The organism is Devosia sp. 2618 (assembly GCF_040546815.1).
GTDB lineage: Bacteria > Pseudomonadota > Alphaproteobacteria > Rhizobiales > Devosiaceae > Devosia.
Map to the genome: position 1 here is coordinate 3091230 of NZ_JBEPOO010000001.1, position 115343 is coordinate 3206572.

At 61.0% G+C, this 115343-nt stretch carries 105 protein-coding genes, 1 tRNA gene and 1 pseudogene (2 of these 107 cut by a window edge); 47 read left to right on the top strand and 60 right to left on the bottom strand.

Going from position 1 to position 115343, the window contains the following annotated elements; genetic code table 11:
- Both ABIE28_RS15325 and ABIE28_RS15330 read left to right on the top strand, forming a co-directional pair.
- Positions 1-181, top strand: partial view of an amidohydrolase family protein gene (locus ABIE28_RS15325; RefSeq protein ID WP_354064391.1) — the final stretch only. The gene continues 698 nt to the left of window position 1, outside the view; the window shows 181 of its 879 coding nt (coding positions 699-879); its start codon lies off the left edge, out of view; it ends in the stop codon at positions 179-181.
- On the top strand, positions 178-924 hold the full coding sequence (locus tag ABIE28_RS15330) for an SDR family NAD(P)-dependent oxidoreductase (RefSeq protein ID WP_354064393.1): 747 nt from the start codon (positions 178-180) through the stop codon (positions 922-924). Before ABIE28_RS15325 ends, ABIE28_RS15330 begins: the two co-directional genes overlap by 4 nt.
- A gap of 484 nt (positions 925-1408) precedes the next feature.
- Here the strand turns inward: ABIE28_RS15330 and ABIE28_RS15335 are convergent, their stop codons facing one another.
- The 3 genes from ABIE28_RS15335 to ABIE28_RS15345 all read right to left on the bottom strand — a co-directional run bounded on the left by ABIE28_RS15335 (position 1409) and on the right by ABIE28_RS15345 (position 4260).
- A complete protein-coding gene (locus tag ABIE28_RS15335; RefSeq protein ID WP_354064395.1) occupies positions 1409-2197 on the bottom strand; it encodes an ATP-binding cassette domain-containing protein in 789 nt (262 codons plus the stop codon).
- Between the two features lie 3 nt (positions 2198-2200).
- Positions 2201-3175, bottom strand: a complete 975-nt coding sequence (locus tag ABIE28_RS15340; RefSeq protein WP_354064397.1) for an ABC transporter permease — start codon at positions 3173-3175, stop codon at positions 2201-2203.
- A gap of 74 nt (positions 3176-3249) precedes the next feature.
- Complete coding sequence (locus ABIE28_RS15345) at positions 3250-4260, bottom strand: sugar ABC transporter substrate-binding protein (protein ID WP_354064399.1); 1011 nt, start codon at positions 4258-4260, stop codon at positions 3250-3252.
- A 199-nt stretch (positions 4261-4459) separates the two neighbouring features.
- Between ABIE28_RS15345 and ABIE28_RS15350 the strand changes: the two genes are divergently transcribed.
- Positions 4460-5107, top strand: a complete 648-nt coding sequence (locus tag ABIE28_RS15350; RefSeq protein ID WP_354064401.1) for an SGNH/GDSL hydrolase family protein — start codon at positions 4460-4462, stop codon at positions 5105-5107.
- Between the two features lie 42 nt (positions 5108-5149).
- On the top strand, positions 5150-6292 hold the full coding sequence (locus tag ABIE28_RS15355) for an ROK family transcriptional regulator (RefSeq protein ID WP_354066463.1): 1143 nt from the start codon (positions 5150-5152) through the stop codon (positions 6290-6292).
- A gap of 797 nt (positions 6293-7089) precedes the next feature.
- Here ABIE28_RS15355 and ABIE28_RS15360 read toward each other — a convergent pair.
- The 3 genes from ABIE28_RS15360 to araD are packed head-to-tail and all read right to left on the bottom strand — an operon-like array spanning position 7090 to position 11531.
- Positions 7090-7980: a 2-hydroxyacid dehydrogenase gene (locus ABIE28_RS15360; RefSeq protein ID WP_502913437.1), complete on the bottom strand. Its 891-nt coding sequence runs from the start codon at positions 7978-7980 to the stop codon at positions 7090-7092.
- Between the two features lie 48 nt (positions 7981-8028).
- Complete coding sequence (locus ABIE28_RS15365; RefSeq protein WP_354064405.1) at positions 8029-9753, bottom strand: dihydroxy-acid dehydratase; 1725 nt, start codon at positions 9751-9753, stop codon at positions 8029-8031.
- Positions 9754-9785: 32 nt separating this feature from the next.
- Positions 9786-11531, bottom strand: a complete 1746-nt coding sequence (gene araD, locus ABIE28_RS15370; protein ID WP_354064406.1) for an L-arabinonate dehydratase — start codon at positions 11529-11531, stop codon at positions 9786-9788.
- Between the two features lie 193 nt (positions 11532-11724).
- Here araD and eda point away from each other — a divergent pair, with 193 nt between their 5' ends.
- Positions 11725-12381, top strand: coding sequence for a bifunctional 4-hydroxy-2-oxoglutarate aldolase/2-dehydro-3-deoxy-phosphogluconate aldolase (eda, locus tag ABIE28_RS15375; protein WP_354064408.1), 657 nt, complete (start codon positions 11725-11727; stop codon positions 12379-12381).
- 42 nt (positions 12382-12423) lie between these two features.
- Here eda and ABIE28_RS15380 read toward each other — a convergent pair whose 3' ends face one another.
- From ABIE28_RS15380 to ABIE28_RS15405, 6 genes are read right to left on the bottom strand one after another with little or no spacing between them, the layout of a single operon-like run.
- Positions 12424-13176 carry a fumarylacetoacetate hydrolase family protein gene (locus ABIE28_RS15380; protein WP_354064410.1) on the bottom strand — a complete coding sequence of 251 codons (753 nt, stop codon included), beginning with the start codon at positions 13174-13176 and terminating at the stop codon, positions 12424-12426.
- 59 nt (positions 13177-13235) lie between these two features.
- Positions 13236-13961: an SDR family NAD(P)-dependent oxidoreductase gene (locus ABIE28_RS15385; RefSeq protein ID WP_354064412.1), complete on the bottom strand. Its 726-nt coding sequence runs from the start codon at positions 13959-13961 to the stop codon at positions 13236-13238.
- Positions 13962-13988: 27 nt separating this feature from the next.
- Positions 13989-14765, bottom strand: coding sequence for an amino acid ABC transporter ATP-binding protein (locus ABIE28_RS15390; protein WP_354064413.1), 777 nt, complete (start codon positions 14763-14765; stop codon positions 13989-13991).
- Between the two features lie 21 nt (positions 14766-14786).
- Entirely contained in the window at positions 14787-15632 is an 846-nt protein-coding gene (locus tag ABIE28_RS15395) for a transporter substrate-binding domain-containing protein (protein ID WP_354064415.1), read from the bottom strand.
- 40 nt (positions 15633-15672) lie between these two features.
- On the bottom strand, positions 15673-16329 hold the full coding sequence (locus tag ABIE28_RS15400) for an amino acid ABC transporter permease (RefSeq protein ID WP_354064417.1): 657 nt from the start codon (positions 16327-16329) through the stop codon (positions 15673-15675).
- Positions 16330-16338: 9 nt separating this feature from the next.
- Positions 16339-17007 carry an amino acid ABC transporter permease gene (locus tag ABIE28_RS15405; protein WP_354064419.1) on the bottom strand — a complete coding sequence of 223 codons (669 nt, stop codon included), beginning with the start codon at positions 17005-17007 and terminating at the stop codon, positions 16339-16341.
- Positions 17008-17206: 199 nt separating this feature from the next.
- Between ABIE28_RS15405 and ABIE28_RS15410 the strand changes: the two genes are divergently transcribed.
- Positions 17207-17893: a GntR family transcriptional regulator gene (locus tag ABIE28_RS15410; protein WP_354064421.1), complete on the top strand. Its 687-nt coding sequence runs from the start codon at positions 17207-17209 to the stop codon at positions 17891-17893.
- 138 nt (positions 17894-18031) lie between these two features.
- The gene (locus ABIE28_RS15415) at positions 18032-19471 is read left to right on the top strand and encodes an NAD-dependent succinate-semialdehyde dehydrogenase (RefSeq protein ID WP_354064422.1); all 1440 of its coding nucleotides are present in this window, start codon (positions 18032-18034) and stop codon (positions 19469-19471) included.
- A gap of 352 nt (positions 19472-19823) precedes the next feature.
- Here the strand turns inward: ABIE28_RS15415 and ABIE28_RS15420 are convergent.
- Positions 19824-19900: transfer RNA gene (locus tag ABIE28_RS15420), tRNA-Arg, on the bottom strand.
- Between the two features lie 361 nt (positions 19901-20261).
- Here ABIE28_RS15420 and ABIE28_RS15425 point away from each other — a divergent pair.
- Positions 20262-20747, top strand: a complete 486-nt coding sequence (locus tag ABIE28_RS15425; RefSeq protein ID WP_502913393.1) for a transglycosylase SLT domain-containing protein — start codon at positions 20262-20264, stop codon at positions 20745-20747.
- Positions 20748-20765: 18 nt separating this feature from the next.
- Here the strand turns inward: ABIE28_RS15425 and ABIE28_RS15430 are convergent, their stop codons facing one another.
- Positions 20766-23123, bottom strand: coding sequence for a hybrid sensor histidine kinase/response regulator (locus ABIE28_RS15430; RefSeq protein ID WP_354064424.1), 2358 nt, complete (start codon positions 23121-23123; stop codon positions 20766-20768).
- Positions 23120-24643 (bottom strand): ATPase domain-containing protein, encoded by a 1524-nt coding sequence (locus ABIE28_RS15435; protein WP_354064426.1) that lies wholly within the window; start codon positions 24641-24643, stop codon positions 23120-23122. The genes ABIE28_RS15430 and ABIE28_RS15435 overlap by 4 nt, the downstream gene beginning before the upstream one ends.
- Before the next feature lie 158 nt (positions 24644-24801).
- On the opposite strand from ABIE28_RS15435, the gene polA reads away from it, so the two are divergent.
- Complete coding sequence (polA, locus tag ABIE28_RS15440) at positions 24802-27723, top strand: DNA polymerase I (RefSeq protein WP_354064428.1); 2922 nt, start codon at positions 24802-24804, stop codon at positions 27721-27723.
- Between the two features lie 171 nt (positions 27724-27894).
- Here polA and ABIE28_RS15445 read toward each other — a convergent pair whose 3' ends face one another.
- The 6 genes from ABIE28_RS15445 to ABIE28_RS15470 form a co-directional block, all read right to left on the bottom strand.
- The gene (locus ABIE28_RS15445; RefSeq protein WP_354064430.1) at positions 27895-28176 is read right to left on the bottom strand and encodes a hypothetical protein; all 282 of its coding nucleotides are present in this window, start codon (positions 28174-28176) and stop codon (positions 27895-27897) included.
- Positions 28177-28259: 83 nt separating this feature from the next.
- Entirely contained in the window at positions 28260-28679 is a 420-nt protein-coding gene (tsaE, locus tag ABIE28_RS15450) for a tRNA (adenosine(37)-N6)-threonylcarbamoyltransferase complex ATPase subunit type 1 TsaE (protein WP_354064432.1), read from the bottom strand.
- 78 nt (positions 28680-28757) lie between these two features.
- Positions 28758-31151, bottom strand: a complete 2394-nt coding sequence (locus ABIE28_RS15455) for a sensor histidine kinase (RefSeq protein WP_354064434.1) — start codon at positions 31149-31151, stop codon at positions 28758-28760.
- A gap of 500 nt (positions 31152-31651) precedes the next feature.
- A complete protein-coding gene (locus ABIE28_RS15460) occupies positions 31652-31987 on the bottom strand; it encodes a hypothetical protein (RefSeq protein WP_354064436.1) in 336 nt (111 codons plus the stop codon).
- Positions 31988-32258: 271 nt separating this feature from the next.
- The gene (gene ahcY, locus ABIE28_RS15465) at positions 32259-33659 is read right to left on the bottom strand and encodes an adenosylhomocysteinase (RefSeq protein ID WP_354064438.1); all 1401 of its coding nucleotides are present in this window, start codon (positions 33657-33659) and stop codon (positions 32259-32261) included.
- A 93-nt stretch (positions 33660-33752) separates the two neighbouring features.
- Positions 33753-34259: a DUF2937 family protein gene (locus tag ABIE28_RS15470; protein WP_354064440.1), complete on the bottom strand. Its 507-nt coding sequence runs from the start codon at positions 34257-34259 to the stop codon at positions 33753-33755.
- Positions 34260-34404: 145 nt separating this feature from the next.
- Here ABIE28_RS15470 and ABIE28_RS15475 point away from each other — a divergent pair, with 145 nt between their 5' ends.
- Positions 34405-35139 carry a hypothetical protein gene (locus tag ABIE28_RS15475; RefSeq protein ID WP_354064442.1) on the top strand — a complete coding sequence of 245 codons (735 nt, stop codon included), beginning with the start codon at positions 34405-34407 and terminating at the stop codon, positions 35137-35139.
- A gap of 9 nt (positions 35140-35148) precedes the next feature.
- Here the strand turns inward: ABIE28_RS15475 and ABIE28_RS15480 are convergent, their stop codons facing one another.
- The 5 genes from ABIE28_RS15480 to ABIE28_RS15500 form a co-directional block, all read right to left on the bottom strand.
- Positions 35149-35454: an HPr family phosphocarrier protein gene (locus ABIE28_RS15480; RefSeq protein ID WP_354064444.1), complete on the bottom strand. Its 306-nt coding sequence runs from the start codon at positions 35452-35454 to the stop codon at positions 35149-35151.
- A gap of 57 nt (positions 35455-35511) precedes the next feature.
- A complete protein-coding gene (locus ABIE28_RS15485) occupies positions 35512-35913 on the bottom strand; it encodes a PTS sugar transporter subunit IIA (protein ID WP_354064446.1) in 402 nt (133 codons plus the stop codon).
- 178 nt (positions 35914-36091) lie between these two features.
- The gene (locus ABIE28_RS15490; RefSeq protein WP_354064447.1) at positions 36092-36562 is read right to left on the bottom strand and encodes an HPr kinase/phosphorylase; all 471 of its coding nucleotides are present in this window, start codon (positions 36560-36562) and stop codon (positions 36092-36094) included.
- 9 nt (positions 36563-36571) lie between these two features.
- Positions 36572-38392: a sensor histidine kinase gene (locus ABIE28_RS15495; RefSeq protein WP_354064449.1), complete on the bottom strand. Its 1821-nt coding sequence runs from the start codon at positions 38390-38392 to the stop codon at positions 36572-36574.
- Between the two features lie 6 nt (positions 38393-38398).
- Positions 38399-39115 (bottom strand): response regulator transcription factor, encoded by a 717-nt coding sequence (locus ABIE28_RS15500; RefSeq protein WP_092179285.1) that lies wholly within the window; start codon positions 39113-39115, stop codon positions 38399-38401.
- A 255-nt stretch (positions 39116-39370) separates the two neighbouring features.
- Here ABIE28_RS15500 and pckA point away from each other — a divergent pair, with 255 nt between their 5' ends.
- The gene (gene pckA, locus ABIE28_RS15505) at positions 39371-40963 is read left to right on the top strand and encodes a phosphoenolpyruvate carboxykinase (ATP) (RefSeq protein ID WP_354064451.1); all 1593 of its coding nucleotides are present in this window, start codon (positions 39371-39373) and stop codon (positions 40961-40963) included.
- Positions 40964-41504: 541 nt separating this feature from the next.
- Here pckA and ABIE28_RS15510 read toward each other — a convergent pair.
- Together ABIE28_RS15510 and ABIE28_RS15515 are read right to left on the bottom strand one after the other, a co-directional pair.
- Positions 41505-42431: a cell wall hydrolase gene (locus tag ABIE28_RS15510; protein WP_354064453.1), complete on the bottom strand. Its 927-nt coding sequence runs from the start codon at positions 42429-42431 to the stop codon at positions 41505-41507.
- A 349-nt stretch (positions 42432-42780) separates the two neighbouring features.
- Positions 42781-43443, bottom strand: coding sequence for an HAD family hydrolase (locus ABIE28_RS15515; RefSeq protein WP_354064455.1), 663 nt, complete (start codon positions 43441-43443; stop codon positions 42781-42783).
- 124 nt (positions 43444-43567) lie between these two features.
- On the opposite strand from ABIE28_RS15515, the gene ABIE28_RS15520 reads away from it, so the two are divergent.
- The 11 genes and pseudogenes from ABIE28_RS15520 to ABIE28_RS15565 all read left to right on the top strand — a co-directional run bounded on the left by ABIE28_RS15520 (position 43568) and on the right by ABIE28_RS15565 (position 56845).
- The gene (locus ABIE28_RS15520; RefSeq protein ID WP_354064457.1) at positions 43568-44977 is read left to right on the top strand and encodes a protein adenylyltransferase SelO; all 1410 of its coding nucleotides are present in this window, start codon (positions 43568-43570) and stop codon (positions 44975-44977) included.
- Between the two features lie 10 nt (positions 44978-44987).
- Entirely contained in the window at positions 44988-45542 is a 555-nt protein-coding gene (locus ABIE28_RS15525) for a gamma carbonic anhydrase family protein (RefSeq protein ID WP_354064459.1), read from the top strand.
- Positions 45543-45629: 87 nt separating this feature from the next.
- Entirely contained in the window at positions 45630-47162 is a 1533-nt protein-coding gene (locus tag ABIE28_RS15530; RefSeq protein WP_354064461.1) for an acyl-CoA carboxylase subunit beta, read from the top strand.
- 156 nt (positions 47163-47318) lie between these two features.
- Positions 47319-47660 (top strand): endonuclease domain-containing protein, encoded by a 342-nt coding sequence (locus tag ABIE28_RS15535; RefSeq protein ID WP_354064463.1) that lies wholly within the window; start codon positions 47319-47321, stop codon positions 47658-47660.
- Positions 47657-49058: pseudogene (locus ABIE28_RS15540) on the top strand (acetyl-CoA carboxylase biotin carboxylase subunit); the annotation flags it as partial. The gene ABIE28_RS15535 and the pseudogene ABIE28_RS15540, both read left to right, overlap by 4 nt.
- An 8-nt stretch (positions 49059-49066) precedes the next feature.
- Complete coding sequence (locus ABIE28_RS21155; RefSeq protein WP_502913438.1) at positions 49067-49624, top strand: biotin/lipoyl-containing protein; 558 nt, start codon at positions 49067-49069, stop codon at positions 49622-49624.
- The gene (gene scpA / locus ABIE28_RS15545; RefSeq protein WP_354064466.1) at positions 49624-51744 is read left to right on the top strand and encodes a methylmalonyl-CoA mutase; all 2121 of its coding nucleotides are present in this window, start codon (positions 49624-49626) and stop codon (positions 51742-51744) included. The genes ABIE28_RS21155 and scpA overlap by 1 nt, the downstream gene beginning before the upstream one ends.
- Positions 51741-52145: a methylmalonyl-CoA epimerase gene (gene mce, locus ABIE28_RS15550; RefSeq protein ID WP_354064468.1), complete on the top strand. Its 405-nt coding sequence runs from the start codon at positions 51741-51743 to the stop codon at positions 52143-52145. The genes scpA and mce overlap by 4 nt, the downstream gene beginning before the upstream one ends.
- A gap of 52 nt (positions 52146-52197) precedes the next feature.
- Positions 52198-52977 (top strand): DeoR/GlpR family DNA-binding transcription regulator, encoded by a 780-nt coding sequence (locus ABIE28_RS15555; RefSeq protein ID WP_354064470.1) that lies wholly within the window; start codon positions 52198-52200, stop codon positions 52975-52977.
- A gap of 115 nt (positions 52978-53092) precedes the next feature.
- Positions 53093-55747, top strand: coding sequence for a bifunctional diguanylate cyclase/phosphodiesterase (locus ABIE28_RS15560; protein WP_354064472.1), 2655 nt, complete (start codon positions 53093-53095; stop codon positions 55745-55747).
- A 63-nt stretch (positions 55748-55810) separates the two neighbouring features.
- Complete coding sequence (locus tag ABIE28_RS15565; protein WP_354064474.1) at positions 55811-56845, top strand: Gfo/Idh/MocA family protein; 1035 nt, start codon at positions 55811-55813, stop codon at positions 56843-56845.
- A gap of 70 nt (positions 56846-56915) precedes the next feature.
- Here the strand turns inward: ABIE28_RS15565 and ABIE28_RS15570 are convergent, their stop codons facing one another.
- The 5 genes from ABIE28_RS15570 to ABIE28_RS15590 all read right to left on the bottom strand — a co-directional run bounded on the left by ABIE28_RS15570 (position 56916) and on the right by ABIE28_RS15590 (position 62164).
- On the bottom strand, positions 56916-57749 hold the full coding sequence (locus tag ABIE28_RS15570; protein ID WP_354064476.1) for a dipeptide ABC transporter ATP-binding protein: 834 nt from the start codon (positions 57747-57749) through the stop codon (positions 56916-56918).
- Entirely contained in the window at positions 57746-58594 is an 849-nt protein-coding gene (locus ABIE28_RS15575; RefSeq protein WP_354064478.1) for an ABC transporter ATP-binding protein, read from the bottom strand. Before ABIE28_RS15575 ends, ABIE28_RS15570 begins: the two co-directional genes overlap by 4 nt.
- Before the next feature lie 4 nt (positions 58595-58598).
- Positions 58599-59498: an ABC transporter permease subunit gene (locus tag ABIE28_RS15580; protein WP_354064480.1), complete on the bottom strand. Its 900-nt coding sequence runs from the start codon at positions 59496-59498 to the stop codon at positions 58599-58601.
- On the bottom strand, positions 59498-60505 hold the full coding sequence (locus ABIE28_RS15585; protein WP_354064482.1) for an ABC transporter permease subunit: 1008 nt from the start codon (positions 60503-60505) through the stop codon (positions 59498-59500). The genes ABIE28_RS15580 and ABIE28_RS15585 overlap by 1 nt, the downstream gene beginning before the upstream one ends.
- Positions 60506-60568: 63 nt before the next feature.
- The gene (locus tag ABIE28_RS15590; RefSeq protein ID WP_354064483.1) at positions 60569-62164 is read right to left on the bottom strand and encodes an ABC transporter substrate-binding protein; all 1596 of its coding nucleotides are present in this window, start codon (positions 62162-62164) and stop codon (positions 60569-60571) included.
- 223 nt (positions 62165-62387) lie between these two features.
- On the opposite strand from ABIE28_RS15590, the gene ABIE28_RS15595 reads away from it, so the two are divergent.
- Together ABIE28_RS15595 and ABIE28_RS15600 are read left to right on the top strand one after the other, a co-directional pair.
- Entirely contained in the window at positions 62388-62780 is a 393-nt protein-coding gene (locus ABIE28_RS15595; RefSeq protein WP_354064485.1) for a VOC family protein, read from the top strand.
- Positions 62781-62941: 161 nt separating this feature from the next.
- Positions 62942-63880 carry an aldo/keto reductase gene (locus tag ABIE28_RS15600; RefSeq protein ID WP_354064487.1) on the top strand — a complete coding sequence of 313 codons (939 nt, stop codon included), beginning with the start codon at positions 62942-62944 and terminating at the stop codon, positions 63878-63880.
- 123 nt (positions 63881-64003) lie between these two features.
- Here ABIE28_RS15600 and ABIE28_RS15605 read toward each other — a convergent pair whose 3' ends face one another.
- The 3 genes from ABIE28_RS15605 to ABIE28_RS15615 form a co-directional block, all read right to left on the bottom strand.
- The gene (locus ABIE28_RS15605) at positions 64004-64942 is read right to left on the bottom strand and encodes a Gfo/Idh/MocA family protein (protein WP_354064489.1); all 939 of its coding nucleotides are present in this window, start codon (positions 64940-64942) and stop codon (positions 64004-64006) included.
- 87 nt (positions 64943-65029) lie between these two features.
- Positions 65030-65383 (bottom strand): VOC family protein, encoded by a 354-nt coding sequence (locus ABIE28_RS15610; protein WP_354064491.1) that lies wholly within the window; start codon positions 65381-65383, stop codon positions 65030-65032.
- A 9-nt stretch (positions 65384-65392) separates the two neighbouring features.
- The gene (locus tag ABIE28_RS15615; protein WP_354064493.1) at positions 65393-66646 is read right to left on the bottom strand and encodes a glycerate kinase type-2 family protein; all 1254 of its coding nucleotides are present in this window, start codon (positions 66644-66646) and stop codon (positions 65393-65395) included.
- A 113-nt stretch (positions 66647-66759) separates the two neighbouring features.
- Between ABIE28_RS15615 and ABIE28_RS15620 the strand changes: the two genes are divergently transcribed.
- Genes ABIE28_RS15620 through ABIE28_RS15640 form a run of 5 tightly spaced genes read left to right on the top strand, consistent with a single transcriptional unit; the run spans position 66760 to position 69559 of the window.
- Positions 66760-67455, top strand: coding sequence for a DUF1045 domain-containing protein (locus ABIE28_RS15620; RefSeq protein WP_354064495.1), 696 nt, complete (start codon positions 66760-66762; stop codon positions 67453-67455).
- Positions 67455-68591 carry an alpha-D-ribose 1-methylphosphonate 5-triphosphate diphosphatase gene (locus ABIE28_RS15625; RefSeq protein WP_354064497.1) on the top strand — a complete coding sequence of 379 codons (1137 nt, stop codon included), beginning with the start codon at positions 67455-67457 and terminating at the stop codon, positions 68589-68591. The genes ABIE28_RS15620 and ABIE28_RS15625 overlap by 1 nt, the downstream gene beginning before the upstream one ends.
- A 4-nt stretch (positions 68592-68595) precedes the next feature.
- On the top strand, positions 68596-69162 hold the full coding sequence (phnN, locus tag ABIE28_RS15630; protein WP_354064499.1) for a phosphonate metabolism protein/1,5-bisphosphokinase (PRPP-forming) PhnN: 567 nt from the start codon (positions 68596-68598) through the stop codon (positions 69160-69162).
- Positions 69163-69195: 33 nt separating this feature from the next.
- Entirely contained in the window at positions 69196-69378 is a 183-nt protein-coding gene (locus tag ABIE28_RS15635; protein WP_354064501.1) for a hypothetical protein, read from the top strand.
- Positions 69362-69559: a hypothetical protein gene (locus ABIE28_RS15640; RefSeq protein WP_354064503.1), complete on the top strand. Its 198-nt coding sequence runs from the start codon at positions 69362-69364 to the stop codon at positions 69557-69559. Before ABIE28_RS15635 ends, ABIE28_RS15640 begins: the two co-directional genes overlap by 17 nt.
- A gap of 50 nt (positions 69560-69609) precedes the next feature.
- Here the strand turns inward: ABIE28_RS15640 and ABIE28_RS15645 are convergent, their stop codons facing one another.
- Positions 69610-69783 (bottom strand): hypothetical protein, encoded by a 174-nt coding sequence (locus ABIE28_RS15645; RefSeq protein WP_354064505.1) that lies wholly within the window; start codon positions 69781-69783, stop codon positions 69610-69612.
- A gap of 573 nt (positions 69784-70356) precedes the next feature.
- On the opposite strand from ABIE28_RS15645, the gene ABIE28_RS15650 reads away from it, so the two are divergent.
- Positions 70357-71406: a LacI family transcriptional regulator gene (locus tag ABIE28_RS15650; protein WP_354064507.1), complete on the top strand. Its 1050-nt coding sequence runs from the start codon at positions 70357-70359 to the stop codon at positions 71404-71406.
- Between the two features lie 80 nt (positions 71407-71486).
- On the opposite strand, the gene ABIE28_RS15655 is transcribed toward ABIE28_RS15650, so the two are convergent.
- Together ABIE28_RS15655 and rirA are read right to left on the bottom strand one after the other, a co-directional pair.
- Positions 71487-73310: an ABC-F family ATP-binding cassette domain-containing protein gene (locus tag ABIE28_RS15655; RefSeq protein ID WP_354064509.1), complete on the bottom strand. Its 1824-nt coding sequence runs from the start codon at positions 73308-73310 to the stop codon at positions 71487-71489.
- Between the two features lie 382 nt (positions 73311-73692).
- The gene (rirA, locus tag ABIE28_RS15660) at positions 73693-74154 is read right to left on the bottom strand and encodes an iron-responsive transcriptional regulator RirA (protein WP_354064511.1); all 462 of its coding nucleotides are present in this window, start codon (positions 74152-74154) and stop codon (positions 73693-73695) included.
- 215 nt (positions 74155-74369) lie between these two features.
- On the opposite strand from rirA, the gene ABIE28_RS15665 reads away from it, so the two are divergent.
- A complete protein-coding gene (locus ABIE28_RS15665; RefSeq protein WP_354064513.1) occupies positions 74370-74690 on the top strand; it encodes an integration host factor subunit alpha in 321 nt (106 codons plus the stop codon).
- On the opposite strand, the gene ABIE28_RS15670 is transcribed toward ABIE28_RS15665, so the two are convergent.
- Both ABIE28_RS15670 and ABIE28_RS15675 read right to left on the bottom strand, forming a co-directional pair.
- Entirely contained in the window at positions 74661-75878 is a 1218-nt protein-coding gene (locus tag ABIE28_RS15670) for an ROK family transcriptional regulator (protein ID WP_354064515.1), read from the bottom strand. The genes ABIE28_RS15665 and ABIE28_RS15670 overlap by 30 nt on opposite strands.
- Positions 75879-76268: 390 nt before the next feature.
- Positions 76269-77372 carry an NAD(P)/FAD-dependent oxidoreductase gene (locus tag ABIE28_RS15675; protein ID WP_354064517.1) on the bottom strand — a complete coding sequence of 368 codons (1104 nt, stop codon included), beginning with the start codon at positions 77370-77372 and terminating at the stop codon, positions 76269-76271.
- Positions 77373-77568: 196 nt separating this feature from the next.
- Between ABIE28_RS15675 and ABIE28_RS15680 the strand changes: the two genes are divergently transcribed.
- The 8 genes from ABIE28_RS15680 to ABIE28_RS15715 all read left to right on the top strand — a co-directional run bounded on the left by ABIE28_RS15680 (position 77569) and on the right by ABIE28_RS15715 (position 86858).
- Positions 77569-78576 (top strand): MsnO8 family LLM class oxidoreductase, encoded by a 1008-nt coding sequence (locus tag ABIE28_RS15680; RefSeq protein ID WP_354064519.1) that lies wholly within the window; start codon positions 77569-77571, stop codon positions 78574-78576.
- A gap of 14 nt (positions 78577-78590) precedes the next feature.
- Complete coding sequence (locus tag ABIE28_RS15685) at positions 78591-79925, top strand: LLM class flavin-dependent oxidoreductase (RefSeq protein WP_354064521.1); 1335 nt, start codon at positions 78591-78593, stop codon at positions 79923-79925.
- Positions 79925-81091 carry a M20 aminoacylase family protein gene (locus ABIE28_RS15690; protein ID WP_354064523.1) on the top strand — a complete coding sequence of 389 codons (1167 nt, stop codon included), beginning with the start codon at positions 79925-79927 and terminating at the stop codon, positions 81089-81091. Before ABIE28_RS15685 ends, ABIE28_RS15690 begins: the two co-directional genes overlap by 1 nt.
- Positions 81092-81111: 20 nt before the next feature.
- Complete coding sequence (locus ABIE28_RS15695) at positions 81112-81678, top strand: GNAT family N-acetyltransferase (protein ID WP_354064525.1); 567 nt, start codon at positions 81112-81114, stop codon at positions 81676-81678.
- Between the two features lie 126 nt (positions 81679-81804).
- On the top strand, positions 81805-83571 hold the full coding sequence (locus ABIE28_RS15700; protein ID WP_354064527.1) for an amino acid ABC transporter permease/ATP-binding protein: 1767 nt from the start codon (positions 81805-81807) through the stop codon (positions 83569-83571).
- A gap of 103 nt (positions 83572-83674) precedes the next feature.
- Positions 83675-84613 (top strand): ABC transporter substrate-binding protein, encoded by a 939-nt coding sequence (locus ABIE28_RS15705; protein WP_354064529.1) that lies wholly within the window; start codon positions 83675-83677, stop codon positions 84611-84613.
- Between the two features lie 81 nt (positions 84614-84694).
- Positions 84695-85747: an LLM class flavin-dependent oxidoreductase gene (locus tag ABIE28_RS15710; protein ID WP_354064531.1), complete on the top strand. Its 1053-nt coding sequence runs from the start codon at positions 84695-84697 to the stop codon at positions 85745-85747.
- A 37-nt stretch (positions 85748-85784) separates the two neighbouring features.
- Positions 85785-86858: an alkene reductase gene (locus ABIE28_RS15715; RefSeq protein WP_354064533.1), complete on the top strand. Its 1074-nt coding sequence runs from the start codon at positions 85785-85787 to the stop codon at positions 86856-86858.
- On the opposite strand, the gene ssuD is transcribed toward ABIE28_RS15715, so the two are convergent.
- The 10 genes from ssuD to ABIE28_RS15765 form a co-directional block, all read right to left on the bottom strand.
- Positions 86837-88009: an FMNH2-dependent alkanesulfonate monooxygenase gene (ssuD, locus tag ABIE28_RS15720; RefSeq protein ID WP_354064535.1), complete on the bottom strand. Its 1173-nt coding sequence runs from the start codon at positions 88007-88009 to the stop codon at positions 86837-86839. The genes ABIE28_RS15715 and ssuD overlap by 22 nt on opposite strands.
- A 13-nt stretch (positions 88010-88022) precedes the next feature.
- Positions 88023-88862, bottom strand: coding sequence for an ABC transporter permease subunit (locus ABIE28_RS15725; protein ID WP_354064537.1), 840 nt, complete (start codon positions 88860-88862; stop codon positions 88023-88025).
- The gene (locus tag ABIE28_RS15730; protein ID WP_354064538.1) at positions 88859-89644 is read right to left on the bottom strand and encodes a taurine ABC transporter ATP-binding protein; all 786 of its coding nucleotides are present in this window, start codon (positions 89642-89644) and stop codon (positions 88859-88861) included. Before ABIE28_RS15730 ends, ABIE28_RS15725 begins: the two co-directional genes overlap by 4 nt.
- 99 nt (positions 89645-89743) lie before the next feature.
- Positions 89744-90742 carry a taurine ABC transporter substrate-binding protein gene (gene tauA / locus ABIE28_RS15735; protein WP_354064540.1) on the bottom strand — a complete coding sequence of 333 codons (999 nt, stop codon included), beginning with the start codon at positions 90740-90742 and terminating at the stop codon, positions 89744-89746.
- Positions 90743-90993: 251 nt separating this feature from the next.
- Positions 90994-91458 carry a flavin reductase family protein gene (locus tag ABIE28_RS15740; RefSeq protein WP_502913439.1) on the bottom strand — a complete coding sequence of 155 codons (465 nt, stop codon included), beginning with the start codon at positions 91456-91458 and terminating at the stop codon, positions 90994-90996.
- Between the two features lie 313 nt (positions 91459-91771).
- Positions 91772-93121, bottom strand: a complete 1350-nt coding sequence (locus tag ABIE28_RS15745; protein ID WP_354064544.1) for an FAD/NAD(P)-binding protein — start codon at positions 93119-93121, stop codon at positions 91772-91774.
- Between the two features lie 13 nt (positions 93122-93134).
- Positions 93135-93584 (bottom strand): RrF2 family transcriptional regulator, encoded by a 450-nt coding sequence (locus ABIE28_RS15750; RefSeq protein ID WP_354064546.1) that lies wholly within the window; start codon positions 93582-93584, stop codon positions 93135-93137.
- A gap of 347 nt (positions 93585-93931) precedes the next feature.
- Complete coding sequence (locus ABIE28_RS15755; RefSeq protein ID WP_354064548.1) at positions 93932-95449, bottom strand: tripartite tricarboxylate transporter permease; 1518 nt, start codon at positions 95447-95449, stop codon at positions 93932-93934.
- Positions 95446-95901: a tripartite tricarboxylate transporter TctB family protein gene (locus ABIE28_RS15760; RefSeq protein WP_354064550.1), complete on the bottom strand. Its 456-nt coding sequence runs from the start codon at positions 95899-95901 to the stop codon at positions 95446-95448. The genes ABIE28_RS15755 and ABIE28_RS15760 overlap by 4 nt, the downstream gene beginning before the upstream one ends.
- 71 nt (positions 95902-95972) lie before the next feature.
- Positions 95973-96932 carry a tripartite tricarboxylate transporter substrate binding protein gene (locus tag ABIE28_RS15765; RefSeq protein ID WP_354064551.1) on the bottom strand — a complete coding sequence of 320 codons (960 nt, stop codon included), beginning with the start codon at positions 96930-96932 and terminating at the stop codon, positions 95973-95975.
- Between the two features lie 304 nt (positions 96933-97236).
- Here ABIE28_RS15765 and ABIE28_RS15770 point away from each other — a divergent pair, with 304 nt between their 5' ends.
- The 4 genes from ABIE28_RS15770 to ABIE28_RS15785 all read left to right on the top strand — a co-directional run bounded on the left by ABIE28_RS15770 (position 97237) and on the right by ABIE28_RS15785 (position 100754).
- Positions 97237-98169, top strand: a complete 933-nt coding sequence (locus ABIE28_RS15770) for a dihydrodipicolinate synthase family protein (protein ID WP_354064553.1) — start codon at positions 97237-97239, stop codon at positions 98167-98169.
- A 66-nt stretch (positions 98170-98235) separates the two neighbouring features.
- Positions 98236-99231 carry a dihydroxyacetone kinase subunit DhaK gene (locus ABIE28_RS15775; protein WP_354064555.1) on the top strand — a complete coding sequence of 332 codons (996 nt, stop codon included), beginning with the start codon at positions 98236-98238 and terminating at the stop codon, positions 99229-99231.
- 3 nt (positions 99232-99234) lie between these two features.
- Positions 99235-99858, top strand: a complete 624-nt coding sequence (locus tag ABIE28_RS15780) for a DAK2 domain-containing protein (protein WP_354064557.1) — start codon at positions 99235-99237, stop codon at positions 99856-99858.
- A 98-nt stretch (positions 99859-99956) separates the two neighbouring features.
- A complete protein-coding gene (locus tag ABIE28_RS15785) occupies positions 99957-100754 on the top strand; it encodes an IclR family transcriptional regulator (protein ID WP_354064559.1) in 798 nt (265 codons plus the stop codon).
- A 68-nt stretch (positions 100755-100822) separates the two neighbouring features.
- On the opposite strand, the gene ABIE28_RS15790 is transcribed toward ABIE28_RS15785, so the two are convergent.
- From ABIE28_RS15790 to ABIE28_RS15800, 3 genes are read right to left on the bottom strand one after another with little or no spacing between them, the layout of a single operon-like run.
- Positions 100823-101503 carry an RraA family protein gene (locus ABIE28_RS15790; RefSeq protein WP_354064561.1) on the bottom strand — a complete coding sequence of 227 codons (681 nt, stop codon included), beginning with the start codon at positions 101501-101503 and terminating at the stop codon, positions 100823-100825.
- Entirely contained in the window at positions 101503-102237 is a 735-nt protein-coding gene (locus ABIE28_RS15795; RefSeq protein ID WP_354064563.1) for a FadR/GntR family transcriptional regulator, read from the bottom strand. The genes ABIE28_RS15790 and ABIE28_RS15795 overlap by 1 nt, the downstream gene beginning before the upstream one ends.
- The gene (locus tag ABIE28_RS15800) at positions 102231-103049 is read right to left on the bottom strand and encodes an SDR family oxidoreductase (RefSeq protein ID WP_354064565.1); all 819 of its coding nucleotides are present in this window, start codon (positions 103047-103049) and stop codon (positions 102231-102233) included. Before ABIE28_RS15800 ends, ABIE28_RS15795 begins: the two co-directional genes overlap by 7 nt.
- A gap of 257 nt (positions 103050-103306) precedes the next feature.
- Here ABIE28_RS15800 and ABIE28_RS15805 point away from each other — a divergent pair, with 257 nt between their 5' ends.
- Positions 103307-103864, top strand: coding sequence for a TRAP transporter small permease subunit (locus ABIE28_RS15805; RefSeq protein ID WP_354064567.1), 558 nt, complete (start codon positions 103307-103309; stop codon positions 103862-103864).
- The gene (locus ABIE28_RS15810) at positions 103864-105255 is read left to right on the top strand and encodes a TRAP transporter large permease (RefSeq protein ID WP_354064569.1); all 1392 of its coding nucleotides are present in this window, start codon (positions 103864-103866) and stop codon (positions 105253-105255) included. Before ABIE28_RS15805 ends, ABIE28_RS15810 begins: the two co-directional genes overlap by 1 nt.
- Positions 105256-105353: 98 nt before the next feature.
- Here the strand turns inward: ABIE28_RS15810 and mctR are convergent, their stop codons facing one another.
- Together mctR and mctS are read right to left on the bottom strand one after the other, a co-directional pair.
- Positions 105354-106004 (bottom strand): two-component system response regulator MctR, encoded by a 651-nt coding sequence (gene mctR, locus ABIE28_RS15815; RefSeq protein ID WP_354064571.1) that lies wholly within the window; start codon positions 106002-106004, stop codon positions 105354-105356.
- Positions 106001-107383 (bottom strand): two-component system sensor histidine kinase MctS, encoded by a 1383-nt coding sequence (mctS, locus tag ABIE28_RS15820; protein ID WP_354064573.1) that lies wholly within the window; start codon positions 107381-107383, stop codon positions 106001-106003. The genes mctR and mctS overlap by 4 nt, the downstream gene beginning before the upstream one ends.
- A gap of 240 nt (positions 107384-107623) precedes the next feature.
- Between mctS and ABIE28_RS15825 the strand changes: the two genes are divergently transcribed.
- Both ABIE28_RS15825 and ABIE28_RS15830 read left to right on the top strand, forming a co-directional pair.
- Entirely contained in the window at positions 107624-108721 is a 1098-nt protein-coding gene (locus tag ABIE28_RS15825) for a TRAP transporter substrate-binding protein (protein ID WP_354064575.1), read from the top strand.
- 226 nt (positions 108722-108947) lie between these two features.
- The gene (locus ABIE28_RS15830) at positions 108948-110405 is read left to right on the top strand and encodes a M81 family metallopeptidase (protein WP_354064577.1); all 1458 of its coding nucleotides are present in this window, start codon (positions 108948-108950) and stop codon (positions 110403-110405) included.
- A gap of 38 nt (positions 110406-110443) precedes the next feature.
- Here ABIE28_RS15830 and ABIE28_RS15835 read toward each other — a convergent pair whose 3' ends face one another.
- From ABIE28_RS15835 to ABIE28_RS15850, 4 genes are all read right to left on the bottom strand, one after another.
- Positions 110444-112456 (bottom strand): beta-N-acetylhexosaminidase, encoded by a 2013-nt coding sequence (locus ABIE28_RS15835; RefSeq protein ID WP_354064579.1) that lies wholly within the window; start codon positions 112454-112456, stop codon positions 110444-110446.
- Between the two features lie 22 nt (positions 112457-112478).
- On the bottom strand, positions 112479-113345 hold the full coding sequence (locus ABIE28_RS15840; protein ID WP_354064581.1) for a MurR/RpiR family transcriptional regulator: 867 nt from the start codon (positions 113343-113345) through the stop codon (positions 112479-112481).
- Between the two features lie 30 nt (positions 113346-113375).
- The gene (locus ABIE28_RS15845) at positions 113376-114452 is read right to left on the bottom strand and encodes an ABC transporter ATP-binding protein (RefSeq protein WP_354064583.1); all 1077 of its coding nucleotides are present in this window, start codon (positions 114450-114452) and stop codon (positions 113376-113378) included.
- 67 nt (positions 114453-114519) lie between these two features.
- Positions 114520-115343, bottom strand: the 3' portion of a protein-coding gene (locus ABIE28_RS15850; RefSeq protein ID WP_354064585.1) for an extracellular solute-binding protein. 397 nt of this gene lie beyond the right edge of the window; the window shows 824 of its 1221 coding nt (coding positions 398-1221); the start codon falls outside the window, past its right edge; the stop codon is at positions 114520-114522.

Below are 115343 nucleotides of genomic sequence, written 5' to 3' on the forward strand. Positions count from 1 at the left end.
GGGTTCGGATTACCCCGTTTCCAGGCGCTACATGACCTATCGGCAGACCCAATCGATGCTGGAGCGCCACAGTCCATTCCCTGCATCCACCCACCAAGACATACTCAAAGACAACATGGATCGCCTGCTGCGCGGCGCCTCCGCGACCCGCAGCCGCCTCGACACAGGAAATTCGAAATGAACGCCATAGACCTCAACAACCAGACAGCCATCGTCACCGGTGGCGCCCAGGGGCTCGGCTTTGCCATGGCGAAGCGACTGATCGATAGCGGAGCAAAGGTGAGCCTTTGGGATCTCAATCCCGAACTGCTGGCCGCTGCAGTCGATGCATTGGGGCAAAATGCCTCCAGCGTCGTCGTCGACATTACTGATCTGGCTGGGCTCACTGCAGCCCATGCCGAGGTCGAAGCTTCGGTTGGCCCCGTATCCATCCTCGTCAATTCGGCTGGCATTGCGGGGAATAATGCCCCGCTGGAAGACTACGATCCCGACGAATGGCGCCGGGTCGTGGAGATCAATCTCAACGGCACCTTCTACGTCAACAAGGTGGTCATCGGCTCAATGAAAGCCCGAAACTATGGCCGGATCGTCAATATCTCGTCTGTCGCAGGCAAGGAGGGCAATCCGAACCTGTCTGCCTATTCCGCCGCCAAAGCTGGTGTGATTGGGCTCACCAAATCGCTTGGCAAAGAGCTGGCCAAATATGACATCGCCGTCAACGCCATCACACCAGCGACCGCGAAGACGCGCATCCTCGACACGCTGACGCCAGAATTCATCGAATATATGCTGGTCCGCATTCCCCGCGGCAGGTTCCTCGAGGTCGATGAGGCGGCGGCGATGGTTGCTTGGCTGGTCTCCAGAGACAACAGCTTCACCACCGCCAGCGTCTTCGACCTGTCAGGCGGGCGCACCACCTACTGAGCAATCTCTTCAAATCAAAATTGAAATTGGGGTGTGGACTGTCCTTTGGGGGCGAGAATATTCAGCGCCAACGTAGACATGGCGTTAGGACCTGAAGTCACAATCGGGCAATTCGCAACGCCCTCCACTTCGGCGTTCAACGAACCTTCACTTCGAAACGAACGGTGCCGTCCGCACTAATGGTCATCCTTGCGGCGGCAACACCGTAGCTCGAGTAAGCGATGACCTAGCCTATTGTGGAATAACTGGCGCATGTAGGTTTTCAAAGGAAGCTAGAGTTTATTTTCTGCCATTGATCACTTGTGTCGAGATTCATTGGACGCTCGACGAGGTGTGTCTGCAAGCTTTCGCCGGACCATGGAGAAACTTTTTGAGCGCGTCGAACTTACACAAGCCGACGCGCCACATCTGGGACATTCCACCAAGCTCATGCGTTCCCGAAATCAGGGCCTACCACTTTCGAGGCGCACGAGTCCGCTGGAGATCAGTCTACGACATCAAGATCGCGCTCCAGATCGGTCATTTGTTCGCCTCCCGCCATGAGGTTGAGAACTTCCTCGCGTGATTTTTCGCCCCGCTTGAACTCGGCTGCCACTTGCCCCTGGATCAGTACGGCGAAATCGTCGCCCACCGCCATGGCATGACGGGCGTTGTGCGTGATGAAGACTATTGCGACTCCATCTGCCCGTGCCTGACGCATGAATTTTAGTACGATCGCCGCTTCCTTGACGCCTAGCGCAGAAGTCGGCTCGTCCAGGATCAGAACCCGCGCTCCGAAATACATTGCTCGGCCGATGGCCAGCACCTGACGCTCACCACCCGACATGGTGCCGACAAGCTGGTCGCCGTTTTTCACCCGAGTAATGCCGAATTTCTGCATCTGCTCTAGCGCGATACGATTGGCCGTTTCCAAGTCGAGCGGCCGCAGCGGTCCCAGCTTGCGGACGGGCTCGGCGCCCAAGAAAAAATTGCGCCCAACGCTCATCAGCGGGATCGAGCCAACATCCTGGTGCACCGTAGCGATGCCTAGCTTGCGCGCTTCTCGCGGGCCGCTGAATCGGATTTCGCTACCGTCGAACAGCACCGCACCGCGGCTGGCCGCATGAAAGCCAGACATCACCTTGATCAGGGTCGACTTGCCCGCGCCATTGTCTCCCAGAAGGCACAGGATGCGGCCAGGATGAACTTGCAGAGATACATGCTGAAGCGCAGGGGTAGAGCCGAAGGTTTTGCTGACGTCGCGCAGCTCAAGGATCGGATTGATGTGCTGCATGGCTTAACCTCTCGGTGCCGAAAGGGCGAAACGGCGGATGTAGTTGTTGGCCAGAACGGCGCCGCCCAGCAACAGTCCAAGGAACAGCTGAATCCAGTCCGTGCTCCATCCGGTGTAGAATATGCCGGTCGATATGACCCCAAAAATGGCGGTGCCTATGACAATACCAACTACCGACCCGTAGCCGCCTCCCAGCAGCACGCCCCCGATCACAGCGACGATGGGGGCCTGGAAGACGTAACCCATGCCATAGGTGGCATTGCCCGAGTTCCACTGCACGCCCTGCAACACGCCGACAAAAGCGGCCGCTATGCCGGTGCACACGAAAAGGGTAATTTTGACGCGTTCGACGGGAACGCCGGCCCCGCGCGCCGCGACAAGATTGCCTCCCGTCGCAAAGATCCAGTTGCCGAAGCTGGTGCGCGAAAGCACGTAGGCGCCAGTCAACGCAACGGCCATCCACCACAGGATGGAGATATTGGCCTGCCCCCAGCGCGCTGAGAACAGAAACTTGGCCGCCGGATCGGACACGATCGAACTCGACGTCACATTGGCGATCAGCCGCGAAACGCCCATCGTGGCACCGAGCACCACAAAATTGGTGGCCAGCGTGACGATGAATGAAGCGACACCTGTTTTGACCACGACAAGGCCGTTTATAACGCCAATTAAAGCACCCATGATTAAAGCCAGCCCGATCATCGGCCAGATCGGCACGCCCAGAAAATTCGTGCCTATGGCAACAACCATCGAGGCAGCCCCGACGGTGGAACCGATCGACAGGTCGAATTCGCCCGAGATCATCAGCAGCCCCACCGGGATGGCGATGATGCCCAGCTCCGCCGCCAGATTTAGCCAGCCGGCCGTGCCGTTGATGGACACGAAACCGGCAGCTGTGGTTGTCAGGGCGAAGAAGAGATATGTGACCAGGAAGGCGGCGATAGCGCCGAATTCAGGTCGACGGAGAAGATTGCGCATTGGCTGCTGTACTTTCACGGATCGGACCAGAGTAGACGCCGGGCGGCCGCCAAGCCGCCCGACAGACGCGTGGATCAGGATGCGCCGCGAACGCCCGAGAACTTGCGGTTCACTTCAAGTGTCTTGTCGACATTGGTGCTATCAATCACCAGCGGGCCGGTGGTCACCGCGCCGATCGGGTGCAGGCCATAGCGACTGTAGAGCACGGCCGACTGGATCGACAGGTAGCCCTGGAGATAGGGCTGCTGATCCATGGCGAAGGCGATATCGCCGGCCTTGATCGCCTCGAGCACCTCGTTGGAAAGGTCGGCTGTGCCAATACTGATCTTGCCGGCGCGGCCAACATCTTGCACCGCGCGCAGGGCGCTGATCGCCGGCTCCGCATTGAGCGTATAGATGCCATCGATGTCGGCATTGGCCTGCAGCGTGCCCATGATGGCCTGCATCATAGCCTGCTGGTTGGCAGCCTCGCCGGTGCCAATTGTCTGGTAGACGGTTGCGGCGCCCGCTTCGGTCATGGCGTCGATATAGCCTGTACAACGCGCTTCAACGGTGGGATTGCCCGGAACCTGATTGAAGCAAAGCCCCTTAGTCACCCCACTTTCGGCCTGTATCTGACCGGCCTTGTGGCCCATCTGATAGGGGTCCTCACCGATGAACCCGAGCGAGCCGTTCTGCTCCCACAGTGTCTGCCCCGAATTGTGGATGATCACCGGGATGCCCTGGTCGGTCGCTTCCTTGATCAGCGGGTCCATGCCGTCCGGAAAGAACTCGCCTACCAGCAGAATGGACGGACTGCGGCTAATGGCCTGCTGCAGGAGCCGCGGGTATTCGCTGGTCATGTTGGCGGTGTCGGTCACCGCGATGTATTGATAATCCACCCCATAAAGCTCGGCGGCATCGTCAAACCCCTGTTTTACTGCAGCGAAGAATGGCCATGACAGCGGACCACTGACCACCAGGATCGGTCCTTCGTTCTGAGCCTGCGCCGGCGAGACGGCAGCAAAGGCCGACAAAGCGGCAAAAGAGATAGAGAGCGCAAGCCGCCTCAGACCGTGGGGGGCGATCGGCAAATCGATATGCATTTTGTCCTCCTCAAGAACGAATGAGCGGCCCCTGCCGCCAGGCGGTCCTCCCCGCCTCATTCGTCGGCAGCAAACAGCAGCAAAATGCGCCTGTCAAATGATTATTCAACTTGAATGATCAATTGACTTTCGTAGAGGCAGTTTCTAGGTTCGGCGAAAGTGCTGCGCCCATAATCAGCGCAAGGATTGGGAAGAGAACATGCGATCTGTCCTATGTTTCGGAGATTCAAACACTTACGGGCAGACATCTGCCGACACGCCCGATGAGCGCTTTGGTCCAACCATTCGTTGGCCCGGGGTCATGCGCGGCTTGCTGGCGCCGGACTGGCTGGTCATTGAAGAAGGGCTGAGCGGCCGGACGACGGTGAGCGACGATCCGATCGAAGGGGATGAAAAGAATGGCCGCCGCTATCTCAAGCCCTGCATCAACAGCCACAAGCCGCTCGATCTGGTGATCATCATGCTCGGCACCAATGATCTCAAGGTACGCTTCCATAAGCCCGCCTCGGAGATTGCCATGGGCATGGGCGCGCTAGTTCAGGACATCAAGGAATTGCGGGCCGGGCCCGGCCAGTGTGTCCCCGAAATCATGATCGTCTCGCCGCCGCCCATTCTGGAAGACCTGCGCGGTTGGGAAAGCGTTTTCGATGGCGGGCGCGAAAAGTCGCTGCTGCTGGCTTCCGAATATGCCAGCATCGCCGATGCGTTGGAGGTGCATTTCTTCGACGCTGGCTCGATCGTGACTTCGAGCGCTATTGATGGCTTTCATCTCGACGCTCAAGGCCATAATCGTCTTGGTGTCGCCATGGCCGAGGCGGTTGAGGCCATTGGCTGGCTAAAGCAATGACCGGTTTTGTGATGGAATTGGGAGGCGCCCACCGTGCCTGACATGCGTTTTGCCCCGCCGCCGGCCATGAGGGTGGATGATCGGGTCGGAGGTCTGAATCAGATCAGCGTCCGCAGCTACAACGAGCGCCTGATCATGTCGCTACTGCGCCAACACGGCCAGCTCTCGCGCATGGAGCTGGGGCAGCGCAGCGGCCTCAGCGCCCAGACCATTTCGGTGATCGTGCGGGCGCTCGAACGCGACGAGCTGGTAGTGCTGGGCGATGCCCAACGGGGCCGGGTTGGCCCCCCGACTACGCCACTTTCGCTGAGGGCGGACGGCGCCTTCTCTATTGGCGTGAAGATCGGAATGAAAAGTACCGATCTCGTACTCATAGATTTTCTGGGACAGGTGCAGCACCGCATCGGCTACATCTACGACTTTCCCGATTCAGATCTGATCTTCGATCGGCTCGCTACCGATCTGGAGACTCTGCGAAGCGCAATAGCGCCCGCTCACAGGTCCCGGCTGACGGGCATCGGCATCGCCGTGCCCGAAGGCATCGAAAATCTGGACCTCACGGACATGTCGGACGCGGCGGCACGACGCTGGGCCGAGGTCGATTTCGAAGCTCGGGTCGGCGCTATTGCTGGCATGGACGTGCACATTCAGAACGATGTAACGGCTGCAGCTGGGGCCGAGATGATTTTCGGCGCGGCCCGTCAGCTAAACGATTTTGCCTATTTCTTCGTGGGCGGCACCACCAGTTGCCGATTGGCGCTCGGCCATCGCATCTATGCAGGCAAGCGCTTCATCAACCAGACCATCACGTCGCTGAGTGACCTGTATGCCGACCTCGCTCCCACTGATCGTGACGCTGGCAACGCCATCTGGCGGGGCGATACGACATGGCCGGATTTTGGGCCGGCGCAATCCGCCTGGATCAAGCGATGTGCGACCGATCTGACCGATGCCATCACCGCGCTCTCAAGCTTTGTCGATATCCGCATGGTCATTATTGACGGCCGCGTCCCGCGCCCTATCGCAGATGCGTTGCGGGACCAGGTTGCCGACCATCTCACTACGCATTTTGCAGACGTTACCGTGCAGGGCGGCACTATCGGCAGCTTCAGCAAGGCAGTTGGCGCTGCCGCGCTGTGCCTGCACTCCCGATACATGGTCGAGAACTCCTTACTCAGCTTGTAACTGACGATGTCTTTTGGTCACAGTCGGGTCGCTCCCGGGACCCTGCGCCTGATGATGGGGCTGCTGATGCAATTCAAGCACTTCAGCAATATGCGGCGCGACACGCGTGGTGACGCTAATGGTTCCTGAAAGCCCAGTCCGATGCGATTGCCGCGCCGGGTGCGCATAGTGGCTTCATCGGCACTTGCCAGGTCCATCTCGACAAATCGGATGCTGCGTTCGCAATCTTCGCGACAAGCTCCAGCAGCAACCTCATAGTCGACAATGCCGTCATACTCGTGCCCGAGTCGGACACTCCGACTATTGCCAGCATCTCCCCTTGCGCCACCGTGAGGCACATGTTGGAGGCGACGTCAAACGAGCGCTTATGCGTGGTGAGTTTGACGGTCAGACTCTCGATCGCGAAGACATTGTTCACGGGCGGCCCGTGGCCTTAGTCCGCGCCGGGAAGTCGGATCCCCAAATGAAACGCTCGACGCTGAGCGCATCAATGACCCGGCAGATATGAACTTGGGCTTTGGGATACGGATATTCCTGCCGGCCGCCCCAGGCGATCGTATAGTGAATCTCGCTTGAGACTTTCCTTCGTGCATCAGTGTATTGAGCGCTAATGGCGACTCCAATCGCTCCTGCACGTCGGCGTAAAGCAACGTCGGGATGCGAACGCCTGTTCAGGTAAATCAAAAATATCCGCCCCTTATATAGATCACTGTTATTTCTGCATAGCTTCGCTGACACTAGGACGCTCAGCCCAAAATGAACAAATACTTAGCGCATGGACGACGCTCCTTGCTAAATCAATCGCGGACGATATGATTAGCAAGGTTCTGCAGCACCAGATGCCCCATGGCCTGTCGGGCCTCCAGCGTTGCGCTTGCTTGATGGGGCATCAAAAACACATTTGGCAGCGTATTGAACTCTGTGTCGACACGCGGCTCGTTCTCAAAAACGTCCAGTCCTGCACCCGCAATGGTTCCATCCTTGAGTGCACGGATCAGCGCCTTTTCATCGACCACTCCGCCGCGCGCAATATTGATGAGGACGCCCGTTGGCCCGAGCCGCTCCAGGACTTCGCTGTTGACGATACTCCGCGTTTCAGGCGTGTAGTTTAGACAGACTGCCAAGACGTCACTTGTGGCCGCAAGTTCAGCTGGTGTGCTCGCCCGCTGCCAAGCCGGATCGGACGAAGTCTCTGATCTACTGCAATAGGCGATGTTCATTTCACTAGCATGCGCGCGTTTGGCCAGCGCCTTGCCGATCTGTCCCAAGCCAAGGATGCCAAGAGTTTTGCCCTTTAGACTGGTCCCAAGCGCCAACTTCTTGCCATCAGCCCACCCGCCGCTGCGGACCAACGCATCTCCGTCTCGAAGCCGCCTCAGGACAGCAAGCATCAGCGCGAGTCCCATGTCTGCGACATCTGCCGTCAGCACGCCCGCAGTGGTCTTTACCTCCACGCCCCGCTCTCTGGCCGTCGCCAGATCGACCTTGTCGGTGCCAACGCCATTTACGGCAACAACTCTCAGTGATGGCAGTTTAAGAAGCCAATCCCTCGATATGCCGGTTCCACCGCCAGTCGTTACACCAACGATATCGCCAAGCAAGCGCTCGATTTCGGCATGGTCTGCTTCCTGATACCGGCGGAGCACATGATATTTCTGATCCAGCTCTGCCTCGATCTCGGGGAGCATTGGATCAAACATCAAAATAGTTGGGGAGGCCAATGTGAAAATCATCCTTTATTTCCCAATCTGCTCTGATGGGCGCATGCCAGCGCCATCAGGACGCAAGAAGTCCAGGTCACAACCATCCTCCGCCTGGAGCACATGCCGATTGTAGAGGCCTAGCCAGCCTCTTGTTTCTGCGGTGGGGGCGGCCACGGGGACGCGCTTAGCTAGTTCCTCGGGCTCCACTAGGAGATCCAGTGTCCTGCCTTTGACACTCATGCGAATGAGATCGCCGTCACGCACCAATGACAAAGGGCCACCTGCCGCAGATTCCGGGGATACATGCAGCACAATCGTGCCATAGGCGGTGCCGCTCATTCTTGCATCTGAAATGCGAAGCATGTCCTTCACGCCCTGTTTGGCGAGTTTGGAAGGAATAGGCAGATAGCCAGATTCCGGCATACCGGCGGCCTTGGGCCCAGCGTTCTGTAGAACCAGAACATCATCCGCCGTTACATCGAGCTCAGGATCATCAATTCGGTCGGCCAGATCCTGCATGTTCTTGAATACGACAGCGCGCGCCGTTTTCTCGAAGAGAGTTTCATCTGCCGCCGCACGTTTCAGAACGGCCCCATTGGGCGCCAACGAACCAAACAAGGCGACCAGACCACCGTCGGACCGTACCGGCGCTTCTGTGGTGCGGATAACAGCTTCATCAATCCAGGTGTCATCAGAGGGAACAAGATCGCCTAGCGTTTCCCCCGTCACGGTCAGGGCGCTACGATCAATCTTGTCCCCCAGCCGACGCAGTACTCCGCCAACGCCACCAGCATAGAAAAAGTCCTCCATGTAAGCGGTTCCGCTCGGCTTCAAATCGACCAGCACTGGCGTATCGTCCGAGATTGCGTTGAGACGATCCATGTCGATCTTGAAGCCAAGACGTCCCGCAATTGCTGCGAGATGGATAATCGCGTTCGTCGAGCCGCCAATGGCCAGCAGCATCCGAACTGCGTTGTCGATCGTAGCCTGGGTGACTATTTGATCAATCGTGCGACCTGACGCAACGAGCTCCATTGCCGCCTTGCCTGTTGCCTCTGCAGCCCGCAAGCGATCCGCATGGACAGCCGGAATGGCGGCCGTTCCCGGCAGCATCAGGCCCATGACTTCAAGTAGGATGGACATGGTGCTGGCGGTGCCCATAACGGCGCAGGTTCCGGCGGTCGTTGCGAGGGAGCTTTCCACCTGGTCGATCTGCTGATCGGATACTTCGCCTGCCCGATAGCGTCCCCAGAAGCGGCGGCAGTCGGTGCACGCGCCGAGCCGTTCCCCCTGGTAGCGCGACGTCATCATGGGACCCGTCGACACCACAATTGCGGGTTTTCCTGCAGATGCCGCCCCCATGACCAGAGCCGGCAAGGTCTTGTCGCAGCCACCGACAAGAACAACGGCATCCATAGGCTGTGCGCGCACCATCTCCTCGACATCCATAGCCATCAGATTTCGGAAAACCATGCTAGTCGGACTAAGGAAAACCTCGCCGAGTGACGTCACCGGGAAGTCCAAAGGCAAGCCACCGGCGGCCAGCACCCCGCGCTTGACCGCGTCAACCAGCTCTGGCACCCCTCGGTGGCAATTGTTAAACCCACTGGCAGTCCAGGTAATGCCGATGGTCGGACGGCTCAGCATGTCGCGAGAGTAGCCCATGGACTGCGCAAACGAGCGACGCAGATAGGCGGCAAAACGCGGATCGCCATAGTTTGTCAGGCCGCCGACGATGCCTTTAGCAGTCTCTTCCATTGGAGCTCACTTAACTTAACAAATACAAAGAACTAGGAGAACCTGGCTTCAGGGTCAGGGGTGTTGCCGGTTCGCGCCAGAAAATCGAGATCGCAACCGTCATCGGCTTGCAGCACATGCTCGCTGAACAATGCGCCATAGCCTCGCCCGTAGTGAGGAGGTGGAGGGGTCCAGAGTGCCCTTCTGCGGGAAAGCTCATCCTCAGGCACCAGCAGGTCCAAGGTGCTATTGGTTGCGTCCAGACGGATCAGATCTCCATTCTGAACCAGGGCAAGCGGCCCACCCACCCTGCTCTCGGGACAAACGTGCAGCACGCAAGTCCCGTAGCTAGTCCCGCTCATGCGCGCATCTGAAATCCGAACCATGTCTCGGACCCCTTGCTCCAGAAGCTTCTTGGGGATCGGCAACATACCCCATTCCGGCATGCCGGGTGCCCCCACCGGCCCCGCGTCCTGCAGCACTAGAACACTGTCCTTGGTTACTTCCAGGTCAGGATCGTCTATCCGCGCGAGCATATCTTTGAAGTTGACAAAAACGACGGCGGGCCCCGTGTGTTGCAGCAGGTCGGCATGTGCGGCGGCACGCTTCAATACAGCTCCACGCGGCGCCAAATTACCGCGAATAACGACAAGCCCCCCTGAAGGGTAGACCGGATTGGAAACGGGCCTGATGACATCATCTTCGTAGGTTTCAGCGTCGACAATGGCCTCGCCAAGAGTGCCGCCAGTTACATTGCGGCAACTAAGGTCGAGGTGTTGATCGATGTTGCGCAACAACGCCCGCAGTCCTCCGGCATAGTAGAAGTCCTCCATGAGGTACTGCCCGCTAGGCTGCAGGTTACAGAGAACAGGAACTTTTCCACTTGCAGCTGCGAAGTCGTTCAGATCGAGCTCAAGGTCCAAACGACGAGCCATCGCGATCAGGTGGATCAGCGAGTTGGTTGAGCCAGAAAGCGCCATGTCAGCGGCGACGGCGTTGAGAAAGCTGGATCGCGTCATGATGCGGCTTGGCTTGAGATCCTCCCATACCATCTCAACAATTCGACGACCCGCATTGCTGGCCATCTGAGAATGGGTTGAATCCACCGCAGGAATGGAGCTTGCTCCAGGCAGGGTCATCCCCAAAACGTCGGCTAACGCAGTCATCGTGGATGCAGTGCCCATGGTGTTACATGTGCCCGGCGAACGCGCTGTGCCCTCACCAAATGCACGCCAGGTCTGCTCGTCGCTCTTGCCGGCACGGAAGTCCGCGAGCGCTTTCCATGTACTGGAGCCAGTTCCAAGATTGCGTTGCCCGCGGAAATGCCCACTCAGCATAGAACCCGCAGGAACATAGATTACGGGAATATCCATGCTGGCGGCGCCCATCAGCAGGCCCGGTGTTGTCTTGTCGCAGCCGCCCATCAAAACCGCGCCATCGAGCGGGTGTGAGCGGAGAATTTCCTCCGTCTCCATGGCAAGCAAGTTGCGATAAATCAGCGTACTAGGGCGTACATAAGTTTCACCGACACTCAATGCCGGAAGCTCTACAGGAAACCCTCCCGCCTGCCAGATACCGCGCTTAACCTCTTCGACGCGCTGCGGAAAATGAGTGTGGCAAGAATTCAGATCAGACCAGGTGTTGATGATGCCAACGACAGGCTTTCCTTGAAAATCCTCACTCGTGTAGCCCATCTGCTTGGTTCGGTAGGACTTGTGATTGCCAGGCTGCCCTTCTGCCCCAAACCATCGCTGGCTACGGAGATCCGCCAGAGTCATCGTTCTGCTGTTCTGCGACATAGGAGTTCCAGTCAGTATTTTTCGGCCCCGGCTCGCCCAAACCAGGCGGCGCTGTGAAGCGCGACCATTCACCAAGTGCGGTCGCAACGCTTACACTCACAATCCAAGTCGTCGGCATTATTGTCAACAAAATAGTTGCCGAATATGTTTTTTCGTGGGATCGGAAATAGCCGCAAATAGGGAGATCAGTCTAATGTCTGAAATGCCGCCACTTCAGCGCTCGCGCGTTGCGTCCAGAATGACAGGCCGCGCGCCACTTCTGCCTGTCCTACACGTAGACAACCCGGAGCACTCGGAACCACTGCTCGAAGCCCTGGTAAGTTCAGGCGTCACCACTCTGGAGGTGACACTGCGTAGCGAATGCGCGCTCGAGGTCATTGCCAGAATGAAGGCGATGAATTCTGGCGCAATCATCGGTGCGGGAACGATCACCCAACCCGAACAGGTTCAGCGTGTTGCAGATGCGGGAGTAGCATTTGCCGTCAGCCCAGCCCTGACACCACGCCTCATAGATGCAATTGACCGAGCAGAATTGCCCTTCGTTCCAGGTGTGAGCACACCAACCGAGGCCCTGCTTGCTCGCGAGGCAGGCTTCTTCGAACTCAAACTTTTCCCAGCGGATCTGGTCGGCGGCATCGCCTGGGTAAAGCACGTTCTGCCGCTTTATCCCGATCTTAAGTTCTGCCCAACCGGAGGCACGGGGGAGGCCAATCTGCGGGATTATTTAGCTCTGCCCAACATCTTTGCAGTGGGCGGCGCCTTCATGTCTCCCCGAGATCTGATCGCTGCAGGCGACTGGAAGGAAATCGCCGCCCGTGCCATGCGGGCGGTCGAATTGCTCCAGCACTAGCATAAGCAGGCAGGGGTGGAGCACCCTTCCCTGCCTAAACCGCTAAATAAACTCAACTGTCACCGAGTGATCTTTTCCAAGGCGAGCTTCAACGCGACCTGTGGATTTGACTGGCACAATATTTCTGCACAACGACCCAGTCGTCACCAACGTGCCAGCTTTGATCGAAAATGCACCTGCTCGCGTAACGCCGGCATAGGCTCTTAGGGGCGTAAGCACGTCTCCGAAAGGATGGCGAGCGGATTGGCTATAAACCACTTCGCCATCAACGGTGACCGACAGAGCGAGGCCGTCAACTTTGTGTTCGCGCGGCAATGGCGTATCGCTGGCGTGAACAAGTCCACCGGTTACGAGATTATCTGCCAGAGGCCCCCAAGGTCCCGCTGCGGTACGGTCGTCGTACCTGGTAGCGAGTGGTTCGATCACTAGCACAAACGCATCGACTGCGGCCAACAATTCTGCATCGTCCGCCTGCGCAAGTTCAAATGTCAGGTCACGATTAAGCATCACAGCCACCTCAACCTCAATACCAACCGCGCCGCGTTTTGGCAGGATCAGAGGTTCGCCGCTCGCCTTGTAGACAGTATCATAGATTGGTGCGGCGACAGCGCCTGCTTGGTCGTTCAGGCCAATCTTGGCAGCGGGGACACGCCTCCCCAGCCCCCGCTTGACTAAATCCTGTAGCTCCTCCGCCTCGCCCAGCGACAGCTGTGAGAATTCACTTGCCGGAACCACCAAAGACGTGTCTCTCTGCGCCGCGATGAGCAAGTTGGCCAACGTGGTGAGATCGTTCATTAGCTATCCTTTGGTTGCACGGCACGGCCTTTCAGGCCAGTGCTGGATGATGGGTGGTATCAGGGGCGAACAGATGCTCCGCCGTCGACGACAAGGTTGTGACCATTGACATAGCCTGCGGCGTCAGAGGCCAGGAACAGCACAGCGTTAGCAATGTCGGCGGGCAGGCCAAGGCGCGTGGTCGGTGTCTGCTGCAAGGCCAGTTGAATACGTGCAGGGTCATTATTGGTCGCGCCCGACGTGTAGGGCACAAAACCGGGCAACACGGCATTTATTCGGATGCCCTGCCTTCCATATTCGACAGCGAGTTGGCGGGTGAGGTTGGAAATGCCAGCTTTTGATGCCGCATATGCTGCTCGCCCCGGGCTACCGGCCGACAACGCCATACGGGAAGACATGTTGATAATCGTGCCGCTTCGATTGTCGCGCAACATCTGACGAATAGCTGCGCGGCAACCAAACCAGGTGCCATCCAGATTGGTTCGGACGATGTCGTTCCAACTCTCTAGGGACTTTTCAACGGATGAACCGTCCGTCGCGGAAATGCCCGCGTTGTTGACCATAATGTCCAGCCGCCCGTATTGCTGCGCGACGCCTTGGACGAGGCGCTCCACCGCATCGGCGTCACGGACGTCCACGGTTTGCCAGTCGGCTGCATCAGAGGCGCCGCGGCCTGTGCGAACGACAATTGCGCCCGAAGCTTTCAAGGCGCCCGCAATCGCAAGACCAAGCCCGGAAGACGCGCCTGTGACGATCGCAACCCGTCCGGTAAGATTGATCTGCATGGCTCACTCCCGTTGCAGCGGCTAAACCTAGTGGCGGGTGATCTGACCAAGGAACGTTTTGGTTCTCTCGTGCTTGGGTCGTTCAAAGAAGTCTTCGGGGGTCGCCATCTCCACAATCTCTCCCTTGTCCATGAAGATGACCCGGTCGGCGACCTCGCGGGCAAAACCCATTTCGTGGGTAACTACCAGCATCGTCATTCCGCCCTTAGCAAGGTCAATCATCGTGTCGAGCACCTCCTGCACCATCTCAGGGTCAAGAGCGGACGTCGGTTCGTCGAAAAGCATGACTTTTGGATTCATGCACAATGCTCGTGCAATTGCCACGCGCTGCTGTTGCCCACCCGACAACTGCGCCGGGAACTTGTCCGCCTGCTCTGGGATTTTCACCTTTTCCAGAAACTGTTTGGCGGTCTTTTCTGCTTCCACCTGGCTGACGCCACGTACGCGCATGGGAGCAAGCGTGCAATTTTGCAGAACGGTCATATGTGGGAAGAGATTGAACTGTTGGAACACCATCCCAACGTCCTTGCGGATTGTCTCGACGTTTTTGCCCTCGGCCAGATCCGTTCCATTGACGACGATCCGACCTTCGTGGATTTTCTCGAGCTGATTAATGCACCGGATCAACGTCGACTTACCCGATCCGGAGGGTCCGCAGACGACGATGCGTTCGCCACCTGCGACCTCAAGATTTACGTCTTTCAGTGCCTGAAACTCACCATACCATTTGGACACGGCCTGCATCGTTACCGCAGCGGTACCAGCCGCTTTGGGAGAGCGATCATTGGAAGAGGAAGAGGTCATCACTGAAAATCCTTACTGAGCTCAGTTTGCTTTGGCAGCAGCGCCAGTGATTGAGCGGGTCGTCTCTTCGGTCGCTTCTGCTATGAAGTTTGGCAGCGGCAGATCGAGCCACTTCTCGTGGATGGCATTAAGCCGGCCATCCTGCTTGATCGTCGAAAGCAAGCTGTTCACATGAGCTAGAAGCTCATCGGCACCGGGGCGTGTCGCCACACCCTGCAATTGGGTCGAGAGCACAAACTTTTTCTCAAAGCGGCCGGGCGCAACAGTTTCGATCAGCGCAATAACAGCGTCCGATGCCCCAAGCGCCTGAACCTGACCTGCAAGCAAGGCCTGGTTAGCGCTGGCGTTATCGTCGAAGCGTCGGATTGTGGCACCCGCGGGGGCGACCTTGGTAACAGCAGTATCCTGAGTTGCCCCAAGCACCACACCTATCGTCACACCGTCGAGAGCGGCCCCGTCCGGAATAACCAGATCCTTCAGGCCATAGACCGAAATTTCAATACCAGCATAGCCTTGCGAGAATTCCACGCGCTCAGCCCGCTCTGCAGTAATACCAAGAGCAGAAACGATCATGTCAACGCGACCACTGACAAGGTAGGGCACGCGATTCTGACCTGCGGCTGGCACCAGATTGACAGAGACGCCAAGGTCTTCTGCAATCAAGTTGGCCACATCAATATCGTATCCCTCGGGTTGTCCCTGCTGGTTGATCAGGCCAAAAGGTGGAAAATCAACGGGAATACCGATGTTAATCTCACCGCGAGATTTGATTTCCTCCACGGTCTGCGCCTGAGCGCCAACAGCCCCGATCCCCAAAGCCAAGCCGAATGCCGCAGACAGCAGTGCGGCCCGTTTACGCATAGTCATTGTCAATCTCCCTTTTGAGACAATTCGATCACAGCCGACCTCAACGGGCCGTTGACTGCGAAAAGTGTTTTTCAAGCCGTTGCGCCAGGAGCGACAAAGGCCAGCAGATAATAAAAAAGCAGGCACCCACCACGGAGTAGACAACAAAGGGCTGGAAGGTAGCGTTGGACATGATCTGGCCGGCCCTGACGAGCTCAACAAACCCGATTATCGATGCCAGTGACGTGCCCTTGATCAACTGAACCAGGAAGCCAACCGTCGGCGCTACGGCGATGCGAGCCGCCTGCGGCAGGATTACGATCCGCATCTTGTCCGCGTAGTTCAGACCAAGTGCCCACGATGCCTCGCTCTGCCCCTCAGGCACCGCCTCAATGCAACCGCGCCAGATGTCACCAAGATAGGCACTAGCATGCAGCGCCAGCCCGATGGCAGCGGCAGTCCATGGGTCTACACGCAGTCCAAAAGTTGTCATGCCGAAATAGACAAGAAACAGCTGCATGAGAAGCGGCGTACCTTGAAAAAGCCGGATAAACGCCAACGCTGGATAGCGCAGGTACGGATTGGCAGCCACGCGTGCCAGGGTAATGAGAAGGCCGCCGATTGAACCAGTGACAAAGGCTATTCCAGATAGTGCCAGCGTCCACTGCATGGCGGTGACGATAAATAGAAACTCATTCCAGCCAAATGCACGGATCATGATGCGCCCCTATCGAGCGAGAGGATAGTTGAAGGCGAGACGGCGGATCAGGTTGAATAAGCCCGCAAAGCCAATGGACAGCGCCAGATAAATGAGCGTAATCGTCAGATAAACTTCGAAGCTGGCGAATGTGATTGAATCCACTTCCTTGCCTGCCGCCGACAGGTCACTAGCCGAGATGGCTGACACCACACTCGACGTCAGAATAAGGTGGATGAACTGGCTCGATAGTGCCGGATAAATGGTCCGCAACGCCTGTTTCACCACGATGTAGCGATAAATCTGCATGCGCTCCAGGCCTAGCGCGATGCCCGCCTCAACCTGACCACGCGGTATGGCCTCAATTCCGGCCCGTATGATTTCGGTGGCATATGCCCCTACGTTCACCACCAAGGCTAGAATGGCGGCTTCGTTTGGTGACAGCCGCACACCGATTGAGGGCAACCCGAAAAAGATAAAGAAGATTTGCACGAGGAACGGTGTGTTCCGAATGACCTCGACATAGGCATCCACGAGCCAGCGCACCGGTGCGGGACCCGACGTCTTGGCTATTGCGCAGATAATCGAGACAACACCGCCGAGCAGCATCGCAATGAACGAGTACTGGAGCGTGACCCAGGTACCCGCCAGCAAAATGTCCATATGCGCAAACACTGGCGCAAAATCGAAGCGGTACATCGCAAGTCCTCTAGACAAGGCAGGGCCAGGCAACAACTCACGGTCGCTCCCCTCCTTTGGCCCCTGCCCGGTTGGTAACGCAGACTTAGCGCGAGGCCCACGAAACAGTCAACGATATTATCAACAAAAAAGTTTGCGATTTTTTTAGAACTGTCGCATGGTAACTAGACCAATGATCAAAGGCCCACGGAGCTTCCCTTTGCAGGAACAAAAAGAAAGGTTGCCGTCTGCGACGCAGGCAGAGGCAGTTGTTCGCGCACTAGAAGAAGACATCGTCCTCGGACGCCTGCTTCCGCGGGAGCGACTAATCGAAGAAGACCTGGTTCAGAGGTTCGGTGTCGGTCGCCATGTAGTCCGTCAGTCTTTGGCCGAGCTCGTGAGCATGGGAATTGTCGTGCAGCCCCGCAATAAGAGCGCTGCCGTCAGAGACCTACCCCCAGAAGACGTCATACAAATTTACGCTATCCGCGAGTTACTTGAGGCTAAGGGCGCAGAGCTGCTGCCGCTGCCCGTTGACCCTGCGCTGTTGAAACTGATGGGGGATATCCACCTTCGGCATGGCGAGGCGGTCAAAGCGGGCAATCTTGCAGAAGTATACCGCCAAAACATGCTGTTTCACCGCACCTTCTTTTCCGGCTGCGGCAACCCTCATTTAAGCGAAGCTATCGAACAATTCGCGCTCAAAGCTCATATTGTTCGCTCCAGCACCGTGCGTCATCCAGCGCAGTTGCAGCGTTCTTTTGACGAGCATGCCATAATCGTTGGCGCGATGCGCACCGGTGATCGCAAGCTTCTCGTTGAGACCGTCAAAGCCCATATCCGACCGTCGATGCAGACATATATCGAGTCATACAAGCGGCGCTTCAACTACGGATCTGGCGAGTAGCGGCCGGCGTCACAGCCGCCCGCGTGGCTGCGACCTGCTACCAATAAATACACACACCATAAGGGTACCGCCTCAACATTGCGCGAGACGCGATGCTGATTTCGGCTGACCATATTCCAATTTGACAGGAGACTTGTCGTGTACGAGCGCTTTGGACTTCTCATCGACGGACAATGGCGTACCGCCAAGTCCGGCGAAACCAGACCGGTTATCGACCCCACAAACGAAGAGATCATCGGCACTCTGCCCGCCGCCGGCCCCGAAGAGCTCGATGAAGTCCTTGAAAGCCTACAACGCGTAGCGCCACTTTGGCGTGCCGTTTCTGGCTGGGAGCGTTCGGCGCTTCTGCGACGGATAGTCGATGAAATGCGCCTCCGCGCCAGAGACGCGGCGCTTGCGATGTCGCGCGAAACAGGAAAACCTGTTGCCGAGGCAGCAGGAGAATTTCAAGCGGCGATTGAACAGTTTGACTGGTATGCCGACGAGGCCCGTCGCATTTTTGGGCACACCCTCGACGGACGAGATCCATCCGTACGGCTTCAGGTCCGCTACGATCCCGTCGGGCCAGTGGCCGCCTTTACGGCCTGGAACTTTCCCGCCCTGCTACCGGCCCGAAAGATAGCTGCGGCGCTGGCTGCGGGCTGCCCCATTGTCATCAAGCCTTCTGAGGAAGCGCCTTCCAGCACTTTTTACATTGCCGATGCGGCAATGGCGGCAGGTCTTCCACCCGGGGTGCTCAATGTCGTGTGCGGGAGATCCTCTACAATTTCCGAGCATCTGATTGCATCGCCTGTTATCCGCAAAGTGTCCCTGACTGGCTCGGTACCTGTTGGCAAACTCATCCTCAAGCAGTGCGCCGATACGGTCAAGAAAGTGTCCATGGAACTCGGTGGACACGCGCCAGTCATCGTATTTGAGGACGCAGATCCAATTGCGGCCGGGCAACTCTGTGCGAGAACGAAGTTTCGTAATGCAGGCCAGGTTTGCATCTCGCCCAGCCGGTTTTATGTGCACGAGTCGCTGTACGAACCGTTTTCCCAAGCGATGGCGAAGACGGCGCGCGCCCTGAAGGTTGGCCGGGGCCTGGATAAAGGGGTGGAATTTGGACCGATGGCAAATGCGCGCGGCCGTGATCGCGTTATCAAGCTGGTGGACGACGCCATTGCCAAAGGTGCGGATCTACTCGCAGGAGGCGGGATCCCACCAGAGTATGACAGCGGTTTCTATTTTCAGCCCACGGTGCTGGGCCAGGTTCCCGACGACGCTGAGATTATGAGCGACGAGCCGTTTGGACCAGTTGCACCTATATCTACCTTCTCAAACTTCGACGACGTCATTCGCCGTGCCAACAATGTCCCCTACGGGCTGGCGGGATATGTCTTCACCCAATCCCTTCAAACTGCCACCAGAGCGTCAGAAGCCTTGGAGGTGGGAATGGTAGGTGTAAACGACATGCTCCTCGCTGCAGCAGAGATCCCCTTCGGAGGCATCAAGGAAAGTGGCATGGGCCGAGAAGGTGGCGCCCTTGGCATCCTCGACTATCTTGAAGCGAAGTATATAAAACTGAAGCTCAAATAGCCTCGAAGCGGGCATGGTGGACAAGGACGACGCCATTGCGAAGGAGCGTATGGGTGAGCCTAAAGCATTGCGAGATCAGGCTACCGCTGACGCCGAGCGCACGCAACTCGCGCTCGGCAGTTCATGCAATCAGGGCGTCAGCCCGATAAGCTCAAGGGCTTAGCCCGCAAGGCGCTCGAACGGACACGACTCGACGATGGCAGCTACCGTCGCGCCCCCCAGCGCGCGCTGGCGCAGCGCGTCGAGGTCGGCGACGACGAGGTTCGCACACCGGATCGAAGTCGGCATTGTTGCCAACGCTGGTCGCCGCTTCGAGCGTAGAAACGGCGGCGTTCATCGTTCTGTACTGAAATGGCGCACCCGACACGATTCGAACGTGTGGCCTCTGCCTTCGGAGGGCAGCGCTCTATCCAGCTGAGCTACGGGTGCATCCGTGAGGCGGGGTGGGACCCCGGCTGAACAGGGCGCAACCTAACCAAAGCCAGTGATGCGCGCAACGGGTGTTTTTCACCCGATTTGCCCAGTCCACGGCAAAGCCGACTAAAAATTAACCCTGAGGCAAGGCTCGTCTGTCATTGAGCCCGCAACATGATCGACCGGGCTGGCCTGCAATCGGCTGCCAGTATTGCGGCGTCACCAAATTGCCATCAGTCTGCCGTGATTTAGGCCTATCGCGCTATTCTGCTGGATCTGCTAGAGTATTGGCATGATAGACACAACGATGTTTACTAACGGCGCTCGGCTTGCCGCTTCCGCAACGCTTCTTGCACTGGTTGTTTCCGGTTGCTCGATGAGTTCTTTCAAGCCTGCGCCAGGTCCGGCAACGGCGGCGCTGGCAAACTTCGCTGCGCCCACCACGCCCGCTGGCCATGTGCCCGACGCGTCAGACGTGCCAGCCGCGCCCAGCGCGCTGGGCTATGCCGGCAGCAGTTCGCTTGATCCGCTGATTGCCCATTATTCCCAACAGTATAGCGTGCCTGAGGCGCTGGTCCGTCGCGTCATTGTGCGCGAGAGCAATTACAACGCTGGCGCGCGCAACGGGCCCTATTATGGCCTGATGCAGATCAGCCACGCGACCGCGTCCGGCATGGGCTATAGCGGCTCGCCATCGGGTCTGCTCGATGCCGAAACCAACCTGCGTTATGCCGTGCGTTATCTGGCGGGCGCCTATGTCACCGCCAAGGGCAATCATGATCTGGCCGTGCGCTATTATGCTCGCGGCTTTTATTATGATGCCAAGCGCGAAGGCCTGCTCGACGTCGCCGGCCTGCGCTAATCGTGTCGCGCGCCAGGCTTAGGCGTTGGCGCGCACCAGCAACAGCTTTGAAATTTGTGCGGCGAGATCGGCCTGTTGATAGGGCTTGGATAGCCGCGGCAGATCGGTCGTCGTGCCGCTGGGCAGGTCGGCATAGCCGGTTGCCAAAAGAATGGGCAGATCGGGAAACAGCGCCCGCGCCTTGTCGGCGAGTTCGACGCCGGTCATCCCAGGCATGGCATAATCCGTGATCAGTGCGTCGATCTGTTTGCCGCTGGCGAGGATTTCGAGCGCCTGCTTGCCGGAATAGGCCTCGATGGCCGTGTGGCCGAGGTCTTCCACCATATCGACGGTATTCATGTTGATCAGCGCATCGTCGTCGACGACAAGGATGGTGGAGGCGATTGGAGCCGGAACGGGTTCTGCTTGCATCTCAACAACTTCCTTGATTGGCACGGTGGAAATCGGCAGCCAAAGTTCGGCTGTCGTACCCTGCCCCAGCTGGCTTTTGAGGCGAAGCGTACCGCCCAATTGCACCGCCAGACCGTGCACCATGGACAGGCCAAGACCCGTCCCCTTGCCTAGTTCCTTAGTCGAGAAAAATGGCTCAATTGCGCTTTCGAGCGTTTTGGCGTCCATGCCAGAGCCGGTGTCGCGCACGCTGAGCAGCAGATAGCGACCAAACAGGTCGGGGCCGCCCTCGGTGCCGTCGCGTTCCTCGAGCGTGAAGGTCAGCTGTCCGCCATCGGGCATGGCGTCGCGCGCGTTGACGGCAAGGTTCAAAATGGCGAGTTCGAGCTGGTTGGCATCCACCTTGGCGGGCGGCAGGTCTGGCGCGATTTTGAAATCGACCGCGATCAGCGGACCGATGGAGCGCTCCATCAGGCCGCGCATCCCATCGAGCAATTCGCTGAGATCGGTCGGCTCGGGTTTGAGGTCCTGACGGCGGGCGAAGGCCAGCAGGCGCGCGGTCAGCGAGGCGCCGCGCTGGGCGCCTTTCATGGCGCCATTGATGAAGCGCTGGATCTGCGGATCATCGGGTAGCCGCTTGGCCAGCAGTTCGAGATTGCCCTGAATGGCGGCGAGCAGATTGTTGAAATCGTGCGCCACGCCGCCGGTCAGCTGGCCGATGGTTTCCATCTTCTGGGCCTGGCGCAGTTGTTCCTCGACCCGACGACGCTCGGTCATCTCGCGGAAAAATGCAGCGCCACCGACAATCTGGCCATCGCCACCGCGCAGGGGCGCGTGCTGGCTTTCGAGCACAACTTGTCCACCGCTGCGCGTTGGAAGTTCGATTTCTTCGATCGGGCCGAGCACGCCATTGAGCGCGTCGCGCAAACGGCTTTCGATCACTTCGCTCTGGCCGTCGCCGATGACGCTGGCCAGCGAGCGGCCCAAGACGGCCGGCGCTGGCAGGCTGAAAATGCGCTCCATCACCGGGTTCCAGATGGTGACCCGATACTCGGCATCATAGGCGACGATGCCGGCCGGCACGCTGGTCAGCAGCAGGCCCGAGAGCGCGCGTTCGCCGCGCAACGCCTGTTGCGTGCGCTCGCGCTCGGCGGCGACTTCTGCCAACAGGCGCTCGCGTTCGGCTTCATCAGCCTTGCGGGCGGTAATGTCGGAGCTGACGCCAACCAGGGTTTGTGGCCGGTCATAGCGGTCAAACAGCACGCGGGCGCGCAGATCGATCCAGTGCACGCTGCCATCGGGCCAGCGCACCGGGTGTTCCAGCACCAGATCGGCGCCGGTATTGATCGCATCGTCCATGGCGCGCTGCAGGCGCGGTTGATGGGCGATCAGCACAGCCTCGACCAGATCGGCGTAGAAGAAATCGTCGGTCGGGCCACGGCCGTAATTGGCCTTGAACTGATGCGAACCGGTCAGCGACTGTTCGACGATATCGAGTTCCCATGCGCCCATGCGTCCGGCCAGCAGAGCGGTCTGCAGGCGCTGTTCGCCTTCCTGCATTTCGGCGAGGTACCGCCGCGCCTGATATTGGCGGCGACGCGCGCGCAGCGCGTTATCGACCACGGTCAGCAGCGCCGCCGGATGGAACGGGCGGTCGAGCACGATGATATTGCCCAGGATCAATTGCAGCTTGGCGATCAGCGGCGCGAAATCGGGATTGTGGCTGCGCTGGCTGAGCACCACGAAGGGAAAGTCCGACCAGGGCGGTTGCTGGTCGATCCATTCCTTGATCGGCGTAATGTCGGCATATTGCAGTGACTCGCCGGTGATAATGGCGAGGCCCGCCCCCTCAACGAGGTTGGCCCGCAATTCTTCGATGCTGCTGCAGAGTTTTGCCTGTCGGCCTGCATCCTGCAGCAAGCTTGCCGCAACCTGTCCGTCGCGCCCCAGGGGGGCCAGAATGAGGGCGCGTTCGGAGTTGATCACACCCGGTCGTCTCCAGCGAAGGTCATGGTGCCGCTTTCATCGAGCAGGGGGTGGCTGGTGCCAGTATAGGTGGGAACGCCGCGCAACACACCGTGGAAATCTTCGAGCGGTTTACCAATCGAAACGCCCTTACTGCCAATGCGATACTCGCGGATGGTGTCCTCGTGCGAACCGGACCGCTTCTTGATCACCGAAATGGCGCGCCGCACTCGGCCCATAGCCTCGAAATAGCGCAGCAAAACCACGCTATCGGCCAGATAGGTGATGTCGACCGGCGACTTCATGTCGCCCACCAGACCATGCTGGGCGACGGTGACAAAAGTCGTCGCGCCCTGCCGGTTGAGATATTGCAGCAGCTCGTGCATGTGCAGCAGCAGCGCCTTCTCTTCGGGCATCGCCGCCTGATAGCCATTTAGGCTGTCGATGACCACCGTCTTGACCTTGGCGCCATCGACGCGCGTCCGCACCCGATGGGCAAACTCGCCGGGCGACAGTTCGGCCGCATCGACCTGCTCGATCAAGAGATTACCGCTGGCCTGCAGCGCTTCGAGGTCGATGCTCATCGCCTTGGCGCGCGCAAACAACAGGCCCAGTTCCTCGTCGAAAATGAACAAGGCTGCCTTTTCGCCGCGTTCCACCGCAGCGCGCGCAAAGTGCAGAGTCAGCAGCGACTTGCCTGCGCCGGCCGGGCCCAACACCAAGGCGCTCGAGCCACGTTCAATGCCGCCGCCCAGCAACGCATCCAATTCAGGGATATTGCTGGTCAGCGCCGAGCGGTCATATTCAGTGCGGTGTTCGCTGGCGACCAGCCGCGGAAACACATCGACACCGCCATGCTTGATGGTGAAATCATGATAGCCACCGCGATAGGCTTGGCCGCGATATTTGATGACGCGCAGACGACGGCGCTCAGCGCCATAGGTCGGCGCCAGTTCTTCGAGCCGCATCACGCCATGCGCCACCGAATGGACCGTCTTGTCATTGGCGTCGCTGGTCAGATCGTCGAGCATCAGCACCGTCGCACCATTGCGGGCAAAGTAGTGCTTGAGAAGCAGGATCTGGCGACGATAGCGCAGAGAACTCTGCGCCAGCAGCCGGATTTCGGACAAGCTGTCGATCACGATGCGGCTGGGATTGGAAGATTCCACCGCCTCAAACATGGCCCTGGTGGCTTCGCCCAATTCAAGGTCCGATGAATAAAGCAGGGTCTGCTGCTGCTCGCTATCGAGCAGGCTTTCGGGCGGCGCCAGCTCGAAAATGTCGAACTTGTCGTCGATGTCCCAGCCATGCGAGATGGCGGTCAGGCGCAGTTCGGCTTCGGTTTCGGACAGGGTGACATAGAGCCCCTTTTCGCCGCGCGCGTAGCCTTCCTGCAAAAACTGCAGTGCAATCGTGGTCTTGCCCGTGCCGGGGCTGCCTTCGAGCAGATAGAGATGGCCGCGCGCCAACCCACCCACAAGAATATCGTCAAGCCCGGTGACGCCGAGCCTGGCTTTTTCAGTGATTGCAGTATCCGACATTGAGACTTTCCGAGGCTGGACTACGCTTGAACCGAGAGCGCATTTGCCCCCACGATTTGCCAACGCTCCAAGTTGTTCCCCGGTTCCCGTCTGCCAGCCCTTTTTGCGGGGCGCAAACTCCCGTAAACTGGCAACTCTCTTCGGACTGGAATCGCTTCATGCATCTGCTGCTCGTCGATGGCTCGGGTTATATTTTCCGCGCCTTTCATGCTCTGCCCCAGCTTAGCCGCAAGTCGGACGGGCTGCCCGTGGGCTGTGTGCAGGGCTTCTGCAATATGCTGTTCAAGCTCACCGAAGACCTCAAAGGCGAGGATGAGCCCACCCATATGGCGGTCATTTTCGACGCCAAGGGCAAGACCTTCCGCGACGACTTCTATCCCGATTACAAGGCGCAGCGCCCCCCTGCTCCCGAAGAGCTGGTGCCGCAGTTTCCGCTGACGCGCTCGGCGACCCGTGCCTTCAATATCCCCTCCATCGAAATGGAGGGCTGGGAAGCCGACGACATCATCGCCACCTACGCCGTCAATGCCCGCAAGGCTGGCGCCAAGGTCACCATTGTCTCCTCGGACAAGGATCTGATGCAGCTGGTCGAGCCCGATGGCTCCATCCGCCTGCTCGATACCATTGCGCGCCCCGGCCAGCCGCCCCTGCGCTGGATCGGCATGGATGAGGTCTTCACCAAGTTCGGCGTTACGCCCGACAAGGTGATCGACGTGCAGGCGCTCTGCGGCGATAGCGTCGACAACGTGCCCGGCGTGCCCGGCATTGGTGTTAAAACCGCCGCCGAGTTGATCAATACCTATGGCTCGGTCGAAAACCTGCTCGAGCATGCCAGCGAGATCAAACAGAACGCGCGCCGCGAAAAGCTGATCGCCAATGCCGATCTGGCCCGCATTTCCAAGCGCCTCGTGACGCTCAGCCAGGACGTGCCCGTCGAGCTCGAACTCGATGCGCTGATCCGTCAGCCAATCGAGCCGGGCAAACTGTTCCCGTTCCTCAAGGCAATGGAATTTGCCACCATCACCAAGCGCCTGGCGGGCCTGCTCGGTGCCGATCCCGACGCATGGGATGCCGATCCAGAACTGGCCGCCAAGGGCGCCGCGTCTGGCCCTATCGGTTTTAACAACGAGGCGCGTGCCGAAGCCCGGGCGGCCCGCCACGAAGCCTCCGGCAAGGCTGAAGCGCCGCTGATCCTGCACGCCGCAGCCGAGCATGCCCGCATCAAGGCGATCCCGTTCCAGCCCGAAGCCTATGAGATCATCCGCGACGCAACTCAGTTGCAGCGCTGGATCGACGCCATCGAAATGACCGGCTATGTCGCGACCGACGCTGAATCGACCGGCCTCGACAATCAGACCGCCGATCTTGTCGGCCTCAGCTTCTCCATCGCGCCCGGCACTGGCGCCTATCTGCCGCTTGGCCATGCCAGCGCCGAAGGCGACATGTTTGGCTCGGGCAAGGCCGAAGGCCAGATGGATATCCGGCAGGCGCTCGACATGGTGCGCCCGCTGTTTGCCTCCAAGGCGATCCTCAAGATCTTCCACAATGCCAAATACGACATTGGCCTGCTCGCCCGCTACGACGTTCCCGTCAACGCAATCGACGATACGCTGCTGCTCAGCTACGCGCTCGATGGCCCGCAATATAATACTCTGGGCGATCTGGCCGATCACTGGCTGGGCGTGCCCGGCACCGCGATCACCGACCTGATCGGCAAGGGCAAGACCCAGATCACCTTTGCACAGGTCGAAATCGACAAGGCCGCACGCTACGCCGCCGAAGACAGCGACATGACCATCCGCCTCTGGCAGATCCTCAAGCCGCGTCTCGCTGCCGAGAACATGACGACGGTGTATGAAACCCTCGAGCGCCCGCTCGCCCCCGTGCTCGCCCGCATGGAAGGCCGCGGCGTTTCCGTCGACCGGCAAATCCTCGCCCGTCTCTCGGGCGACTTCGCCCAGCGCGCTGCCGCGCTTGAAGCCGAGGCCTATGAGCTGGCCGGCTCCAATTTCAATCTCGGCTCACCCAAGCAGCTGGGCGAAATCCTGTTCGACCGCATGGGCCTTGAAGGCGGCACCAAGACCAAGACCGGCGCCTGGTCCACCGGCGCCGATGTGCTCGAAGACCTGGCCCTCAAGGGCATTCCGCTCGCGCGCACCATTGTCGACTGGCGCCAGCTGACCAAGCTCAAGGGCACCTATACCGATGCCCTGCCCGAATATATCAACCAGCGTACCAGCAGGGTCCACACTACCTATTCCCAGCATTCGGTGCTGACCGGGCGCCTTAGCTCCAACGATCCGAACCTGCAGAACATTCCCGTCCGAACCGAAGATGGCCGCAAGATCCGCACCGCCTTCGTCGCCGCTCCCGGCAAGATTTTGATCAGCGCCGACTACAGCCAGATCGAGCTGCGCGTTCTCGCCCATATTGCCGACATTCAGGCCCTCAAGGACGCGTTCGAGGAAGGCCTCGACATTCACGCCATGACTGCGTCCGAAATGTTCGGCGTGCCCGTCCAAGGCATGCCGTCCGACGTGCGCCGTCGCGCCAAGGCGATCAATTTCGGCATCATCTACGGCATTTCAGCCTTCGGCCTTGCCAACCAGCTCGGCATCCCGCGCGGCGAAGCGGGCGACTATATCAAGACCTATTTCGAGCGCTTCCCCGGCATCAAGGACTATATGGATCACCAGCGCCGCCAGGTGAAAGCCGATGGCTTCGTCACCACCATCTTTGGCCGCAAGATCAACTTCCCCAACGCCAATTCGAGCCACCCGTCTGAACGCAGCTTTGTTGAACGCGCCTCCATCAACGCCCCCATCCAGGGCAGCGCCGCCGACATCATCCGCCGCGCCATGATCCGCATGGAACCCGAACTGAAACGCGCCGGCGTCGACGCCGACATGCTGCTGCAGGTCCATGACGAACTGATCTTCGAAGTGCCGCAGGGCAGCGAGGAAACGGCGATCCCGGCGATCCGGAAGGTGATGGAAGGGGCAGCGGAGCCTGCGGTTAGGCTAAGCGTGCCGATCCAGGTGGATGCACATGCGGCGCACAACTGGGATGAGGCGCACTGATTGCCGGCCGCCATCGGCGGCAAAATCTCCCCAGTGGGGAGATTCTAGGCGATCAGGCCCGTAGAGCTATGCTCGCAAGGCCCAGCGTGCCGCACGCTCCGTCTAGACATCTCAGGATGGATCCCGGCTCACGGCCGGGATGACATCGTGGGTGGGGGTAGACCGGCGCTCCTACCGTATTGCCTCCGCCGCCAGATGCAGCCGTTCGGCGCTCGCATGCGTCCAGCGTGCCACGGCGCTGCGGTCACTGGCTTGGGCGCGGACGAAGGCTTCAATGCGGTCGTGGCCGATTTCGTCGAGCAGGTGGCGGCAGGGGCGCCACATGGTCCAGTTGGGGTTGACCATGCGCATGGTCAGCCGGTCGTTGACGATGTCGAAATGGATGTTTGCCGAGCGGGCCAGATCGAGAAATTCGGCGATATAGGCGTCTGGCATGGTGTCGGTGGCGGACATTGGGGTGCCTCGTATTTGATACAAATGCAATGCATCAGGCCCCGTTCCGGCTCCCGCCGTCCGTCTTTATGGTGAACAGTCGGTTAACGCCGCGTGACGCTGACCTGCCGCCCCGCGCCGCCGGGCGGGATGGAGAGCGCGACGACCAGCGTTGCCGCTTCGACGATCTCGGGCGCGCGTTCGGCCCATTCGACCAGCACGATCGCATCGGGATTATCGAGTAGACCCAACTCATCCACCTCGCGCGGATCGCCGAGACGGTAGAGATCGGCATGCAGCACCGGGCCCTTGGCGGTGTCATAGGGCTGCACCAGCGCAAAGGTCGGCGAGGGCACGTCGAGCGCCGGATCATTGGCCAGCGCGCGGATGATGGCGCGGGCCAGGGCGGTTTTCCCCGCGCCGAGATCGCCGTTGAGGATGATCAGATCGCCGGGCACGAGCGTCGCGGCGAGTTCAGCGCCGAGGGCGGCTGTTGCGGCGTCATCGGGGAGGAATTGTTGCATGTTTTGCCTTTCAACCACACGGCGCTCGGGTCCATCGTCCCCTCGTCCCTCAGGGGAGAGGTGAAGAAGAGGGCAAGCTTATTCAGCAACCCCAGCCATCGCACTGTCGCGCGGCAGGTTGACGATGATGCGGCTGCCGCGCGGTTCGCGCTTTTCGGCCGAGATGGTGCCACCATGCAGGTTCACGAAGGTCTTGACGATGGCAAGGCCCAGCCCGGCCCCGCGCTGACGGCCGGATGGCGTGTCGATGCGGGTCTGGATGGCGGCGCGCATTTCGTCGGTAACGCCGGGGCCTTCATCTTCGATGATGAACAGCATGCGATCGGCGCGCTGGCTGACCGAGAGGCGAATTTCGCCACCAGGCGGGGAGAAGCGGGCTGCGTTGCTGAGCAGGTTATACAGCACCTGCACGATGCGCGTGCCATCGGCGATGAACGGCGGCATGTCGCGCTCGATATCGACCACCATATTGATCGGCGCTTCGCCGGAGATCTCGGGGAAGGTCGCGGACAGGCCTGCCTTGGCCTTTTCGATCAGCGTTGGCACGTCGAGCAGTTCGGGCCGTAATTCGGCAATGCCGGCGTCTACCGATGCCAGATCGAGAATGTTGTCGATCAGCACGCCCAACGTCACCGACGAGGCGCGGATATAGTCGATGTATGAGCGCTGGCGCTCGTTGAGCGAGCCGCCTTCGGTTCCGGCCAGAAGGTCGGAGAAGCCGATGATATTGGTCAGCGGCGAGCGCAGTTCATAGGAGACGTTTTCAACGAACGCGTCCTTGAGCAGATCGGCTGCGACCAGCGCGTCGTTGCGTTCCTTGAGCACCTTGGAATAGCTGGCGCTTTCGGTCACATCGAGGAAGGTCATCATGGTCTGCCCGTCGGGCAGGCGGGTGATGGCATAATCGAGCAGGCGTCCGTCCGAGCGGTTGAGCCGCCCGGTCTGGTCCGAGCGCGTCGGATTGAGATCGATGATTCCGCGTTTGAGATCACGCCAGATGCTGGCGCCATCCTCGGGAATGGCCCGACCGCTGGCTTCGGCGATCTGGTCGATATGGGGGTTCTGCCCCAGTTCGTTCATCGGTAGTTTCCACAGCCCCGACAGGCGCGGATTGGACAGCGTCAGGCGGCCATTGGTGCCAAACACCGCCACGGCTTCCGAAAGCGCATTGATGGTCTCGCGCTGCACATTGGAAAAGGCCTTGTTGGTCGATTCCAGCTTCAGGCGCTCGGTAATGTCCTCAAACACATAAATGACGCCGCCAGCCGGACCGGCCGGAGCCGAGATCACCTTGACGGTGCGGCCATCGGGCAGATGCCAGGGCTCGTTCTCGTGCGGCTCCTTGCGGCCGTAGGATTCGAGGTGCTTGCTGCGCCAGGTCTGGTAGTCGACCTGATTGGGCAGCATGCCTTCGGTGCGCAGCTTGTCGAGAATGGCGCGCTCGTCCAGCCCCGGCATCAGGAACTGACGGCTCAGGCTCCAGAGCTTTGCATAGGCGTCGTTGAACTGGATCAGCTCGCGCTTGGCGTTGAAAATCGCGATCGGGGTGGTCAGAGCGCCGATAATGCCGCTGATATGAGCTAGGCCAATTTCGGCGGGCTGGCCAGCCTTGTCCTCGACGGGGCGCAGATAACCGGCGCGGCCGCTGTCGATAGAAAACTCGACCAGTTCATAGGCGCCCTGGCCGGGCCAAGTCACAGTCATCTTGGCCGGTTTGTCTTCGCGGGCGCAGTCAGCCAAGTGCTGTTTGAGCTGCGGGGTGTCCAGCAATTCGGGCGGCATGGTTTCACTGCCGGTCTTGCCCAGCGTCTTGGCCAGTTGCAGATAGGCGGCGTTGGCGTAGATCAGGCGATCCTTGGCATTGCGGCAGAAAGCCGGAGTGCCCAAGGCCTCGAGCACGGCGCGCACGCTTGAAAGGTCACCCGTGGCGGCAGCGGCGACCAGCGCCGGCTCGGCATTGGGCTGCAGGTAGGACGGACGCAGGCGCATTGCCGCGCCGCCGCCCAGCACCCAGCCATTGGCGCGGATGACGCGGCCATCGAGGGCGCTCAGGCTGACGTTAAAGGCATGGCCGTGCACACGCAGGTCTTCGAGCAGGCGGGCCAGGTTGTCGGCGTCGCCATGCGACAGCCAGCTCGAGAAATTGAGAATGGATTCCGGCTGGCGTCCGATGGGCAGAACCGCCGCGGCCTGACCCAACAGCTTGGGCGCGCCTTCGCTGTTTTCGGTCCATAGCACGGTGACTTCACGGGTGCCCGACAGCAGCGCTTCGTATTCATCGACCAGCGCGCGCAGGCCCGAAATCTGTTCGCCGGCGCGGCGACGCGCGGCCTTGCCGTCCACCAGAGCGGTGCGCAATACGGCGACGGCAAGAAGGGCGAAGGCCCCCGCGCCAACGGCAATAGCCAATGGTGCAGCACCCGCCAATCCAGTGGTGTTTATGCCCTGTGCGACGGCGGGAGCCGCCGTCATCAGGGTAAGGGGTGCTGCCGCGACTACCGCGAATCCCCTATGCTTCCGGAAGTGATCCGGCGCCATGCGCTGCCCTCTAGACCAAAATTGTTGTTCCCGGTCCGGCGCCCCCAAAGGGCCGGTACGCTTACACGCAAACGGAAGAGCGGTACGCGGAGTCCGAAAAGGAACCCTGCTCTCCACAAGTCGGCCACGTGTCCCCAGCAGCCGAATCACCCTGACCATACCGGCACGGTGAATCAGCTAAAAGAGTCTTAATGGCTGTGCATTGCGGGCATTGGTCAGATAACGGGGATTGACGGAGAACGAAGCAGAAACTTCGAACCGGCGCTTCGCGCAAAATCGCTCCGGTGGAGCGATTTTAGGTTCGAAGGCCATGAGAGCTATGCTCGAATGGCAGGATACCTCAGATTGTTTAGCGGATCGTGCACCAAACGACCGCCAGTGGCCCACATTACGGAACCGTTGGCGGTCGGGGCTAGATGGCCACGCGCAGGTCGCTACTTGGTCGTGAGAGCGGCGGTAGAATGTCCGTGTTCCCGTGGCAGGCGATGATCGAGTTCTGCCTTGGGCACGCTCGGTCTGAACTGGGTCAGAACGCCGGTTGTCTGCTGATACATCGGCGCATCATTGCAATAGGCGTTGTCGTTGAGGTTTTCAGCGGCAAACGGATCGGAATGGTCTTCGTCCCCGGCGGCCTCGGTCGGCGACAGCGATTGTGGTGTCGCATCGATACAGGCGGCAGGTTGCGAAGGAACGGCGGCATAGGCCACACCAGCGCCAGTGAACAGGCTGAGTGCAAGGCCAAGGGGAGCGATGATCTTGAGACTTTTCATTTTGTCTCTCCAGAAGTTGGTGAACAACCAGAAGAGCGTCATGGAGTCACGGTGAACGGGGCGTCCCGCTCAGAAGGCTGGATGGCTCTCAACTAATAGCCCGCCATCATTGGCGGGCTGCATTCTAGTTAATCAGCGAATTCGGCAGCACAATGGCTTCGCAGCCATAAATACCGAAGTTACTGCCACATGTTCAAATGTTAATGCGCCCGCAACCTTGGTCGCGAGCGCATGTATTACAGAACAGCAATCAAGCGTTACACGCCAGCAATCAGTAGCGATACTCACCGGACTTGAACGGACCGTCGGTGGTCACGCCGATATAGTCGGCCTGGTCCTTGGTCAGCTTGGTCAGCTTGGCACCCAGCTTTGCCAGGTGCAGTTCGGCGACCTTTTCGTCGAGATGCTTGGGCAGCACGTGCACCTTCTTCTCGAGCGTTTCGCCATTGGTCCACAGTTCGATCTGGGCCAGCGTCTGGTTGGCAAAGCTCGCCGACATCACGAACGATGGGTGACCGGTGGCGTTGCCGAGGTTCACAAGGCGACCTTCCGACAAAAGGATCAGGCGCTTGCCATCTGGCTTTTCGATCAGGTCGACCTGTGGCTTGACGTTGGTCCACTTGAAGTTGCGCAGGCCGAGCACGTCGATTTCGTTGTCGAAGTGGCCGATATTGCAGACGATGGCCATGTCCTTGAGCTTGCGCATGTCATCGACCATCAGCACGTCGCGGTTGCCAGTGGCGGTGACGACGATGTCGGCGCGCTCGGCTGCGTCTTCCAGCGTCACGACCTCAAAGCCTTCCATGGCGGCCTGCAGGGCGCAGATCGGGTCGACTTCTGTGACCAGCACGCGGGCGCCAGCGCCACGCAGCGATTCAGCCGAGCCCTTGCCCACGTCGCCATAGCCGCAAACGATGGCGACCTTGCCGGCCAGCATCACGTCGGTGCCGCGACGGATCGCGTCGACCAGCGATTCACGGGTACCGTACTTGTTGTCGAACTTGGACTTGGTGACCGAGTCATTGACGTTGATGGCGGGGAACGGCAGCTCGCCCTTGGCGTGCAGCTGATAGAGGCGCATCACGCCCGTGGTGGTTTCTTCCGAGACGCCGCGGATGGCGTCGCGGATCTTGGAGAAGAAACCGGGCGACTTGGCCAGGCGACGCTTGATGGTGGCGAAGAAGATTTCCTCTTCTTCATTGCCTGGCTTGTCGAGAATGGAAATGTCCTTCTCGGCCTTGGCGCCGGTCAGGATATACATGGTGGCGTCGCCGCCATCATCGAGGATCATGTTGGGGGTGGTGCCCGGCCAGTCCATCATGCGGTCGGTGAAGTCCCAGTATTCTTCCAGCGTCTCGCCCTTGTGGGCAAAAACGGGAATGCCGGCGGCAGCGATGGCGGCAGCGGCGTGGTCCTGGGTCGAGAAAATGTTGCACGAGACCCAGCGCACTTCGGCGCCCAGCGCCACCAGCGTCTCGATCAGTACGGCGGTCTGGATGGTCATGTGCAGCGAACCGGCAATGCGGGCGCCCTTGAGCGGCTGCGCGGCGGCATATTCGGCACGGATGGACATCAGGCCGGGCATCTCGATTTCAGCGATATCGAGTTCCTTGCGGCCGAAGGCAGCAAGGGAAATGTCCTTGACCGCATAGTCGGTCGATTTGGTGGTCATGGCGTGGCTCCGGAGCGCAATGAAAAGTTGCTCCAGCTATACGCAAGGCCGCCGTTTGGATCAACCGGGACATAAAGAAATGTTTATATCCAATTATCGATAAGCAGCGTAGCGCTTGCGCTTGAAGGGCAGCGACACAAACCGCAGCAGGCCCGACAGCACCAGATAGCCTAGGATAAATCCGCCCCCGGCATAGAGGATGCCCTCCATGGTGACGGGCACCGCCGGGCGGTAGTTTTCCAGCGTACGCCGGCCAATGTCGGTATCGAGATAGGCGGGCATGGACTGCAGCCGCTCAACGGGGCCGGCGCCCTCGATGGTCGCGAGCGTCGTGCTGAGCAGCTCGTAGCGGGCAAAGGTCGCCGTCATCGAGGTGCCGCGACCGGCGAGGAACTCGTCGTTGGAGGCATTGTAGCGCGCCAATGCAGTGTTGCGATCAAGCCCGGACGCCGCCGCCGCGCGGTCGAAATCGGCGGTAATGACGCGCAGCTCATCGACCGCACCGCCGAGGCGCTGGGTATATTGTTGGGCATATTCGGGGAATTGGCTCAGCACCACAGCCAGGCTTATTCCGCCTATCCCAGCAACGATCCGCCGCATGCGCCACTCCGATTACTGCTTGCCGAACTGGTCATCCGCCATTTCCGCGGCCACAATTTGGCATCTGCGCCAAATCAAACCTATCTGCTACCCTGTGCCGGTAAGGTGACTAAAGTCTTGCCCAGCCAGCATATCAGGAGATTTCGTGCGTAATCTTGATTTCAGTTCCTGGGAGGGCATCGTCACCACGGTGCTCGGTCTGGCGGTCTTTACCCTGATCGGCGTCGGCATTCGCATCGTCATGATGCTCACCATCCAGCAACGCCAGCAGCGCATGAACCGCCAGATCAACGAGCGGCTCAAGACCCTGATCGCGGCCTACAAGGTCCTGGGCGGCTCCTTTACCGGGCGGTTGACGGTCGACCCATCGCATTTGCGCGACATCACCCGCCGACAGGCCGAAATGGCGCTGGAAGAGGATGAAACCGAGGGCGGCGAGGTGGCGGAAGCGGCTGGGCCCGACGCCCCCGCATCAGCCTCCGAACGCGCCCGCCGCATTCGCGATGCGGTTGAGGCGGCTCTGTCAGATATCGTCCTCCTCGGCACCGAGGAGCATGTGCGGCTGGCGGGGCAAGCCGCCAATGATCTGGCCGCCGGCAAGCCGGTCCGCACCGCAGAACTGGTGATCTCGCTGCGCAACTACGTGCGCAAGGCGCTCGATCTCGATCCGATACCCGCCGACGCCAATATCCCGCTGCAAGGCCCGACCCGCCCACAAGCCGGTGGCGCCCGTGGCGGCAGGGGCGGCGGTGATGGTGAAGGCCGTGGCGGCGCCGGTGGTGGGTCCGGCGGCGCTGGCGGCATGGGTGGTGGAGGCGGCGGCGGTATGGGAATGGGCCTCGGCATGGGCGGCAAGCGCGACGACGATACGACGCGCTAGTCTTCTGCCTTAGCCGGGCACGCCGTCGCTATCTTCGTCGAAACCGTTATTGACCAGCTCGACGATGGCTTCGAGCGCTTCGCGCGCCTGCTTGCCGCTGGCCTGCACCAGGATGGTCGAGCCCGGTCCGGCGCCCAGCATCATCAATCCCATGATCGAGTTGCCGTTGACCGAGGTGCCATCCTTGATGACGTTGATATCGGCATCAAAGCATTCTGCCGTACGCACGAAACGCGCCGAGGCCCGCGCATGCAGGCCCTTGCGATTGACGATGGTGAGTTGCTGGGCGACGGCCCGGCTGCCACCGCCGTCCATCAGAGCGCTCCCCGCATGACCTGATCCAAAAACCGCGTCGCACTTTTCGGGGGCATGCTAGCCAGCTCCAAGGATCGAGTTGGCGACCGTGATATACTTCCTGCCCGCTTCCTGGGCCAGGTTCACCGCGTCCTTGATCGCCATGTCGCCACGCACGCGGCCAAGTTTGACCAGCATCGGCAGGTTCACCCCGGCGATCACTTCGACGTCGCGGTTCTGCATCACCGAAATGGCGAGGTTGGATGGCGTGCCGCCGAACATGTCGGTGAGGATGATGACGCCTGCGCCATTATCGGCGCGATCCACCGCTTCGAGAATGTCGTTGCGGCGCGTTTCCATATTATCTTCAGGACCGATTGCGATGGTCTCGCAAAACTCCTGTGGGCCCACGACATGCTCGAGAGCAGACTTGAACTCATTGGCGAGCGCACCGTGCGTCACCAGAACCAGACCAATCATGCAACGTCCCCAGCCTGCCGGTTGGCGCCGATGCTTTGGTGCACCCGGCATTCCAGTAATTCTTGCCCTCTGTCCGCGCGATGACCTGTTGGACTATCGCACGCACGCGAACCCGGCTCACTAGAACCAGTAACCGACAGTCTCGGCTTGGACGGTCGGGGATTCAAGTGGTTTTTTGTCACGGGGTTATTGCGGGCTCCGCCAGAGCCGCAATGGCCTCGGCAACCAGCAACATCTGATGCTCGACCAGCACGACATCCGATGTCGGCACCGGCGCCCGTGCCAGTAAAACCCCATCAATATCGGTGGTCAGGTCATCGTCTTCGAGCATCCGCACCAGGTCCGGCACAAGGTCGATCACCAGATGCAGATCCGCCCCGTCCGCATGAGGCCGCCGGATAATGCCCCGCCCGCGCAACTCGATCTGCCCGACCAGTGTTTCCGGCGCTTTGGCGGCAATCGCACTGTCGCCAACGCTCAGCTCAACGCGGTCATCAGCAATCAGAAATGCCGGCAATCCCCGCGCCTGCCAGCGGTCGAGCAAGGCCAAAGCCAGCAGCGACTTGCCGGCGCCGGAAGGTCCGCGCAGCAGCACCCCCGTCGATCCCAGCAGCACGGCCGTGCCATGCACGTTCTTGGTCTTGCTCATGCAGCAGGTCTATTTGCGGGCGCGGGGTAATACAACTGTGAACACCGCGCCGTGGCCCTCTTCGCGATTATGGGCGCGAATGCTGCCCTTGTGGGCGTCAACGATCTGCTTGGAGATCGAGAGGCCCAGCCCCGAATGGTCGCCAAAACTCTCGGTGTCGGGACGGTCGGTATAAAAGCGCTGGAAGATCTTGCCGAAGTCGCCGGTAATCCCCTGCCCTTCGTCGGTAACGACGACGGTGATGTTTTCTGGATCGGTCGATAGCGCCACGCGCACCACGCCGCCTTCGGGCGAGAATGACACCGCATTGTCGATCAGATTGGCAAAGACCTGCGCCAGCCGGCTTTCGTGGCCGTTAACGATGGCCGCCCCCTTGCCGGTACCGGCCCGCTCGGTCATTTCGACGGTGACGCCGCGACCCAGCGCCATATCCTTTTGGATCGACACCATGGTCTCGGCCAGCTTTTCGATATCGACCCGCTCAGAGCTTTCGCGCGCCAGTTCGGCATCGAGGCGGCTGGCGCTCGAAATATCGGTGATCAGCCGGTCGAGGCGTTTGACGTCGTGCTGGATGATGGCGTTGAGCCGTTCGCGGTCTTCCGGCCGCTTGGCCAGCGGCAGGGTTTCGACCGCGCTGCGCAACGAGGTCAGCGGGTTCTTGAGCTCATGGGCCACGTCGGCAGCAAAGCGCTCGATGGCCTCGATGCGGTTATAGAGCGCGTCGGTCATGCGGCGCAGGGCGCCACTCAGATGGCCGATTTCGTCGGGACGATCAGAAAAATCAGGGATTTCAGCACGCGCATTGCCCGCCGTCTGCACCCGCTCGGCCGCCGCCGAAAGCCGTCGCATCGGGCCAGCAATGGTGCCCGCCAGCAGCAATGATAGCGCGATCTGCACGCCTGCCGCGATCATGGCGATGCGCAGAATGCTCCAGCGCTCCTGCGCCACCACGGAATCGATATCGCCCGGCGCGGTCGACAGCAGGATCACGCCGACGGTCGAGCGCAGCCGCTGCACCGGCACGGCAACCGACACCACCAACTGGTTCTGCGCATCCACACGCACGAAGTCGGCCGGTGCGCCTTGCAGCGCCGAGGCAACCTCTGGATAGCGGCTGCCTTCGTCGACGCCATATTCCTGATATTTCGGAAAATTGTCGCCCGGCACCCAGGACAGGACGGCGTTCCACCAATCCCAAAGGAAGAAATTGTCGTTGCGCTTGGTGTCGATCACCGACCGCATCACCTCGCCGCGCGCGTAGATATTGTCGCTATCAAGGATCATCAGCCCGCCCTGATCATAGATGCGGGCACGAGTGCGGGTCGGGGTGATCAGGTTGCGCAGCAGCGGCGCCACGCGTTCCGGATTGATCGGAAATTCCAGCGATGGATCGAAAAACGACAGCGGCGAAATCGTCCCATCGCCCTGCAATTGCAGCAGCCGGTCGGGGTTCACCGAAATCACATCGCTATCGACCGTGGCCGAGGCGGCAACGGCGGCTGCAATAATTTCGCCCTGCACGCGCAGCGACTGCACGCGCGCATCGATCAGGCCGGCGCGCCACTGGTTGAGGTACAAAATCCCCACCACCAGCACGAGCAGGCCCGCCAGATTGAGCACGATGATGCGTTGGGTAAGGCTGGAAAAGATCGTGAAATTGAGGAACCGTCCGATGGCGCCGACGACCTTGTAGAAAGGTGCCCAGAACTTGCGCCACCGATGGTTGCCGCGTGGCTTCTTGGTCCGCTTGGCAGGCTCATCCGCCCCCGACGCGCGCCATTCACGTTGCGCGTCGGGTTTGCCTTCCAGTTCCGGATCAAGAATGGCCACTTGGGCTTATTGCTCCTTGAAGCGATAGCCGACACCATACAGCGTCTCGATCATTTCGAAGTCGTCATCAGTCGCCTTGAACTTCTTGCGCAGGCGCTTGATGTGGCTGTCGATGGTGCGATCATCGACATAGACCTGATCGTCATAGGCCGCATCCATCAGGGCGTTACGCGACTTGACCACACCGGGACGCAGCGCGAGCGCCTGAAGGATCAGGAACTCGGTCACGGTCAGCGTTACGCGCTGGCCCTTCCAGGTGCAGGTGTGGCGTTCTTCATCCATCACCAGCGAGCCGCGCTCGATCAGCGCCTTGCCGGTGCCGGGCTCGCCCGGAGCGCCAGCAGGAGCGGATGGATCGCGCGGCGCCGAGCGACGCAGGATGGCCTTGACCCGCTCAACCAGCAGACGCTGGCTGAATGGCTTGGTGATGAAATCGTCGGCGCCCATCTTGAGGCCGAACAATTCGTCGATCTCTTCGTCCTTGGACGTGAGGAAAATGACCGGCACGTCGGACTTCTGGCGCAGACGGCGCAGCAGTTCCATGCCGTCCATGCGTGGCATCTTGATATCGAGAATGGCGAGGTCCGGCTTGTCGGTGGTCAGGCCTTCGAGCCCCGAGGCTCCATCGGTGTATGTCGCGACCTGATAACCCTCAGCTTCCAGTGTCAGGGACACGGAGGTGAGAATATTGCGGTCGTCATCCACCAGGGCGATCTTTGGCATAAGCTGCCTTTCTTGTTCGGACGCTAGCAAACATAGGGCGGCTTTGGCCGCGCGGACATGCTTGCAGGCGACAAATACGCGTTAAATAAGGCGCGGCCAAGGGCGCTGCACCCCTATGGGCAATTCAGTTGCGCCCACAGCGCGGGCTGCAACTTCAGTCTTACGACCCATTTCGGGATGGTTGAGCGCCCCTTACGCCCTGTATTTTCACCCTGTACTCGGCGGCCCCCGCCAAAGTGACGGAGTGAATTTGAAATGAGCCTGTTCGACCACGACACCTTGAGGCAGCAGATTGCTGCACGCGCCGGCTCGGTATCGGTCAACGACATTGCGCCCGTTCTGGTTGCGCGCTCGCTGCAGGGTAGCGAATCCGAACTCACCGCCGATGGCGCCGTTTCGGTGCGCACTGGCGCCTTTACCGGCCGCTCGCCCAAGGACAAGTTCATCGTGCGCGATGGCCTGACCGAGAACAGTGTCTGGTGGGACAATTCGGGCGCCATGAGCCCAGCCCATTTCGATATCCTGCTCGAAGACGCCGTTGCGTCGCTGGGCGGTCACTCCATCTTCCGTCAGGACCTGCTGGCCGGTGCCGATCCGCGCCACCAATATGCCGTGACCGTGCTGACCCCGAGCGCATGGCATGCGCTGTTTATCCGCAATCTTCTGATCCGTCCCGGCGAGATGGTCGAAACCGGCAGCAATCCGTCGGCCGTCACCATCGTTCACGCGCCGCACTTCAAGGCCTCGCCCGAGCGCCATGGCAGCCGCACCGATACGGTGATCGCGCTCGATATGAGCCGCAACATCGTCATCATCGCCGGCACGCTCTATGCCGGCGAAATCAAGAAGTCGGTGTTCTCGCTGTTCAACTTCCACGCGCCGCGCAATGGCGTGCTGCCGATGCACTGCTCGGCCAATCTGGGCAAGGATGGCGAAGCCGCCCTGTTCTTTGGTCTGTCCGGCACCGGCAAGACCACGCTCAGCAATGACCCCGATCGTCCGCTGATCGGCGACGACGAACATGGCTGGAGCGATGACGGCGTTTTCAACCTTGAAGGCGGTTGCTACGCCAAGACCATCAAGCTGAGCGCCGAAGCCGAGCCCGAAATCCATGCCGCGACCAAGCGTTTTGGCACTGTGCTCGAAAATGTGGTGCTCGATGCTAACAATGTGCCAGCATTTGATGACGTATCGCTCACCGAAAACACCCGTGCGGCATACCCAATACACGTGCTTCCAGCCATCGCCAAAGGTAGCGTTGGCGGCACGCCCAAGACCGTGGTGTTCCTGACCGCCGACGCTTTCGGCGTCCTGCCACCCGTCGCGCGCCTAACGCCGGACCAGGCGGTTTACCACTTTCTGTCGGGCTACACAGCCAAGGTTGCCGGCACCGAACGCGGCGTCACCGAGCCACAGGCCACCTTCTCGGCCTGCTTTGGCGCGCCGTTCATGCCGCTCCATCCAACGGTTTACGGCGAAATGCTGGCTGAAAAACTCAAGGCCAGCGGCGCGACGGCATGGCTGATCAATACCGGCTGGACCGGTGGTGGCCACGGCGTCGGCAAGCGCATCGACATCGCCTCGACCCGGCGCCTGCTGACCGCAGCGCTCGATGGTTCTCTCGACAATGCCGAGATGCGGATCGACGAATTGTTCGGCTTTGAAGTGCCACTGAGCGTTCCAGGCGTTGCACCCACCCTGCTCACCCCTCGCCTGACCTGGCAGGACAGCGACGCTTACGACCGCCAAGCCCTTCATCTGGCTGGACTATTCCGCGCCAACTTCGAAAAATTCGGCGACGCCGCCAATGCCGCTCCCGGCCCGATCCTGGCCCAGGCGGCAGAATAATCTGTCTCCTCCCGAGACGATCAGGGGCGCTTCGGCGCCCCTTTTTTTGTGCGCTACGCGAGTGGAGTTGGAGCGTGTGAGAACGCACTAGCAGGTCTGGCAACGCCCCCTGTCGGCGCGTTGGACACCAGCAACGCCCATACTGCCCCCGACCACCCACCGCGCTGCCCTCGGGCTTGACCCGAGGGCCACTCTCAACCCGGCACAATCGGCGACAGGTCCTCGGGTCAAGCCCGAGGACAGCCGGGTGGCAGGTGGATTATCGTGCCACGCCCTCGTGGTTCGAGGGTCGCTACGCTCCCGCCTCACCATGAGGGCAATTCTTGGCTCGGTGAGGGCCACTCTTGTTTCGGTGTTTCAATAGCCCCTCATGGTGAGGTGCGCGTCCTTCACGCGCCTCGAACCACAACCGGCGTGCCACAAGACCCAAAAACTTATCCCCACCCCCAATTTGTCCCGCACAATCCCCCCAGGGCGCAAAACAAAAAACCGCGCGGCTAACGCCAGCGCGGCTTGTTCATGATCACGATGTCAGACCGTCTCAGTTCGGCGAATAGAAGATGTGCGAACCGATCTGGGCGACGGCGTTGTAAGTGTTTGACCAGGACGGGCTGACCGCCGTGGTGTGGTAGTAGAGCGCCGAACCGGGAACAGCGCCGACCTGTGCGCCCGTGGCGAACTCGGCATAGATGTGTTCGGCCAGCGACGCGGAACGCGCCCAGGCGCGGCGTTCGCTTGGCGCGTCGGTGCGACCATCGCAAGCGAAGGTGAACTGGCAGCGGTGATAGCCCTTGTCGGCGTTCTGATAGATCACGCCGCAGAGGGTCGATGGGAATTTGTTGGAGCGAGCGCGATTGACGATGACATTGGCCACAGCCATCTGGCCGGCTTCGCTCTCGCCGCGAGCTTCGTGGTAGATGGCCTGAGCGAGGCAGTCGCGCTCCGCATTGGCATGCTCCAGGCGCGCAGCGAGCGGCTGGTAGCCGTCTTCGATATAGGCAGCCAGCATGGTTGGGTTGAGCTCTGGCTCGGGCGCCACGGAGCGCGACGCCGGGCTGGTGAAGCTGGCAATAGCGGAGACGGCGCTGTTGTCGCCCATCGAACCGCGCGCGATGTAGCCCATCAGCACATCTGCGGTCAGCTCGCCGGCTGGATGGGCGCCGAGCACGTCATACGCCCGTAGGGCCTGCTGGCGTTCAACATAGTTGGTGAGCAGTGCGGCGGTCAGCGGCTGCTGGCCGGGCGCCATTGGCACAAGCGTTGGCCCGATGGCTGGCTGGGCGCGCACGGCAAGAAGATCGGCCGGGACCTGAAACGGGGTTACGTCAGCAACACGAAGGGTTTCGGCATGAGCCGGGACGAGGGTGATAAACAGCACGAGCGCGACCGCGCACAGGGCAAGCGCATGCGACACCGCACGCACAACAATATCCTGCCAGGTCTGCCCCAATGCCCCGTCCTTACCCATGAGCTCGTCCGGCCATATCCGGCGAGCCTTCTGTTGGTCCGTCATTGCGGACCCACGTCTTCCCGGCCGGCACACTAGCCATGCTTGTTGCGGAAGGGAAGACGAAATTTACGGCTGGTTAACCATACCCATTAGCTTCTTAAGTTACGGTTAATCGACCAGGGCAAAGAAGAAAACCCAATATTTATAGGGTGTTGGATAGTGGTGAAGCACTGATTGTGCTGACCTTTAAAAGTTTACGGATCAGTAGTGGCTAAACGTCGCTTTGTTGTGGACGTGATGCCCTGTGGAAACAAAAAGCCCCGGAGCGGGGTCCGGGGCTTTGAAACTTCGGGCTGTTGGGCGGCGCTTAGCGGGGCTCGAACGCCGCCAGCCGCACATGATCAAGGCTCTCCATGATGGCGATTCCCAGCGCTCGCAATTCATCACTCGGATGCACCAGATCGGGCACCATCACCGTCTGCATGCCGGCGGCATGGGCGGCGCGGACACCGACATGACTGTCTTCGACCGCCAGGCATTGCAGCGGATCGACACCCAGGCGGCGGGCCGCCGTGAGGTATGGCTCGGGGTGCGGCTTGGGATTGGTCACGTCGTCCCGCGTCACGATTGTGTCGAACATATCGAGCAGACCGGCCGCCGCAAGGTGGTGGCTGGCATGGGGATTGCGCGACGAGGTGGCGACGGCGGCGGGAATATTGCGCTCCCGCAACTCCGTCACCAGCTGCAGCGCGCCCGGCTTGACCGGCACGCCATCATGGCTGCGCTCGCGCATCACAAAGCGGCAGCGCTCGTCAAACAGCGTATAGGGAAAGGCGACGCCATAGGATTCGATGAGCAGCTTGTTGGTGTGCTCGTGGCTGGAGCCAACCATGGACATGTGCACGGCGTCGGTCATCTCGAAGCCGAGCTCGGTGCAAACTTCGAACACGATGGTCTTGAAGACGCTTTCGGTGTCGAGCAGGGTGCCGTCCATATCGAAGATGACGGCGCTAAACGGCGCGAGGCGCAAAATTTCGCTCTGGGGTTTCATCTCGCTGGATATAGGTCGATTTGTGCTTTGGCGCCAGACTTGCGGGTGAAAGGCAGGGATGCACGCTGGCACTGCGTCTCGCCTGTGCTAGTTTTGCGCTGCCATGAGTGATTTCCGACCATCCCGACAGCATGAGAGCCTGGGCGACGCCTTCTTTGACCGCGTCGCACCGGCCGATTTTCCGCAGACCATTTTGCGTCACCGCGACCAGCGCTGGGCCAGGCGCATGGGGCTCGATGACCTCAGCGACGCTGAATGGATCGAGCATTTCGGACGCTTCGCGCCACTGCCCGGCTCGCTGCCGCAGCCGCTGGCGCTGCGCTATCACGGCCACCAGTTCCGCAGCTACAATGCCGATCTGGGCGATGGACGCGGCTTTCTGTTCGCCCAAGGGCATGACCTTGCGGATGGCCGCCTGCTCGATTTCGGCACCAAGGGCTCGGGCAAGACGCCCTGGTCGCGCGGCGGCGATGGGAAGCTCACGCTCAAGGGCGGCGTCCGCGAAGTGCTGGCCACCGAAATGCTGGAAGCGCTGGGCGTTTATACCTCCAAAAGCTTTTCGCTGATCGAAACCGGCGAAAACCTCCATCGGGGCGACGAGCCCTCCCCCACCCGCTCGTCAGTGCTGGTCCGGCTCAGCCACAGCCATATCCGCGTCGGCAGTTTCCAGCGGTTGGCCTATCTCGAAGACAATGACGGGCTTGCGACGCTGCTCGATTATGCAATCGCCAATTACTATCCCGAGCTGACCAGCGCTCGCGACAAACCGGCTGCGTTCCTTGAAGCCGTAGTCGGCAATGTCGCCCGCCTTGGCGCACAATGGACCGCTGCCGGTTTCGTGCATGGCGTGCTCAACACAGACAATATCAACGTCACCGGCGAGAGCTTCGACTACGGCCCGTGGCGGTTCCTGCCGGTTTATGACCCCGATTTCACCGCCGCCTATTTTGACGAAACCGGGCTCTATAGTTTTGGTCGTCAGCCCGACACGCTGGCCTGGAACCTGACGCGGCTGGCCGAATGCCTGTTGCCGCTGTCGAGCATCGAGGCACTGGAGCCTGCGCTCAACACCATCTGGCCGACGTTCCGCGCCGAACTTCCCCGGCAGATGCTGCGCCGTCTCGGCCTCAAGCCGCGTGACACGGAGGCCGATGGCGTCTTCATCACCGAGGTCTTCGGCTTCCTGTCGGCCAGCAAAGCGCCCTACGAGCAGTTTTTCTTCGACTGGCGCGGTGGCGGCCTTAGCGCCGAACGCGCCGCGCGCAGCCCGTCCGCATCACTCTATGCCAGCGATGCCTTCCGCGCCGTGGCCGATGGCTTGGAGCAATACGGCCCGGCCGACGACCTCAATCTGGGTCACCCCTATTTTGCGCGCAGCACACCGCGCACCATGCTGATCGAGGATGTCGAGGCGATCTGGGCCCCAATCGCCGAAAGCGATGACTGGAGCGTGTTCCACGCCGCGCTTGCCGACATTGCGCAGATGCGCGATGCCTATTCCATCGTGCCTTGAGGAGGTTCCCATGCCCATTTACGCCCTGGACGGTACTGCGCCCACAGTCCACCCCGATATCGGCTGGATCGCCCCGACGGCGGTGCTGGTCGGCGATATTGTCGTCGGTCCTGAGGCGGGCATCTGGTTTGGCGTCGTGGCGCGCGGCGATATCGAGCGCATCACCATCGGTGCGCGCACTAATGTGCAGGAAAACTGCGTGCTGCATACCGATAGCGGTTATCCGCTGGTGATCGGCGACAATTGCACCATTGGCCATAGCGCTATCGTGCATGGGTGCACCATTGGCGACAACACGCTGATTGGCATGGGCGCGACGGTGCTCAATGGCGCCAAGATCGGGAAGAACTGCCTGATCGGCGCCAATGCCCTGATCACCGAAAACAAGGTGATCCCCGACAATTCCATGGTGCTCGGTTCGCCCGGCAAGGTGGTGCGCCAGATCGACGACGAGGGCGAAAAAGCTCTCGCCGCCTCGGCCGAGCGTTACGTCCGCAATGCCAAGCGCTTCGCTTCTGGGCTGGTGGACATTACGGGGCGGCTGAACGATTTCGAACCGGCCTAGGTCGAACTTCGCGTTTGCTTTTTGCGCGAGCCCCCGCCAATCTCGCTTTTGACTGTCCGGTCAAAAAACGAGAGGCAGCGGGAGCCGATGCAAAAGATCATTGCTGAACTGGAAGACAAGCGCGCGCAGGCCCGGCTGGGCGGCGGGCAAAAGCGGATCGATACCCAGCACGGCAAAGGCAAGCTCACCGCCCGCGAGCGGCTCGATGTGCTGCTCGATCCCGGCTCGTTCGAAGAATACGATATGTTCGTCACCCACCGGGCGACGGATTTCAACATGGCCGACACCATCATTCCCGGCGACGGCGTCGTCACCGGCTGGGGCACGATTGAGGGTCGGCTGGTCTATGTGTTTAGCCAGGACTTTACCGTCTTCGGCGGCTCGCTGAGCGAAACTCACGCCAAGAAAATCTGCAAGATCATGGACCTGGCGCTGCAAAACGGCGCGCCAGTGATAGGGCTCAACGATTCAGGCGGCGCGCGCATCCAGGAGGGCGTCGCCTCGCTGGGCGGTTACGCCGACGTGTTCTGGCGCAATGTGCAGGCCTCGGGCGCGGTGCCGCAGATCTCGGTCATCATGGGCCCCTGTGCAGGCGGCGCGGTCTATTCGCCGGCCATGACCGACTTCATCTACATGGTCAAAGACACCAGTTATATGTTCGTAACCGGCCCTGACGTGGTCAAGACCGTGACCAATGAGAGCGTCACGCAGGAAGAACTCGGCGGCGCCTCGACCCATACCAGGATTTCCTCGGTCGCCGACGCGGCTTTCGACAATGATATCGAAACCCTGCTCGAAGTGCGGCGCCTCTTCGGCTTCCTGCCGCTTGCCGCGGGCCAAAAGCCGCCCCGCCTGCCGACGCATGACCCGATCGACCGCAGCGACAACAGCCTCGACACCATCATCCCCGATAGCGCCAACAAGCCCTATGACATGCGCGAAGTGATCGAGAAGGTCGCCGACGAGGGCGACTTCCTCGAAATCCAGAAGGATCATGCCGGCAATATCCTGTGCGGTTTCATCCGCCTCGATGGCCATCCGGTCGGTGTCGTCGCTAATCAGCCGCTGGCGCTGGCGGGATGTCTCGACATCAACGCCTCTAAGAAAGCCGCGCGCTTTATCCGCTTCTGCGACAGTTTTGAAATCCCGATCCTCACCTTTGTCGACGTGCCCGGCTTCCTGCCCGGCGTGGCGCAGGAATATGGCGGCATCATCAAGCATGGCGCCAAGCTGCTGTTTGCCTATGCCGAAGCCAGCGTGCCACTGGTCACCGTCATCACCCGCAAGGCCTATGGCGGCGCCTATGACGTGATGGCGTCCAAGCACATCAAGGCCGACGTCAATTATGCCTGGCCGTCAGCCGAGATCGCCGTGATGGGCGCCAAGGGCGCGACGGAAATCCTCTATCGCTCCGAACTGGGCGACAAGGAAAAGATCGCCAAGCGTACCGCCGACTATGAAGCCCGCTTCGCCAACCCGTTCGTTGCCGCCGAACGCGGCTTCATCGACGACGTCATCATGCCCCACGGCACCAGACGCCGCGTCATCCGCGCCTTCTCGACGCTGCGCCACAAAACGCACAGCATGCCCAAGAAGAAGCACGACAATATTCCGTTGTGAGGGTTGTTCGGAAATGGACCCAACATACCCCCACCCCTGTCCCCTCCCCACAAGGGGGAGGGAGACGATGGAGCCGCAAAGGCTGAGCATGTGGATACGAAGACTGGTCGAGAGGGTCTCCCTCCCCCTTGTGGGGAGGGGACAGGGGTGGGGGTCTTGAACATAGAACGAGCGCGCCAACTGCGTCGGGATGCGACAGGTCCCGAACGGGAGATGTGGCGCCTGCTCTATCCGCTTCGACAGATCCACAACTTCCGCCGTCAGGTACCGCTGGGTCCTTACTTCCTGGATTTTGCGTGTCATAGTCTAAAGCTGGCAATCGAGATTGATGGCGATACGCATGGTTCCGAGCAGGCCATGTATTATGACGCAGCGCGCACGCGCTTCATTGAAACGCAAGGTTACCGTGTGCTTCGCTTCACCAATGATGACGTCTTGAATAACGCTGAAGGCGTGTTCGACACACTTGCGCGTGCCATTGAGGAAACCGCTCCATGATCACCAAACTCCTCATCGCCAACCGAGGCGAGATTGCTTGTCGGGTTATCAAGACCGCCAAGAAGATGGGCATTGCAACGGTCGCGGTTTATTCCGATGCCGACCGGGAAGCGCTGCATGTGCGGATGGCGGACGAGGCGGTGCATATCGGGCCGTCGCCTGCGAAGGACTCATACCTCCAGATCGACAAGATCATCGCTGCCTGCAAGCAGACTGGCGCGCAGGCGGTGCATCCGGGCTATGGATTCCTCAGCGAAAACCCCAAATTCGCCGAGGCGCTGGCGGCGGCCGGAATAATTTTCGTCGGACCGCCGGTCAAGGCCATCGAGGCGATGGGCGACAAGATCACGTCCAAAAAGCTCGCGGCCGAGGCCGGTGTGTCGACCGTGCCCGGCCATATGGGCCTGATCGACGACGCCGAACACGCGGTGACTATTTCGAAATCCATCGGCTATCCGGTGATGATCAAGGCGTCGGCGGGCGGCGGCGGCAAGGGCATGCGCATCGCGTGGAACGATGCCGAGGCGCGCGAGGGTTTCGAGCGCTCCAAGTCCGAGGCCGCGTCATCTTTCGGTGATGACCGAATCTTCATCGAAAAATTCGTCACCGAGCCGCGCCATATCGAGATCCAGCTGATCGGCGATGCCCATGGCAATGTGCTCTATCTCAACGAGCGCGAATGCTCGATCCAGCGCCGCAACCAGAAGGTGATCGAAGAGGCGCCCTCTCCCTTCCTCGATGACGCCACGCGCAAGGCCATGGGCGAGCAGTCCGTCGCCCTGGCCAAGGCAGTTGGCTATACCAGCGCCGGCACGGTGGAATTTATCGTCGACAAGGACCGCAAATTCTATTTCCTCGAAATGAACACAAGGCTGCAGGTCGAGCATCCGGTGACCGAGCTGATCACCGGCCTCGATCTCGTCGAACTGATGCTGCGCGTCGCCAATGGCGAGAAACTGCCGCTCACCCAGGATCAGGTGCAGCGCAATGGCTGGGCCATCGAGAGCCGGCTCTACGCCGAAGATCCCTACCGCAATTTTTTGCCATCTACCGGGCGGTTGACGCGTTACCGGCCGCCTGCAGAAACCGCCACTGTCCGCAACGATACCGGCGTGTTCGAAGGCGGCGAAATCTCCACTTTCTACGACCCGATGATCGCCAAGCTCTGCACCTGGGCGCCGACGCGCATCGAGGCGATTGATGCCATGGCCGTTGCGCTCGACAGTTTCGAGGTCGAAGGCGTCGGCAACAATCTGCCATTCCTGTCCGCCGTCATGGAGCAGGATCGCTTCCGCGAGGGCAGGCTTACCACTGGCTATATCGCCGAAGAATTCCCCGAGGGTTTTCACGGCGCGACATTGAGCGATGCGCACCAGCTCGACGTCGTGGCCGCCGCCGCCATCATGATGGCCCGCCGCGAGCAACGCCGCACCGGCGCGGTGACGGAAACGCATTGGCACGTGCAGAATGGCGACGCAGCCACGGCCGTTTCGTTGCACCAGCAGGGCCCGGAAACCGTTGTCGATGTCGGCTGGCACAGCGAGGCAGCGCATCTGCACTGGCAGCCGGGCGATCACACGGCAAAGCTGGACTGGTCCGATGGCCGTTCCGTCGTGCTCAAGGTCACGCCCACCACCTCTGGCTTCCGCATCCGCTATCGCGGCGCGGACCTCAAGCTGCAGGTGCTGCGCCCCCACATCGCGGCACTGTTGCCACACATGCCGATCAAAGTCCCGCCCGACATGAGCCGCTTCCTGCTGTGCCCCATGCCGGGGCAGGTGGTGCGCATCGATGTGGCGGAAGGCGATATCGTTGAGGATGGGCAGACGCTGGCCATCGTCGAAGCCATGAAGATGGAAAATGTGCTAAAAGCCGAAAAGCGCGCGCGGGTCAGCAAGGTGCATGCCGCGCCCGGCGTGGTGCTGGCGGTGGATCAGGTCATCCTCGAGTTTGAGGCTTTGTAATGAACGACAAGGCCAACTTCGCCCATTGGGCCACGCTCGCTCAAAAGGAACTCCGCGACACCCCCTTGTCCGCCCTTGATCGCGACTATGGCGGCATCCCGGTCAAGCCGGTCTATTTCGGCGATGATCCTGAAATCCCGGGCATCGAGCCATTCACGCGCGGCGTGCGCGCCACGATGTATGCCAACCGGCCCTGGACCATTCGGCAATATGCCGGCTTCTCGACGGCCCGCGAATCCAACGCCTTTTACCGGCAGGCGCTCGCCAAGGGGCAGAAGGGCCTGTCCGTCGCCTTCGATCTTGCGACCCATCGCGGCTATGACAGCGATCATCCGCGCGTCGTGGGCGATGTCGGCAAGGCCGGTGTCGCCATCGACAGTGTAGAGGATATGAAGATCCTGTTCGACGGTATTCCGCTCGATCAGATGAGTGTTTCGATGACCATGAATGGCGCCGTCATTCCGGTGCTGGCCATGTTCATCGTCGCGGCCGAGGAGCAGGGTGTGCCGCAGGCCAAGCTCGACGGGACCATCCAGAACGACATCCTCAAGGAGTTCATGGTCCGCAACACTTATATCTATCCGCCCGAGCCCTCGATGCGGATCATCGGCGACATCATCGCCCACACCGCGGAGCATATGCCTAAGTTCAACTCGATCTCGATCTCGGGCTATCACATGCATGAGGCCGGGGCGACGGCGGTGCAGGAGCTGGCCTATACACTGGCCGACGGCATGGAATATGTCCGCGCGGCGCAGGCCAAGGGGCTCGATATCGACGCCTTTGCCGGGCGGCTAAGCTTCTTTTTCGGCATCGGCATGAACTTCTTTCTCGAAGTCTCAAAGCTGCGCGCGGCGCGCCAGCTGTGGAGCGAGATCATGACCGGGCTCGGCGCCAAAGATGCGCGCAGTAAGATGCTGCGCACCCATTGCCAGACCTCGGGCGTGTCGCTGACCGAGCAGGACCCGCATAACAACGTCATTCGCACCACCATCGAAGCGCTTGCCGCGACGCTGGGGGGCACGCAGAGCCTCCACACCAATTCGTTCGATGAGGCCATCGCGCTGCCGACCGAATTTTCGAGCCGGCTCGCCCGCAATACCCAACTTATCCTGCAGCATGAATCGCGCATCACCGATGTCGTCGACCCGCTAGGCGGCTCCTATTATGTGGAAGCGCTGACCAGCCAATTGGTCGAAGGCGCGCGCGCTTTGATCGGCGACGCCGAAGCGCAGGGCGGCATGACCAAGGCGGTGCAGTCTGGCGCGCCAAAGCTTGAAATCGAACGCGCGGCAGCCTTGCGCCAGGCGCGGGTGGATCGCGGCGAGGATGTCATCGTCGGGGTCAACCGCTATCGGCTGGATACCGAGGACGGCATCGAAGTGCGCGAGATCGACAATGCCAAAGTGCGCGTGGAACAGGTCGCGCAATTGCAGCGCATCAGGGCCAGCCGCGATGAGGCCAAGTGCCAGTCCATGCTCGACGCTTTGCGCGAGTTTGCGGCCAAGGACGAAGGCAATCTGCTCGAAGCGGCCATTGAAGCGGCCCGCGCGCGCGCCACGCTGGGCGAGATCAGCCAGGCGATGGAAGATATGTTTGGTCGCCACTCCGCCGTCACGCGCGTCATTTCCGGCGTCTATGCTGGGGGCTACGAAGGCGACCCCGAATTTGCCGCTATCGTTGGGCGCATCGACAGTTTCAAGGCGGCACGCGGCCGCGCACCATCCATTTTCATCGCCAAGATGGGCCAGGACGGGCACGACCGCGGCGCCAAGATCATCGCATCCGCCTTTGCCGATCTCGGATTTACCGTCCATATGGGCGACCTGTTCGAAACCGCGCCGGAAGTCGCCGCCCATGTCGATGACTTCAAGGTCGATGCCGTCGGCGTGTCGTCGCTTGCAGCGGGCCACAAGACACTGGTGCCCGAACTGATCGCCGCGCTGCGAGACCGCGATCTCGGTGAAGTCACTGTCATTGTTGGCGGGGTGATCCCCGAGCAAGACTACGACTTCCTCTATGAGGCGGGCGTTGCCGGCATTTTCGGCCCCGGCACCAACGTGCTCAGCGCCGCCTTCTCGGTGCTGAATGAAATCGAGGGAAGGCTGAGCAATCGATGATCGGGCGCCTCAATCATATCGCTATTGCGGTTCCGGATCTGGCGGCGGCGGCGGCCAAGTATCGGGATCTGCTTGGTGCTCATGTCGGCCAGCCGCAGCCGCTCCCCGAGCACGGCGTGACCGTGGTTTTCATCGATACCGGCAACACCACGGTGGAACTTCTGGAGCCGCTGGGCGAAGGCTCACCCATTGCCGCGTTCCTCGCCAAGAACCCCAATGGCGGCATGCACCATATGTGTTTTGAGGTTGAGGATATTGCGGTGGCGGCGGCCACGCTGACAGCGGGTGGTGCGCGTGTGCTGGGCGATGGCAGTCCGAAAATCGGTGCACATGGCAAGCCCGTGCTGTTTGTCCATCCCAAGGATTTTGACGGCACGTTGATTGAACTCGAACAGGTCTGAGCTTCCCTGCGCTTTCGTTTGACCCTAGAATGGCGCCAAACGAAAGCAGATTATGCTCGATACGACACAACGCCACGCAGCCATTCTCGAACTCGCCCGACAGCAGAACCGGGTCACGGTAGATCATTTGTCGGCACATTTCGCTGTGTCGGTGCAGACGATCCGCAAGGATCTCAACCAGCTTTGCGATCAGCGACTACTGAGCCGAACGCATGGTGGCGCCACCCTGCCCTCCGGCGTTGAAAACCTCGAATATGAGGCACGGCGCAGGATTTCCGCTGAGGCCAAGGATGCCATCGGCCGTGCCGCGGCGGCGCTCATTCCCAATGACGCATCGCTATTCATCAATATCGGCACGACGACCGAGGCCGTCAGCCAGGCTCTGCTCGATCACGCGGGGCTTCTCGTCGTCACCAACAACATCAATGTCGCCAACCGCATGCGGGTCTATCCGCGCTTCGAGGTGGTGATTGCCGGCGGGGTTGTGCGCCCATCGGACGGAGGCATCGTGGGCGACGCGGCCGCCGGGTTCTTCAGCCAGTTCAAGGTGGACTACGCGATCATCGGCGCGTCTGCTCTCGACGAAGAGGGCGCGCTGCTCGATTACGATTACCGCGAAGTCAAAGTCGCCCAAGCCATCATCGCCAATGCGCGCCATGTGATCCTTGTCGCCGACCGGGGCAAGTTCCAGCGCTCGGCACCCGTTCGAATTGCCCGCATTGACCAGATTGGCACCTTCGTGACTGACAATTGTCCATCCGAGGCGTTCCGCGCGCTCTGTCTATCGGCGGGCGTGACATTGATCGAAACTGGGGAAACGACCGGCCATTAAGAATTTGGTAACGGCCCGTCGGCACCGAAAATCCCCATAAGGCAAAAATTAATCATATTCTTCGTATTGTGCCGTAAGGCCAGAAGGCCTCTGAAGCATGTGGGGGCGCATGAAGGTGTCGGGGGCAATCGCGTGGAACGCGACAAAGGGCTGGGTGCGGCCCAGATTCCTCTTGGCGTTGGTCGCGGGGATACTGGTGGTTGGCACCGGGATTTATCTGGACCAGCAGGCCGAAGGCATCAACGAGCAACGTCTACGCAGTAGCGTTCAGGATCAGATATCGTTGATCCGCGCGCGCCTTGAAGGCAGCATCAACGCCAATATCCAGCTGGTTCGCGGGCTGGTTTCCACCATTTCAACCGAGCCAGATCTCAATCAGGAACGCTTTGCAGCGCTGGCTGCCAACCTGTTTGAGGAAGATGGGCAACTCCGCTCGGTGGCTGCCGCACCTGATCTGGTTGTGAGCATGACATACCCGTTAGAGGGTAATGAGCGCGCTATCGGCCTCGACTATCGATCTGCCGGCGCGCAAAGCAACTCGGTGTTTCGCGCTCGCGATACCGGCGAGCTCGTACTCTCGGGCCCCGTTAGTCTGGTGCAAGGCGGGCGAGGCTTTGTGGCCCGTTTCCCGGTTTTCGTTCACGATGGGGCAGATGTCAGGTTCTGGGGCATTGTCTCGGCGGTTATCGACATCGAGCGAATGTATACCCAAGGCGGCCTGCTCGACCCTGATCTGGCCATCGACATTTCCATCACGGACCGTTCCGTAGCCAGCAATTCCCTGCCGCCCTTTTTTGGCACGGCGCTGACCGACAATCCGGTGACTGCCGAGATCATTCTGCCACCAGGGCGCTGGGAGATCGCTGCCGTGCCGAAGACGGGCTGGCACCGTGACCCACTCGAGGTGTGGCTGCTGCGGCTTGCCGTGGTGATCGGCGGAGCGCTGATCCTTTTGCCCATTGGTTTGGCCGGCCGCATCAGCAAGGACCGGCAGCGCCATCTTCAAGAGTTGACGCAGCGCGAAATCGAACTCGAAGCCATTTCGCGGCGACTGGGACTGGCGCTCGATAGCCTGCAGATCGGCGTGTGGGACATGGACATGGAGACCAATGAGTTTCTGTGGGATGACCGCATGAACGAAATCTATGGCCTGCCGAAAAACGGTTTCCGTGGCTATGAATCGTGGCGCGAACGGGTGCATCCCGATGACATCGACCGCGCCGAAGAGCAGTTTGTACAGGGCATTCGCGACGGCGGCTTTGTGGCGGTGTACCGGCTGTGCTGGACGGACGGTCAGCAGCGCACCATCAAGTCCGTCGCCACCGTCTATGCCGATGCCCAAGGCAATCGAAAAATCCTCGGCGTGAACTGGGACATCACCGCTGATATGGCGCTGCATGATGAACTCACCACGGCCAATGCACTCACCGAAGCCCGCAATGTCGAGCTGGAGGCGGCCCGGGTCAATATCGAGCACAATTCCCTGCACGATAGTCTGACGGGTCTGCCGAACCGGCGCTATCTCGATGAAATGCTGACGCGCAACGCTTGTGGCGGCTTCGGCGGCACACGCAGTATCGCCTTGCTGCATATCGATCTGGACCGCTTCAAGCAGATCAACGACACGCTTGGTCACGCCGCTGGCGATGCCATGCTGGTTCATGCCAGCGGCGTCTTGCGCGAGAATAGTGGCCCGAACGACTTTGTCCCGCGTGTCGGTGGCGACGAGTTCGTGGTTCTGACCAGTGCCGTTGAGGGGGAGCTGCATCTGGGCATGCTGGCCGAGAAAATCGTCAAGCAAATGCGCCAGCCCGTTAAATACGAAGGCCACGATGTCCGCTTCGGTGTATCCATCGGCATTGCAGCTGCCGAAGGCGAGGAAATCGACGTCAAACGGCTTTTGATCAATGCGGATATTGCGCTTTATCGGGCCAAGGGGCGCGGTCGCAATCGGTTTGAGTTTTTCTCGGAAGAACTACAGGCCGAGGTGGTGCGGACGAAGCGCGTTGCCGACGAAATTCTCAGTGGTCTTGAGCGCAACGAATTCGTCGCCTGGTTCCAGCCACAGTTTGACGCCCATACGCTTGAGGTAGTTGGCGTAGAGGCGCTGGCGCGCTGGCAGCATCCAACCGAGGGCATCAAGGCGCCTGACGCTTTTCTGCCGATCGCCGAAGAGCTCAATGTGGTGGCGACGGTTGATCGGCTGATCCTCGAGCAAACGCTGGCCGCCGTCGCTCGTTGGGACGCGATGGGGCTCAATGTGCCGCGCGCTTCTGTCAATGTCTCGCTTCGGCGCCTGCATGACGAAGACCTGATCAAGGGCCTGCGCCAGCTTGCCATCGAGCCGGGCCGCATGTCGTTTGAGCTGGTGGAGTCGATCTATCTCGACGAGAATGACAGCATCGTCAGCTGGAACATCGATCAGATCAAAGAGCTTGGGATCGACGTCGAGATCGACGATTTCGGCACCGGCTATGCCTCCATCGTCTCGTTGCAAAAGCTGCGCCCGACCCGGCTCAAGATCGACCGCCAATTGGTCAATCCGATCCTTGTCGATCACGGACAGCGCCAGTTGCTGGCGTCGATCGTCGATATCGGCAAATCCATGGGCATCGAGGTGGTTGCCGAGGGCGTCGAGACCATGGAGCATGCTGCGATCCTGCGCGATCTGGGCTGCGATATTCTTCAGGGCTATGCCTTCTCGCGTCCGCTGAGCAGCGAAAAACTCGAAGAGTTCCTTAGAGCGAAGGCCTGGAAACAGGCTTCGTAAAAGCCTTCTCAAACGCCGTCCCATAGGGCATTGATCTTCCATACATGTGGAGGAATTGACGCAATGAGTGACGAGCAGGGCAGGTTTTGCATCGGAGTGGTTGGCGCCGGCATGGGCGCAAAGCCGCATGCTCTGGCACTGCAATCGCTGGCCAAGGACATTGCCGTCATCGGGGTCTATCGCCGCGATCCGGCGCAGCGCGCGCAGTTCTGCGCGACCTATGGTTTCCCGGAAGCCGAAAGCTACGAGGCGCTGCTGGCCGACCCGCGGCTTGATGCCGTGCTGGTGCTGACGACGCCCAATGCACGCGCGGCTATCGTAGCGGCGGCGGCCAAGGCGGGTAAACCCGTGCTGATGGAAAAGCCCGTCGAACGCACCCTGGCGGCGGCCGAACGGATCGTGGGGATTTGCGATGATGCTGGCGTGCCGCTGGGGGTGATTTTCCAGCATCGCTTCCGTCGCGCCTCTCTCTATCTGGCTGAGGCGGTTGCCGAGAACCGTTACGGCCCGTTGGAGGCTGTCAGCCTGACGGTGCCGTGGTGGCGACCGCAGCAGGGCTATTACGACACGCCGGGCCGCGGCACTCTGGAGCAGGATGGCGGCGGCGTGTTGATCACGCAGGCAATTCACTCGCTTGATCTGATGCTGAGCCTTTCCGGGCCAGTCGACGCCGTTACGGCGATGGCCAAGACTACGCGGCTGCATCAGATGGAGACCGAAGACTTCGTGTCGGCGGGCCTCGAATTTGCCAATGGCGCGGTCGGCGCGGTGATGGCCACCACGGCCAATTTCCCCGGCGGGCCGGAGAGCCTGACCCTGAACTTTGCTAGGGCCAGTGCCACGCTAACCGCCGGTAACCTGACAGTTCGCACAATGGACGGGCAGACGATCACCGAAGGCGAAGCCAGTGAAGGCGGCGGCGGGGCAGACCCGATGGCGTTCCCGTTTGACTGGCACGCAGCCCAGATCGCTGAGTTTGCCGACGCCGTGCTCGCCGGGCGGCAGCCGCTGTCGAATGGGCATACCGCGCTCAACGTGCATCGGCTGATCGACGCCATGATGCGCTCGGCCAAGGCAGGTCAGCGCGTTACGCTATGAGCGGGACGCTGATTGACATTGACCGCACCTTGCCGCCGGGGACGATTCTGCGTTCTCCGGCGGGGTGGCCCTACCCCGCCAGCGCGGCCTTTTTGGCCAGTCGGGTCTTGATGCTGTCGATGCTGGTTTTGGGCGTCGCAGCGAACAGGGCGCGGGTGTATTCGTGCTGGGGATTGCCGAAGACTTCATCGCGGGTGCCGTGTTCAACGACATCGCCGAAATACATCACCATCACTTCGTCGGCGATGTAGCGCACCACCGACAGATCGTGGCTGATGAACACATAGGTCAGTCCGAACTCGGCCTGCAGATCCTTGAGCAGGTTGAGGATTTGCGCCTGCACCGAAAGATCGAGCGCCGACACGGGCTCGTCCAGTACGAGGAAGCTCGGATTGAGCATCAATGCTCGCGCGATGGCGATGCGCTGGCGCTGGCCGCCCGAGAACATGTGCGGATAACGGTTGAAGTGCTCTGGACCAAGGCCAACCTTGATCAGCATTTCCAGGGCCTTCTGCCTGCGTTCCGCAGCAGACATATCGGTGTTGAGCAGTAGCGGTTCTGCCAGCACTTCGCCGATCTTCTGGCGCGGATTGAGCGAGCCATAGGGGTTCTGGAAAACGATCTGTACCTTCTGGCGCATCGCTTTGGTGACGCCATGGGTCGCGTCGACCTTGTCGCCATCGATCAGAATGTCGCCCGAAGTCGGGTTGTCGATCAGCGTGATCATGCGCGCCAGCGTGGACTTGCCACAGCCGCTTTCGCCGACTACCGCCAACGTACGCCCCTTTTCGAGGCTGAAGTTCACGCCCTTGACAGCGTGGACGACTTTGGCCGGACGGAACAGACCGCCCGAAGAGATATAATCGCGCTTGAGATCGCGCACCTGCAAGACGGGCGTTGTCATAGGGTGGCTCCCGTTTCGTCGGTGAACTTGAAATCGGCGACGGTCGGCAGGCGATCGCCCACCGCGTTTTCGGGCAGAGCCGACAACAGCGCACGCGTGTAGTTAGACTTGGGGTTTTCAAACAGAGAGAGCACGTCGGCCTCCTCCATCTTGTGACCCTTGTACTGCACGATGACGCGGTCGGCGGTTTCGGCAACGACGCCCATATCATGGGTGATCATGATCAGGCCCATGCCATGCTCTGCCTGCAAACCGACCAAGAGATCGAGGATCTGCTTTTGGATGGTCACGTCGAGCGCTGTGGTCGGTTCGTCGGCAATCAGCAGCTTTGGATTGCAGGCGATGGCCATGGCGATCATGACACGCTGGCATTGACCACCGCTCATCTGATGCGGGAAAGCGCCCAGACGATCGGCACCATCGGTGATGCCAACAAGGCGCAGCAGTTCAACCGCTCGATCACGCGCCGCACGTCCCTTGAGACCCATATGACGCTCGAGCACTTCCTCGATCTGGAAGCCCACGGTGAAGCAGGGATTGAGGCTGGCCACGGGCTCCTGGAAGATCATGGCAATGTCCTTACCAATGATCTTGCGCTTGTCCGACGGACTCATTTTGAGCAGGTCGAGCCCTTCAAAGGTCATGACGTCGGCGGTGACGGTTGCCGTCGATGGCAGCAGGCCCATCACGGCCAGCATGGCGACCGACTTGCCCGAACCGGACTCGCCGACAATGGCCAACACTTCGCGGGCCTCGACCGACACATCGATGCCATCGACGGCCTTGAACAGGCCGACAGAGGTGTCGAAGGCGACGGTGAGGTTTTTGATTTCAAGCAGTGCCATAGGTTCAGCTCCGCTTCAGCTTGGGATCGAGCGCGTCGCGCAGGCCATCGCCCACGAGATTGATCGCCAGAACCGTGATCAGGATGGCCAGACCCGGGAAGGTCACGACCCATGGAGCGCGGGTGATGAACTCGCGCGCGGAAGCCAACATGGTGCCCCATTCGGGAGTTGGTGGCTGGGCGCCCATGCCGAGGAAGCCCAAAGCGGCGGCTTCGAGAATGGCGTTGGAGAAACTCAGGGTAGCCTGAACAATCAGCGGCGCCACGCAGTTTGGCAGGATGGTTTTGACCATCAGGCGGATATGGCCAGCGCCGGCGACGCGGGCAGAGGTCACATAGTCTTTGCTGGTTTCGGCCATCACTGCGGCGCGCACGAGGCGGGCAAAGTGTGGTTGTAGCACCAGCGCGATGGCCAGCATGGCATTGAACAGGCCGGGCCCAAGGATCGCCACGAGCACGAGGGCCAGCAGCAGGGATGGGAAGGCCAGAATGATGTCCATGACGCGCATGATGACAACGTCGACCCAGCCACGGAAGTAGCCGGCCAACACGCCGAGCACGATGCCGACGGTGAGCGCCACCGTGACCACCACTAGACCGATGGCGAGCGAGTAGCGCGCGCCGTGGATCAGGCGCGAGAGAATATCGCGGCCGACAGGATCGGTGCCGAGGAGATAAGCCGAGCGGCCACCTTCCATCCATGCGGGTGGAACCAGTAGAGCGTCGCGGAACTGTTGATCGGCCGGGAATGGCGCGATCAGAGGGGCGAATAGGGCCACAATGACCAGGAAAGTGAACACGACGAGGCCGATGACGGCGCCGCGGTTCATGGAGAAATAATGCCAGAACTCTGCCAGCGCTGCGAGGCGCGGGCGTTCGGTCGATACGGGGGTAATCTCGGTCATCAGCGCGCCCTTATCCGAGGATTGATGACGGCATAGAGCACGTCGACGATGAGGTTGACCGCCATGACCACGAGCGCGATCAGCAGCAGCCCGGACTGGACGACGACATAGTCACGCTTGGAGATGGAATCGATCATCCATTTGCCGATGCCCGGCCAGGAGAAGATGGTTTCCGTCAGGATGGCGCCGGCCATCAGCATGCCGACCTGCAGGCCGATAGTGGTGACCACCGGGATCATGGCATTGCGCAGAGCATGGATGTTGATGACGCGGTTTGGTGACAGGCCCTTGGCGCGGGCGGTGCGGACATAGTCCTCGCCGAGCACTTCGAGCATGGCCGAACGGGTCTGCCGCGCGATAACGGCGAGCGGGATGGTGCCCAGCACCACCGCTGGCAGGATCAGGTGACGGACGGCCGACACGAAGGCGGCCCAATTGCCATAGATCAGGCTGTCGATCAGCATGAAGCCCGTGACGGGCTTGAAAAAGAAATTGAGCGCGATGCGGCCCGAAACAGGGGTCCAGCCGAGATAGCCCGAGAAGAAAATGATGAGTAGCAGGCCCCACCAGAAGATGGGCATGGAATAGCCGGTGAGCGCGATCCCCATGGTTACCTGATCAAACCAAGAGCCGCGATTGACGGCGGCAAAGATGCCGGCGGGAATGCCCACAGCAATGGCAATCAACATGGCGAAGGTCGCCAGCTCGATCGTGGCGGGAAACAGCGCCAGGAAGTCAGTCAGGACAGGGCGCTTGGTGGCCAGCGATATGCCGAAATCGCCGTGCAGCACGCCCCAGACATAGTTCAGATACTGCTGCCAGATGGGCAGGTTGAAGCCGAACTGTTCCCGGAGGATTTCGTAGCGTTCGGGCGATACGCCGTGCTGACCAGCCATGGCCAGGATGGGATCGCCGGGCAAAAGCCGGATGAACGCGAATGAAGCAATGGTGATGCCAATCACCGTTGGCACGATCAGCGCCAGCTTATGCAGAATGTATCGAAGCATGATCCCGCCAATGATGAAGGCGGCGCTTATGCAGCGCCGCCCTTGTTTTCGTTAGAACCGGTATTATTCAGTCACGTCGACGTTGTCGAAGCGGTGAATGCCAAGCGGGTCCATGGTGTAGCCGATGACGCGCTTGCTCATTGGCATGAACACCTTGGAGTGTGCCAGGGTCAGGGCCGGAGCCTGTTCCTTGAACACGACCTGGGCCTGCTCATAGAGCTTGGTACGTTCAGCCTGATCAGGAATGGTCTTTGCGTCCTGGATCAGCTTTTCGAAGCTTTCGTCGCACCAGCTGGAATAGTTGGAAACGCCGATAGCCGAGCAGGAGAACAGGGTCGCAAAGAAGTTGTCTGGATCACCATTGTCGCCGGTCCAGCCGATCTGGAACGCACCTGGGCGATCCTTGGCCTTGCCGCGCTCACGGTACTCGGTCCACTCGTAGGAGACGATATTGGCCTTGACGCCAACAGCGGCCCAGTCGGCCTGGATGAGTTCAGCAACGCGCTGCGCATTTGGGTTGTATGGACGGCTGACAGGCATGGCCCAGAGGTCAAGCTTCAGGTCCTTGACGCCAGCGGCTTCGAGAGCTGCCTTGGCAGCTGCTGGATCGTAGGCGTCGTCCTTCACTTCGGTGTTGTAGGACCACATGGTTGGCGGGATCAGATTGACGGCAACCTGGCCGGCGCCCTGATAGACTGCCTCGATGATGGCGTCCTTGTTGATGGCCTGGTTGAGGGCCTTACGGACCGCAACATTGTCCATCGGAGCAACGGTAGTGTTGTAGCTCATGTAGCCGATGTTGAGGCCTTCCTGTTCCTGAACGACGAGGTTCTGGTCAGCCTGGAGGTCGGCAATGTCTGCTGGCGATGGATATGGAATGATATCGCATTCGCCGGCCTTGAGCTTCTGCACGCGCACAGCCGGATCGGTCGTGATGGCGAAGATCAGGTCGTCGATGGCGACCTTGCCAGCCCAGTAGTCTGGGAAGGCTGCATAGCGGATGACAGCGTCGGTCTGGTAATCAACGAACTGGAACGGGCCAGTGCCAACCGGGGCCGAAGCGAAGTCTGCCAGCGTGCCGGCGGCTTCGAGCTGATCAGCATATTCCTTGGACATGATGGACGCGAAGTCCATGCCCAGGTTTGCGATCATTGGCGAGTTTGGTTCGTTCAGGGTGATCTTGACGGTCAGATCATCAACCTTCTCGATGCTCTTGAGGTACTTGGGCATGTCCATGCCCTGGAAGTAGTCCCAGGAAAGGCCAGAGAGATAGGTGTAATAAGCGTTGTCTTCTTTCCACTGACGCTCGAACGAGAAGATCACGTCGTCCGCATTGAAATCACGCGTTGGCGTGAAATAGGACGTGGTGTGGAACTTCACGTTTGGACGCAGGTGGAAGGTGTAGGTCAGGCCGTCGTCGGAAATTTCCCAGCTCTCGGCAAGGCCGGGCTCAACCTCGGTGCCGCCATGCTTGAACTCGACGAGACGGTTGAAGATCGTACGCGAGGACGCGTCGAAGTCGTTGCCGCCAGTGGTTGGACCTGGATCGAAATGCGCGGGTGAAGCCTCAGAGCAGAACACCAGTTGCTTGGCCTGGGCTGCGCCAGCGGCCAAAGCAATGATGGCGGTCGCCGCCAGCAAGCTTTTCATCAATTTCATGAATGTTTTCTCCCGAGAATATTATGCGCACCCAGCTTGATGGCAGGGGCTTGCGGCCAACAAAGCGTAGAATCTGCGGGAGCGCAATGGGGGAGTTTGACCATTTGGTCAATCTGATGACGGCCAGAACCACATTCCACAGAAATGGACGGTTTTAAAATGAACCGTTCGGCGCGGCTTGAAGCGCTTGACCATGCAGCTGCACTGATGATCCATGTACGCCATGACCCAATCCATTGCCACCGTAGCCATTCTTGTCAAAGATTATGAAGACGCGATCACATTTTACTGTGATCAGCTCGGCTTCAACCTGGTCGCCGATACCGATCTGGGTGGGGACAAACGCTGGGTGCTGATTGCCCCGCCGGGCCAGTCCGGGGCGCAGCTTTTGCTGGCCAAGGCCGAGGGCGAAACGCAACTTGCGGCCGTTGGCAAGCAGGGCGGCGGACGCGTCATGTTTTTCCTCAATACCAGCACCTTCACACGCGACCATGCCGCGATGATCGAGAGCGGCGTGCGGTTTCTGGAGGAGCCGCGGCACGAGAGCTATGGCTCGGTGGCGGTGTTTGAAGACCTCTATGGCAACAAGTGGGACCTGATCGAGCCCAAGCGCTGATCGCGGCGCCGTTCAAGCAATTTATCTCTCTGCGCCATAGGGATGATCCGGCCACTTGCCATGCCTATATTGATCTGGCTGGGTTGCATTTTGCGTGGCCCCTGCAATCGAACCGAATGCCGATGCCGGCGTTTATCTAAAGATTTTACAGGAGACACATCATGGATCGTCGCCCGCTCGGACGCAGTGAAATTGTCATCGAACCGCTGGTGCTGGGCGGTAACGTCTTTGGCTGGACGGTGGATGAAAAGGCCGGATTCGCCATTCTCGATGCCTACGTCGAAGAAGGTTTTACCGCCATCGATACGGCGGAGGGTTACCCCAACTGGGTGCCCGGCAATCCTCCTGGCATGAGCGAAACGATCATCGGCAAATGGCTGAAAGCCCGCGGCAACCGCGAGGCGGTTCATATCTTCACCAAGGTCAATTCGGCCAACAAGCCTGGCGGACTGGCAGCGGACAAGATCGCCCCTGCTTTTGAAGCTTCGCTGGCGCGCCTGCAGACCGACTATATCGACGTCTATTTCAGCCACTGGCCGGACCTGGAAACCAGTCACGAAGAAACGCTCGGCGCTTACGATCCGATGGTTCGGGCTGGTAAGGTGCGGGCGGTTGGCGCCTCGAACTACACCGCCGAAATGGTCGAGGCGGCACAACAGGTCTCGGTGATCAAGTCGCTGCCGCGCTATGATGTGCTGCAGCCGCGCTACAATCTTTATGATCGCGCCGAGTTCGATGCACTGCGTGACACAGTCACCGCCCATGAGATCGGGACCGTGGTCTATTACAGCCTCGCGGCTGGTTTCCTGACCGGCAAGTATCGCAGCAAGGCCGATTTCAGTAAATCGGCGCGCGGCGGTGGTGCTGCCAATTATCTCAATGCCAAGGGCGAGAAAATTCTTGCCGCACTCGACAAAGTCGCCAAGGCCAATGACGCGACACCGGCCGAGGTGTCGCTTGCGTGGCTCGTGGCCCAGCCCGGCGTAACGGCGCCGATTGCTTCGGCGACGTCGGTTGAGCAGGTGCGCAGCCTTGCCAAGGGCGTGCGTCTAAAGCTCAGCGAGGATGATATCAAGACGCTCACGGATGCGGGGAAGTAAGAGTACCCCCTTCTAACCTCCCCCTGAAAAGGGGGAGGAACTAGTCGCGTCTCTGACTCTATCGGTTCACAAGCACCGAGCGTATTCCTCCCCTATCAGGGGGAGGTTACGTGGGGGTATCCCCTACCACTCAAAATCAGGACCGTTGATCCGGGCGCCCATCAGGAAGACATCGCTGACGAGGCGGAGCGGGGCGGCGTCGACATCGGTTTCGTGGCGGTCGAGCAGTTCGGCAAAACGGTCGTACATGACGGCATATTCGTGATCGCCATGCTGAAGCACCAACTCGTCGTTGACGCGCAGCGAGCGGCCACCACCTTCGAGCTTGAGCACATCGCCCGTTCCGGTCTCAATGCGGATGGTCCAGACCTCACCCTTCTCTTCGAGCCAGTTAAAGCCAGCCGAGAGTTCTGGCTGGTGCAACTGACCGGACTTAAAGCCGATCTCGATATCAATGGGCGTCTGCCGGTTGGCCGGGAAGGTCAGCTTGGCGCTTTGCACAAAGACCGGGAACGGCATGATCTTGGTGAAAATCGACAGCGCGTTGATGCCTGGATCGCAGACGCCGAAGCCGCCGGGCTCCCACACCCAGTCCTGCCCGGGATGCCATTTGCGGACGCTTTCGCGCCAATCGATGCGCACCGACTTGACGCCCTGATCGGCGATGATCGCCTTGGTGCGGTCGACTGCGGCGTTATATTGGGAATGCCAGGTCTGGTAGAGCACGCGATCAAGCCGTTTGGCGTGAGCGATCAGATCGTCGAGTTCGGAGATCGTCGTCGTGGGAGGCTTCTCCATCATCACGTCCTTGCCGGCGTCGAGCGCCTCGCGGACATATTGGTGGCGGATGCCGGGCGGCGTGCAGATCGACACCAGCGATACATCCGGCAGGGCCGCGTAGAGCTCGGCGGGGGTCTTGAACGCCGGCAGGCCATTGTGGCTCAGCCCGCGCGTCGAGACGGTCGCCGCCAGTTCAAAATCCTCGGATGCGTCGATGACGGGCAGGTGCTGGTCCTGCGCAATCTTGCCCACACCAATGACGGCGATCCTGCGTTTTGCCATGAGACGGCTTCTCCCGAAAAACTGGCGGTATAAAGCAGACAGCACGCATCCCTGCCAAGGGGCAGTGCACCAAATTGTATGATTTATTCAGTGGCTGGCGGGTGGCTGCCACAGTTCGACGTGATTGCCGGCAGGGTCGATGATGCGAGCGAAACGCCCGGTTTCCGTTGTGTCCCATTCGTCGGGGCGGGTTTCGACACCGATGCCAGCAGCCCTCAGCTGTGCGATCAGTCCATCAAGGTCATCGACGCGGAAATTGAGCATGGTCTGCTGGCTGGCCGGGAAATAGTCGGTGTCGGCCTCAAACGGCGCAAAAATGGTCAGGCCCGCCTGCTGCCCCCAAAAGCCGGAAATGCCGAGATGGGTGTCGTACCATGTAGCCAATGCCTTGGTGTCGGGCGCGCGGAAGAACACACCGCCAATGCCCACTGCCTTTGCCATCATCGTCTCCTATCGGATCAGGATTGCCCGGAAATCGTTCACATTGGTGCCGGTCGGGCCAGTGACCAGCAGGTCGCCAATCGCCTCAAAGGCCGAATAGGCGTCGTTATTCGCAAGAGCCGCCAGCGGGTCGATCCCGGCCTTGCGCAGACGCGTCGCCGTGGTGCCGTCAACGAAGGCGCCGGCATTATCTTCCGAACCATCAATGCCATCGGTGTCGGCAGCGACGGCCGAGACGCCGGCCATGCCATCGATGATGCTGGCGAGCGACAACAGGAATTCGGTGTTGCGTCCGCCCCTGCCCTTGCCGCGCAAGGTCACCGTGGTTTCGCCGCCCGATAAAAGAACGACCGGCTTGGTGAAGGGGCGGTCGCGCAGCACGATCTCTCGCGCCATGGCGGCGTGAACCTGCGCCACGTCGCGCGCCTCGCCCTCCATGGAGTCGGACAAGATGACGGCCTCAACACCCTGTCGGCGTGCTTCGGCGGCAGCAGCTTCGAGCGACAGGCCGGCTGACGCGATCGTGCGGATCGTATTGCTTGCAAACGCTGCATCATGGGGCGTTGGCGCGAGGTTTTCTTCGCCCGCCAGAAGGTTGGCGGCGTTGGGCGGCAGTTCGAGGCGATAGAGGCTGGCATATTTGCGCGCCAGTTCGCGCGTGCCGAACAGGGGAAGCGTTGGGCCGGATGCCACCACGGCCGGATCGTCGGCCGGAACATCAGACACAACCAGCGTTGCCACGCGGGCCGGAGCGCAACGCGCCGCGAGGCGTCCGCCCTTGATGGTCGAGAACTGATTGCGGATCATGTTCATCACCGAAATCGGCGCGCCTGACGCCAACAGCGTTTTGTTGATAACTTGTTCGTCATGAAGGGTCAGGCCAGGCGCCGGAGCGGGCAAAAGCGACGAGCCGCCGCCCGAAATCAGCGCCACGACCAGATCGTCAGGGCTCAGGCCCGACACGGTTTCCATGATGCGACGGGCTGCGAGAAAGCCCGCTTCGTCCGGCACAGGGTGCGCCGCCTCGACGATTTCGATCTGCTCGCACGCCTCGCTATAACCGTAGCGCGTCACCACAATGCCCGACAAAGGACCGTCCCAGGCCTGCTCAAAGGCCCGCGCCATCTGGGCTGACGCTTTGCCAGCGCCGACGACGATGGTGCGGCCACGCGGCTTGGGCGGAAGATTGAGGCTGATCCCCAGTGCAGGCTGTGCGGTCGCGACCGCTCGGCGAAACAACTGTTCGAGGAGTGTGCGGTCCATAGGTTCTCCGAGCTTGCGATTCGGTGTAGGCGAAGGTAGCCACCAATGCTTGAGGTGGACAATTGTCAAACGGGCGACACACAGTCCGAGTAGCCGCTGGCCATGGAGTCCCAATGACAGAACGATTCGCGATCTACTTCGCTCCCTCGGCGACCAGCAATATCTGGGAGCGTGCGGCAACCTGGCTTGGCCGCGACGCCCATGACGGCGACCTTTTCCATGGCCCCGTGGCTGGCATAGACCGCGACCGTTTGCTGAACCTGACCCAATCGGCCAATCGCTATGGCTTCCACGCCACGATCAAGGCGCCAATGGCGCTGGCCGAAGATATGAACGAAGCCGCGTTGCGCGCGGCGCTTGCCGAATTTGCGACCCGGCATCAGCCCATCGAACTCGGGAAACTGCAGTTAGCCTCGCTTGAAGGTTTTCTGGCGCTGATGGTCGATGGCGAAAACGAAGCGCTGCAGGATTTTGCCTCGCACGTCGTCGAGGATTTTGATCCGTTCCGTGCGCCCATGTCGGTCAAGGATCGAGCTGCGCGGGCCGGCAAGGGCCTGAGCGAAAGGCAGATCGAACTGCTCGACGCCTATGGCTATCCCTACGTGTTTGAAGAGTTCCGCTTCCACATGACGCTGAGCGACAGGCTGACCGGCGAAGATGCACGGGAAATCGCGCAGGCCGCCAACACCTGGTTTGGCCCTGTTCTGGAAGAGCCCGTTGTGCTGGACCGGCTGGTGCTGTTCCACGAGCCTGACGCTGGCAAGCCGTTCCGCCGCGTCGCTGACTTCAAGCTCGGAGCCGATGCTTGATGGTTGGGACGGTTTTCCGCAATGCCCGCATCGTGCTGGCCGACACTGTCATCGACGGCAGCGTAGCCGTGCAGGATGGTGTAATCACTGCGATCGACGAAGGCACAAGCCAGTCTGGCGAGGACATGGAGGGGGATTATCTGATCCCCGGCCTGGTCGAGCTGCACACCGACCACTTGGAAAACCACTATCGCCCACGCCCCGGCGTATTCTGGGACCCACTGTCCTCGCTGCATGCCCATGACGTGCAAATTGCGGGCTCGGGCATTACCACGGTGTTTGACGCGGTTCGTATCGGCTCGGACCCAGATCTTCCCGGCATGGGCGCTCATGTCGACAAGCTGACCGGCGCCATAGCGAGCGGCCGCCACGATGGTTGGTTGCGCGCCGAGCACTTCGTGCATCTGCGCTGCGAACTGCCGACGCCCGACGTGATCGAGCAGTTTGATGCCTATGCCGATAGCGAACAGACGCGGTTGGCTTCGGTGATGGATCACACCCCCGGCCAGCGCCAGTTCCGCTCGATGGAAGACTATCGGCGCTTCTACAAGGACAAGATGGGCCGGACGCCCGAAGAGGTCGAAGCCTATCTGGCCGAACGCCAGTTCGAGCACGACAGCTATGCCGGCCCAAGCCGCAAGCACATCGTAGAGCGCGCCAAAGAGCTGGGCCTGCGCCTTGCCAGCCACGACGACACGACCCTCGCCCATATCGAAGAAGCCGTGGCCGATGGCGTGGCCATTGCTGAATTCCCTACGACGCTGGAAGCCGCTTCGGCGGCTCATGATGCGGGCCTTGCAATCCTGATGGGCGCACCGAATGTGGTGCGCGGCCGTTCCCATTCTGGCAATATCTCTGCGACCGATCTGGTGCGGGCGGGGCTGTTGGATATTCTGAGTTCAGATTACGTGCCGTTGGCGCTGCTGCAGGCCGCCTTTGTGCTGCCGCAGCGCGTGGACGGACTGAGCCTGCCCAAGGCGCTGGCGACCGTGACGTCCAATCCGGCGCGCGCTGCCGGGCTCGACGACCGCGGCGAGATTGCGGTGGGCAAGCGTGGCGATATGGTGCGCGTGCGCATGGTGGGCGATTTGGCCGTCGTGCGCAGCGTTTGGCGGCAAGGCATAAGGGTTAGCTGACACCATGGCGCGACCGCTCGGTTCACTTGTTCTGGTCGTTGGCCCATCGGGCGTTGGCAAGGACACGCTGATCGGCGGTGCCCGCCAGGCGCTGGACAACGATAAACGCTTCGTATTTGTCCGCCGCCTCGTCACACGTCCCGCCGCCGTCGAAGTGGAAGACCACGACAGCATTGACCGCGAGCAATTCGAGCAGATGGAAGCTGGCGGACGGTTCGCGCTATCATGGGACGCGCATAATCTGCGCTATGCTCTGCCCCTGAGCGTTGATACCGACCTGGCGCTAGGCAAGATCGTTGTCGCCAATGTGTCGCGCCATGTGGTCGCCGAAGCACGCGCCAAATATCCGGCCTGTGCCGTGGTGCTGATCACCGCCGAAATCTCGCGGCGGGCCGAGCGTCTGACCCTGCGCGGGCGCGAAAGCGGCGACCAGATCACTGCACGCCTGGCGCGGGAAAGCGCGCCGGTTCCTGCTGGCATCAATCCGATCATCATCGACAATTCCGGGCCGATCGCCATTGGCGTCACCGCCTTTGTCATGGCCTTGAGGGCGATTGCGGCACAAGAATAACCTGGCTGGGTGAACCAGACGCCAAGTTGTGCGTTGAGCTTTCTGATTAAGCGTCAGGAGTTTTCTATGAGTCGGAATGGACTTTACGCCGTGCTTGCAATCTTGCTGGTCGCGGTTGTCGGCTTTGCCATCTATACTTACCAAGAGAAGCAGAAACCTGCGCTTGAAGTACGGATCGACGGCGGCGGAGTGCAGATCAATGGCAACGGAGGCTGATCGCTCGCGGCGCCAGACCATAGCAACTGCCATTTCAGCTGAGCTGGAACGGCAGGGCCACGGGGGCGCGCATGTCGATGTTAGAGCCCTCGCTCAGGCAATAGATGTTGCGCTCGAACCGGCAGCGCCGATCAGCGAAGGCAAGCACCCGGACGATCTCAACGCCAATAATGACGGCTAGGATTGTCTGACTGAACAAGATGCAAGGCGAGGCTCAGTGCCTCGCCTTTTTCATGCCGCGTCGGCGCCCTTGCGGACGGCCTGCGATACGGCGAAATGAGCCTTTTCGACGGTCTCGAACTGCTGCCCGTCGATAGCGAAAGCGGGGAGCTTGACGGCGAGAAAACGGAAGCCGTCGGCATTTGGCACGACGACGCCGAGGGGTTCCCCGGCAACTTCTATCACGATTGGCTTGTGGGCCTGGGCCCTATCTAAACTGCGTTCCTGCATGGCTGGATGCTCTTCTTGGGCATTGCATGAACCAGAATCGGGTGAGCAAACGGGGCTTGCACCATTCTGTCCGGCAATGCTGGGGTTCTATCGGAGAAGTGAGACGAAGGCGTGACGGCTGGTCACATTCGTTTCGAGCGACAGGTCCCTTGCCAGCGTTTGGCAACAGTTACACCGGTACGTACGAGCGGAAAGCCTGCATGGATTGGGAAGCTAAGTGATGTCATCATCTTCAGTCCTTTCCTGCTGGTTAGCGGCTCGAGCATCGTCATGTGCCGATGCAGTGCTGGCAAGATAGGAGCGTTCCGGACCGATTGCTAGATGGGCAACGACCAGAGAATGCATATTTCCGGAAAAAGACTGCTCGACATTCGTCGTAGTGAGAAATTATGATCATGCAGCTCATCTTTACGAGGCGCAGCCCAACTCCTATGAATCGAATGGACGCTTGAACTGCGTCGGACAATCTGGTGTTGTCCCGGATCGATAACAGGCCACCGCCCACGGGCGGTTCCGGGGGTAAACGCAGTGTCCGAAGACGACGTACCGGCTGTCAGCAAAGGCAAGCGCGGCGTCAAGCCATCTGGCAAGCCCACGCTCAAGACCATCGCCCAGATGACGGGCTTTGCAATCACGACGATCTCGCGCGCCCTCAACAACGCCCCCGAGCTGTCGCAGGAAACGCGCGAGCGGGTACAAAAGGTTGCCGCCGAAGTGGGTTACCTGCCCGACCGCGCGGCGCTGCGCCTCAAGACCGGCCGCACCCACGTCATCGCACTGGTGCTGGAGCCGGACGAGCAGATCTACGGTTTTGGCTCGAGCATTGTGAGCGGACTGAGCGAGGCTGTGCGCCATACCTCCTATCACATCGTCATCACGCCGCTGTTCCGCAATGTCGATCCGATTGAGCCGATCCGACATATCGTGCGCAACCGCATGGCAGACGGCGTGATCTTCTCCAAGGCCGAAAGCTTTGACGAGCGTATCCGCTTCCTGCTCGACAGCGACTTCCCCTTTGTCAGCCACGGTCGCACGCTCTGGCCAGACCCACACCCGTTCGTCGACTTCGACAACGAAACCTATGCCTATGGCGCGGTGAAGCGGCTGGTGCAGAAGGGCTGCAGAAAAGTGTCGATCATTCTGCCCGAGAGCGCGCTGACCTATACGGAGCACCTTAAGGCAGGTGTCGCCCGCGCAGCCGAAGAGGCGGGGATAGCCTATGAGTTTGCCGCGGACGTGAACCTCACCAGCCCAACCGATCTGATCCGCAGCTATGTGATGAAGCGCACCAAGCGCCCGGACGGCCCGGACGGCTATGTCTGCGCCTCGGAGGTATCAGCGCTGGCGGTGATCGGCGGGCTCAACGATAGCGGCAAGGTCGTGGGCAAGGACGTGCATGTGGTGTCCAAACAGGCCTCGGCGATGTTTGCGCAATTCCAGCCGGGCGCCGAGACAGTGTTCGAGGATTTCGCCGATGCCGGACATCACCTCGGCTCGCTTCTGCTGCGCCGTATCAGCGGCGAGGCGCCCGAGGATCTGCACTACATCGCAGAGCCGAAGTTTGAGTGGAAAGACTGACGACTTAGGTTAAGTGGAAGGAAGAGTACCCCCACCTAACCTCCCCCTGAACAGAGGGAGGCTAGGTGAGGGTATTCTTACTAACCCTCAAGCTCTTCACGCAGCAATTCCAGCTCCATCCACTCTTCCTCAGCCTTGGCGCGCTTGGCTTCGGTTTCCATCAGCGTCTTGGACTTTGCGGCAAAACCGACCGGGTCCTTGGTGTAGAAATTGCCGTCGGCTAGCTGTTCGTTGATGGCCTTGATGTCGGCTTCGAACTTGGCGATCTGCTTGGGCAGGGTTTCGAGGGCGTGCTTTTCCTTGAAACTCATCTTGCGCTTGGGCGCCGGTGCCGAAGTGGCGGCCGTGGTCTGGGTCAGGCTGGTCTTGCCGGCGCGATGGGCCTTGGCTACAGGCTCGCGGGCGGTGACGCCCTCGCCGCGCTGGATCACCATGTCGGAATAGCCACCGGCATATTCGAGCCACAGGCCTTCGCCTTCGGCGATGATCACCGAGGTTGCGACGCGGTCGAGGAAGTCACGATCGTGGCTGACGACGATGACGGTGCCGGCATAGTCGGAGACCATTTCTTCGAGCAGGTCGAGCGTTTCGAGATCGAGATCGTTGGTCGGCTCGTCGAGCACCAGGAAGTTCGATGGCAGCGACAGGGCACGCGCCAGAGCCACGCGGGCGCGCTCGCCGCCGGATAGCTTGCCGATGGGGGTGTTGGCCTGTTCTGGTCCGAACAGGAAGTCCTTCATGTAGCCGATGACGTGCTTGGGCTGGCCGTTGATCTGGAGCGTGTCGGAACCACCGCCGGTCAGCGCTTCCTTGAGGCGCGTATCGGGATGAAGCTTGGCGCGGCCCTGATCGAGCATGGCGAGTTCAAGCGCCGAGCCCATCTTGATGGTGCCGCTATCGGGCTGATCGAGCCCGGTCAGCATTTTGATCAGCGTGGTTTTGCCGGCGCCGTTCGGGCCGACAATGCCAATACGGTCGCCGCGTACGACGCGGGTCGAAAAATCGCCGACGATGATGCGGTCGCCATAGGCTTTGGCGATGTGTTCTGCTTCAACCACCAGCGCGCCGGAGGTGCGGCCCTCGGCAACTTGCATGTTGACCGAACCGGTGACGCGGCGCTGTTCGCGCCGATCCTGCCGCAGGCCGGCCAGACGCTCGAGACGGCCCACGTTGCGCTTGCGGCGCGCAGTCACGCCATAGCGCAGCCAATGCTCTTCGCGCACGATCTGGCGGTCGAGTTTGTGGCGGTCACGCTCTTCTTCTTCGAGCACCTGATCGCGCCAGGCTTCGAAATGGGCAAAGCCCTTGTCGAGCCGGCGCGTCACGCCGCGGTCAAGCCATACGGTGGAACGCGTCAGATCGGAGAGGAACCGACGATCGTGGCTGATCAGTACCATGGCCGAGCGCATGGAATTGAGTTCGGCCTGCAGCCATTCGATGGCCGGCAGATCGAGATGGTTGGTCGGCTCGTCGAGGAGCAGCACGTCGGGCCGAGGCGCCAGGACGCGCGCCAAGGCGGCACGGCGACCTTCGCCACCCGAAAGATTTTTAGGATCTTCGGCGCCGGTGAGGCCAAGCGAACTCAAAAGATATTGCGCGCGATATTCGTCGTCGCCTGGCCCAAGGCCCGCTTCAACATATTCGAGCGTTGTCGCATACGCCGAGAGATCGGGCTCCTGCGGCAGGTAGCGCAAGGTGGCGCTCGGCTCGACGAAGCGTACGCCACTGTCGTGGGTCACGTCGCCGGCGGCGATCTTGAGCAGTGTGGATTTACCCGAGCCATTGCGGCCCACCAGCGCGACGCGCTGGCCCTGCGAAACAATGATTTCGGCGCCCTCAAGGAGCGTCGTTCCACCGAAGGTGAGTTTGATATTCTGAAGCGAAAGAAGGGGTGCTGCGGCCATGAGCGCGGATAGAGCATAGGCGGCCCCTAAAGAAAAGGCCGCTCACCGCGTGAGACCCCTGCGTTGGGGCCGATAGAATAGAAAAAGGCTGGTCAGGGCGTTGAGGACCCTGACCAGCCCGGGGAGACGGTAGCAGCAAGCCCCGTCGTCTCGGTTGCGAAGCGCCAACCCAATCCCCTCGAAGGTCGGTCGGCATCGCGCTGACTGGACAAAACCATATTCTAACATGACTGTCAAACTCATCTTTTACGAGCCAACGGGATTTCCGGGATGAGGGGAAATTCCCTGCTACGCGAGAGTGACGCGGTGGGTGGAATAGGAAGTGGAAATGCAAACACCCCGGACCATGGCCGGGGTGTTCAAAAATCGTGGCGATCAAAAATTAGTGCGCGGGGGTCATCACAGCGTCAAGTGTCGACAGGCCGAGGCGATCGCGGATCGAACGCTTCTTGCTGGCGAGGTCGGCAATCGTGTAGCTGGCCAGCACTTCGAAAAACGCACCCAGCGCTTCACGCAGCGCGCTATTGAGATCGCATTCGCCGATCAACGGGCAATCGGCGCCATCTTCAAAGCACTCTGCCAGAGCGAAGTTTTCTTCGGTCAGGCGAATGGTATCAAGCAGCGTGATGTCATCGGCGCTCTTGCCCAGCTTGATGCCGCCATGACGGCCGCGCACTGTGGCGAGCAGGCCATTTTCGACCAGTGGCTTGATCAGCTTGAACAGGAACAGCTCGGAAATGTTGTAAGCCTTGGCAATATCAGCCACGCGGCTCAGCCCAGGCTCATTGACGGCGCAATAGACCAGGGTACGGATCGCATAGTTTGATTGGCGCGTCAGTCTCACGAGGGACCTCTTATCAACGGACATTCACGACAGCCGGAGACGACAATACGTCTCGATTCGGCTCTGAATTCCTTCATAGAACGAGGCTCAGCTTATAACCATTCTAAAATATGTCAAGATAACTTGATCAGATCGTTCAAGTTTTAAAATAGGACCGAATACTGGACATCGGCTTAACTTCGGAATATGAACTTAAGAATACGGAGGGAACCACCGTGAACACAACAGTTACGCGTGCCATGCTCTGTGACGCCGCAACACGGCAGACTGGCCTGGACAAGGCAGATGTCAGCAACATCGCCGAGACTATGTTCGAGATGATGCGCGAAGCGCTGATGGCCGGTGAAAACGTCAAGCTGACCAAATTTGGCGCCCTACAGGTGCGCTCGCGTGCCGAGCGTATCGGGCGCAATCCACGCACTGGCGCGGAACATGTCATTACCGAGCGTCACACCGTGGTATTCACGCCAAGCGGTCAGTTGCGCGACTCGCTCGACTTCATCGCCTCAACTGGCAAGGTCGGCCAGGCTGCGTGAGAAATAGCGGCGATAGAGCGTAAGTTCTCCCGCACCAACCGCCGGCGCCACTCCACCAAGATGCCCAGCCAGCACCTGCGGCCGAATGTAGGTCGGGGCCGCCAGAGCATGCAGCTCGTTTGACAGGCGCGTAACCAGCTCGGCGATGATCGTGTCGGGCACGATGCTATCGACGACCACCAGTTCGCTGCCAATGACCATTGTGGTGTTAAAAACGATCTGGGCCAGCGCCTGGGCGGTTTCGGTCAACCATTGATCCAATACCACGCCGAAGCTCGACCAGTCCCAGTCTTCGACGCGGGCGATATCGGTCTCAATGCCAGCCGCGTTGAGCCGCCGCCACAAAGCCGCGACCGACGCGATGGAATGAGCAGGCTGCAGCTTGCCGTTGCAATCGGCAACCAGCATGGCCCCAAGATTTGCCGAATTGCCGCTCGGCCCTTCCCACAACATCCCCTCCCCCACGATGCCTGCACCGACATTGCGGGAGATCAGGAAGTAGATGAAGTTGGCGGGGCGCGGCCGGGGAAAGGCGATCAGCTCGGCCCAGCACGCGGCATTGCCATCGTTGAACACACGGACATCGAGGCCTGTGCGGCCTGACAATTCGGCCACGACATCGACATCGTCCCAATGTGCCCGCGGCGCCTGCGTGGTTTGGACCTGGGCAATATGGGCGGCAAGATTGGAAGGCATCGCGACGCCGATATCGCGCAGACGGCTGCGCTGCTCGGCAGTGAAGCCGACCAGCATCCGGCCGATGATGCTACCAAGCTCGTCGAACAGGGTGCGCGCATCCGGATAGGGATATTGCATCTGGCTGCGCTGCAGCACCTCGGCATCCATATTGAGCAGGACCACATCGGCGTGCCGGCGGCCGAGTTCGACGCCAATGGCGAAGGCGCCTTCGGGATGCAGCGATATAGGTGTGGCGGGCTGTCCGCGCCGACCGCGCAGCACTTCGCCACGACTGATCATGCCGGCCTGATCGAGATCGCTGAGGATGGCTGAAACCGTCTGCGGCGCAAGGCCCGACAGGCGCGAAATCTCGGCATTGGAGAGACCGGCATTAAAACCGATCACCGTCAGGACGGCGCGCACATTGGCGCGGCGCAGGCTGTGATGCTGCAACCCACGACCAACGGCATCAAAGGCATCGCGAGAGGACTCTGAATTACTGGACGGCATGGTCACATCCCGACAAAACGCTGGTCGCGCGTCGTCATAACGCGGTGCCCCAGGCGACAGTTCTACGTAAATGGTGTTTTCTTTGACGTGGCCCGCGACAGTCGATTTGGTCGACTCGCAGGCCAGTTTTACAATCATGTCAAATATGGGGGTAAGGCAAGCCGTCGCGGCGGGTGGATAGACCAGTTCAGACGGGTTTAAGGATGTTCTGGCGCTGCAATACTGGACGCGCTGAACCTTCTCCGAACGGCTAAATACCAGTCAGATATGGATTATGACGCCGATTTATCAGGGCGCAGCTATACGCTGACGCAGCTGATCAGGGTCGACTGGACTTTAGTCTAATGGGGCAATCCGACACGGTCGCCGGATGGTTGTCTCTGCCGTCTCTCAGGCGCTACGACCCGCCGCCCAAGCGGGGATGCTAGCGGTGTCACGCAGGCCGGCAATGGCATCGGCGAGACCCGAGGCGATCAGCGGCCCCAGCTTGAAGCCGTGGCCCGAGCAGGCGCTCAATACCCAGCCCGCTGAACCGATAGGCTCTACGACAAAGCCCTCATCGTCGGTGACGGTATAGTAGCAAACCTTGCGCTCGAGGATGCGATAGTCGTCAAAGCGGGCAAATATCTCCCTCGCAGCCGTAAGGACCGGAGCGATGTCGATTTCGGTTGCCAGACGATCATCGCTGCCGGTGCCGCGGCGCGTGAAGAAGTGGTCGCCGATCTTGAGGCGTGTGCCGCCGCGGGGCGGCAGGATATAGGCGCCGTGGCCGCTGCCCTGATCGACGAGAATTGGCGCCTCGGCCCAAGCTTTGGCGAGATCGGCGGGAGGCTCCAGATAGAGCAGCAGCTGGCGTGACGGAACTATGCGGCCGGCGGTTGCTGGCAGGAGTTCAGGTAGCCACGCGCCCGCAGCCACAACGACCAGATCGGCGTCATAGCGCACGCCGCCGGACAACACCGTTCCGGTATCGGCATTAATGTAATCGACGCGGGCATGGGGGTGAAGCTCCACGCCATTGTGTTCCGCCCAGCGCGCCAGATCGGTCACGATGCGATTGGCGAACAACATGCCAGCGCCACCGGCCTCGAAGGCGTCGGTCACGCCCTCGGCGTGCAGCATGGGCAGGCGTTGGGCGATTTCGGCAGACGTCACGCGGCGATGGGCAATGCCGACGCCGTCAAGTTCAGCTGCGGCGCTGGCATAGCCGTCCGCGCCAGTGCGCGACACATAGACCATGCCGGTGGGCAGGTAGTGGCTGGCCCCAAGGTCAGCCCAGAGCCGATCATAGGTGGCGAACGCGTGCGGCATCAGCGCGCCGTATCCGGGCAGACGTCCATAGGTGTGTCGCGTGATGCGGTGTTCATCAAAGGACGAGGCGACCGGGTTGGGGATGGCGCCGGCATCGAACAGCGCGACCGCAATGCCGCGCTTGCGCAGCGCCCAGGCCAGCGACAATCCGGCGATTCCGGCGCCAACGATGGATACTTTCACCTTTATTTCTCCGTCTCGACCGCCAGCGAACAAAACAGATCGTGGCACCCCTTCGCTTTAGGGTGGACTTGCTGGCAAGTCGCGGGATCAGAAAAACCCTACTGAATACGGGCCTCTCAGGGCCTCGTCTCATTTATCTATCAGATTAGTAGACTTATAATCCGGGCACAATAGATGGTCTTGGAGCAGGGCGATTATGAGTTACGCATTGAGTGTGCTGGACAAAAGCCCGGTGCTTCGCGGTGAGGACCCAACGCAGGCTCTGCGACGCACAGTTGCTTTGGCACAACGCGCAGAGGCGCTGGGCTATGAGCGCTTCTGGGTGGCCGAACATCACAATACGCCCGACCTTGCCAGCTCATCGCCAGAAGTTCTGCTGGCGCATCTTGCCGCGCGCACCGACCGCATCCGGATCGGCTCAGGCGGCGTGATGCTGCAGCATTACAGCCCCTATAAGGTGGCCGAGAATTTCAACCTGTTGGCCGCATTGGCGCCGGGACGTATCGATATCGGCATCGGCAAGGCCCCCGGTGGCCTGCCGCTTTCGACCAAGGCGCTGCAGGCTGGGCGCGACCTGACCAATCGGCCAGAGTTCCGCGCGCAGCTCGAAGAACTCGACAGCTTCCTCTCCAGTGATGCAGCGCGTCGGCCGCACGGGCTGGATGCCACGCCACGTCCGACCCAAGCTGGTGAGAGGCACTTGCTCGGCGCAAGCGTTGATAGCGCGGCGCTGGCCGCGGAACTCGGCTGGAACTTCGTCTTCGCGCGCCATCTCAATGGCGACGATGCAACGCTATCGGCGGCGATTTCCACCTATAAGGACGCCACGGGCCGAGCGCCAATCGTTGCGCTTGCTGCGGTCGTCGCGCGGACGGCCAGCGAAGCGCGGGCGCAGGCAGAACTGTTTACGCCCTATCGCCTTCATATCCCCGGCGCGCAGAGTGTTACGGTCGGCAGCGAAGCACAGGCGGCCGAATATGCTCGGCAGGCCGGTGTCACCGACTACACCATCGAACGGCGTCAATCGACGGCACTGGCCGGCAATGGCGACGACATCGTCGCGACGCTAGATACGCTGGCCGCGCAGTATGGCCTTCGTGAATTCATCATCGACTTTGCCAATGCGGGCGACAGCCGCCTTGAGGCAATCGAGCTGGTTGCTTCCGCCCGGCAGCGATCCATTCCCACCGCACTTTCCGCTTAACCACGGGGTTTCCCATGAGCAAGAAACGCATTCCATTCGGCATCATGCTGCACGGCCCCGGCGGCCATATGAACGCCTGGAAGCACGAGAGTGTGCCGGCGGATGCCAGCGTCAATTTCGACTTCCTGCTGAACACGGCAAAGCGGGCCGAAGCAGCGGGTATTGCCTTCGCCTTCGTGGCGGACGGGCTCTATATCAACGAGCAATCGATCCCGCACTTCCTCAATCGCTTCGAGCCGATCGTCTTGCTCTCGGCGCTGGCCGCTGCGACCAGCAAGATCGGCCTGGTGGGCACGTTGTCGACCTCTTACAGCGATCCGTTCACCGTGGCCCGGCAGTTCGCCTCCATCGACTTGTTGAGCAAGGGCCGCGCTGGCTGGAACGCGGTAACCTCACCGCTTGAGGGCTCTGCCAAGAACTACGGGCGGGCCAACCATCCCGACCATGCGCTTCGCTATGAGATCGCTGCCGAGCATATCGAGATCGTCAAAGGTCTGTGGGACAGCTGGGACGACGACGCCTTTGTGCGCGATCGCGCCACGGGCAAGTTTGCCGATTTCGCCAAGCTGCATCGCCTCAACTTCAAGGGCAAGTTCCATTCGGCGGAGGGTCCGCTCAACATCCAGCGGTCGCCACAGGGGCAGACCGTCCTGTTCCAGGCGGGCGGCTCAGATGCTGGCATTGATCTGGGCGGATTGCACGCCGATGCGGTCTTTGCCAATTCGACCTCGATCGAAGAAAACCGCGTGCTGACGCAGAAGCTCAAGCAAAGCGCTATCGCGCATGGTCGCGGTGCCGACGCCATCAAGATCCTGCCCGGCATCGGGCCGATCGTTGGTTCGACGGAAGCGGAAGCAGAGCGCAAGTACCAGGAAATCCGCGATCTGGTGAATATCAAGGAAGCGCTGGCCTATCTCGGCCGCTACTTCGATCACCACGATTTCAGCCAGTATGATGTCGATGCACCATTCCCCGAACTGGGCGATATCGGCACCAATAACTTCAAGTCGGGCACCGACCGCATCAAGCGCGTCGCCAAGGAAAACAACCAGACGCTGCGCGAAGTGGCATTGGAAGAAACCACGCGCCGCAGCGAGTTCATCGGCACGCCAGAACAGATCGCCGACCGGATCGAAGAATGGGTCGATACCGGGGCGGCCGATGGTTTCGTGCTGGGCTTCCAACTGGCGGAATCAGGCTGGGTCGACTTCGACGCACAGGTACTGCCAATCCTTGAACAGCGCGGCCGTCACGTGCGCGAGCAGGTTGGCGACACCCTGCGCGACCATCTCGACCTGCCCTTCCGTGAAAGCCGCTATGCACTGGCCGACACCAAGGCGGCCGGCTGATGAGCACTCACACGCCGGTGACGGACGAGGATTTCGTTGCGCTCCGCCACCGGCTGCATGCCGCACCAGAACTGGCCTATGAGGAGCACGAAACCAGTGCGCTCGTCGCGGGGTATCTGCGCGAATGGGGCTATGACGTCGAAACCGGCGTCGGACGGACCGGCGTGGTCGGCACCATTTCCAACGGACCGGGTGAGCGCAGCGTCGCCATCCGGGCCGATATGGATGCGCTGCCCATCGAGGAAACGACGGGTCTTGCCTATGCCAGTCGCAATCCGGGCAAGATGCATGCCTGCGGCCATGACGGCCACACCACGATCCTGCTGTCGGCGGCGAGGCAGTTGGCGGAGAGCCGCCAGTTTTCCGGCACCTTGCGGGTGATCTTTCAGCCGGCCGAGGAAAACAATAGCGGTGCAAGAACCATGATCCAGGAAGGGCTATTCGAGCGCTTTCCGGTCGATGCAATTTTCGGCCTGCACAACTGGCCCGGCGTTCCGGCCGGGCAGTTTGCCTTCCTCGATGGCCCGGCAATGGCGTCCGTTGATTTGGTCATCATTCGCATTAAGGGTCGTGGTGGGCATGGGGCCAAACCGCATCAGACAATCGACCCGGTGGTGGCGAGTGCTTCACTCATTCTAGCTTTGCAGACCATTGTATCCCGCAATGTCGATCCGCTGGAGATGGCGGTGATCACCGTCGGCTCCATCCACGGCGGCGTTGCGCCCAACGTCATCCCAGATGGTGTCGAGCTTCAACTGACCGTGCGGACCTTCAACGCCGACGTGCGCGAGCATATCCGGCATCGGCTGACCGAACTGGCCAAGGCGCAGGCGGCCAGCTTTGGCGCGACGGCCGAGGTACTCTATCCTCGTGGCTATCCCGTACTGGTCAACCATCCGGTAGAGACCGAATTTGCCCGCGAGGCGGCGCGCCGTCATTTTGGCGATGCGCGGATCGACACCTCACTTAAGCCCATCACTGCCAGCGAGGACTTCGCGTTCATGCTGGAAAAGCGGCCCGGCAGCTATCTGTTCGTCGGCAATGGCGACAGCGCCGACTTGCATAATCCCAATTACAATTTCAATGACGCAATCCTGACCGATGCCGCGCGCTATTGGGTGCAGCTGGTCCAGGACTATCTGGCCATCAACACGGCTGCGGCCTGAGCTTCCCCGGAGCGATCAACATGACTGACAGCTTCCTTTACACGAGCCCGACAGCGGAGATTTCCCGTCCGCTGGTCGAGCAACTGACCGACGAATACAACAGCCGTTATGGCGAGGATTTCGGCGACTCCTCGGCAGAAATGAACCGCTATCCGCCCGAGCGCTTCGCGGCACCGGACGGCGCGTTCGTGCTGCTCTTGCGCGACGGCACGCCCATCGCTGGCGGTGCCTTCATGCGCTATGACGAAACCACCGCCGAGATGAAGCGGATTTGGACCGACAAGGACCACCGCCGCCAAGGTCTTGCCCGCCTCATTCTGGTGGAACTGGAGGAGCGCGCTAGGCAACTGGGCTATGGCCGCCTCTATCTCACCACCGGTTTCAAGCAGCCTGAGGCGCGCCATCTCTATCTCACGACCGGCTATTCGGCGCTGTTCGATGTCGCGGCCGATCCCGAAATCTACGGTTCCCTGCCCTTCGAAAAGTTCCTTTCCGGCCCGCCTCCGGGCTACGTGCCGACCCTTGTCACGCCGCCCGAAGGTGGCTGGAAGGCGGCGCGCCAGGCGCAACTGGCGAAGCAGGCTTAACGCCGTCCAGGCGTGGCTGAGGCAAATCAACTCTCAGCCGCGCAATCTACAGAATGCCGTCGCATTGACTTACCGGTGCTAAATTCTAGAATTTCTATAGACAAAAGCTGAGCGGAGTTTTCGATCATGGCAAGCACCGATATCGACACCAGTTATTCCGGTGCGCATGAGGCATCTACACCCGGCGGATACAAGATCGTCCCGGCTCGACATCCTTGGCGCGTGGTCGGAACTGTTGTCGCTGCGGCGATGATCGCCATTACGATTAACTCGATATTGACCAACCCCAAATGGGGTTGGGACGTGTTCGCGCAGTTCTTCTTTTCCGAGCCGGTTCTGGTTGGCCTGAGCCGCACGCTTTGGCTGACGCTGCTGGCTAGCATTGTCGGGTTTCTGATCGGCGGCCTGCTGGCCTTTGCCCGCGTCTCAAAGTCGAAACTCCTATCGAGCTTGTCCTGGGCCTATATCTGGCTGCTGCGCTCGATCCCGCTGATCGTGCTGCTGCTGGTGCTGAACAATCTGGGTTACCTCTACCCCACGCTCAATATCGGCGTACCGTTCACTGAAATTCTGTTCCTGCAATATTCGATGACCTCGGTGCTCAGCGTGTTCGCCGTAGCGGTCATCGGCCTCAGCCTTAATCAGGCGGCGTTCTCGGCCGAAATCATCCGTGGCGGTATCCTCTCCATCGATCAGGGCCAGCAGGAAGCGGCGGCCGCACTGGGACTATCTTGGCGTCGCCAGTCGCTGCACATCATCCTGCCGCAGGCGATGCGCGCGATCATTCCATCAGGCTTTAACGAAATCATCGGCTTGGCCAAGGCGACGTCCATCGTCTACGTGCTCGCCCTGCCCGAGCTGTTTTACACCGTGCAGGTCATCTACAAGCGCAACCTCGAAGTGATCCCGCTGCTGATGGTCGCGACCGTCTGGTACCTGATTATCATGAGCGTGCTGTCGCTCTTCCAGGTCGGCATCGAGCGCTACTTCGGCCGCGGCTCGACCCGTGACGGCAAGGTCTCCGGCCTCGACCGCGCGATCAAGTTCGTCACCGGCGATGCGACTTCCAAGGCCATTGCTGCCGCTCGGAACAATCCTTCGACGACCGCTCGCGCAGAAAGCGCTTTCCGTCAGGGTGGGCGTGTCGAGATCCGCCATATCTCGAAACACTTCGACACGTTCCATGCGCTGAACAATGTGAGCCTCACCATCGAGCCCGGTGAAGTCACCGCTATCATCGGACCATCGGGCGCTGGCAAGTCGACGCTATTGCGCACCATCAATCACCTCGAACGCGCTGACGAAGGCTATGTCGCTATCGATGGCGAGCTGATCGGCTACGAGCGTCGCGGCAACCTGCTGTATGAACTTAAGGATCGCGCCATTCGTCAGCGTCGCTCGAGCGTCGGCATGGTGTTCCAGAACTTCAATCTGTTCCCGCATCTGACGGTCGTTGAAAACATCATCGAGGCGCCGATTGCGGTGCAGGGGCTGGATCGTCGCGAGGCTGTTGCGCTCGCTCTGGACCTGCTGGCGCGCGTCGGGCTTTCCGACAAGGCCGATGCCTATCCGCGCCACCTGTCGGGTGGCCAGCAGCAGCGCGTGGCCATCGCCCGGGCGCTGGCACTCAAGCCAAAGGTTCTGTTGTTTGATGAGCCGACATCGGCGCTCGATCCGGAACTGGTCGGCGAAGTGCTCGACGTGATCAAGGAACTGGCAACCTCGGGCACCACGCTCATCATCGTCACCCACGAAATCGGCTTTGCCCGTGAAGTGGCTGACAAGGTGGTGTTCATGGAAGACGGCAAGGTCGTCGAGGTTGGCCCGCCGTCGCGCGTCTTCACCGATGCGACACACGCGCGGACACGCGAGTTCCTAGCCAAGGTTCTCTAACGCTTCTCCAAATTCCGGCGAGGGTGCGAAGCGCCGGCCCTTCTGTCGTTCGCATGGACGACGGCAGAAACTCTTCGCTCTAATTTCCTAGAAGGCTTCACCAATGCGTCTGCTTAAACCCCTCCTCGCTGCCGGGCTCATGGCCGCAACTGTGCTGAGCGTAGCGCCAAGCTTTGCCCAGAGCACCATTACCTTCGACCTGACGCCAGAACAGACCAACCGCGTCCGCGCCGAAAAGATCGACGCCGCCGCCGCGCTGATCTCGCCCGATTTCAAGTTCGTCAAGGATGGCACGTTCACCGTGGCGCTGACCGTTGGTGATCCACCGCTGAGCACCTATGCCACCGACTCCAAGACCCCGGTTGGCGCAGAAGAAGACACCGCGCAGATCATTGCCGACGCGCTGGGCCTGAAGCTTGAGCTGGTGCCTGTCGCCTGGGCCGACTGGCCGCTCGGCCTGCAGTCGGGCCGCTTTGACGCCGTCATCAGCAACGTGACCGTCACCGAAGAGCGCAAGGAGAAGTTTGACTTCTCCACCTATCGTCTCGACGTTCTCGGCTTCTATGTCGCCACCGAAAACCCGATCACCGAAATCTCCAAGCCAGCAGACATTGCCGGCCTCAAGATCATCGTCGGCGCGGGCACCAATCAGGAAAAGATCCTCCTCGATTGGGATGAGCAGAACAAGGCTGCGGGCCTGGCTCCAGCTGAGTTCCAGTATTACGACGATAGCGCTGCAAGCCAGCTGGCGCTGCAGTCGGGCCGTGCCGATGTCGAGTTCAACCCCAATGCGGGTCTTGCCTATCGCTCCGCGATTAACGGCAACACCAAGCTGGTTGGCATCGTCAATGGCGGCTGGCCGCTGACGGCCGAAATCGCCGTGACCACCCGCAAGGATAGCGGTCTGGCTGCTGCCGTGACCGCCGCGATCAATGGCCTGATCGCCGATGGCAAGTATCTCGACACCCTCAAGCGCTGGGGCCTGCAGGCCGAAGCGCTGTCGGAATCGCGCACCAATCCTCCCGGCCTGCCAAAGAGCTGATCACGGCCTGCTTCTAGCGAAGCTATCTTAATAGGCGCCGCATCTGACGAGGTGCGGCGCTCCCATTCCCCGAGACATCCGATGACCAATCCCATTGCGATCAAGCACCTCGCCTTTCTCGTTCCGGGCAACTACGCCAATGACGACCCGGGGCCCGGCATTGAGGCGACGCTGAACCTCATCGCCTTCGGCGAGCAGCTCGGCTTTGACAGCGCCTGGGTGCGGCAACGGCATCTAGAGCCGGGCATTGGCACCGCGGCGGTATTTCTGGCTGCCGCAAGTCAACGGACCAAGACGATCCAGCTTGGTTCTGCGGTCATCCAGATCGGCTATGAAAGCCCGTTCCGATTGGCGGAAGACCTGTCGATGGTCGATGTACTGTCGCACGGGCGGCTCAATGTCGGGCTCAGTGCCGGCGTGCCACCGCATTCTGCCATTCTCGGACCCTTGATCCATGACGGCGACTGGCAGAGCCATGAGCTTGGTCATGCCCGCATCGAGCGGTTCGCCGCCAATCTGCGCGGCGATTATCTTGGCGACGCGGACACGACAATCGCGACGCCATTCGGGCCGCAACGGCCACGCCTGCAACCCTATGCGGCGGGGCTGGCCAATCGGCTTTGGTATGGCGGCGGTTCGCAGAAGTCGGCGCGCTGGGCGGGCGAGCATGGGCTCAATTTTCTCACCGGCAATGTCATCAGAGGGGAAGGCACGGATGACTTCCACACAGCCCAGGTCCGCCTGATTGAAACCTTTCGCGCGGCGTCCGACGCATGGCCGGGGCGTGTTGCCGTAGGCCGGGTGATCGTGCCGACAGATAGCGCGCCCGCATCGCGGGTGGCGCGCTATGAAGCCTTTGGTGCGGGTCGTTACGAGCGCACGCTCAAGCCACAGGGCGAACGCCGCACGCTGTTCCCGCGCGATCTGGTCGGAACATCCGAGCAAATCATTGAGTGGCTGCTCAATGATCCGGTCCTGCCGCTGGTCGACGAGCTGCGGCTTGAGCTGCCGTATGAATTCAGTCTTTCCGAATATGAGCAGATCCTGACCGACACAATCGAACGGATCGCGCCGGCGCTTGGCTGGTCGGGCAAAGCGCCAACCCTTACACTCCAGAAGGCGGCATCCGCCTGACCGCCTGCCGCTTCAATTGGTTTCGAGTATTGCCTTCATGCCCACGCTTTTCGACGCCTACCAGATTGGCGCCCTGTCCCTTCCCAACCGCTTCGTGATGGCGCCGATGACGCGACGGCGCGCAGCAGACGGCAAGGTGCCGACCGAGCTTGCACGCCTGCATTATGCGCAGCGGGCAAGCGCCGGGCTGATCATCACCGAGTCCATCGAGGTGGATCCGTTCAGCGGCCTCAAGGGACCGACGCGGCCGGGGCTGTTCACCGATGCACAGCAGCAGGGCTGGCAGGCGGTGACCGAGGCCGTGCATGACAAGGGTGGGCGTATCTTTGCGCAGCTGTCGCATATGGGGCGTGGGGCACATTCCAGCCAGTTGGAGGCAGGCGGCCGCGTGGTCGGGCCGTCGTCGATTGCGGCGGCAGGCAATATCTATACCGTCAACGGACCAGTGCCGTTTGAGACGCCGGTGAAACTCGATATCGGCGAGATCGCCGTGGTGGTCGGGCAATATGCCGAGGCGGCGCGCCGCGCCAAGGCAGCGGGCTTTGATGGTGTCGAACTGCACGGCGCCAATGGCTATCTGATCGATCAGTTCCTGCGCGATGCCAGCAACCAACGCAGTGATACCTATGGCGGTAGCGCCGAAAAGCGGGCGCAGTTCCTGCTCGATATTTTCGAGGCGGTGTCGACGCATTGGCCGGCTTCGAGCATTGGCGTGCGGGTATCGCCGACCAACAATTTCCAGGGCATGAGCGACAGTGATCCGGTCAGCAATTTCGAGACAATCGCGGCCCTGTTGTCACCACTGGGGCTGGCCTATCTGCATGTGGTTGAGCCTGCCGTGCAGCCGGACGGTCTCCCCTATGTGGCCATTGCGATCCGCGAGAGCTTTGATGGTCCGTTGATCCTTGCGGGCAAGTATGACCAGGCATCTGCCGAGAGCGCCTTACTTGAAGGAAAGGCTGACCTCATCGCGTTTGGCGAGAAGTTTTTAGCCAATCCGGACCTGCCCGAGCGCTTCCGCCGAGGCGCGCAACTCACGCCGCCGGACAAGGCGACGTTTTATACCGATGGTGCGGCTGGCTACACAGATTATCCCGCGCTGGCGGACTGAGGCGGGACGGCGATCTGGGCCTTGCCATGGAAGCCGACAGTGAACTCGTTGCTGACAGTTTCCACCAGATTGCGACGCTGCTGGCCAAGGCCCAGAACCGGAAACAGCAGTTCGGCGACACGGTAGGCTTCTTCGAGATGGGGATAGCCGGAGCCGATGATCAGATCGATGCCAACGGCCTGATATTCGCGCAGGCGTTCGGCGATCTGTTCGGGTGTACCGACCAAGGCGGTGCCGGCGCCGTTGCGCACCAGGCCAACCCCGGCCCAGAGGTTTGGGCCGACCAGCAGCTTGTTGCGATCACCGCCATGCAGTTCGGCCATGCGGCGTTGGCCGACGCTATCCATCTGCTGCGTGAAACGGGCCTGCGCTGCCGCGATCTGGCTGTCGGAGACCTTGCTGATCAGCCGTTCCGCCTCGCGCCATGCCTCGTCTTCGGTTTCGCGCACGATGAAATGCAGCCGCATGCCAAAGCGGAGCGTGCGACCACGGGCAGCGGCTTTCTGACGAGCAGACGCGACCTTTTCGGCGACCTGCGCCACCGGTTCGCCCCAGGTGAGATAGGTGTCGACCTGCTCGGCCGCGAGGTCCTGCCCGGCTTCCGATGAGCCACCGAGGAAGATGCGGGGATGGGGCTGTTGCACGGCGCGCTGATCGAGACGGCCAGCTTCGATGCGGTAGTGTTTGCCGGTGAGGTCGACCGTTTCGCCTGCCAGCAGGCGGCGGAAGATTTGCAGGAATTCGCCCGCCTGTTCGTAGCGCTCCCCATGCGGCAGGAAAACGCCGTCCGCAGCGAGTTCAACTGGGTTGCCACCGACCACGACATTAAGCAGCAGCCGACCATTGCTCAGCCTGTCCAGCGCCGCCGCCTGTCGCGCTGCAAAGCTCGGAAGCGTTGCGCCGGGTCGCAGAGCGACGAGGTATTTGAGGCGGTCCGTGACCGTGGCCAAGCCTGTGGCTGTGATCCAGCTTTCTTCGCAATTCTGGCCGGTAGGCAACAAGACGCCTTCGAAGCCAAGACGATCGGCCGCCTGGGCGATCTGCTTGAAATACTGAAAATCGGGCTGGCGTTCGCCCTGGCTGGAGCCAAGATAGCTGCCATCGCCATGGGTGGGGATGAACCAGAAAAAGTCGAGCGGTTTGGCTGACATGGCGATGTCCCCTTTAATGATTGCGGCCCCAAGGCACGTATTTGCGTTCGATGAAGCGCAGCAGGGCTTCGAAGGCAAAGGCGATAGCGGAGATGACGAGAATGCCGGCGATGACCACGTCGGTGACGAGGAACTGGGCGGCCGACTGGATCATGTAGCCAAGCCCGCGCCCTGCGGCGACGAGCTCTGCGGCAACAAGCGTCGTCCACCCGGCGCCGAGCGCGATGCGAATGCCGGTGATGATCGAAGGCAAGGCGCTGGGCAGCAGCACGTTCCACAGCAGTTGTGCGGGTGATGCACCAAAGGCGCGGGCGGCATTGACCTGACTGCGCGAGGCGGCCCGGACGCCGCTGGCAGTAGCGATGGTGATGGCCGGGATCATCGACAGCGAAATGACCAGCACCTTGGATGGCTCGCCAATACCGAACCAGATGATCACCAAAGGTAGATAGGCCAGCGGCGGCAGCGGGCGCAGGAACTCGATGATCGGATCGAGAATGCCGCGCCCGATGGGGCTAGTGGCGATCAGCAGGCCAGCGGGCACAGCAATGGCGATGGAGCAGGTGAGCGCCGCAAAGACCCGACCAAGGCTGGTCAGTGTGTGCTGCAGCAGTGTTGAATCGACATAGCCAATCTGGATCAACCGCCCAAAGGCGGCGACAATAGCGCCCGGTGGTGGTAGGAAGACCGGGGAGACCCAACCAGAGGTGCTGGCGATCTGCCAGATCAGCAACACGGCGGCTGCTACGGTGAGCCCCAGGGCCAGTGGCAGGTATTTCTTGAGTTGGCGATTGTTGCGACGTGGTGCGACCGACGTTTTTGCGCGGCTCGATGTTTCAGTGGTCACGCTCATGCTGCCACCGCCAGGTCGGGTTGCTCGATGGCTGAGAGCAGTTCTTCCCGCGCAGCAACAAATTCGGGGGCGGACTTGAGCGAGCGGGCGGTTTCGCCGGCCAGAAAGCGGCGACTGAAATCGACGTCGCGGGATAGCGCGATGCGCCCCGGATGCGCCGCCAGAACGACAATGCGGGTGGCGAGAAACAGGGCTTCTTCGACCGAATGGGTGATGAGCAATGCGCCGGTGCCGGAGCGATGCCAGATGGTCAGCAGCAGTTCCTGCATCTGGTCACGCGTCATGGCGTCGAGCGCGCCAAGCGGCTCGTCCATCAGCAGAAAATCCGGTTCGGCAGCAAGCGCGCGGGCAATACCGACGCGCTGGCGCATGCCGCCTGACAATTCCCAGACGGCCTTGTCGCCCTGCCCCTCGAGCCCGACGCTGGCCAGCAGTGCATCAGCGCGCTGGCGGCGTTCGGTCTTGCCGACTTTGCGCAAGTGGAGTGGGAAAGCAACGTTGTCGCGGGCGTTGAGCCAAGCGTAGAGCGCGTCGTCCTGAAAGACCACGGCGCGGTTGGCGGATGGGCCGTGCAACGTGCGGCCGTCAATGGTCACATGACCTTCGGAGGGTTCGAGAAACCCGGCGGCCAGATTGAGGAGGCTGGTTTTTCCGGAGCCGGACTGCCCCAGAACGGCGATGAATTCGCCTTGGGCGATCCCCAGCGAGACGTGGTTCAGCACGATCTGGGAGGCCGCGCCGTCATAGGCGAAGCTGACAGAGTTCAGACGCAGTTCCGACATGGCAGACCCCTCCAATTGTCGCGCTGCCACCCAGGGACAGGTGGCAGCGCGCTCTGATGCATTGGGCGCCAAGGAAAGAAACGCCCACTGCAATGCGGATTACTTGGCGAGTGCGGCCTTCACGAAGGCCGTCGACACGTAAGGGGAATAGTCTGGCAGTGCGCCGCTGATGCGGCCCTGTTCGGCAAGGAACGTTGCTGTTGCGGCAACCGCCGTGGCGGTACCACCACCGAGGAAATCGGGGCCGGCCTGCTGTTCGAGCGATGGGAACACATAGCCCTTGAGCAGCAATTGCACGTCAGCCAAGTTGGCGCCGGAGAGGTCGGCGATCTTTTTGGCCTCGGCGGAGTCGGCGTTCCAGCTTTCGGGCGCGGCGATATAAGCATCGGTGGCTTCGCCGGTTACCTTGACGAAGGCGTTGACGATGTCCGGGTTGGCTTCGGCGAAATCCTTGCGCACGATCCAGGCATCAAAGGTTGGGCCACCCCACTGGGCGACGTCGGCGCTATCGGCGAGAACGGTGGCGCCGCCAGCCTTGAGCTGAGCCAATACCGGGTCCCACACATAGGCGCCGTCGATATCGCCGCGCTCCCAGGCGGCCGCGATCTCGGGTGGACGCAGGTTGAGAATTTCGAGCGAGCCGGACTCGATGCCCCAATGTTTGAGGGCGGTAAGCAGGCTGTAGTGACCGGTGCTGACGAACGGCGTCGCGATCTTTTTGCCGACGAGTTCTTCGGGCTTGGTGACGCCCTTGACTGCCAGCGCTTCGGCTTCTGCGATATTGCCGACGATGAAGATGGTTTCGATCGGCAACTGCTGGCTGGCAGCCACGGTCAGCGGGCTCGAGCCGACATAGCCGATATCGATCGAACCGGAAGCGATGGCGGCGATGACGTCAGCACCGCCTTCAAAGCGGCTCCAGGTGATGTTGGCGCCGGTGGCGGCTTCGTAGGCGCCGTCGGCCTGTGGCACCTTGCTTGGCTCGACAATTGGCTGCCAAGCGATGCGCAGATCAACGGCGTAGGATGTTGTGGCGCTCAGTGCGGTCAGCAGACCTGTCAGGCCCAAGGCCAGTAGTGCATGGCGTGAATTCGACATTTGATCCCTCATGGCAGCGCGTTGACGCGGTTGGTGCTGCCTGCCCACTGCGCCTGCCCCAAATGCGGCGCTGAGGAATACTGTCTTACTCTATGGAGTTAATCGAGTTGCTGGCGTGCCAACCCGAACCAGCATCGGGAAAGGGTCTTCTTCAGGCTGCAGAGATTGGGGAATTCCTTGCTATGGCGCAAAATCTTGTCTGCAAGCGGCAGGATAGAGACCCTGCCGCGCAAGTTCATGCTCTTTTCGGCCTAGCGCGGCGTCCGATCAAAACGGCCATAAGAGCCGTGATAGTAGAGCAGAGGCGCGGACTGGCCCTGGACTTCGATGGCGCGAACACGGCCGATCAGCAGGGCGTGGGAATGGCGTTCGATGACTTCGTCGAGTTCGCAATCGATAACGGTGAGTGCGCCGACAAGGGTTTGCACGCCCGTTGCGAGTTCACGCCACTCGCCATCGACGTAGCGGCCGACGCCTTTTTCGCCACCGCGACCGGCGAAACGGTCAGCAATGTGAGACTGTTCTGCTGTCAAAATGTTAACCGCGAACGCGCCAGTGCGCTGCAACACGGCCCAGGACGATGATGTGCGGTTGAGGCTGACCAGAACGGTTGGCGGTTCGACCGAAAAGGACGATACCGAGGTTGCGGTGAAGCCGGTACGCTCGGCACCATAGCCGGTGGTGACGACGCTGACCGCGCCGCTGAGATGGCGCATGGCGAATTTGAAATCGTCGGCGGCAACGCTGGGTCGCGGATCGACGCTCGGCGAAAAGGGCGCGCTGTAGCTGGCAAATTCGAGAATAGACACAACAGCACTCCGCGTCGCGTGACAGAAACTGCTGATCGCATCAGCATGGCGCGATTGGACCACGGCGCGGCCTTGGCCTGCGAGACTTGGCTTTCCGAATGTCTGGCGTGACCGGCAATTTTCGTGGTGCGGAGGCACAGCGAAATAGAACGGGTTTCTAATACCGCGAAATGTCTATTGATTTAGTAGATTAACGACTCCGCGCGGGACCGGTCCAGACCTAGCTGTTGGACAGAATCCGCGCGGCGATCTTGGCGGCCTGCACCCGGATATCGGGAATGGCTTCGATCTCGAAAAAACGTCCGCGCGTCAGCGGTCCGACGACCAGCAGACGGTCGGTGACTTTGCCTTGGGCGTCGATGACGGCGCAGTGGTCGTCCACATCGAGACCGATGCGCAGAGTGTCGGCGCGGGCGCGGCCGTCGGCCACCAGTTCGCGGATCACCGGATTGGAGCTTGAACTCACATCGACGCTGACGCCGCCGCAATCATAGACGCGGGCCACATCAAGCGGTTCGCGGACAGTGGAGCCGCGACGGCGGATCTGCGCGCGGGCGCCGTCTCCATGACGTTCGACGCCGATGAACTCGGCGGCGGTGAGACTGACCTGCCCGGTATCGACGGCGCGGACCAGCCGCTCATAGAGTTCGGGCGGCAGGCGATGGCGGTGAATATTCCACCATGGGCGCAAGTGGCGGAGGAACTGGCGACGGATATGGTCGGACCAGCTCTGCCACAGGCGCTGATTGTAGGGGCGGAGGCCATCGACAACGCTGCGCCAGTCGCCACCGGCAGCTTCGGTGTCACGCACCAGCTGGCGGAACCACGCCATGAAATAGGGAAGGCTGGTGCCGAACGGCACATCGGCGGCGTCGATATTGATCGGCGCGACGTCCTTGTGGCCCTTGGGCAGCAGACCGTTGCGCGAAACGACGATGATGGGACCGCGATGGCTGGAATCGGCGAGCGACAGCCAGGCGTCGACCATGCTGAGGCCCGAGCCCAGGATGACAACCGGCACATCGGGATCAAGCGGGGTATCGCGGTCGGAACCGACGCGGACAGCAATGCCGCGACCACGCGCCGGCTGGGTTTCGTGCCCCACGGCAAGCACGGCGCTGCGGCTGATTAGGCTCGTGCCATTGGCCAGCACGGTTTCGATGCCGGTCTTGCCTTCGCGGACAGCGGTGACTTCTTCGGAGAGGATGACCAGACGACCGAGCTTGGAACGACCGGCCTCGGTCAACACGTCTTCGAGATAGGCGCCATAGAGGCGGCGCGGCACGAAAACCCATGAGCCGGTGGCAGATGGATAGCCGCGCTTTTGCAGCCAGCGCCAGAAGTGGTCCGGGTCATCGGCAAAGGCGCTCATGCCGCGCGCGGGGACGTTGACCTTGTGGTCGCGCTGGCTGGCGGAATAGGCGAGACCCTGCCCGAACTGGCCCCGCCGCTCGATCAGCGTGACGCGAATGTCGGTTGCGGGATCACGCAGCAGGTGGGCCGCGAGCAGGACGCCACTGGCGCCACCGCCAATGATGGTAACGGAAGGCCGACCGGACGCGGCGCTCATGGCGCTGTCCATATCAGGCTGTCATCGAGCCGACCGGCAGCGCCTCGGGGCCGCCCATCAGACGCATCTGCGCTAGGCTGGTATTGTCCAGCACATCGGCAATCGCGTTGCGTACGTCCAGCATCAGATGGCGAATTTCGCATGTGGCCTCATCGCAATCAGTGCAGGGTTGGTAGCGGGTCTTGCTGGCGCAAGGGATGGGCGCAAGCGGCCCATCAAGGACGCGGACCACATGGCCGATCTTGATCTCGTCAGCGGGGCGCGCGAGCGAGTAACCGCCCATCTTGCCCTTGCGACTGTAGACAAAACCCGCATTGCGCAGTTCGGCCAGGATCGCGTCGAGGAACTTTTTGGGGATGTTGTTGTCTTTGGCGATCTCGCCCACGAAAGCCAGTTGGCCCTCGGGGATTTCCGAAAGGGCGGAAAGGGCCTTGAGACCGTATTTGCCTTTTTTGGTGAGCATGTCGCCGAGCAATCCCAGATCGTCGGCTGCGGATCGGCCAACGGTTCGGAACTGTAAATAAAGTCTACAAAGCAGCTAAACAAGGAAAATTCCTTCTCAGAACATCACACGTGGCGCGTGCTGACATCTGGAGCCGCTGACGACGGCGCCGGGCGGTCACTTGCCTTGCGGCAAGCAACGGGCCGATGGCAATACCCTACCAAACCAATCGTCATTAACGAGTTATGAAATACCCAAGGATCGGGTCGGGTCAGAAAATTGTTCTGAAGTCCCCCGCCCCAAAAGACGAAACGTCCGCGCTTGGGCGCGGACGTCCGTCGAGGGAGGCGTTGAGGGAAGCGCAGCCCCTAATGGGGTTGCGCCACCAGTCTGGCTTCGGCCCGTTCTCGCCTGATGCGACGAACGGTGCTGAAGATGGCGAAAGCCCAGATCAGGATGGTTGCAATGCCAAGCACTGCGGCCACCGGGCGACCAAAGAAGCCGAGCATGCTGCCATCCGAGATCATCATCGACGTCGTGAAGTTGGTCTCGACCAGCGGACCCAGCACGATGCCGAGAATGATGGGCGCGATGGCGATCATACGCGCTTCAAGCAGGTAGGCGACAATGCCGGCGCCGAGCATGAGCATCACACCGAACATCGAGTTGTTGATCGAGTAGGACCCGACAATGCAAAACAGCAGGATGGCAGCGTTCAGCAATGCGCGCGGCACTTCAAAGATCCAGCGGGCGCTTTTGGCGGCAACCCAACCCAGCGGCAACATTAGGATGTTGGCGATGGCGAAGACGATCATCACGGCATAGAAGTTTTCCGGATGGATGGTCATCAGGGTCGGACCGGGATCGAGACCCTTCATCACCAGCACGCCCACGGCAATCGCCGTTACCGCGTCACCGGGAATACCGAACACCATGGCGGGTATCCACGAGGCGCTGAGCGCCGCGTTGTTGGTCGCGCCGGCTTCGACGAGACCTTCGGGATGGCCCTTGCCGAACTTTTCGGGCTCCTTGGAGGTACGCTTGGCCAGCGAGTAGGTGATCCAGGCGGCCAGATCGCCACCGACACCGGGCAGTGCGCCGAGCAGCGAGCCGATGACCGAACCACGGACCTGGTTCTTGCGGTACTTCCACAGCGCCGCCATGGTGCCGGCGAAGGGGTTCTTGAGGTTCATCTGCGGCACTTCGGCCATGGCGCGACGGCCCGAGCGCATGATCTCGGACACGGCGAACATGCCGATCATGATCGGGATGAAGCTGATGCCGCCCATCAGATCGAGCACGCCAAAGGTAAAGCGTGGCGTGGCGGTCAATGGGTCCATGCCAACCTGTGCGATGAACAGACCCAGCAGCAGCGCCAGCGCGCCCTTGATCATGCCGCCCGAGGAAATCAGCGCAGCACAGCTCAGACCGAGCAGGGCAAGCCAGAAATATTCAAAGCTTGAAAAGCCGAGCGCTGCCTTGGCCAGCAGGGGCGCGGTGAACATCAGGAACAGGAAGCCGAACAGGCCGCCCAGAACCGAACCAATGACGCCGATGCCGATGGCCAGACCCGCCTGCCCCTTTTGGGCCATGCGGTAGGAATCCTCGACATAGGCCGCCGAAGCGGGCGTGCCGGGAATACGCAGCAAGGTGCCGGGCAGATCGCCGGCGGTGATGGCCATGGCCGTGCACGAAATGATCGCGGCAATGGCGGGAATGGGCGCCATGTAGAAGGTGATCGGCACCAGAAGCGCCGTCGCCATGGTGGCGGTGAGACCGGGAATGGCACCAACGAAAAGGCCAAACACGGCTGCAAGAAAGATCGTCAGCAGGGTCTCGAAATTGAAGACGAGACCGGCGGCGAGAGCGAGAGCTTCCATATTCATCCGAGCAATCCTCGCGGCAGGGGTACGCGCAGCGCCAGGGTGAACAGCGCATAGATGGCGCCGGTTGCGATGGGGCTATAGATGAGCGCCGGCAGCCAGCGGCCGCCGCTCATCAGCACGACGATGAAAGAAAACACGGTTCCGCAGATCAAAAAGCCCAGGAACGGCATCAGGAAAATTGCGCCCAGAATGACGGCGACTACGCCGGCGGCAAACCAGGTGAACAATGGCGGCGCCTCGTCCTCGTCGGGATCGTTGCGCGTGAGCCAGCCCTGTACGACAAGTCCGGCACCCATCAGCGCCATGCCGGCGCCGACGATGGAGGGGAACAAGCCCGGCCCCACATTCATGCCCGGCAAGGACTGAAGCGTGAGCGCCTGCGACAGGATCGCGATGCCGCCCAAGGCAAATATCAGGCCGAGCAAACTATCCATTGGGATCGACTGTTTCATGAACCCCTCCTCATTGGGGATGCGGCCGGAGGCGAACTCCGGCCGCGAGAATGTTGACGTGTCGGACTGGCTTACTTGGCCAGGCCAACGGCCTTGAGGGCCTGTCCGATGGATGCGTCGGCGTCTTCCATGAAGGCTTCAAAGCCAGCAGCATCGCGGTAGTCGATGCCGAACTTGCGCTGGGCCATGAACTCGGCGAACTCGGTGCTGTTGACGACCTTGTCGAGCGCTTCGGTCAGACGGACCTTGACGTCATCTGGCAGGCCCTTTGGTGCGCCGATGCCGCGCCATGCATAGGCGGCCCACTTATTGCCCAGAGCCTCTTCAGCGGTTGGCAGATCGGGAGCCGATGGCACGCGGGCGTTGGCGGCAACGATCAGGGGCTTTACTTCGCCAGCATCAACCATTGGCTGCGCGTCTGGCATGGTGGTGGTCACGACCGTGATGGCGCCCGATGCGAGCAGCTGCAGGCTTGCCGAAGCGCCTTCAGATGGCACCCATGGGGCAGCGCTTGGATCGATGTCGTTGGTCACGAGCACACCGGCCCAACCGAGATGGGCCATGCCACCAAGGTTGGCGCCCGATGCCTTGACCGAACCGGGATTGGCACGGATCTGGGCAAGCAGCGCGTCAATATCTGGACCGTCGGTGCGGACATAGACCGCTTCCGGATCGGCGTTAAACAGCGCGAGCGGTTCGTAATTGGTGTAGTTGAGCGGCGACACACCGGTCCAGTGATACATGGACAGCTCGGTGGTGATCACGCCCAGCGTATAGCCGTCAGCTGGTGCATAGGCGATCTCGGTGTGACCGACGATGCCACCGCCGCCGGTGCGGTTGATGACGTTGATGGGCTGGCCGAGTTCTTTTTCGAGCAGGGTCGCAATGATGCGGCCGGTCGCGTCGGTGCCACCGCCAGCAGCCCATGGCACGATCAGGTTGATCGCGTGATCGGGATACTGCGCTGCAGCAGGCGCAACAGCCAGCACAGACAGGGCCAGTACGCTGGCGAGCTTCTTAATTAGGGTCATTCAAGGTCCTCCCTGAGAGTTACCGGATGTTCCGGCTTAACTACGACACTTACCGTATCGCAAACTTTTGTACCGCATTTCGGAATTAGCATGAGCGTTGGCGACACGCAAGACACCCGATTTTGGTGAATTATTGCAGATAATGTTGACATAGCGCGGCACTCCCTCTTATTGATTGAAGGAATGGCGTTCCACATTGCGGAATACTAGAAACGCGCTGACCGAGATCGCGGTGGCGCATGGCAACTGTCTTGACCGGCGCGGCCTGCCACGGTGGCGGCAGCCTCGGCTTTGGAGGAATTCGATGACGAACCAGATCGCGCTGTCGCTGCGCAACACGCTCACTGGCATCCTGCCGCCGCTGTCCATGCCGTTCGATGACGAAGGCAATCTGGTGCAGGGCGCGCTCAAGGCGCAGGTCGATTTCATGATCGACTCGGGCGTGCGGGGCATCGTTGTCGGTGGCTCGACCGGCGAAGGCCATACCCTTTCGTCCACCGAATTTACCGCCGCGATGATCGAAGCGCACGACGCCAATGCCGGCCGCGTGCCGTTCGTTGTTGGCCTGATCGTGCAGTCGACGCGCGAAGCCATCGACCGCGTCAAGGCGCTGGGCGACATCAAGATCGATGCCCTGCAGGTGACCCCGGTCCACTACCTGTTCAAGCCCGGTCGCGAAGCCACCATCGAGCACTTCCGCGCCATCTGGGAAGCGACCAAGGTTCCAATCCTGATCTACAACGTCATTCCGTGGAATTACCTTTCCATCGACGACATGCTGGCGATCATGGATGCCGTGCCCGGCGTTGTCGGCATGAAGCAGTCCTCGGGCGACGTGAAGTCGGTGTCCGACCTGATGCTGCGCGCCAAGCCCGAAAACATCGTGCTGACCGGTATCGACGCCCTGCTCTATCCAAGCTTTGCCCTGGGCGCACATGGTGCCATCAGCGCACTGACCTGCGGCGTGCCCGGCGTGACCGTCAAGCTGTTCAACGCGGTGCAGGCTGGCGATCACAAGACCGCCAAGGACATCCACTTCCGCCTCAACGCGCTGTGGAATGCCATGCGCCACGACAACCTGCCCGCCTGCATCAAGTACATCCAGCACCGTCAGGGCCTGCCGATGTTCCACCCACGCGCCCCGATGGAGCGCGTTTCCGATGAGCAGAAGAAGGCCATCGATGCCGTGCTCGGCCCGATCCTTGAACTGGTCGACGTGCGCGCACGCGCTGCCTAGCTGAACTTGGGCCGGCCGCGAGATCAGCGGCCGGTCCTGCCCACCACGGGATGACGGGACGACACCATGAAGAAACTGATCAACGATCCGGCCAACTATGTCGACGAGATGCTCGACGGGCTGTGCCTTGCCCATCCCGGCCTGCAGCGTGTCGGCAATGACCGCCGCGCCATCGCGCGCACTGTCCCGATGCGCCAAGGCAAAGTCGGCGTCGTTTCCGGTGGTGGCTCCGGCCATCTGCCGCTGTTTACCGGCTATGTCGGCGAAGGCCTGCTCGATGCCTGCGCCATCGGCAATGTGTTCGAGGGCCCGACCATCAATTCGTGCCAGGATGCCATCGCAGCCGCCAATGCTGGCGCGGGCGTCTTGTGCCTGTTCGGCAATTACGGCGGCGACAAGATGAATTTCGAAATGGCCAGCGAGTTCGCGGCCATGGACAGCGTCGAGACCCGTACCGTGCTCGGCACCGACGACATTGCCAGCGCCAAGCCCGAAGAATCCCACAAGCGCCGCGGCGTCGCCGGGCTGATCTTTGCCTATAAAACCGCGGGCGCATTGGCCGAGCGTGGCGGCGATCTCGATGCGGTGACCGCCATCGCGCAAAAGACCGTCGACCGCACCCGCACCATTGGCGTGGCGCTGTCCTCGTGCCAGATCCCCGGCGCGGCTGGTCCCAACTTCACCATCGGCGATGACGAGATCGAGATGGGCATGGGCATCCATGGCGAGCCCGGCATCTGGCGTCGCCCGATCCGCCCGGCGGACGAACTGGTCGACGAAATGCTGGCGCTGTTGCTGGTCGAACGCCCGGTCGGTGCAGGCCGCGTTGCCATTCTCGTCAACAGCCTCGGCTCGACGCCCTTTGAGGAGCTGTTCATTCTCTACCGTCGCGCCGCCCAGCAGTTGGCCGAAGCCGGTTTCACCATCGCGCAGCGCCTGATTGGCCCCTATGTCACTTCGATGGAAATGGGCGGCGCCTCGATCAGCCTGTGCTTCCTCGACGACGAAATCGAGGACCTGCTGAATGCGCCCGCTGACTGTCCATTCTGGCGGGTGGGCTGAGCCATGGCCATCACACGCGATACGCTCGCTAATGCCATCGACCGCACCAATGCGAGCATGGCGACGCTGACCGATAGGCTCAATGCCGCCGACGCCAAACTGGGCGACGGCGATACCGGCACCATGCTGGCGCGTCTGATCGGCACGTTCGCTGGCGTCGACACACGCGGCGCGCCCGATCTGGGTGCGGCTTTCATGGCGCTGGCCAAGGCGGGTGCGGCATCGACCGGGTCGAGTCTCGGCACCCTGATCATTACCGGCATGATGACCGCGGGGCGCAACAGCGCCGGTCAGGCCGAACTGGACTGGGACAAGCTGGGCGCGTTGATCGGCGCCATCCGCGATGCTGCAATGGCGCGCGGCAAGGCCGAAATCGGAGCCAAGACCATTATTGATGGCCTCGATGCGCTGGCTAATGGCGTTGCCGATCTGAGCGAGCCGGAGGCCATTGCCACGGCCGCCAATGGCGCGATGGATGACGTTTTGAGCACCTTTCGCGACCGCCCCTCGGCCATGGGGCGTGCCCGCATGTTCGCCGAGAAAAGCGTCGGACTGGACGATCCGGGCATGCTGGCGCTGGCTGAAATCGTGCGCGCCGTGACCGACAGGCAAAGCGTGGGTCATTGATGCCCCTCGCTTGCTTGAGGTGCATAGGCAACTAAACTAAGAAGTCCAACGACGTCGTTCAGCGATGACGACGCAATAGAGGCGATGAGACACAAACAATGACCGAGACTGTTGTGCCCCCAACGCCGAACAAGCCGGCCCGCAGCGACGAGAGTCTTAAGTCTCTGACCAAGGTTTCGCGCGTGCTGGACTGTTTCACCACCGGCCACCGCGCCCTCAGCTTGGCCGAGATTTGCGCCAAGACCGGATATCCGCGCTCCACGACGCATCGCCTTTTGGCGGCCATGCGCGAAGTGGGGTTCATCGAGCAGGATCGGGAGCGCGACTTCTATCGACTTGGCCTGCGCCTGTTTGAACTGGGCAGCACCGTTCTGGCCAATCTCGAACTGCATCGCGAAGGCCGGGCAATCGTCGATAGCCTGCACCGGCTGACCAGCCGCGCGGTCCACCTTGCGGTGTTTGACGGATTGCGCGCCGTCGTCATCCAGCGCACCGAAGCCGAGCCGATGCTGGCCAATACCATGGTCGAAAATTCGCCCGCCCACTGCACCAGCGTTGGCAAGGCCATCCTCGCCTACCAGCCCATCGACATTGTGCAGCGCGTTATCGAGGCTGGCCTCGAACGCTTCACCGAAACGACGATCACCGATCCGGACGCTCTGGCGGCTGAGCTCGACATCACCCGTGAGCGCGGCTTTGCCATCGACAATGGCGAGCACCAGCCGGGTCTGCGCTGCATCGGCGCACCGATCCGCAATCAGGCGGGACTGGTGTTTGCCGGCATCAGCGTCAGCGCTCCGGCCTGGCAGTTTCCCGCGAGCGAAGTCGATGAACTGAACAAGGTCGTGATCTACCACGCCAATCTGATTTCCCAGCGGCTGGGGCATGTGCGCTAAAGTCAGCATCGCCCCCTCCTCTGGTGGCGTGACGGAAATGGCTGGCCCTTAGGCCAGCCGTCTTATCGTCAGACGGGGCCGCCGGTCTTGCCGACTGGCCAGATGGATTGCAGGTCTTCGCCGGCCAGAATGCGCTGGCGGCAGGCAACTTCGTTCTTGCCCAGTTCGTCAGCCGCGTCGGCGATAACGCCAACGAGCCCGGCTGGAATGACAACGACGCCGGTGACGTCAGCAAAGATCACGTCGCCAGGGCGAACCTTGACGCCATCGATGTCGAGCTCGACCTGATAGTGGGTGGCTTCCATGCGGCCCGACACGCCAACCGGGCTCATGCCCTTGGCAAACAGCGGGTAGTCCAGCTTGCGCACTTCGGCGATGTCGCGGACGGTGCCGTTGACGATGGTTGCTGCCGCGCCCTTGGTCTTGGCGCCGCTCGACATCAATTCGCCGGTGCCCGAGCCTTCGGCACAGGATGAATCGACCAGCAGGATGCCGCCCTTGACCACGGCGTCGATGGCCTGGTGATAGACGTCCTGTGGCTGACCAACGCGTGGGCTCTTTTCGTAGCGCACGGTCGAAACCGGGCCACACACGACCTGGCCGGGATGCAGAATGCCAAACTGGCTGATCCCCTTGAGGAAGCCATAAGGGCCACGGCCATCCAGCACGTCATGGATGTCGCCGGAATACCACTTCGACAGCCGCTTGATGGCTGCCCAATCGGTCTGGTTGTAGTCATATGCGGACATTAGCTGCGTCGTCCCTGTTGCTTGCCGGCGTCGATCGCCTGTTGGAGATAGGTGGTTGAATTGTCGATATGCTCGCGGATAAGCGCGCGGCTGACCTCGACATTGCCGCTCGTAATGGCGGCATAAATGGCCTCGTGTTCGGCCAGCCCCTCGGCCTGCGTCTTGCTCGGCACGCGGCTGGTGAGACGGATCACATCGGTGATCAGCGCGTAGAGATTGCCGTAAACGCTGGACAGGATTTCATTGCCCAGCGACTGCACCAGCGCCCGATGGAAATCGGCGTCGGCCTCGGCATATTGGGAGAAGTTCTTGGCATCGCGCATGGCGGCAAGCGAGGTCGCCACTTCAGGGGATGGCTCACCCTCGCCAGCCGCGAGACGTCCGACCACTTCGAGCTCGAACATGCGGCGCACGTCCATCAGCTGAACGAGATAGCCGGCGTCCTTGGCAAACAGGCTCCGCACCGTGGTTGCGAGCGAGCCGAGGAACTGCTCGACATCGTCGCGCACCACTTCGGCGCGTTCGCCATGACGGCGGCGCACCATGCCCTTGGTTTCCAGAATCTGCAGCCCTTCGCGGACCGACCGTGTGCTTATCGAAAAGCGGCGGGCCAGTTCAGCTTCCGAAGGCAGGCGCTCGCCCACCTTCAGCTCGCCAGACAGGATCTGCGCCTCGATGGCCGAAACCACCGAGACATAGAGCTTGTCGCGATCGGGTGCAGATGGAACTACCACGCCGTGAAACCGCCATCGACCACGACGTTCGAGCCGGTCATGTAGGATGACGCGTCCGAGGCGAGGAACTGGATGACGCCGTTGTATTCGCCCAGCTCGGCCTGGCGGCGCATCGGCACGCGCTCGAGGAAGTTGTCGACGAACTCCTTGTCGAAGCTGCCGGTCTTGACGCCACCGAAGGAGATCAGGTTGCAGCGGACGTTCTTTTCGGCCCAGTAGGTCGCGACATAGCGGGTGAGATTGACCAGACCGGACTTGGACGCGGCGTAGGACACGGCCTTGATGAACGGCACGCCATCGCGCTTTTCGCGATAGGCATAGAGCGCCTGGTTTGGCGAGACGATGCCATAGATCGAGCCGACATTGATGATGCTGCCGCGACCGGCTTCCGCCATCTTGGAGCCTATCACCTGGCTGCACAGCATGACGCCGGTCAGGTTGACGTCGATGATCTCGTCCCAGAACTTTTGCGGATAGTCTTCGAAGGGCGCGTTCTGCGCGGCGCCGCCATCGGGCTTGCTGTCGATACCGGCATTGTTGACCAGGATGTGCGGCACGCCCCAGTCGGCGATCAGCTTGTCGGTCGCGGCTTCAAGCGCGGCCTTATCGGTGACGCTGGCGACATAGACGCGGATGCTGTCGCCAAGACCCGGAAACAGCTCGTCGAGCTTTTCCTGGCTGACTTCACGGCGGCTATAGACCGCCACCTTGGCGCCGGCACCGGCCAGAGACTTGGCGAACTCGCGGCCGAGTTGACCCAGCCCGCCGGTGACGACCGCAATTTTACCTTCAACGCTGAACAAACCCGACATCGACAACTACACCCTCTCACTTATGACATAAGTCATATGTCATAAGCGCACAGCTCAGCGAATGCAACTCCCTGCTTTGGTGGTCACAAAGGGGTGGGTGAGCGCCGGAAACGGGCGAAACCGGCATACCCAGTACTACGGGTCTTGCTGCAGAAACTCCCGGAATACGGGCATCAGCGGTTGTGCGGCCGCCATTTTCCAGAATATCGCTCGCTCGTCCGTCAGATCACAAAAAGAGCGCGGACAGGGAGGTGATTATGCAACTGCTTGCGGGATTTACTCGCGGGATCAGCGCCATCAACTGGCTTGTCGGGCAGGTTTTGAGCTGGCTGGCACTGGCCTGCGTGCTTGTCTGTTTCTCGGTCGTGGTACAGCGCTATTTCTTCGATACCAGTACCCTGTGGATGCAGGATCTCTATGTCTGGCTGTCCGGTGCGATGTTCACCGGCGTGGCGGGCTATACGCTGTTGCGCAACCAGCATGTGCGCGTCGACATCTATTATGCGCCGGCAACCATCCGTCGCAAGGCGATCGCCGACCTGATCGGCGTCGTGGCATTCCTCGTCCCCTTCATGATCGTGGTGCTGATCTATTGCTGGCCCTATGTCGCCCGTTCCTGGCGGCTGATGGAGGCCTCGGCCAATGTCGGGGGCATGCCCGGCTATTTCGTGCTCAAGAGCTTCGTCATCGTTTTTGCCGTGCTGGTGGGCCTGCAGGGCCTGGCCATGGGCGCTCGCTCCATTCTGGTGCTGGCCAACCGTGAGGACCTGCTGCCGCCCGACCTGCGCTACAAAACCGAAGAGGAAACCCACTGATGGACATGGTTCTCGTAGGCGAAATCCTCGCCGTCCTGATGTTCTTCGGGGTCATCACCGTGCTGCTGCTCGGCTTCCCCGTGGCGTTCAGCCTCGCCGGAACGGCACTGTTCTTTGCCGCCATCGGCATGATCTTCGGCATCTTCGATCCATCCAATTTCGGCGCGATAGCGGGCCGATTCGTGGGCTTCATGACCAATGAAGTGCTGGTGGCGGTGCCGCTGTTCATCTTCATGGGCATCGCCCTGCAACGCTCAGGCCTTGCCGAGCAATTGCTTGTCACCATGGGCAAGCTGTTCGGCAATCTGCGTGGCGGTCTCGGTATTTCGGTCATCATCGTGGGAGCGCTGCTCGCCACCTCGACCGGTGTGGTCGGCGCGACCGTGGTCACCATGGGCCTGATCTCGCTGCCTGCGATGATGCGGGCAGGCTATGATCCAAAGCTGGCCGCTGGCGTTATCTGCGCATCGGGCACGCTGGGGCAGATCATTCCGCCATCGACCGTGATGATTTTCATGGGCGACATGCTGGCTGGCATCAATGCGCAGGTGCAGATGAGCCAGGGCAATTTTGCGCCCGATCCGGTTTCGGTGGGCTCGCTTTTTGCCGGGGCCGTGTTCCCCAGCATGGTGCTGATCGCGCTTTATCTCGGCTGGATGATCTTTAACGCGATTTTCAACGGCAAGGCCGCTCCGGCTACCCCGGTTCCGCTCGAAGAACGCGGCACTCTGCTGCGTGAAGTGTTCAGCGCACTCGTGCCGCCACTGATGCTGATGCTGGCCGTGCTCGGCTCAATCCTGACCGGCATTGCCACGCCGACTGAAGGCGCGTCGGTGGGTGCTGTCGGCGCGTTGATCCTGACGGCAGTCAAAGGCAAGCTCAACTTCAGCATGCTGCGTGAAGTCTGCATCGCCACCGCCACGATCACCTCCATGGTGTTCATCCTGCTGTTCGGCGCGGCGCTGTTTGCCATCGTCTTCCGCATCATGGGTGGCGAGAACCTGGTGCACGAATTCCTCGTCAACATGCCAGGCGGCGCAGTGGGCGCAACCATCGTGGTCATGCTGATCATGTTCGTGCTGGGCTTTATCCTCGACACGTTCGAGATCATCTTCATCGTCGTGCCGATCACCGCTCCGGTGCTGCTGGCGCTTGGTGTCGATCCGGTCTGGCTCGGCGTTGCGGTGGCGGTGAACCTGCAGACCAGTTTCATGACGCCGCCCTTCGGCTTCTCGCTGCTCTACCTGCGCAGCGTGGCACCGGCCAAGGTCACGACCGGCATGATGTATCGCGGGGCCTTCCCCTTTGTGATCCTGCAACTGGTCGCGCTCGGATTGTTGTTCGTTTTCCCCGAACTCGCCACCTGGCTGCCAAAGCAGCTCTATGGCTAGGATGTGAGCGACTGAAAATACGAAGGCCCGGAGGAAACTCCGGGCCTTTTGCTTTGTCCTCTCAACGCATCCAAGCGAACAACGTCAGCGCCTTGGCGCTAGTCGTCCGGACCGCCGATCAGGCCGTTGTCGATTACGTAGCGCGTCAGGCCAGCGGTGGTGGCGATGCCCAGCTTTTTCTTGATGTGTTTGCGGTGCGTTTCGACGGTGCGGACCGAGATATCGAGTTCGACTGCCACGTCCTTGTTGGACCGCCCGCGCGCGAGCAGGAACAGCACGGTCTGCTCGCGGGTGGTCAAGGGCATGTCGGCGGCGGCCTTGGCGTTTTTCTGCAGGATCGCGCTGGTCACGCCGGAGGAGAAATAGGTGCCACCACCTGCCACCGTTTCGATGGCGGCGATGATCTCGCTGGTCGAGACGTCCTTGAGGATATAGCCCGATGCGCCATACATGACGGCGGTCGAGATATATTCGCGACTATCGTGCATCGAGAGCATCAGCAGCCGCGCGCGCGGCAGGCGTTCGCGGAACAATTCGATGGCGTCGAGGCCGCTCAGTTCAGGCATATTGATATCGAGCATCACCACATCGGGTTGCTCGGTCTCGGCCAGATCGAGCGCCGCCCGCGCCGAGCCCACGGCGCCCGCCACGGTGATGTGCTCGAAGGTCTCGATCACCGAGCGAATGCCTTCGAGAACCAGAGGGTGGTCATCACAAATGATGACGCGGATCTGCCGGTTTGTGGTCATGCCGGCACCGCCTCTGGTTGCTGGGTGATGTAAATGGTCTTGGGCAGGCGCGCCCGCAGCGTCGTGCCGGAGGCCGAGGTGCGGACATCCAGCGAGCCGCCGAAATGCTCCATGCGCTCCTGCATGTTGCGCAAGCCCAGCCCGCTAAAGGCGCGCTTCTGCTTGCGCTCGGCAAAGCCCTGACCATCGTCCTCGATCAGCAGTTGAACGCCACCGCCGCTGCTGGTGACGACGATACGGACATGGCTGGCCCGGGCATGGCGTTCGATATTGGTCAACGCCTCCTGCGCGACGCGATAGAGCGCGGTGCGGGCACCCGACAGGATAACATTCTTGAACGCGACGGCCTTCATTTCGACGGGCACGCCGGTGCGTTCGGTAAAACCATCCGCCAGCGCCTCGAGCGCCGCAGACAGACCCAGATCGTCGAGCATGCCGGGGCGCAGATTGTGCGACATGCGCCGCACTTCCTTGATGGCATTGTTGAGCCCGCTGGCGCCGCGCTCGATAACGCTCGAAACATCATCGGCCCCAGATTTCACCTTCACCGCTGCCACGTCGAGCATGTAGCGCGCCGCCACCATGGATTGGGAAATGCCGTCATGCAGTTCGCGGGCGATGCGGGCGCGTTCTTCCTCCTGCGCGTCGATAATGCGTTGGGTGAGTTCCTTGAGCCGCGTATCGGCAAGGCGCCGCTCGCGCATGGTGATGAACAGACCAACCAGAAACACGCCCAAGACGCTGGGCAGCGTGATCGCCGTCACGATGACGAACGTGTCGTTGATGTGGGAGCGCAAATCGGCTTCGGCGGCGGCGGTCTGGGCGAAGACATCGTCGAGATAAACGCCGGTGCCGAGCATCCAGCCCCATTTTTCGAGGCCCACCGCGAAGGAGAGTTTGTCAGCGACAACGCCGGCCGAGGGCTTTTCCCACTTGTACTGATGCAGGCCGCCGCCTTCTTTGCCGCGCGCGATCAGGTTGGCGATGGCGCGGTTGCCATCGGGGTCCTGCATGTCGATCCAGTTGACGCCGTGGCGGAAACTCTGGCGCGGGTGGACGATGTTCACGCCGTCAAAATCATAGGCGAAGAAATAGCCATCCGGGCCGTAATCGAGATCGGACAGGATGACCCGCACCTTCTGCTTGGCATCCTCGTCATCGGCATCGGCGTCGTCATAGATCGCCGCAATGGCCGAGATCGCCATATTGGTGAGGTTGAGCAGTTCCTGCTCCTTGGCCTTGAGCAGATTGCGCTCGAAGGTCGCGATGCTGGCGCGGGCCAGCATGGTGGACTGCGACGTGACCAGCACAGTGATGACCGCGATCGCCACCACAAGCGGCAGGATCGCCAAAGCCAGAATCTTCTGCCTCAGGTTCATTGGTGTCCACACCTCTCCTCAAGCGCCAGTCTAGCACACCGGCGGACGGCACCTCTGCGTAGTAATGGGTAGCTCTTAATCAGAAAACCCCAGTCATCCCGCACGAGCGCTGGACAGTCAAAAGCTGCATGGGTTCTTTAGCGCCAACGCGAAAGCGTCTCCGCGGCCGAACTGGGGGCACGCGGTGGGGAGCACCTCAGAACGATTGAATCGTTCATCAACTATGTCTGGGAGGACAGCATGAAGAGACGCGAATTCTTCAAGTCGGCTTCGGTCGCCACCATCGGCGCGGCAGCCGCCACGGCTCTTGCTACGCCCGCCATTGCGCAGGGCAATTACAACTGGCGCATGGTCACGACCTGGCCAAAGAACTTCCCCGGTCCGGGCGTTGGCGCACAGCGCCTGGCCGACCGCATTACCAAAGCCTCGGGCGGCCGCCTCAACATTCAGGTTTTCGCCGCTGGCGAAATGGTGCCCGGCCTGCAGGCCCTGGACGCTGTGATCGACGGCTCGGCCGAAATGAGCCACGGCGCATCCTATTACTGGCAGAACAAGGCGCAGGGCCTCTCGTTCTTCAGCGGCGTGCCATTCGGCATGACCAGCCGCGAACTGACCGGCTGGGTGCGCTATCTCGGCGGCCAGGAAGTCTGGGACGAAACCTATGACCAGTTCGGCCTGCAGGGCTTCCTCGCTGGCGATACCGGTACGCAGGCTGGCGGCTGGTTCAAGAACGAGCTGACCGGGCTTTCCTCGCTGCAGGGTCTGCGCTTCCGCACACCGGGCCTTGGCGGTCAGGTCTGGGCCAAGCTGGGCGCTTCGGTTACCAATCTCGCGGCTGGCGAAATCTTTGCTGCTCTGCAATCTGGCACGCTCGACGCAGCCGAGTTCATCGGCCCCTATAACGATCTCGCACTGGGCTTCCACCAGATCACCAAGAACTACTATTTCCCGAGCTTTATCGAGCCGGGTCTGGCGTTCGAGCTGGTGGTCGACAAGGCAAAATACCAGTCGCTGCCAGAAGACCTGCAGGCACTGGTCAAGGACATCTGTCAGGCCGAATACGATCAGGTTGCCGCCGACTTTGCCGCCAACGATCCGCGCGCCCTCCAGGCGCTGGTCAACGAGCATGGCGTGCAGATCCGCCAGTTCCCCGAGGAAATCCTCGAAGCCGGCGCCAAGGCATCGGTGGAACTGCTCAGCGAAATCCGCGAAGGCGGCGACGCGCTGACCAAAAAGACCGCCGAGAGCTTCATCGCGGCCTTCAATATCGTCCGCCAGAAGACCGATGGCACCGACTCCCTGTTCCTCCGCGCCCGCGAAAAGTACTTCACCCTCTAAAAGGCCTTTTCGCAGACGCCACTCAGAAGCCCGGGCCTTGTGTCCGGGCTTTTTCTGTCTCAAGCAAAACCGCATTTGAAAGCAAATTTCGCACATCGAAGCAAAAACGACAGGGAAAAGCGCGGTGCGCCATCAAATCGCCGTCACCGTGTAAATTTCTTACGTGATCTGTGCCTGTGGCTCTGCTAATTGACGAGCCTAGCCTTCTCTATCGTGAGTCCGACCGTTGCGTGTCTTTGCTGCTGCCCTTGCTACCGAAACCAACACGTTTTCTCCCATCGCGGTCGACAAACGTGCGTTCGAGGCGTCGCTTTATGCCCGACCGGGCGAGCATCCGGTTACCCCGACATTGTGCACTGCGCCGATCACTGTGGGCCGCGAAGTGTGCGCGCGCGAGGGCTGGCTGCTGATCGAGGGAAGCGCCAGCTGGGCCGATCCGGCGGGGCTGGTGGCGCGCTCGACCTATGAAGAACTACGCGACGAGATTTTGGGCCAGCTGCGCGCGGCCATGCCGGTCGATGGCGTAGTGCTGGGGTTGCACGGCGCGATGGTGGCGCAGGGTTATGACGATCCGGAAGGCGATTTTCTGAGCCGCGTGCGCGACATTGTCGGGCCCGACATCGTGGTCTGCGCCGAGCTTGATCCGCATAGCCATCTGACGCGCAAGCGCGTTGCGGCAGCAGACTTTTTCGTGGCGTTCAAAGAGTTTCCGCATACCGATTTCGTCGATCGGGCGCGCGACCTCTGGGACATTGCGGTGCGGGCGATCAAAAAGGAAATCGCGCCGGTGATGTCGGTGTTTGATTGCCGCATGATCGATGTGTTTCCAACCTCCAAGCAACCGATGCGCGGTTTTGTCGACAGGCTCTTTGCGCTTGAAAAATCGACGCCGGGGCTGCTGTCGCTATCGGTGATCCACGGTTTCATGGCCGGCGACGTGCCCGAAATGGGCACCAAGGTGATTGCCGTCACCGACAACCGGGCCGCCGAAGGCGCAGCGCTGGCCGAAAAGCTGGGGCGAGAGCTGTTTGATCTACGCGGCACCTTCATGGTGAGCCTGGTTGATGAAAAGGCCGCCGTCGAAGCCGCCTTGGCCGCGCCGCGCGGGCCGGTGGTGATCGCCGACGTGTGGGACAATCCGGGCGGCGGCACAGCGGGCGATGCGACCGTGGTGCTGGCCGAATTGATCGCGCGTGGCGTGACCGACGTGGCCGTTGGCACGATCTGGGACCCGATTGCGGTGCAGATCTGCATGGCCGCCGGCGAAGGCGCGAAAATCCCGCTGCGGTTCGGCGCCAAATCGGCGCCGCTGACCGGCGATCCAATCGACAAGGTGGTGACAGTGAAGCGCGTCGTCGAGAATGCCGAAATGCGGTTTGGCGAAAGCTATGCGCCGTTCGGCGACGCCGCCTGGATCAGCTTTGATGGCATAGACGTGATCCTCAATTCGACGCGGGCGCAGAGCTTTGATCCGTCGCTATTTTCAGCGATGGGGATCGATCCGCAGAGCCGCAAGATCCTGCTGATCAAGTCGACCAACCATTTCTATGACTCGTTCTCAAAAATTGCCGCCGAGATCATCTATTGCGCGGCGGGCAAGCCCTACCCCAATACGCCTGCGACGACGCCCTATCGCAAGGCGCCGCGTGATATCTGGCCGATGGTAGAGAACCCTTGGGGGTAAGCCCTCCCCCACAATGGGAGAGGGCAGAAGCATCAGCGTTATTCCGCTGACCAGTTGCCGTACATGATGGGCATGGTGCCGACGAGGGCTTTGAAGCGGTCCCAGCTTTTGCGTTCCGGCAGGGTCCAGCCGGCTTCGGCGATGGCCGAAAGGCGCGGGAAGACCAGTCGGTCAAAGATGGCGCGGTCGGTCATCGACTCGCTCCAGATGCAGGCCTGCACGCCAAGCAGATGCTCGAGACCGTTTTCGGAGAACCCAGTGCGGGCTTCGAACTCATAGGTTTCCTGCGGGCCCGACCAGCCTGCCCAACCGGCGCCGGGTTCGGCCCAGGCAACGCCATTGGCCATGTCGAGATAGTAGCGCTGGCCGGGCGAGACGACGATGTCGAAGCCGCGTTCGGCGAGGGCGGCGTTGATCTCCACATTGCGCCAACCGATGACGAAGGACTTGTCCTTGTCGACCGCATCGCCATGGGCTGCTTCTTCCCAGCCGCCAGTGATGGCGCCCTTTGACGAAATGTAATCGTGCACGCGGCGGATGAAGGCGGCTTGGATCAGGGCGGTTGGTGAGCCCTCGATCTCGTCGGCGCCGTCGTGATTGCCGAGCTGGTTGAACTGGGCCTCGTGCTTTTTGCGCATTTGCGGGCCAGCCAGCTTTTCGATCATGTCGAGCGCCAGCGGCGAGCCGGACCACGCGGCCAGCGGCACTTCGTCGGCGCCGACATGAAAAATGCCGGCGGGGAACAGTTCAAGCACCTCGTCGACCACGGTCTGGACGAATTCATAGACCGGCTCATAAGCAGGATTGAGGCTGTTATTGGGGAAGCCCTGCACCGATTGATATTCGCCGGTTTCGGCCGGATCGCGCAGATGCGGCAGCGCCTGTAGCGCGGCGTAGAAGTGGCCCGGCATGTCGATTTCGGGAATGACCGTGATGGCCAAAGTGTCGGCGAGAGCAACGATCTGACGGATGACGTTCTTGGAATAGTAGCCGCCGGTTGGCTGCGGCCCAGAGCCCAGCAGTGGCGGCAGCGCCTTGCCGTGACCGCGCCATGCGCCGATTTCGGTGAGCTGCGGGTAGGCGTCGATCTCGACGCGCCAGGCTTCGTCTTCGCTCAAGTGCCAGTGGAACTTGTTGAGCTTGTTCCACGCCATCAGCTTGAGCAGGCGACTGACTTCGGCGCCGGAATAGAACTGGCGCGCCACATCGAGATGGCAGCCACGATAGGTGAAGCCCGGCTCGTCGGTGATAGTGCCGCCAGTGGGGAAAATGAAGGTTTGCGGATATTGCCTGGCGCCGCGCAGGATCTGTCCGAGCGTCACCAGACCATAGAACATGCCCTGCCGCGTGGTGGCCGATACGACCACGCTATCGTCGGCAAAGGCGACTTCATAGGCCTCGGCGGCAAGGCCATCCTGATAACGGATAGCGACCGGCAGGCCGGCTTCCGACGCAGGGCGCACCAGACCCTCGACGGCAAACAGATCATCGACGAGAGCGGCAAAGGCTGCGGCGGCGCGGCCGGCATCGGTACCTTCGGGCTTGAGGTCGAGGCCGGGAGGAGCCGTGCGGGCGCCGGTGGTGGCGACTGACTTGGGCCATGGAATGATCGATACCGGAACCGGGGCCTTGGCAGGAATGGGGAATTTGACCGTGCCTTTGAGCAGCGGCGAATTGTGGCCCTTGCCCTTGGTTGGCGCGGTCGGCAGCGAGACCGTGCTGCCGTCCTTGAGCACGACATAGCCGGTATTGGCGCCGTCGCTCCAGTGGCGCAAGCCATAGGACAGGCCGCGCGCAATCGAGGTCCAGGTCTGGCCCGGCTGCAGCACGAAACCCTCTGGCGGCGCGATCAGCGTGTGGTTGGAGAGGCGCTTGATCAGGCGGCCGTTTTCCAGCGTTGCATGCGGATCAACGCGCGCCGGACCCGAAAAGCCAAGCTGGAAATCGCTGACCGGCTCATCGCCCGTATTGGTCAGCTCGATGCCATAGCCAAGCGGCTCGCCATCGGCGGCAGGGGTCCAGGTGGTGACGAGAGAAAAAGACAGGGGCATGGAAGGTCTCTTTTAGTAAAGGTCAGTCGCCGAGAGGCTGGGCGTCGTCGCCGTCACGATTGACGACAAGTTGGTGCTTAATGCGGCGCATGCTGGCCACGGCGGACTGGCCGAGCCGGGTTGCGACGGTTTGCGCGAGAATATCCACCGCCGCCAAAAGGGCATATCGGCCCGGCGTGGGACGGAGAATGTCGGGGTATTCCTGCCGATCGATGGCAATGAGAATGTCGGACTGCGCAGCGAGCGGGGAACCCGAGCGGGTGACGACAATGCGCGTGTGGCCATATTCGCCGGCCGCCGACATGGCGCGCGATAGCGGAATATTGTTGCCCGATAGCGAGAAGGCGATGATCGCCGTGCCCGGAGGTGACGAGGCCGCGCGCATCAACTGCACCTGATGATCCGTCGATGACGCGACCTTGAGGCCAAGCCGAAACAGCCGCGCCTCGGTTTCATTGGCCACCATCGAGGATGAGCCGCCCGAGCCGTATGACAACACATAGCTGGCCTTGACGATGCTTTCCGCGGCGCGTTCTACAGCATCGAAATCGAGGCGTTCGAAGGTTTCGTAGATGGTGCTCTGGATGCCGTTGACGACGCCCTGGGCGATCTCGCGGACGCTGGCCGGCCCGGCAGCCGGAGCGATATAACGCTGCCCGACAAAGCGCGACTGGGCGAGGCGAACCTTGAAGTCGGCATAGCTGTCGCAGCCGAGGCGACGGCAGAAACGGGTGACCGTGGGGGGCGACACATCGGCCTGCGCGGCAAGCTCGACGATGCTCATCTTGAGGACGCTTTCCACATCTGCGAGCACGATCTCGGTCAGGGCGCGCTCGGAACGGGTCAATGCGTTCTTTTCAGCCTGCAGCAGGCCAACAATGTCGAGCATGGTCGCGTTTCTCCGGGCGGCCCCGAAAGGTCAGTAAACCGCCAACCCTGCCTGATCAAAGAGATGAACCTTGTCCAGCGCAAAACCCATCGCGACGGGTTTGGCGTCATCAAGACCCGGATTGCCTTCAAACAGGCCGATGAAGTTTTCGTCGCCCGGCAGCGTGGAATAGGTGATGGTGTGGATGCCGAGCTGCTCGACGATCTTGGGCGTGGTGGAGATGGTGAAATCGCCACCATCAAGGCGAAGATGCTCGGGGCGGATGCCCAGCGTTACCGACTGTCCGGCAATGGCCGTGCTGCTGCGTGGCAGGGCAATGGTGCCGAGTGCGCCAAGATCGACAGTGGCGGTCGTGCCGTCGGCGGTTTTGACCGTACCGGCGATGAAGTTCATTTTCGGGCTGCCGATAAAGCCGGCAACAAAGAGATTGTCGGGGCGATGGTAGAGATCGAGTGGCGAGCCGATCTGGGCGATTTCGCCGGCATTGAGCACGACGATCTTGTCGGCCATGGTCATGGCTTCGACCTGGTCGTGTGTCACGTAAATCATGGTGGAGCCGAGGCGCTTGTGCAGTTCCATCAGCTCGATGCGCATCTCCGAGCGCAGCGCGGCGTCGAGGTTGGACAGCGGTTCGTCGAACAGGAAAATCTTGGGCTGGCGCACGATGGCGCGGCCGATGGCGACGCGCTGACGCTGGCCGCCCGACAACATGCCCGGACGATGCTGGAGACGACTTTCGAGCTGCAGCACCTTAGCGGCGGCGCCGACGCGCTGCTCCACCTGATCCTTGGGCAGGCGCTCGACGCGCAGCGGAAAGGCGATGTTTTCGTAGACCGTCATGTGCGGATAAAGCGCATAGGACTGGAACACCATGGCGATGCCGCGCTGCACCGGCGGCAGGTCGTTGACCACCTTGCCGCTGATGGAAATCTCGCCGGAAGTCACATCTTCAAGCCCGGCAATCATGCGCAGCAGGGTGGACTTGCCGCAGCCGGATGGCCCGACAAACACCACGAACTCGCCCTCGGACACATCAAGGTCGATGCCCTTGATGATGCGGGCCTCGTTGAAGGACTTTTCGAGGCGCTTGAGGCTGAGTTGCGACATGGGAAAGAGGCTCCGGAACACGGGAGGGATGCCGCCGCCCGCATGGGGCGACGGCACGCTTTGAAGCTTACTTGTACTGCTCGAGTTCGCCAGCGGCCTTGGTCAGCGCAGCAGCAGGCTCGGCCTGGCCGGTGACGACCGACTGGACCATGTCGATGATGGTGTTCTGGAAACCGATATAGTCGGTGAACAGCGGCTCTGGACCACCATATTCGATCGAGTCAATGAAGACCTTCCAGTAGTCATTGGCAGCAACCAGCTCATCAACCTGCGGCAGTGGACGCAGCGGGGTCAGGCCGAACTGGGTTTCGTAGGCAAACTGGCGATCAGGTGCGGTGAAGAACTTGCCAAACTCGATGGCCTTGTCTTCCTTGCCTGTGCCCTTGAACACAGCCAGCGAGTCGGTGATCAGCAGCGTGCCGGGACCCTTGGCATCGGGACCGAGTGGCAGTGTGGCGAGGCCCCATTTGATGTCGGTTTCCTTGATCAGCGGCACGATACCGGCGCCGATATGCATCATGCCGATGGTGCCATCGAGGAACATGGCGCGCACTTCGTTCTGCTCGTAGGCGGTTGGGCCTTCTTCAGAATAGGGCACGATGTCCTTGAGCGCCGTCAGGGCTTCGAGGTTCTGCGGGCTATCAAGCGTGATATTGCCATCGGCATCGATGACCGAACCGCCATTGGTGTAGACCCAGTGCAGGAACCAGTGAACGGTGCCGTCAAAGGTCTTGGCGACGAGGCCGAAACCGTCAGCGTCGGTCTTTTCCTTGATGGTCTTGGCGTATTCCTGCTGCTCGGCCCAGGTGGTGGGCGGCGATTCAGGATCAAGGCCAGCGGCTTCGAACAGGCCCTTGTTCCAGATCAGCGCCTTGGTGGTGAAGGCAACCG

Bases quoted from the DNA above. Each gene is read 5' to 3' on its own strand.
- ABIE28_RS15380 (WP_354064410.1), bottom strand. From the start codon at position 13,176: ATGAACGATCTCACCACGTTGGCCAACTTGCTCATCGCGGCGCAGAGA.
- phnN (WP_354064499.1), top strand. From the start codon at position 68,596: ATGGCGCGACCGCTCGGTTCACTTGTTCTGGTCGTTGGCCCATCGGGC.
- ABIE28_RS15520 (WP_354064457.1), top strand. From the start codon at position 43,568: ATGAGTGATTTCCGACCATCCCGACAGCATGAGAGCCTGGGCGACGCC.
- ABIE28_RS15575 (WP_354064478.1), bottom strand. From the start codon at position 58,594: ATGGCACTGCTTGAAATCAAAAACCTCACCGTCGCCTTCGACACCTCT.
- ABIE28_RS15335 (WP_354064395.1), bottom strand. From the start codon at position 2,197: ATGCAGCACATCAATCCGATCCTTGAGCTGCGCGACGTCAGCAAAACC.
- ABIE28_RS15785 (WP_354064559.1), top strand. From the start codon at position 99,957: ATGACCGAGACTGTTGTGCCCCCAACGCCGAACAAGCCGGCCCGCAGC.
- ABIE28_RS15340 (WP_354064397.1), bottom strand. From the start codon at position 3,175: ATGCGCAATCTTCTCCGTCGACCTGAATTCGGCGCTATCGCCGCCTTC.
- ssuD (WP_354064535.1), bottom strand. From the start codon at position 88,009: ATGTCAGCCAAACCGCTCGACTTTTTCTGGTTCATCCCCACCCATGGC.
- ABIE28_RS15780 (WP_354064557.1), top strand. From the start codon at position 99,235: ATGGCCATCACACGCGATACGCTCGCTAATGCCATCGACCGCACCAAT.
- ABIE28_RS15705 (WP_354064529.1), top strand. From the start codon at position 83,675: ATGCGTCTGCTTAAACCCCTCCTCGCTGCCGGGCTCATGGCCGCAACT.
- pckA (WP_354064451.1), top strand. From the start codon at position 39,371: ATGAGCCTGTTCGACCACGACACCTTGAGGCAGCAGATTGCTGCACGC.
- tsaE (WP_354064432.1), bottom strand. From the start codon at position 28,679: ATGCAACAATTCCTCCCCGATGACGCCGCAACAGCCGCCCTCGGCGCT.
- ABIE28_RS15615 (WP_354064493.1), bottom strand. From the start codon at position 66,646: ATGGACCGCACACTCCTCGAACAGTTGTTTCGCCGAGCGGTCGCGACC.
- ABIE28_RS15605 (WP_354064489.1), bottom strand. From the start codon at position 64,942: ATGGCAAAACGCAGGATCGCCGTCATTGGTGTGGGCAAGATTGCGCAG.
- ABIE28_RS15625 (WP_354064497.1), top strand. From the start codon at position 67,455: ATGGTTGGGACGGTTTTCCGCAATGCCCGCATCGTGCTGGCCGACACT.
- ABIE28_RS15485 (WP_354064446.1), bottom strand. From the start codon at position 35,913: ATGATTGGTCTGGTTCTGGTGACGCACGGTGCGCTCGCCAATGAGTTC.
- ABIE28_RS15400 (WP_354064417.1), bottom strand. From the start codon at position 16,329: ATGATCCGTGCATTTGGCTGGAATGAGTTTCTATTTATCGTCACCGCC.
- ABIE28_RS15825 (WP_354064575.1), top strand. From the start codon at position 107,624: ATGAAGAGACGCGAATTCTTCAAGTCGGCTTCGGTCGCCACCATCGGC.
- ABIE28_RS15555 (WP_354064470.1), top strand. From the start codon at position 52,198: ATGCTCGATACGACACAACGCCACGCAGCCATTCTCGAACTCGCCCGA.
- ABIE28_RS15770 (WP_354064553.1), top strand. From the start codon at position 97,237: ATGACGAACCAGATCGCGCTGTCGCTGCGCAACACGCTCACTGGCATC.
- ABIE28_RS15710 (WP_354064531.1), top strand. From the start codon at position 84,695: ATGACCAATCCCATTGCGATCAAGCACCTCGCCTTTCTCGTTCCGGGC.
- ABIE28_RS15455 (WP_354064434.1), bottom strand. From the start codon at position 31,151: ATGACGGCGGCTCCCGCCGTCGCACAGGGCATAAACACCACTGGATTG.
- ABIE28_RS15350 (WP_354064401.1), top strand. From the start codon at position 4,460: ATGCGATCTGTCCTATGTTTCGGAGATTCAAACACTTACGGGCAGACA.
- ABIE28_RS15345 (WP_354064399.1), bottom strand. From the start codon at position 4,260: ATGCATATCGATTTGCCGATCGCCCCCCACGGTCTGAGGCGGCTTGCG.
- ABIE28_RS15610 (WP_354064491.1), bottom strand. From the start codon at position 65,383: ATGGCAAAGGCAGTGGGCATTGGCGGTGTGTTCTTCCGCGCGCCCGAC.
- ABIE28_RS15750 (WP_354064546.1), bottom strand. From the start codon at position 93,584: ATGCTCACCAAAAAAGGCAAATACGGTCTCAAGGCCCTTTCCGCCCTT.
- ABIE28_RS15480 (WP_354064444.1), bottom strand. From the start codon at position 35,454: ATGGACGGCGGTGGCAGCCGGGCCGTCGCCCAGCAACTCACCATCGTC.
- ABIE28_RS15570 (WP_354064476.1), bottom strand. From the start codon at position 57,749: ATGACAACGCCCGTCTTGCAGGTGCGCGATCTCAAGCGCGATTATATC.
- scpA (WP_354064466.1), top strand. From the start codon at position 49,624: ATGAACGACAAGGCCAACTTCGCCCATTGGGCCACGCTCGCTCAAAAG.
- ABIE28_RS15755 (WP_354064548.1), bottom strand. From the start codon at position 95,449: ATGAATATGGAAGCTCTCGCTCTCGCCGCCGGTCTCGTCTTCAATTTC.
- ABIE28_RS15500 (WP_092179285.1), bottom strand. From the start codon at position 39,115: ATGCCAAAGATCGCCCTGGTGGATGACGACCGCAATATTCTCACCTCC.
- ABIE28_RS15840 (WP_354064581.1), bottom strand. From the start codon at position 113,345: ATGCTCGACATTGTTGGCCTGCTGCAGGCTGAAAAGAACGCATTGACC.
- ABIE28_RS15640 (WP_354064503.1), top strand. From the start codon at position 69,362: ATGGCAACGGAGGCTGATCGCTCGCGGCGCCAGACCATAGCAACTGCC.
- mctR (WP_354064571.1), bottom strand. From the start codon at position 106,004: ATGACCACAAACCGGCAGATCCGCGTCATCATTTGTGATGACCACCCT.
- ABIE28_RS15800 (WP_354064565.1), bottom strand. From the start codon at position 103,049: ATGTCGGGTTTGTTCAGCGTTGAAGGTAAAATTGCGGTCGTCACCGGC.
- ABIE28_RS15530 (WP_354064461.1), top strand. From the start codon at position 45,630: ATGCAAAAGATCATTGCTGAACTGGAAGACAAGCGCGCGCAGGCCCGG.
- ABIE28_RS15835 (WP_354064579.1), bottom strand. From the start codon at position 112,456: ATGCCCCTGTCTTTTTCTCTCGTCACCACCTGGACCCCTGCCGCCGAT.
- ABIE28_RS15580 (WP_354064480.1), bottom strand. From the start codon at position 59,498: ATGACCGAGATTACCCCCGTATCGACCGAACGCCCGCGCCTCGCAGCG.
- ABIE28_RS15670 (WP_354064515.1), bottom strand. From the start codon at position 75,878: ATGCCGTCCAGTAATTCAGAGTCCTCTCGCGATGCCTTTGATGCCGTT.
- ABIE28_RS15355 (WP_354066463.1), top strand. From the start codon at position 5,150: ATGCGTTTTGCCCCGCCGCCGGCCATGAGGGTGGATGATCGGGTCGGA.
- ABIE28_RS15405 (WP_354064419.1), bottom strand. From the start codon at position 17,007: ATGTACCGCTTCGATTTTGCGCCAGTGTTTGCGCATATGGACATTTTG.
- ABIE28_RS15565 (WP_354064474.1), top strand. From the start codon at position 55,811: ATGAGTGACGAGCAGGGCAGGTTTTGCATCGGAGTGGTTGGCGCCGGC.
- ABIE28_RS15425 (WP_502913393.1), top strand. From the start codon at position 20,262: ATGAGTTCTTTCAAGCCTGCGCCAGGTCCGGCAACGGCGGCGCTGGCA.
- ABIE28_RS15760 (WP_354064550.1), bottom strand. From the start codon at position 95,901: ATGAAACAGTCGATCCCAATGGATAGTTTGCTCGGCCTGATATTTGCC.
- ABIE28_RS15365 (WP_354064405.1), bottom strand. From the start codon at position 9,753: ATGGAAGAGACTGCTAAAGGCATCGTCGGCGGCCTGACAAACTATGGC.
- ABIE28_RS21155 (WP_502913438.1), top strand. From the start codon at position 49,067: ATGGCCCGCCGCGAGCAACGCCGCACCGGCGCGGTGACGGAAACGCAT.
- mctS (WP_354064573.1), bottom strand. From the start codon at position 107,383: ATGAACCTGAGGCAGAAGATTCTGGCTTTGGCGATCCTGCCGCTTGTG.
- ABIE28_RS15745 (WP_354064544.1), bottom strand. From the start codon at position 93,121: ATGAGCGCCGCGTCCGGTCGGCCTTCCGTTACCATCATTGGCGGTGGC.
- ABIE28_RS15690 (WP_354064523.1), top strand. From the start codon at position 79,925: ATGAGCACTCACACGCCGGTGACGGACGAGGATTTCGTTGCGCTCCGC.
- ABIE28_RS15390 (WP_354064413.1), bottom strand. From the start codon at position 14,765: ATGACCTCTTCCTCTTCCAATGATCGCTCTCCCAAAGCGGCTGGTACC.
- ABIE28_RS15490 (WP_354064447.1), bottom strand. From the start codon at position 36,562: ATGAGCAAGACCAAGAACGTGCATGGCACGGCCGTGCTGCTGGGATCG.
- ABIE28_RS15510 (WP_354064453.1), bottom strand. From the start codon at position 42,431: ATGGGTAAGGACGGGGCATTGGGGCAGACCTGGCAGGATATTGTTGTG.
- ABIE28_RS15730 (WP_354064538.1), bottom strand. From the start codon at position 89,644: ATGTCGGAACTGCGTCTGAACTCTGTCAGCTTCGCCTATGACGGCGCG.
- ABIE28_RS15700 (WP_354064527.1), top strand. From the start codon at position 81,805: ATGGCAAGCACCGATATCGACACCAGTTATTCCGGTGCGCATGAGGCA.
- ABIE28_RS15775 (WP_354064555.1), top strand. From the start codon at position 98,236: ATGAAGAAACTGATCAACGATCCGGCCAACTATGTCGACGAGATGCTC.
- ABIE28_RS15395 (WP_354064415.1), bottom strand. From the start codon at position 15,632: ATGACTATGCGTAAACGGGCCGCACTGCTGTCTGCGGCATTCGGCTTG.
- ABIE28_RS15810 (WP_354064569.1), top strand. From the start codon at position 103,864: ATGGACATGGTTCTCGTAGGCGAAATCCTCGCCGTCCTGATGTTCTTC.
- mce (WP_354064468.1), top strand. From the start codon at position 51,741: ATGATCGGGCGCCTCAATCATATCGCTATTGCGGTTCCGGATCTGGCG.
- ABIE28_RS15765 (WP_354064551.1), bottom strand. From the start codon at position 96,932: ATGACCCTAATTAAGAAGCTCGCCAGCGTACTGGCCCTGTCTGTGCTG.
- polA (WP_354064428.1), top strand. From the start codon at position 24,802: ATGCATCTGCTGCTCGTCGATGGCTCGGGTTATATTTTCCGCGCCTTT.
- ABIE28_RS15525 (WP_354064459.1), top strand. From the start codon at position 44,988: ATGCCCATTTACGCCCTGGACGGTACTGCGCCCACAGTCCACCCCGAT.
- ahcY (WP_354064438.1), bottom strand. From the start codon at position 33,659: ATGACCACCAAATCGACCGACTATGCGGTCAAGGACATTTCCCTTGCT.
- ABIE28_RS15470 (WP_354064440.1), bottom strand. From the start codon at position 34,259: ATGCGGCGGATCGTTGCTGGGATAGGCGGAATAAGCCTGGCTGTGGTG.
- ABIE28_RS15435 (WP_354064426.1), bottom strand. From the start codon at position 24,643: ATGTCGGATACTGCAATCACTGAAAAAGCCAGGCTCGGCGTCACCGGG.
- ABIE28_RS15655 (WP_354064509.1), bottom strand. From the start codon at position 73,310: ATGGCCGCAGCACCCCTTCTTTCGCTTCAGAATATCAAACTCACCTTC.
- ABIE28_RS15740 (WP_502913439.1), bottom strand. From the start codon at position 91,458: ATGCGCCATCTCAGCGGCGCGGTCAGCGTCGTCACCACCGGCTATGGT.
- ABIE28_RS15685 (WP_354064521.1), top strand. From the start codon at position 78,591: ATGAGCAAGAAACGCATTCCATTCGGCATCATGCTGCACGGCCCCGGC.
- ABIE28_RS15595 (WP_354064485.1), top strand. From the start codon at position 62,388: ATGACCCAATCCATTGCCACCGTAGCCATTCTTGTCAAAGATTATGAA.
- ABIE28_RS15680 (WP_354064519.1), top strand. From the start codon at position 77,569: ATGAGTTACGCATTGAGTGTGCTGGACAAAAGCCCGGTGCTTCGCGGT.
- ABIE28_RS15790 (WP_354064561.1), bottom strand. From the start codon at position 101,503: ATGTCCGCATATGACTACAACCAGACCGATTGGGCAGCCATCAAGCGG.
- ABIE28_RS15385 (WP_354064412.1), bottom strand. From the start codon at position 13,961: ATGCAGATCAATCTTACCGGACGGGTTGCGATCGTCACAGGCGCGTCT.
- ABIE28_RS15715 (WP_354064533.1), top strand. From the start codon at position 85,785: ATGCCCACGCTTTTCGACGCCTACCAGATTGGCGCCCTGTCCCTTCCC.
- ABIE28_RS15620 (WP_354064495.1), top strand. From the start codon at position 66,760: ATGACAGAACGATTCGCGATCTACTTCGCTCCCTCGGCGACCAGCAAT.
- tauA (WP_354064540.1), bottom strand. From the start codon at position 90,742: ATGTCGAATTCACGCCATGCACTACTGGCCTTGGGCCTGACAGGTCTG.
- ABIE28_RS15805 (WP_354064567.1), top strand. From the start codon at position 103,307: ATGCAACTGCTTGCGGGATTTACTCGCGGGATCAGCGCCATCAACTGG.
- ABIE28_RS15585 (WP_354064482.1), bottom strand. From the start codon at position 60,505: ATGCTTCGATACATTCTGCATAAGCTGGCGCTGATCGTGCCAACGGTG.
- ABIE28_RS15445 (WP_354064430.1), bottom strand. From the start codon at position 28,176: ATGTCCGCCACCGACACCATGCCAGACGCCTATATCGCCGAATTTCTC.
- ABIE28_RS15460 (WP_354064436.1), bottom strand. From the start codon at position 31,987: ATGAAAAGTCTCAAGATCATCGCTCCCCTTGGCCTTGCACTCAGCCTG.
- ABIE28_RS15330 (WP_354064393.1), top strand. From the start codon at position 178: ATGAACGCCATAGACCTCAACAACCAGACAGCCATCGTCACCGGTGGC.
- eda (WP_354064408.1), top strand. From the start codon at position 11,725: ATGTCTGAAATGCCGCCACTTCAGCGCTCGCGCGTTGCGTCCAGAATG.
- ABIE28_RS15590 (WP_354064483.1), bottom strand. From the start codon at position 62,164: ATGAAATTGATGAAAAGCTTGCTGGCGGCGACCGCCATCATTGCTTTG.
- ABIE28_RS15360 (WP_502913437.1), bottom strand. From the start codon at position 7,980: ATGCTCCCCGAGATCGAGGCAGAGCTGGATCAGAAATATCATGTGCTC.
- araD (WP_354064406.1), bottom strand. From the start codon at position 11,531: ATGTCGCAGAACAGCAGAACGATGACTCTGGCGGATCTCCGTAGCCAG.
- ABIE28_RS15725 (WP_354064537.1), bottom strand. From the start codon at position 88,862: ATGAGCGTGACCACTGAAACATCGAGCCGCGCAAAAACGTCGGTCGCA.
- ABIE28_RS15845 (WP_354064583.1), bottom strand. From the start codon at position 114,452: ATGTCGCAACTCAGCCTCAAGCGCCTCGAAAAGTCCTTCAACGAGGCC.
- ABIE28_RS15600 (WP_354064487.1), top strand. From the start codon at position 62,942: ATGGATCGTCGCCCGCTCGGACGCAGTGAAATTGTCATCGAACCGCTG.
- ABIE28_RS15695 (WP_354064525.1), top strand. From the start codon at position 81,112: ATGACTGACAGCTTCCTTTACACGAGCCCGACAGCGGAGATTTCCCGT.